The organism is Bacteroides sp. 214 (assembly GCF_010501015.1).
GTDB lineage: Bacteria > Bacteroidota > Bacteroidia > Bacteroidales > Bacteroidaceae > Bacteroides.
In genome coordinates, this window is the sequence record NZ_QVML01000007.1 from 69,772 (window position 1) to 185,114 (window position 115,343).

Here is a 115,343-nt window from a genome sequence, read left to right on the forward strand (position 1 = left end):
AGAACTTTTTGCTTGTTGTAGTCACTGTCCTGGGGTTTTACCCCAGGCAAAATATGTCAGGCTTTCAGCCTTCTGCTTGCAGATATAATTATAAAAAAAGAAAGAGGGTGTGTCAAAACGAAGAGATTGACACACTCTCTTTTTTATGGTTTATCACAGAAGTTTTATCAATTCTTCCACTCCAAAGGATAGTGGGATTGGAATGACCATTATAATTCCGCCATAAATGCGATCAGCTATTGGACCGTCGTGTTCTGTTGTAGGCTCTCTTTTATATATTTTCAAATAGATTTTTCTCAAAGGGAATTGAAGTAGCAACATTAACAGAGGGTAGAAAAAAAGAAAATGAAGAGATTTAAACTCATTGCTGCTGTCTAAACAAAAGCCAATCATAAGATAGCCAACACTAATGAGTAGCGATAAGGAATACAATAAATTTATCCTTAATATCTTGTAATCAAGTGCAAGCCAGAGTCCGAGTAAATATCCTGTCCAAGCGATTGGCTCTATCAATGACTCTTTCATATATGACAGCGTTGGGTGTAAGAGAGCCAAAAGAGCTAAAGCCACAATCACAATGATGCCTACCCCAATCGTGAATCTTTTTATTGCTTTTATATTACTAATATCCTCCTTTTTATGAAAGATATCGGAAACTTTGATGATTTCAGATTTTTGAAGATTAAGTCCGGTAGGGTAGACATAATCTTTTTTGTTTTCCACCTTCACTATTTTTCCATCAAGCTCCACCCTGTATTGTGCATTGTTATTGGTTACTACTGATACGCTATATTCAAAATCATCAGGAGAAACAAAAACAAGCATTGTTTTATTCTTTAAGATATTATTTTCGTCACCAGTAGTGTAACCTGTGATGGTGGTCTTTGAAATATTGATATGCGATGTATTGTTCAAATGGCTGACAAGATGAAAAAACAATCGACTTGTTAATTTTTTGCATATAATAGCGTGTTCTTCTTGCTTTATCTTGTATAGCTCAAAAGTCACGCCAATGTTCTGTTCGTATTCAAAATATCTCTCAAGATATTCCATTACTGCTTTTTTTACAGCAGTATACGTACAGCCGTTAATTAGAATGAGGTTGTCTGTTATCATGTTTCTATAAGGGAGGGAGGCTATCCATTAACTCTTGTTGTCTTATTAGCTTTCTCGAAATATCAAAATAGACTTCTTTCACTTGATAATAATTACTTGGTTTGATTTCAAATTTGTCACAGAAATCTTCTGTCAAAGCTTGACTGTAAATCTCTGATATCTCGAAATAATCATATAGAACACTATACTCATCTGAAACATATATTACTTTAAAGCTGGTTTCACAGCTTAATCCATTTCCACTATAAACTATCGCTTTTCTTAAACCTCTAAACCTATTTTGATATTTTTTCCATTCAGATTCAGGTTTGTTTAATTTAAAGAGAGCATATCCCATACAATCATTGGCTTTCAAACTGACAGGATTTCTTTTCAATATGTTCTCGCATTCCACAATCAGCTTATTATAATCTTCATCTTTCATAATCTCCGATAGTATCCTTTCATCAGGTTGATTTTTTATATAATCGTCTTGAAAACTAAATCCATAATATATTAAAGCATATTCTTCCAAAGTCAATGATTCATCGAAGTTATTAAACCTTTGCAATAACTTAGGGTAAAAATACTCTGATTCTTTATTCTCTACTGTTTTTTTAATTTCGCCATAATCAACAGATAACTCGTTTTGAGCTGTTGCAAACTGAATACTTGATAATAAGATCAATCCGATTAAATAGTTTTTCATACGCTTTATCTCCTTTTTTTGTTTTTAATTATTCAGATCTTCAATCATTGACAAAATGGGGTAAACTGCGTTGTAGTGTTTTTGTATGAACATTGGCGACGCTTTCTTAAACAACCTTTCGCCTAATTTATCTACTATTGGTATTAAAATTCTCTCTGTCTCACAAATCACAGGTGAAACCTGATTTATTTTTCCGGTTAACTGCCAACTTAAACAACTGCATTTGTTGTTACAACGTGGGTTGTAATCGCATTTCAGGCAGCTCTCCATTTTAGTTTTTGATTCCTGATAAAGTTGATTTTGCATTTCGCGGTCAATTCCTTTGGTAACCGACCCAATGGCATATTTTTTATTTGAAACTCCATCTTTTACAAATTGCACACAAGGATAAACTAGTCCGTCGAAAGCGACAGAAATTTGTGTCTTTGCTAAATGGCACTGATAACATTCAAAGTTGTTTTTGCGAATATGGCTGGCCAACTTCATTTCAAAGGGCGAGAAATAGAACTTCTTTTCGTTTAAAATATATGTTTCGTAGATTTTAGAGATACGTTTGTATTGTCGTTTTAATTCTTTGAGTGACAAATCGTTCCAATTCTTTGAGGAAAAATCAAGCGAAACAATGATGTATTTGAAGCCTTTTTTTAGTAGATATTCAACAGAGTCTGCATAATGTATAAGTGTTTCGGGTGAAACTGTCATTAAAACTTTGGCGTAAGGTTGATAATGTAACAGTAAATCAATTTTATCGCTCAGAACTCCGAATGTAGCGTCTCCATTAGGGAATTTACGAAAGGTGTTGTGTGCCTGTTCATTGCCGTCAATACTAATGGAGACTTGCAAATTTACTTTGTTTGCATATTCTAGAAAATCGCTGTCAAGCAAAATTCCATTTGTGGTTACTTTATAATGGAAATAGCCAGATTTCGTGCGGCTATATTCAATAGTTTCACGTATTAAATCCTTTTTCAGAAGCGGTTCACCTCCGAAAAATATAATACCCGTATTAATCGGATAGTTTTCGGAGATAAAATCAATACACTCAAAAGCCGTTTGTTGCGACATGTCATTTCGACCTGTTGGTGGCGAGTAGCAGTATTGACAATTCAAGTTGCAACCTGTTGTGATGTGTAGAGTAACGTGCATTATTTTATTGCTATATTATTTGTTTTGAGCCACTTGATAAAATCATCAACTTGTGCTAGCAATAAGTTCTTTGCTTCTTTTTTGGCCTCTTCCCAATTGTTTTCTTTTTCATAGTTAATTGTTACAACTGGGTCGTAAAAAACTACAGCATTTGTTCTTTTCTGCTTTTTTAGCTCTTGATTGATGATTTCAGCAGCTTGTTTGAGGTTGTAGGCCGAAACGCTGGACCAACAATCATCATTCTTAAATTTATCGTGATCGCTGGTTGAAATGAATTGGATTGCCCACTTTGACTTTAAACTGTAAGCGTCCATTTTCAATTCAATGTTTGTTTTTCCTTTTTGCTTATCGCACTCATTGGCAATAGGTAAAACATTAAATGAAAATGAGGGAGTGTTTTCTCTACTGAAGTTATATCCTTCGGCTTTTAGCTTGTCCAAAATGATTTTAATAGCTTCATCTTCCGATATAAAAACTGGCGAGACATAACAATACAGCCTGTTGCTCCACGACCCTCCCCATGTGCAAATACTGGGGCAACATTAGTAACAATGTTGTTATCTCTTTCTTTTTCTTGTGGTTTGTTTGTTGTCTCTTGTGCAACTACGGTGGTTTTTATGGTGTTTTCACTTTCCTTTGCTGTAGCTACATCATTACCCGAAAGTAAAAATGCCGCAAGTGATGTCGTTACGAATCGGTTCTTAAGCCAACTGTTAGGAATGTTTCGCGACAACAATTCTGGGTGCTTTACGAACAGCTCAATAGTGGGGTAGTTGGGCTGCCGACTGTTGTTTACTGATTTAATTTCCATAATTGTTCAATTTTTGTTTTTTCAATATAAAGCTGTCATTGAATGGCTTTTTGTGATAAAGAATAATATCAAATTGTCATTCCTTTTGGCGTTTTATACAAAGATAGCACTTCCCATGAAAAATAGAAGGAATAGTACCTGTATTTCTAAAAACATACAAACTAATTATCAGGGGAAACCGAATTCATCAATAAGCAATGAAAAAGGTCAACCCTATTTATAACTAAGTATAAACCGAGTCAACCAACTCTATTAATAAGACTGAAAGTAGTCAACTAAAAACGTTAACATACACTTCACCGATATTTTTCACGTATTGTTATAAATTTCTCACCATGTTGAGAACAAATACTCGACTTGGCGAGAAACTATTCTCAACATGGTGAGTATTTATTCTCATCACGTAGATTTGCTTTGAGAAATTTGTTTGTCCTTTTCAATGATTTTTAGTGTTTTTCTCTGCTATATTTATATCTTTGTTTTGCAATACATAACCATTTAAATTAAAATCCATGAAAACAGCACCCATCATTTTCTTAATCGCATTGATGCTCGGGGCATTGATATCTTGCAGCCCGACTAATGTAACTCCTAAAGTCTATAACGAAGGAATAAACGTAACTCCTATGCCTATGGAGTTGACACTTCTCGAAGGTCGTTTTGCTTTGTCGGCAAAGACGGTTTTTGTTACTGCTGATGCCGATGCAGGAAAGGTAGCAGCTTACTTTGCCGATAAAATGAAGAAATCTACAGGCTTGAAAATCGGTATTGTTACCGAAAAGCCTGCATCCAATTACATTGACCTGCAATTAACCGACGATGTTGATGTAAACAATGAAGGCTACTTGCTTGATGTAACTTCACAAACGATTGACTTAAAAGCCCGAACTCCACAAGGACTTTTTTATGCTATGCAAACAGTGATGCAGTTGTTACCGGCAGAGATAGAAAGTACGGTAATAGTAAAGAATATGGCGTGGACAATTCCGGCGGTAAGTATCAAAGATGAACCGCGTTTTGGATATCGTGGCATGCACCTCGATGTATGTCGCCACTTTGCCGATATAGACTTCCTCAAGAAAAAGCTCGATTTGTTGGCAATGTTTAAAGTAAATAAATTCCATTGGCATCTCACCGAAGATCAAGCATGGCGTATTGAAATAAAGAAATATCCCAAGTTGACCGAGGTAGGAGCCAAGCGTGTAGAGGGCGAAGGAAATACTTACGGACCATTTTTCTATACACAAGAACAGGTTAAAGAAGTAGTTGCATATGCCAAAGAACGTTTTATTGAAGTTATACCCGAAATAGAATTGCCCGGACATGCTGTGGCTGCGATTGCCGGCTATCCCGAACTCTCTTGTACAGGCAAAGATATTGAAGTGCGCAACTATTGGGGTATATCCAACGACGTGTACTGTGCCGGGAATGAAGCGACATTCTCTTTCCTCGAAGATGTGTTGACTGAGGTTATTCCACTTTTTGAGAGTGATTATTTCCATATTGGAGGCGATGAATCTCCTAAAAGACGCTGGAAGGAGTGTCCTAAATGCCAGGCACGCATACGTTCACTCGGACTGAAAAAAGACAAAGAACACTCGGCGGAAGAGAAATTGCAAAGCTACTTTGTACAACGCATTGAGAAGTTTCTGCTAACGAAGAATAAGAAAATGATAGGCTGGGACGAGATTTTGGAAGGAGGCTTGGCACCAACGGCTACTGTTATGAGTTGGCGAGGTGAAAGAGGTGGTATTGCTGCCGCCAATATGGGGCACGATGTTATTATGACACCCGGAGGAACGATGTACTTGGATAAATATCAGGGAGATCTTAAATTATCCTTAGTGACTATCGGTGGCTACTTACCACTCGAGAAAGTGTACAGCTATGAACCAATTCCCGATGCTATAGAAAAGGATAAGAGGCATCACATACTGGGTGCACAGTGCAATATGTGGAATGAATATAACTACACTACAGATGATATGGAGTACGACCTTTATCCGCGTCTCATTGCTGTGGGAGAGCTAAATTGGACACCGAAAGAAAAAAAGGACTATAACGATTTCGAGCGGCGCATAGAGAATCAACGGGTACGGCTGGATATGCACAATGTGAACTACTACATTCCTCTGCCCGAACAAGAGGGAGCGCCTTCTTGTAACTTTATTGCTTTTACCGAAAAAACTACGTTGTCATTCAAAACCACTGAACCGGTAACGATGGTGTACACTACCGATGGTAGCGAACCTACTGCTTCTTCTTCTGTTTATGCCGAACCGCTTACTTTTGCTGAAAACACTACGCTGAAGATTCGCTCTGTGTTACTATCGGGTAAAATGAGTCGTGTACGTACCATTACTCTTGAGAAGCAAACCTATGCTCCGTCTGTAGAAAAACCAGCTACTGCTGCTGCCGGACTGAAAGCGGAATATTTTCGTGGAAATGTGTTGAGTGTAGCTGCCCTTGAAGGTAAACAGCCCGACGAAATGGAATATGTAGCTTCTCCGCAACAATCAAAATACCGGGTATTCAGCTATGGCGAGGTGTATGATAAAGATTTTGTGTCGACTGTGCTTACAGGATACGTCAATATTCCCGAAGATGGTGTTTATTACTTCAATACCGACTATGAATTTTGGCTTAATGGACAGCTCTTTATTTCCAATGAGCAAAAAGACCTTGGCACTGCTCGCCGATTTTCGCGCAATGACAAATCTATAGCTCTGGCAAAAGGGTATCACTCAATTAAACTACTTCGTCTAGGAGCAACTTTTGGCGGGTGGCCTACGCAATGGAATGCTATAATGCTGTCTGTTCGCAAAGAAGGTGAAACAGCATTTAGGATATTGGAAGCGGAAGATTTCAACTAATTTGAGGCTTTACTTTCATACGAAATGAGGTTCATTTTTCCGAAAAATGAACCTCATTTTTTGGATAAGTGAACCTTGCTTTTGCTGAATGGTCTGCATACAGAAAATGAACTAATTCACTTTGCTGTTGTTCTATAGTAAAAGCAAATAAAACATGAACCTATCCAAACGATATTATTACTATATCTTACTGTTGTTGACCTTGTTTTCCCTTGTGGATTGCTCGTCTGATGACAAGAGTGCAAGTGAAGAACTTACTATGCCTATCGATACACTCACGTTAGATATTATTCCTACTACTCCTGAAACTCGCAAGCAACTCACAGCCGATGATATAATTATCGATAAGCAATTGTTGTATGACCAATACACTTTGTCGGATGAGTATCCTTACAAAGATACCGTTCGTCTGTTTCAGTGGGACAAAATTCGCGAAACTCTTGCGAAATTAGAGAATCACCAACCGCAACCGCAGTTTTGGGGTATTGTTCAAAACCGTAAAAACAAAAACGGTGAAGCCCCGTTGATACGTGATATCAAGCGAAATAAATATAAAAACATAATCGATGCTTATGGTGTGGAACGCTATCAGGGTATTCCACTTTTTGCAAGCAAAGATTCTTTAGCTCCCGAACGATACGCGCGAGACGGTGAGTTAGTTCGCATCATTAATACTCACGAAACCGATAGTAACCGGCTTATTCAATTGGAATCTGTTTATCGTGGTGGAGAGTGGTTCGTTCCTCACAAGTATGTGAAACTGATTGATATCCTGCAATATGCTAAAGTGGTGTTTGTAGATAGGGCTAACCAGAATATAGCTGCCCTCGAAAAGGTAGGAGAGGTATGGTTAGTGCGTAGCATGAACCCTGCCACAACAGGACAACAGCGTCCGCCGTATCAACAAGAAACTCCACTCGGCATCTTTGTGATGGCAGAAAAGAAGGAGAAAATGTATTACTATAAAGACGGAACGACGGAAATTGGTGGGTTCTCTCCTTATGCCAGCCGTTTTTGCAACGGAGCATATATACATGGTGTGCCGGTAAATAAACCGGGTACGAATATTATTGAGTATAGCGCATCACTAGGTACTACACCCCGTTCGCATATGTGCGTAAGGAATGCTTCTTCGCACGCAAAGTTTATTTATGATTGGGGGTTGATAAATGAAACGCTGGTAGTAGTAATAGAGTAACTACTTAGGCGTTTTAACATAGAGGAATACCGCAATCAGCGCATAAAGCAGGTTAGGAATCCACACAGCAATAATAGGTGGTACATTACCATTGACAGCAAAGGTGGCGGAAACGGTTTGGAACATAATGAACGAGAAACTCAAAGCTAGTCCGATACCTAGATTAAGTCCCATGCCTCCTTTTGCCTTCCTCGAAGATACACATAACCCAATGGTAGTAAGAATAAACGAGGCAAATGACGAAGCAATACGTCGGTGGTATTCAATTTCGAACTCTTTGATGTTGCCAAACCCTCTTCGCTTTTGCTTGTCTATGTACTCGCTTAGCTGCGGGCTGGTAAGCATTTCCTGTTGATTGCGTGAAATAAGAAAGTCGGACGGCTCCATGCGAATAATAGAGTCGATTTGTTCGCCCTTTATAATGTTTTCTTTTAGGCCGCTAAGCTCGCGAATCATGTAATCCTTAATAGTCCATTTGTAGGTAGAGGTGGTGTCGTACGTGATACTGCGGGCAGTAAGATGTGAAACCAATTTCTTGTCTTCAAACTTATCTAATGAGAAGTTTCTTCCCGTTTTATTTCCGTCATAGTAACTACCCATATAGGCTATCACCCCGGTGTCTACTTCCAATTGCACATTTCTTACCGAAATGACGGTCTTTTTCTTAATATATTTATCCTCAAATTCTAACCGTGTAACACTTCCCGGCGGAATAACATATGAACCTAATATGAAAGTTGCCAACGATATAACTGCCGCCGATATCATATATGGACGTATTAACCGATGAAAACTCATTCCAGTAGAGAACATGGCTATAATTTCCGAGTTCTCTGCTAGTTTGGAAGTAAAGAATATAACGGCAATGAATACAAACAACGGACTGAAAAGGTTGGCAAAGTAGGGGATGAAATTTAGATAGTAATCAAAAACAACTTCGTCCCACGGAGCGTTCTTGGTAAGGAACTTGTCCATTTTCTCATTAAAGTCAAATACTACCGCAATAGATATAATAAGAATAATGGCAAAGATGTACGTTCCCAGGAACTTAGCAATGATATAGGTGTCGAGTCTTTTCAGTACTTTCTTCATATTCCGTTAGAGTCTGGTGGTTACTTTCTTTATCATCATAGGTTTCCATGTAGAGAAATCACCTGCGATGATATGTTTACGTGCTTCGCCTGCCAGCCAAAGGTAGAAAGCCAAGTTATGAATGGAAGCTATCTGCATAGCCAGTAATTCTTTGGAGTGAAACAAGTGCCGCAGGTAGGCTTTGGTGTAGAGTGTATCTACATACGATGCTCCATCTGGTTCAATGGGCGAGAAGTCCATTTCCCACTTTTTGTTGCGCATATTCATAATGCCTTCTTTGGTGAAGAGCATTCCGTTTCTTCCGTTTCGAGTAGGCATTACGCAATCAAACATGTCCACACCACGTTCGATACCTTCCAGTATATTGGCAGGTGTTCCTACCCCCATCAGATAGCGAGGTTTGTCTTTAGGTAGAATTCCATTTACCACTTCAATCATTTCGTACATTTTTTCTACCGGTTCGCCTACGGCAAGTCCGCCAATAGCGTTGCCGTCTGCTTCTTTAGAAGCAACAAACTCAGCAGATTGTATACGAAGATCCGGATAAACACATCCTTGTACAATAGGAAATAGAGATTGATGATATCCGTATTTCGGTTCTGTTTCGTTGAAACGTTTGATGCAACGGTCGAGCCAACGATGCGTGAGCCCCAATGATTTCTTTGCGTAAGCGTAATCAGAGTCTCCCGGAGGGCATTCGTCAAATGCCATCATGATGTCCGCTCCAATGGAACGTTCTATATCCATTACGCTTTCGGGAGTAAATATGTGTTTGCTACCGTCTATATGCGAACGAAATTCGGCACCTTCTTCACGTAATTTTCGGATACCAGCGAGCGAAAATACTTGAAAACCACCACTATCGGTTAGCATTGGCCGGTCAAAACCGTTGAATTTATGCAATCCACCTGCCTTTTCCAGAACTTCGATACCCGGTCGCAGATACAAGTGGTAGGTGTTTCCCAATATTATTTGTGCTTTAATATCCTCTTTCAGTTCTGTTTGATGCACAGCTTTAACAGACCCTAGTGTTCCTACGGGCATAAAAATAGGAGTCTCAATCTGTCCGTGGTCAGTAGTGATTAACCCCGCCCGTGCATTGCTCCGACTGTCTGTATGTTGTAGTTCAAACTTCACTTTTCTTCTTTCTTTTCTGTTTTTACGGATAGGTCAATAGGATTCTTTACCAACTCATTGGTTAGTGCAATGGCGAATACATCCTGTATATCCTTTACGAAGTGAAAAGTAAGCCCTTTCAAGTACATGCTTTCTATCTCATCGATATTTTTACGGTTTTCCTCGCATAGAATAATTTCTTTGATACCGGCACGCTTAGCTGCCAGTATTTTCTCTTTGATACCGCCCACAGGAAGTACTTTTCCACGCAAGGTTATTTCACCTGTCATTGCTAAATCCGCTTTTACTTTACGTTGGGTAAGCGCCGAAGCCAGCGAAGTAGCCATGGTTATCCCTGCCGACGGACCATCTTTGGGAATAGCCCCTTCGGGTACGTGAATGTGGATGTTCCAGTTGTCGAATACCTCTTTATCTATATTAAGGAGCGAAGCGTGTGCTTTGATATACTCCAATGCCAGCATTGCCGACTCTTTCATCACATCGCCCAAATTACCGGTAAGGGTTAGTTTGCCTCCTTTTCCGGAACTTAAACTAGTTTCTACAAAGAGTATTTCTCCACCTACCGCTGTCCAAGCCAATCCTGTTACTACACCGGCATATTCATTACCTTGATATCTGTCGCGTGTGTACTCAGGTGCACCAAGGAAGTCATATAAGTCTGCCGGTTTAAGGTTGGCACATAGCAAGTAACCATCTTTGGCATATTGCAGTGCCATTTTGCGGAGTATCTTATTGATTTTCTTCTCTAATTCGCGCACACCGCTCTCACGTGTATAGTTCTCGATGATGGTTTCTAATACTTGTTTAGAGAACTTGATCTGGTGACGGATAATTCCGAAGGTAAGCCCGTTTGCCTCCAAAGCCTTAGGTACTAAGTGCTTACGAGCTATCTCTATTTTTTCTTCGGTGATGTATCCGCTTATTTCAATCAGCTCCATTCTGTCCAACAACGGACCGGGAATAGCGTTGATGTTGTTTGCTGTGGCAATGAACATTACGTTAGAAAGGTCGTAGTCCACATCTAAGTAATTATCATGGAATGTGTTGTTCTGTTCGGGGTCGAGCACCTCGAGTAAAGCAGACGAAGGGTCTCCTTGTCGGTCGGAACTGATTTTATCCACTTCATCCAGTATAAATACAGGATTAGAAGCTCCTACCTTTATTAAACTCTTTATGATTCTTCCGGGCATAGCACCAATATAGGTCTTACGGTGTCCACGTATTTCGGCCTCATCGTGTACTCCACCGAGCGACATGCGCACATACTTACGTTTCAGAGCGGAGGCAATAGACTTTCCTAGTGATGTTTTTCCTACCCCCGGAGGTCCATATAAGCAGATGATGGGCGACTTCATATCGTTCTTTAGCTTTAATACAGCTAAATGTTCCAATATGCGCTCTTTTACTTTTTCTAATCCGTAGTGATCTTTATTTAACGTCTTCTCGGCTTGTACCAAGTTCAGATTATCGTTAGTATAGATACCCCATGGAAGACCTAATAGTGTTTGCAGATAATTGAGTTGTACACTGAAATCGGGCGATTGTGGGTGTGTTCTTTCTAACTTTGCCAGTTCTTTTTCGAAGACAGTTGCTACTTCGTTACCCCACTTCATGTGTTGACCTTTTTTGCGAATCTCTTCGATTTCCTGTTCCTGACCGCTTCCGCCCAATTCGTCTTGAATGGTTTTGATTTGTTGTTGTAGGAAGTATTCGCGTTGTTGCTGGTCAATGTCTTCGCGGGCACGCATTTGTATAGATGCTTTTAGCTCGGAGAGCTGCACCTCACGGGTAAGTATCTCCAACAACCGATAAGCTCGTTCACGAAGTGAGTTTATGCGAAGTAACTCTATTTTTTCATCCTTCTTTATGGGTAGGTTGGTGCAAATAAAGTCTATCAGAAACAAGTGATTGTCTATGTTCTTGATAGCGAACGCAGAGTCTTGATGTGCGTCGGTCGACTTCACATAACGTATTGTCAGATCCTTGCAAGTATCTACCAATGCGATAAACTCTTTATCTTTTTTGCTCGGAACTTCTTCGGGCAACATGCGCACTTTTCCTTTCAGGTAAGGCGTTGTCGAAGTAATGCTTTGTAAGCCCACACGCTTCAATCCTTGGAGTATCACGGTGGTAGTTTGGTCGGGCATCTCAAGTATGCGAATTACTTTGCCTACAATACCAATGCTGTGTAAGTCAGCAAGTTTGGGCTCGTCGGTTTTAGCCGATTTCTGGCAAACAATAGCAATGTAGCTATGGCGCTTTTCCGCATCCCGTATTAATTTTAATGATGATTTGCGTCCAACCGAAACAGGCATGAATACGTTGGGAAACAGTACCATATTACGTAGCGGAAGAACGGAGATCTCTTCGTCTTCGTTGATGACTACATCTTCCTGTGTGTTTCCTTCTTCAATGTTGGCTATTAATGAGAAACTGTTATCGTCTTGTTCCTCTATATCAGATTCGAAATAAGAAATTCCTTTCATTGTGCTTATTGGTTTAGTTTGTGTCCTAACAGGAGGACATAAAACGCCGCAAAGTTAATCCTTTCTTACTTAATAATAAAGTAAGGTTCAATAAAAAAATGAAATTATACTTTTGCTTATCTTCAGATAAGATAGGGTGCGCCTAGCATAGCTCAAACAAGCTTGGCTCTGTGTTCAGCTTTTTATATCTTTGCGCTTAAAATAGGAAGACAATCTATGGCAAATTCTTACTTTCGCTTTCAGCAGTTTACTATATGGCAAGACAAATGTGCTATGAAAGTAGGCACTGATGGGGTGTTGCTGGGTGCGTGGGCTCCGGTAACATCTGCTTGTCGTGTGCTTGATATTGGCACCGGCACCGGATTAGTTGCTTTGATGCTTGCGCAACGCTCTGAAGCTCGTATTACTGCCATTGAAATAGATGGGGAAGCTGCCGAACAAGCCAGAGAAAATGTAGCTCAGTCACCGTGGCAAGCGCGTATTGAGGTACTTCATGGTGATTTCCTTTGTTACGAGCCAGCCGAAAAGTTTGATTTGATAGTATCTAATCCACCTTACTTTGTGGACTCTTTGCACTCTCCTGATGCACAGCGCACCAATGCGCGGCACAACAATACATTAACTTACGACACACTGTTACAACATGCAGCCGCCCTGTTACATCCTTTGGGTAGTATTGCCTTAATATTACCTACCGATGTGTTGTCAGTTGTAAAGGATGTTGCAGAGAAGTACCATCTTTTTGTCAATAGACAATTGAATATAATTACTGCTCCGGGTAAGCTATCCAAGCGTGTGTTGGTAAGTTTTACAGCCGAATCACAACCGTTAAAGGAAGATGAATTACTGATAGAAAAGTCGCGACATGTATATAGCGAGGAATTTGCAAAACTGGTAGAGGAGTTTTATCTTCCTACCTTGTTAAATCGAACAAATACGTGATTCGTCCCATAATAGTGCTATGCGCCGATCTTGAGAAATAATCCTTTTTGGTGCTATTAAAAATATCTGCCAGTGCAAAATAGTAGCGTCCTTCCAATAGGAAATTCCCTGCGCCGGTACGTAACTCAATTCCAGCTCCTCCTACAATACCGTAGTCAAACTTCTTCTCTGCTTTTTTGCCGTATTGTTCGTTGGGGTATAGTCCTTCTTTGTTGAAGGGGTTGCTTTTTTTCTCCTTTTCGCTTAAGAGGAAAGATATCTGAGGACCAAGATTCAGGAAGAACTGTGCACCACGTTCTTTGCCAAAGGCAAGATGCGCCAAGAATGGAATTTCGAGATAGTTCATCGTGCGGCTATAGGTGTTTCCCGAATCTTCCAATGTTTCTTTCCAACCGCGTTGCACAAGATTTAATTCGAGTTGTGCACCACATATCATGGCAAAATATTTCTCTGAGATGTATCTGAAGGTGATTCCACCTGCGTAACCCAGTAATCCGTCTTGTTTGATAGAAGGAACTCCATAGGGGGTGTCAAACCCTACTGTGTTAGAATTTATTCCGGCGTTAATTCCTATGGCAATGTTGTTGCGCAGTTCACCAACTTGCGCAAAGAGTGGTGTGGCAAGTAGTGCGAGAACCAACAGAAGTATGTGTTTTTTTATCTGATTCATTGTTCCTGTTTTGATAAACTCTAATCGAACTCCAATTTTATGAGGTCGTATTGATTAGTGAAGTGTACAAAGAAAACTTTCTTGTTAATAAATCCTCCCCAGTTATTCACACGTTCAAACCCAAAACCGGTTTGTATTGGTTTTACACGCACGGATTTGAGATTGTTTTCCAAGTCTGTTCCATATTTGGACAGTCCGTAGAGGAAATAATAACCCGTGTCAAAGCCCAGCATGCCATATTTGATAGGACTATTTATCATCTCTTTGCCATACATTTTGTTGTATGTGTTGATGAAGTTTGTAGATGCCGGGAGCAAATTGTTAGCATAGAACGACGAGTAGAAATAGGTATTCTGCTCAAAGAATGTTTCTAGGTAATCTGTCGTGTATTTTTGCCATTCGGGATAACCAAACAAAGTGGTGTTTAGTTCCGGTTCTTCCAGTTTCAATAGCTTTAGCAATGGTAGTATCTTGATAAGCGCCAAGTCACTGCCCGATGTAGGAATAAATATATTTTCTTTTTCCTTATCAAGCAATTCTTTCAATGCGGGAAGCTCCATGTTGCTTGCATCTATGGTCTGCGTAGAGATGGATTTCAATGCTAACTCTTGCTTTAACCCTTTGATGAACTCTTCCTTGTCTTTGTCGGATTCCTTCATATCAAGAATGATTACATTGGCATCTCTGAATTGACGGAAGAAGTGATCGTACACCCTCGAATAGAGGTAGGATTGTGGCGTGTTAATAAGATAAATATTTGGATTATCGAACACTTCGCTATCCTTGGAAATTGTAGGGATAACTAAACGAATATCGTGTTCCTTGGCAAAAGTAGCCAGTGGTTTGATGTGTTCCTGATACAAAGGCCCGAAGATGATGTGCATCTGTTTTAGTTCCTCTTTTGCAAGAATCGGATTGATGGACGTTGTGCGGTCGCCCGAGTTGTAAACATGAATATCCATGGATACGCCCATACGCTTCAAACTGTCTACGGCAAGCAGGAAACCTTCGTAGTATTCGAGCATACGCGCTTCTTTGGTGATGGGAAGAATGATAGCGGCTTTGATTACACTTAACTTCTCGCCATACTCCTTATTCTTACGAAATAGTTCGAAGTTGGATGGTGCTGTAGCAAACAAATCTTCGGTTTTTTTGGGTGTGGAAGTTTTAGATACAGGGTAGGGGATGCAGAGTAGCTGTCCTTTTTTGAGCCCTTCCTTGAGTTCCGGATTGGCAGCTTTGAGTGCTTCTTCCGTAATCCGGTACTTGCGACTGATACTATATATCGTTTCTTTCCTTTTTACCTTGTGCATTTCTTTGCAACGTGGTTTTACCTCGGCTTGTATCTCTGTAACCTGCTCTACTACTTCTTGTTTGGGGGCGGGTATACGGATAACCTGACCTATCTTAAAGTTTTCGGCACTGAGTCCGGGGTTAGCTTCGCAAAGTTCCTTTACACTGATGCCATACGTTTGCGTTAGTCTCCATAAAGTTTCGCCTTGCTTGATGGTATGGAAAATTTCTTCCTTATTAGTAGTGATTACTTGCGGTATTTTGAGAGTTTGTCCTGCATATACTGCGTTTTCGGCACCCGGATTAAGTTTAACGATGTCGGCTTGGCTTACTCCATACATGTTTGAAATAGAATAGAGATTTTGCCCTCGTTCAATGGTGTGAAGAAAATAAGTATTGCTTTCTTGCGCGCCTAATGGTGTAAGCACCCAAAAACAGCTTGCTAATATTATAAAAAGGATTTTTTTACGAACTATCATCGTCTTTTTGCTTGTAATGTTTGGCTTCTAATGGCACAAAGATATGAATTATGCTCAACTAAACCTTATAATTATGCGTTAAGAAATCTATATCGGTGTTGACGTTCAAGACCCATAAGCATCCGAAGCGAATACTATAAGCATTTGAAGTGAATACTATAAGCATCCGAAGTGAATGCTATAAGCATCCGAAGCAAATACTATAAGCATTTGAAATGAGAACTATAAGCATTATTTTTCTGACTGAGTTTTGAACCGCTTCTGACTGAGTTTTAGACCATTTCTGACTGAGTTTTTGTATGAAACTCAGTCAGTTTTTTGTGTGAAGACCTTGTGAAGGATAAAAGAGGGGGTCTTCACACGTAACTTGTTTGTTATCATTTGGTTACAGCGATATGTGAATGTGAAGGCTTATTTTGCAAAACTTCATTTGGAGTGTGTGTGGCAACTAAAAAACTTTGATATGTAAAAATGAGTTGTTGGAGAACGACTGTTTGGCAGAAAGATTGTAAATTTGCAGGCATGAAATATTTTCGATACTTGAGCACTGTTTTATTCTTATTATTACTGACTACTACAGTTGAGGTAAATGCGCAAACTCCCAACTGTGTCCCTACCGCTACACTCATCATGGAGAATGGTATGTTGCCCGAAGAGGAAACAATACTACCCGATGGTGATAGCTATACTGGTGCCGCACCACTGGAATTTCGTTTTGCGGCTAACCCCATAGAGGGTACGTCGACTTGGCGGTACGAATGGACTTTTGCCGAAGATGAAGATTTTTCTGCGGTTCTTTTCACACGCTTCGATGAAGAAACAAGCTATACCTTCACTACTTCGGGTACCTACTACGTATTGTTGCAGGTAACGGATACGGAAAGTGAACAGACTTTTATGTCTAATCCTTTTATGTTTCAAATAACGGAGTCGGAACTGACTGTTCCCAATGCTTTTTCGCCCAATGGAGATGGCACTAATGATATTTTCAAAGTGAAACACAAATCACTCGTAAAGTTTAATGCTTACATCTTCGACCGCTACGGAAAAGAAATTTACCGGTGGAACCTTAGCAATATTGACGATGGCTGGGATGGTACTACCGGTGGCAAACAAGTAAAAGCAGGTGTTTACTTTATCCTGATCGAAGCGCAAGGTGCTGATGGTGTAGTATATACCCACAAAGGGGATATAAATATATTGAAATAATGCAAGAAACAGAATATATCAACGTGTATGGTGCACGCGTACACAACCTAAAAAATATTGATGCCGAGCTGCCGCGAAATTCACTTACCGTTATTACCGGTTTGAGTGGAAGTGGTAAGTCCTCGCTCGCTTTTGATACCATCTATGCCGAAGGGCAACGGCGTTATATTGAAACCTTCTCGGCTTATGCGCGCAATTTTCTGGGAAATCTGGAGCGTCCGGATGTAGATAAGATAACCGGATTAAGTCCTGTTATCTCTATCGAACAAAAAACAACAAATAAGAATCCACGCTCTACCGTAGGTACTACTACCGAGATATACGACTACCTGCGCTTGCTTTATGCTCGTGCCGGCGAAGCCTATTCGTATCTTACCGGCGAGAAAATGGTGCGTTACACCGAAGAGCAAATTCTCGATTTGATACTGGAAGAGTACGATAATAAAAAAACATTCATCTTATCTCCGGTTATACGTACCCGAAAGGGACACTACAAAGAGCTTTTTGTGCAAATTCGTAAGAAAGGTTATCTTCATGTGCGGGTAGATGGCGAAGTACGTGAGATTACGCACGGCATGAAGCTCGACCGTTACAAAAACCACGATATAGAGATTGTTGTGGATAAACTAAAGGTAAGTGCTAAAGACAGCGCCCGTCTGAAGAAAAGTGTAGAGACGGCCATGAAGCTTGGCGAGGGATTGATTATGATTCTCGATGCCGATACAGGCGAAGTACGTCATTACAGCAAACGATTGATGTCGCCTATTAGCGGATTGTCGTACAGAGAACCTGCACCGCATAATTTTTCGTTCAACTCACCGCAAGGTGCCTGCCCTAAATGCAAAGGACTGGGTGTGGTTAATCAGGTAGATGTAGATAAAGTGATTCCCAATCGTGATTTGTCGGTCCACGATGGAGGTATAGCACCGTTGGGAAAATATAAAAACTCCATGATATTCTGGCAGATAGCCTCGTTACTAGAGAAAAACGAAGACACACTGAAAACCCCTATAAAGGATTTAGATGAAGAAACCATTGATGCTATTCTTTATGGTTCGGACGAACGTTTGAAGATAAAAAGCTCACTGGTAGGTACTTCGTCAGATTATTTTGTGACTTTCGAGGGTATTGTGAAATACATTCGCATGCAACAAGAACGAGATGCTTCGGCTACTGCACAGAAATGGGCGGAGCAGTTTGCGCATACCACAGTCTGTCCCGAATGCAAAGGAGCTCGTCTGAACAAAGAAGCACTCTCATATCGTATATACGATAAAAATATCTCGGAATTAGTAACCATGGATATTAGCGAGCTCTATGAGTGGATAGATAAAATAGAGAATTTCCTCGAAGAGAAACAACGGATGATTGCAGCTGAGATACTCAAGGAAATACGTAGCCGCTTGAAGTTCTTGCTTGATGTAGGGTTGGATTATTTATCGCTCGATCGTGCTTCGGCTTCGCTCTCGGGAGGTGAGAGTCAACGCATCAGGTTGGCTACACAGATAGGTTCGCAATTGGTTAATGTGCTTTACATCCTCGATGAACCCAGTATTGGTTTGCATCAGCGCGACAATCTGCGACTGATTAATTCGCTTAAAGAGTTGCGCGATATTGGCAACTCGGTTGTTGTAGTGGAGCATGACAAAGATATGATGCTTGCCGCCGATTATGTTATTGATATGGGGCCTAAAGCCGGAAGGCTGGGAGGGGAGGTGGTATTTGCTGGTACACCGCAAGAGATGCTACATACCCATACGCTGACTTCGCAATACCTCAACGGTGAGAAGAAAATAGAAATACCTGCTACCAGACGCAAAGGTAATGGCAAAATGCTAAGTTTGCGTGGTGCTCGTGGCAACAACCTGAAGAACGTTGATGTGGATTTTCCTTTGGGGAAACTAATCTGTGTTACAGGTGTATCGGGTAGTGGTAAGTCTACCTTGATAAATGAAACGTTGCAACCTATCCTTTCGCAGAAGTTCTATCGTTCTTTGCAAGATCCATTACCTTATACTTCGTTTGAAGGAATAGAGCATATAGATAAGGTGGTAAATGTAGACCAGTCGCCCATCGGGCGTACGCCACGTTCCAATCCAGCTACATACACGGGTGTCTTCTCGGACATTCGGAGTCTGTTTGTAGAACTTCCCGAAGCCAAAATACGTGGTTACAAACCGGGACGATTTTCATTTAATGTATCGGGTGGTCGCTGTGAAGCATGTTCGGGAAATGGTTATAAAACAATTGAGATGAACTTCCTCCCCGATGTGTATGTACCTTGCGAGGTGTGTCATGGTAAACGCTATAATCGCGAAACACTGGAAGTACGCTTCAAAGGAAAGTCAATAGCCGATGTGCTGGATATGACAATAAACCGTGCAGTTGAATTCTTTGAAAACGTACCGCAGATACTCCATAAAATAAAAGTATTGCAGGATGTGGGTTTAGGTTACATTCGTTTAGGACAATCTTCTACAACACTTTCGGGTGGAGAAAGTCAGCGTGTGAAACTGGCTACCGAATTATCCAAGCGTGATACAGGTAAAACTCTCTATATTCTCGATGAACCTACTACTGGTTTGCATTTTGAGGATATCCGTGTGTTAATGGGTGTGTTAAACAAACTAGTGGATAAAGGTAATACGGTGTTGGTTATTGAACACAACCTCGATGTGATAAAACTCGCCGATTATATCATAGATATGGGGCCTGAAGGTGGCAAAGGAGGAGGTGAGCTACTAAGCTGTGGTACTCCCGAAGAAGTTGCGAAGAGCAAGAAAGGATATACATCACGATTCCTGCGTGAAGAATTGTAGTAAACTGAATTCCCATGAAAATAAATAAAACAAACGCTGCTCGTCTACTGGATCAAGCTAAGATTCCTTATGAACTCATCCCTTATGTAGTAGATGAGAATGACTTGAGCGCTACCCACGTAGCCGAAGGATTGGGAGAGAATGTGGAGCAGGTGTTCAAAACGTTGGTGTTGCATGGCGATAAAACGGGTTACTTTGTTTGTGTTATTCCCGGAAACGAAGAGCTAAATCTTAAACTTGCCGCTAAGGTGTCGGGTAATAAAAGTTGTGCGATGATTCCCATGAAAGATCTGCTCTCTATAACCGGATATATTCGTGGAGCCTGCTCGCCCATCGGTATGAAGAAGCATTTCCCTACCTATATACATACTACTTGTACTCACTTTGATTATATTTACATCAGCGCCGGACAGCGTGGGTTACAACTAAAACTCAATCCGCTAGATTTAATAAAGATAGCTCGTGCGGAATGCATTGAGTTATTTCTATAACTCAACCACTTCTGTATGCTAATGCATTGAGTTATCTTCATAACTCAATAAGTTCTACACATTAACATATTGCATTCTGACTATTATTCCCTTAACCAATACTTTCAGTAGTCTGATTGCGGATAATTATGTACTTTTTTTGCGATAAAAACGGTGTTTGTTATGGTAAATACCATCTAATAAGTATATTTGTAACCATAAATAATAGTATTCACTTTAAATTTCAATTCTATGTTTAAGAATCAACCAAAAGGGTTAATACCGGCGGCACTTGCCAATATGGGCGAACGTTTCGGATTTTACACTATGATGGCTATCTTAGTGTTGTTTTTAATGTCTAAGTTCGGTTTGTCGGGCGAGGAAGCCGGTAAGTTTTATTCAGGTTTTTATGGAGCAATTTATATTTTAGCATTAGTTGGTGGTCTTATTGCCGATAAAACTAAAAACTACAAAGGAACAATTATGGCAGGTCTTCTTGTGATGAGTGCCGGTTATTTGTTCTTAGCAATGCCAAGCCTTATTACCACCAAATGGATTGCGTTAGCCGCTCTTTTGGTAATCGCGTTCGGTAACGGATTGTTCAAAGGAAATCTTCAGGCGTTGGTAGGACAGTTGTACGATAATGAAAAGTACGGCAAGCTACGTGACTCGGGCTTCCAGATTTTCTACATGTTTATTAATATCGGTGGTATGTTTGCTCCGGTTATGGCTATTTGGGTACGTAACTGGTTTGTGAAATCACAAGGCTTTGCTTATAATTCCGACCTTCCCGGACTTTGCTGGCAGTTGAAAGATGGAACAATGAATGCTGAGGTTATGAATGGACGTTACGCAGAATTAGCAGCCGAGGTTTCGGGTGGAACAGTTCCTACTGATTTGGTTGCATTTGCTGATAGCTATCTGGAAGCTTTTAATACAGGATTCCACTATGCTTTTTCGGTAGCTATCCTTGCGATGATTATTTCTTTAGTTGTATTTATAGCTTATAAAAAAGTATTGCCAGACAAGAATGCACCTGCTAAAGCTGCCGGTTCGGAAAAAATCACAAAAGAAGAAATCAAACAATCTGCTGCCGAAATTAAACAACGCATTATGGCTTTGTTCGCTGTGTTTGGCGTAGTAATCTTCTTCTGGTTTTCTTTCCACCAAAACGGTTTAACATTAACCATGTTTGCAAAAGACTATACGCTGCTTAAAGTATTTGGTTTTGATATTTCAGCGGAGATATTCCAATCTACTAATCCGTTTATCGTAGTGTTCTTAACACCGGTAGTGATGTGGTACTTTGGTCGTTTGGCGAAAAAAGGAAAAGAACCTTCAACTCCAAAGAAGATTGGTATTGGTATGGGTATTGCCGCTTTAGCATTCGTAATAATGGCTGTTGGTTCTATCGGCTTGCCACTATTCAATGACGTTCAGGCTATGGGCGGACTTGATGTTTCTCAACGTGTAACACCATGGTTGTTGTTCGGTACTTACTTTGTGCTTACTGTTGCCGAATTGTTTATTTCTCCACTGGGATTGTCGTTTGTGTCTAAAGTAGCTCCTGCGCACCTTCAAGGGTTAATGCAAGGATGTTGGCTGGGTGCAACAGCTGTTGGTAACTTCTCATTATTCTTGGGAGCAATGATGTACGAAAATATTTCAATCAGCCTTACATGGTGGGTATTTGTACTTGTTTGTGCTATATCAATGATTGCCATGTTCTCTATGGTAAAATGGTTGGAGCGTGTAGCTAAATAAAAAATATACATCTATATATAGTATAAGGTCTCCCTTTGGGGAGGCCTTTTTTATTCGCTTTTTTCACTGAAGAACCTTTCTTTTTTTCCTTTTATTAAAAAAACACACATATTTTCTTTTATTTCTTAAAACAATTGCCTCTCTATTCTGTTATATATATGTTTTCACTGTATTAATTAATAAATTGGATAGGTTTGCGTTAGCTTGTGATAAGCTGACCTTACAAAACAGAAGCGTCTGTTAATAAATTACAAAGCACCGGTCGTGTTGATCGGTGCTTTTTCATTTATTCATTGGCAGGTTACAAATAATTTTTGTACGTTTGTATGACCAAAAGAATGGAGTCAATATGAATGTACCTGTTATCTTTCAGTTTTTGAAAGAGCTTGCTGCCAATAATAACCGCGAATGGTTCAAGGCTAATTACGAAAAGTATGAGATAGCCTCTCGTGAGTATGAAAAACTATTGGGCACTATTATCAATCGCATTACTCTTTTTGACGAAGAAATCAAAGGAATAGAGGTGAAGGACTGTACTTATCGCATCTATCGTGATGTGCGATTCAGTCATGATAAGTCTCCTTACAAAACACATCTTGGCGGGTATATAAATGCAAAAGGAAAGAAATCGGAATATTGTGGCTACTATATACACCTTGAACCAGGTAACTGCTTGTTGGCAGGTGGAAGCTATTGTCCGTCCCCCAAGCTGTTGAAGTCCTTACGAGAGGCAATCTATGACAATATTGAGGAGTATCTTTCCATTATCGAAGATCCGGCATTCAAGAAATATTTTCCTGTTGTTGGCGAAACTTTCTTGAAGACTGCACCGAAAGGATTTCCGAAGGATTTTAAGTATATTGATTACTTGAAACCAAAAGATTTCTCGTGCTATTGCAGAATATCTGATGATTTCTTTACCTCCCCCACCTATTTGGATGAGGTAGAAGCCACTTTTCGACAGTTGAAACGCTTTAGCGATTTTATGAATTACTCAATCAACGAATTTGAAGAAGAATATAAATAATCACTTTAAAACAAACACGTATGGTAGTAGATACATTAGAAAATCTGAAGAAGTACAGCGCACTTAACCCGCTATTTCCTTGTGCTATAGAGTATTTAACCTCTACGGACTTATCAGCTCTTGAAGTTGGGAAAGTTGTATTGAGAGAGAATGATGTAATTGTTAATATCCAACAAACAGCTTCTAAAACCAAAGAAGCTGCAAAGTTGGAAACGCACAATGACTTTATTGATATTCAAATTCCACTGGTAGGAGTTGAAGTAATGGGATATACTCCTGGTGAAGAATGTAAACCTGCCGATGCTTTATATAACGCAGAGAAAGACATAACTTTCTTTGAGGGGTTGGCTAAAGACTACATCACCGTAAGACCGGGTATGTTTGCCATTTTCTTCCCACAAGATGGACACGCTCCGGGTATTACTCCCGAAGGAGTTAAGAAAATAGTTGTAAAAATCCGCGTATAATTGAATAACCCTTTTATGGCAAATACATTACGTTTAGTAAAAAACGACCCTTGGCTGGAGCCTTTTAATTCCGCAATTGAAGGACGACACCAACATGCGCTTGATAAAATTGCTGAGCTGACCAATGGCGGTAAAGAAACTTTGGCACAGTTCGCATCAGGGCATTTGTACTTTGGACTACACTGCACGAAAGAAGGTTGGGTATTCAGGGAATGGGCGCCAAACGCAACGAAAATATATCTTATCGGTACTTTCAATGATTGGAAAGAAGAGGATAATTATGCACTGAAAGCCATAGGCAATGGCAATTGGGAAATTACTTTACCCGAAGAGGCTTTGAAGCATGGTGACCTCTATAAACTGAAAATACATTGGGATGGTGGCTATGGCGAACGTATTCCGGCATGGGCTACTCGTGTATTGCAAGATGAGCAAACCAAAATTTTCAGTGCGCAGGTATGGGCGCCGGCAAAGACGTTCGTGTTCAGCCAAAAAACTTTCAAACCAAAAACTGATCCGTTGCTGATTTATGAATGTCATATCGGCATGGCACAGAAAGAAGAGAAAGTGGGTTCATACAAGGAGTTTCGCGAAAATATTCTGCCACGCATTGCTAAGGCAGGTTACAACTGCATACAAATAATGGCCATTCAGGAGCATCCGTATTACGGAAGCTTTGGCTACCATGTGTCTAGTTTCTTTGCGGCAAGTTCACGCTTTGGTACACCCGAAGAATTGAAAGAACTAATTGATACTGCTCACGGATTGGGGATAGCAGTTATCATGGATATTGTTCACTCACATGCAGTAAAGAACGAAGTAGAAGGGCTCGGCAACTTTGCAGGAAATCCTAATCAATACTTTTACCCGGGCGATCGTCACGAACATCCGGCGTGGGATTCGTTGCTGTTTGACTATGGAAAGAACGAAGTCTTGCACTTCTTGCTTTCTAATTGTAAGTACTGGCTCGAAGAGTATCATTTCGATGGTTTCCGTTTTGACGGAGTAACCTCCATGCTTTATTACAGTCATGGATTGGGTGAAGCATTTATGAATTATGGTGATTATTATAATGGTCATCAAGATGATAACGCCATTTGTTATCTCACACTTGCCAATCAAGTGATTCATGAGGTGAACCCGTATGCCATAAGTGTTGCCGAAGAAGTATCGGGCATGCCAGGATTAGCAGCCAAGTTTGAAGATGGTGGCTATGGATTTGATTATCGTATGGCAATGAACATACCCGACTACTGGATTAAGACTATCAAAGAGAAAATTGATGAAGACTGGAAGCCTTCAAGCATTTTCTGGGAAGTAACCAATCGTCGTCCGGATGAGAAAACTATCTCATATACAGAAAGCCATGATCAAGCATTAGTGGGTGATAAAACTATTATTTTCCGCCTTATTGATGCCGATATGTACTGGCATATGCAGAAAGGTGACGAAAACTATGTAGTAAACCGCGGTATTGCTCTGCATAAAATGATTCGTTTAGTAACCGCTTCGACTATTAATGGTGGTTATCTAAATTTTATGGGTAATGAGTTTGGTCATCCAGAGTGGATTGATTTTCCGAGAGATGGTAATGGTTGGTCGTACAAATATGCGCGTCGTCAATGGGATTTGATGGATAACAACAAGCTAACCTATCATTACTTATCGGATTTTGATGCGCAGATGCTCAAAACAATCAAGAGCGTTTCGGCTATTGAAAGTACACCTGTACAGGAATTATGGCATAACGATGGTGACCAGGTACTTGCTTATATGCGCGGTGATCTTGTCTTTGTCTTCAACTTCAACCCGGTGAAGTCCTTTGCCGACTATGGTTTCCTTGCTCCGGCAGGCTCTTATGAAGTAGTGCTGAATACGGATGATGTGAACTTCGGTGGACAAGGATTGGCTGATGATAGTGTAAAACATCTCACCAATCACGATCCAATCTACGAAAGTGAGAACAAAGGTTGGCTTAAGCTCTATATTCCTGCTCGTACGGCAGTGGTGTTGCGGAAAACAAAGTAGTTCTCTTATAATAAAAGATAAGCGCGGAGGCAATCAGTTTCCGCGCTTATCTTATCTACAATATTACTTTCAGTACTTTCCCTCCAAATTCTTTGACCTGTACCCGTGTTGGCTTATACGGTAACAGTCTGATTTCTTCCTTTTTGCCGGTAAGCAAATCTACAGCGCTGCAATTTTCCATCGGTTGCATTCGCAAATAGTCAAAGGCATGTGGTGGAATATTTATACTAATATCTACTGGTTGTTCGTCAAAATTAACTACAAAGAGTAGTACCTCATTTTCGTGTTTTCGCAAGAAGGTATACTGTTTATGTATATTGAAGTTCCAGTTATCTTCATTTACATACATCAGATCGAAGAAAAGGCCTTGCGAAATAGCTTTTTCTTCGTTACACATTGTTAGTATGCGCATGTAAGTGGATTGTAGTTCTTTCCCTTTTACGGAAAGCATTTTTCCATCGAAACTGCCACCATTACGCCAACGGCGTATAGTGTCTATACTCCAGTAATCGAAGATAGTTGTTCTACCGTCTTTTCCGCTGAACCCTTCCTGATCCATACCACGTTCGCCAAACTCTTGCCCAAAATAAATCATCATTGGGTTGGTGTTCATACACGCAGAAACCAACAGACCGGGAACTCCTTTGCGAGCATCGCAGGCGAAATAGTCAGAGGCGATGCGTTGCTCGTCATGGTTCTCAAGGAAATTGAGCATTCGTTTTTCAATGCCACCCAAACTTTGCCAACTGCGACTAATAGATTTTGCAGAGTCATAGCCACAGATAACGTTACGTAACGTATCATACAAACCTACCTTGTCGTATAGATAATCAAATTTCCCACGGAATAGGTAGTTATTGTATTCATTGGGATTATATACTTCGGCAATGAATAGGATAGTAGGGTAAGCGTGTTTTACTTGTGGAATGGCCCACTCCCAAAATTCTACCGGAACCATTTCTGCCATGTCGCAACGAAAACCGTCTATGTTCTTTGCTGCCCAAAAGAGTAGGATATCCAACATCTTCTCCCAGGTATTTGGAATAGGCATGAAGTGGTTTTCACCACCACCGGCATAATCTACACCATAGTTCAACTTGATGGTTTCGTACCAATCATTGATGTTGGGGTAAGCATCAAAACGGTTGTTTCCTGTAGCCTTTGCCGGAAATTCTTTGTAAGATTCATCAGCGTTTCCTTTCATGTCGAATTGTCCACGCAATTCGCTACCCGGTATATAATAGAAATTGTTCTTGGCACTGAAGGCTAATGAAGTATCGTCCTCTTCGCCCAATTGTTTAGTCCCTTTGGGTTGTGCATCCGAATTATATTGTCTGGCAACGTGGTTTGGCACAAAATCAATAATAACTTTCAGTCCACTGCGGTGGGTGCGGGTAACCAAGTTCTCAAACTCCCTCATTCGCAATTCCACATCTTTTGCCAGGTCGGGTGCTACATCGTAGTAATCTTTAATGGCGTAGGGTGAACCAGCTTTTCCTTTTACGATGGCTGGGTGGTCGGGGCAGATGTTGAAGTTTCGATAATCTGTTTGTGTAGCATGTTCAATAATGCCGGTGTACCATATATGCGTGGCACCTATTTTCTTTATCTCTTTTAGTGCTTTTTGGTTGAAGTCGGCAAGCTTTCCGCACCCATTCTCTTTGATGTCTCCATTGTGAATACAAAAACTGTTGTCGTTACCAAACAAGCGCGGAAGCACCTGATAGATGATTATTTTACTGTCATTCATGCTATATTTGTTTTTACCTCCAGACGGTTCCTTTGTCTGTCAGCAATTGATCTAATGTTTTATTGGCTGTTTCATAGCCTTGTTCAAAAATCTCTTCTGCTTTCTCTAACTCAGTGTTGCTATAACCAAAGAGGTTATAAGGCTCTATCAACAGGTCGCTTCGCTCCCGTTGAGGAAATGAGTTGGCGGAGAATACAAAATGGTACGAACGCATGGCAATGCTAACTATATTCTTTTTGTATTCTTTTGCCATGAGAGGGCTTACGTTTACAGCAACTACTTTTTCGCAAATGTTGCGAATAGTAGATACGGGTAGATTCATGAAGAGTCCACCGTCTACGTAATGAACATCGTCAATGATTACCGGTGCAAACATAATCGGCATACAACACGATGCTGCTACACGTTCGGCTATGTTCCCCTCGCGAAAGTGAATGCTTCGCCCGTGATCAAGATCAGTAGCAGTAATAATAAAAGGTATTTGTAAATCCTCAATTCGCTGTGCCTTCAGGTTCTTTTTTAAGAAATCGGTAAAACCACTCAGGTCGAAGAGCCCCTGCTTGGGAATAACCAACTTAGTTAGATCCATAAACTTTTGTCCGGCAAAGAACTTGAGAACCTCGCGTGGCTCGTTTCCATCAGCAACAAATACACCTGCCAATGCACCTGCACTTACCCCCGAAATGATTTCAGGGTGAATGTCGTGCTCCATTAATGCTTGCATAGCACCCAAATGTGCAAACCCTTTAATGAATCCGCCACTTAGTGCGAAGCCAATGTTGTAGGGTTTCTTCTTTTGTATCATCTCATCGCTCATAGAATGAACTGTTTATTTGTATTTGCGTACGAATTTACTAAAATAAGTTCTTAATAAGACAATGTGTTGGATATATTAATAAAAAAAGGGAAGCCTAAGCCTCCCCTTTAAGTGTGTTTGTAAATAGGATATGTTCTATTTTTCAATACCGTGAGCTGTAATTCCCGACTCAATCTTCTTCACTAATCCTTGTAAAACTGCCCCCGGACCACATTCGGTAAAGTCAGTTGCACCGTCTGCTACCATGTTGTGAACAATCTGTGTCCAACGAACAGACGCAGTAAGTTGTGCTACAAGGTTTGTTTTTATTTCTTCGGGATTAGTATGTGGAAGTGCATCCACATTTTGATATACAGGGCATTTAGGCGTTTGGATATTTGTAGCTTTTATAGCTGCTTCCAATTCTACTTTTGCAGGATTCATCAATGGTGAGTGGAATGCTCCACCTACTTTTAGCGGAAGCGCGCGTTTTGCTCCAGCGGCTTTCATTAATTCACATGCTTTCTCTACACCGCTTATAGTTCCGGAGATTACAATCTGTCCCGGACTGTTATAATTGGCAGGCACACAAATATCGTCAGTTATTGATGCGCAAATTTCTTCTACCTTTTCATCGGGTAAGCCAAGTATGGCTGCCATAGTAGAAGGTTGTACTTCGCATGCTTTCTGCATAGCTAATGCGCGAGCATAGACAAGCTTCAAACCATCTTCAAAAGATAATGCTCCAGCGGCAACCAAGGCTGAGAACTCTCCAAGAGAGTGTCCAGCAGTCATTTCTGGCTTAAAGTCATCACCCATGCAAAGGGCTGAAATCACAGAGTGTAAGAATACAGCAGGCTGAGTAACTTTAGTCTGGCGCAAATCTTCATCTGTTCCTTCAAACATAATATCGGTAATTCGGTATCCAAGGATATCGTTTGCTTTTTCAAATAATTCTTTAGCAAGGGCAGATGATTCATACAAATCCTTACCCATTCCTGAAAACTGGGCGCCTTGTCCCGGAAATACAAATGCTTTCATATTACTTTATGTTAAAAATAAGCGGCAAATATAGACATTTATTGAAAGTTATTCAAGATAACTCCCGGTAAATTGTTCTTTGACACAGAACTATATACTTGGGTAACTCCGGAAATAACACGTGTGTCTTCCTCTTCCTCTGCAGGAGGATATGTGCCCGCCAAGTATTGTAATGCATGATTTAACAAGTACTCGTTTGTGTCGCCAAAAGGTAAGAAGTAATCATAATCCTGTGTTTCGTCTAATGTATAGTCGGGCGAAAACCCGGCTGAGTAATCAGACTCGTTATTGGCATTATATATTTTGCATACGATGGGGCTGATAGCCCATGGGTACTTGTTTTCTGAATCGGTAAAGCGAACCGACCCAACGTTTTTTCCTTCTGTTTTGCTGCCTATAAGTGTCACTGGCATATAAGGCTTAAGTGCGTTAATGACTAGCTCGGAAGCAGATGCTGTGTACGAACTTGTTAGAACAATAACATTGTTGAGATTCAGGTTACTTCCACCTTGTAGGCTTTCGCGTGTGAGGTATTCGGTGTAACTCAATTCGGTGTTTTGGTCATTGTATTCTACATAGCACATTTCTTTGGCAATAATCTCTTCAGGAATAAGCATGGTGCAAATTAACTGTGCCGGCGGAATGTTTCCACCCGGGTTATAGCGTAAGTCAAGAATAAACTCCGATACATTGTTTGCCTTAAATTCATTGGAAAGAGCAGCGAGTTGCTTGTCATAAATAGTGGCATCGCTATCTGTTCCGGAAGTAAAGTGTGTATAGACGAGATAAGCAACGTTCTTACCGTTTACAGTATAAATATTACTATATAATACCGGATTGTCAACAACAGCTCTTGCTTCTTGAATGGTTATTATACCTGCTTCGACAAAAACATTGGAAGTAGAACCTTCTTCATCGGTTATTTTTTGTATTTCGCCGATAGCAAATTGAGCAGATGCTCCACCATTAAGTGCTGTGTAGTTTTGACTATTGATGGGAATGTTATTTACACGCAAAATCCAATCACCGCGTTTAAGTCCTGCTTCTTGTGCAGGTGTGTTGGGTAACACATACAAGATGCGCGCATAATATACCGAACTATTGGTTGGCGAGGTATAGAGCGCATACTCAAAACCATAGCTGTACTGCTCGTTAATAGATCGGGTAGTAGCTGCATTGTCTATCTTCTCAATTGTGGAATATTTGTAATTGCTTTTTCCATCTTTGCTCGAAAGCAGGGTAGGGAAGAAGTTGTCTGGCGTAGCATAGTAGTTCAACGAAGAGCTTTCACGAATTTCATCGTACCAATAATAATATTTACGCATCACACTTTCTATCCACAAGTTGGGTTCTGTACGCTCTTTGTAACCTTCGCGCCTATCCTCACAAGCAACGAAGAGTAAGCAACAAAGCAGTAGAATATAGTTTCTTTTATTCATTTTTGTAATGTTATCGAAAAGCAAAGATACATGATTACCTTATTCCTTATCTATTAAATTCTCCCTTTTTACAATTTTATAACCGATAGCCGCTATAAATATACTCATCAACGGGCTAATAAGGTTGAAAAAACAATATGGCAAGTATGTAAGGGTAGATACATTGAGTACTGTTGCTTGTGTCATACCACAGGTGTTCCATGGAATAAGTACAGAAGTAACTGTTACCGAATCTTCGGCTGTGCGACTTAATAAACGGCTTTCATATCCTTTCTCCTTATAGATATCGCGAAAGATATCTCCGGTAAGAATAATGGAAATGTATTGATCGGCAGTGGTGAGGTTCAATAGAAGTCCCGAACAAACAGTAGATGCTACTGTGCTAACCGCGTTTTTCATAAATCGTGCAAAGATTGCCGTGAGGCTGAAGAGCATGCCACTTGCCATCATGGATCCTCCAAAACACATGGCGCAAATAATCAGCCAAATGGTATTCAACATACCCGACATGCCACGTGTAGAAACAAGTTCATTAAGCTCTATATTGCCGGTTTCTACTGCTGTTGATCCATAAAAGCTCGTTATTAAACCTTGAGCGGTAGACATAAAGCTCTCACCGTCGCCACCCGAAATTTCGTGTAGTAAGTGTGGCTGAAAGAAAATGGCGAATATACCTGCCAGCAAGGCTGATAGAAATAGCGTAATAACTGAAGGTATACGACGAGCTATGAGAATTCCTGTAACTATCGGTACAATCAATAGCCATAAGCTGATATTGAACTTTAGATCAAGCACACTTCTAAAAGTCATAATCTGTTCTGTTTCAACAACTTCTTTGGAAAGTCCGGCAATAGTAAAGATAATAAGTGCAATAATTAATGAAGGCACAGTTGTTATCATTAAATAGCGGATATGGTCAAAGAGCGGAACCTTAATGATGGACGATGCAAGTATTGTGGTGTCCGATAAAGGCGAAATTTTATCGCCGAAGTAAGCACCGGATATAATGGCGCCTGCAATCCAACCCGCTTCAAATCCTTGTGCTTTACCAATTCCCATAAGAGCAATGCCGATTGTAGCAACTGTTGTCCACGAACTGCCTGTTATAACCGAAACTAATGCACAAATGATGCATGTTGACACTAAGAAGAATTTGGGATGAATAATATCTATCCCATAATATATTAAGGTGGGAACCACACCGCTTATTACCCAACTGCCGCTTAGTGCCCCGATAACAAGTAAGATAAGAATAGCGGTAGAAATGCCTGCTATATTGTTTGTTATGGCTTGTTCGAAAGCATCCCATTTCACTTTGTAGAAAATCATGCCAATAAAGATGCAGACCGCCGCCGCAGTAAGTAATGATATCTGACTAGCACCACCCAATGCATCACTTCCAAAGATGCGGATAGATATAAAAAGCATAATAACCAATAAAACTGCAGGAATGAGGGATACGAGTGGGGGTGGCTTCTTTTCCATTGTTGTGGATTTTATTGTTGAAGCACGAAAATAACAATTAAATCTAAGAAACTGTTTAATTTTTCCACAGAATGATTCATATAGGATGCTTTCGTTTTTTATTTAGCACTCTTTTTGTCTGTTTTTTCTCTTTATTATCTACCTAGTGGGTTAATATACACTTCAAATACAGTTTTACGAAACAGATCCTTAAAAAACTGACTGAGTTTCATACAAAAACTCAGTCAGAAATGGTTTAAAACTCAGTGAGAAATGAAGCGAAACTCAGTCAGAAAAACAACTGCTTAAAGCTCTTATTTCAAATGTTATAAGTATTTTATAGATTCAAGTTAAATAGTATAGCCGTGTACTCCAAATACTTGACGCGTCAAGTATAAAGAGTACACGCTTCAAGTATAAAGAGTTGACGCGTCAAGTATTTGAGGGTGAAATACCCCTCTCAGAAGCGTCCTAGCGCAGCGTTATTTTTTTGGGGGAAATAAGCAGAAGTGTAAAGGGAAGACAAAGACCAACAAAGAATTCTACTTGATCCGTTTAAAGTGAGGTAATAATACAAGAAAAGCCTCTCAGCAATTCCTGAGAGGCTTTATCTTAGAATAAACCATTTCTGATTATTCAGCTGCAGTTTCTTCTGCAGCTGGTGCTGCTGCTTCTACTTCAGGAGCTGTTTCTACTTCTTCTGCAGTTTCTTCAGCGGCAGGTGCTTCAGCTTCAGCTTTTGCTGCTTCTTCGGCTGCCTTCTTTTCAGCTAATTCTTTAGCTTTAGCTTCATTCTTTTTCTTTTCAGCATCAAGGCGAGCTTTAGCGTCAGCTTTAGCAGCTTCAACTTGTTTTGCTTTGAGTGCTTCAAGACCTTTTTGCTTGTTGTTTTTCCAAGCTTCGAATTTAGCTTCAGCTTCTGCTTCTCCAAATGCGCCTTTAGCTACGCCACCAAGAAGATGTTTCTTCATGTAAACGCCTTCGCGAGAAAGAATGTTACGCACAGTGTCAGTAGGTTGAGCTCCTGTCAAAACCCATTTCAATGCACGTTCAAAATTCAAATCTACTGTTGCAGGATTGGTGTTAGGATTGTAAGTTCCAATCTTTTCAGTAAATTTACCATCACGTGGTGCTCTACTGTCAGCGATGACGATAGAGTAGAACGCATAATTTTTGCGTCCATGTCTTTGCAATCTGATTTTAGTTGCCATTTAATTATTCTTTTAATTGATTTGAATTATGTGCTATTATCTCGTAATAGCGGCGCAAAGGTAAAACTATTTTCGAGAAAGGCAAGCGAATTCGCCTGCCTTTCTTATTTATAGTGTTGTTTTTTACAGTGTTACCCCTGTTTTGAAAATAGCAATCTCGCGATATCCTTTCTTTTCGTTGTTTACAAATTCGCCACTTGCTACCTTGATAATATAGTCGATAAAGCGACGGCAAGTAGATTCCATGCTTTCACCTTCTACAATCACTCCTGCGTTGAAGTCAATCCAAGTAGGCTTGTTGTTGGCAAGTGCTGTGTTGGTCGAGATTTTCATCGTAGGAACATAAGTGCCAAACGGAGTTCCACGGCCAGTAGTAAACAATACGATATGCGAACCTGACGAAGCCAATGCTGTTGCAGCAACCAAGTCATTGCCCGGAGCTGAAAGTAGGTTCAGTCCTTTTACCTGCAAACGTTCGCCATAGCTAAGTACTCCATTCACAATACTCTTTCCACATTTTTGTGTGCAGCCAAGTGCTTTTTCTTCAAGAGTAGAGATACCTCCGGCTTTATTACCCGGTGATGGGTTTTCGCCTACCGGCTCTCCATGTGAGAGGAAATATTCTTTAAAATCATTGATGAGGTGCACCGTTTGGTCAAATAATTGTGTATTGGCACAACGGTTCATTAAAATCGTTTCCGCACCAAACATTTCGGGTACTTCAGTAAGGATACTGGTTCCACCCTGTGCAATAAGAAAATCAGAGAATACACCGAGTAGTGGGTTGGCTGTAATACCCGAGAAACCATCTGAACCACCACACTTCAAACCTACCTTCAGCTCACTAAGGGGCACGTCAGTGCGTTTGTCCTGACTGGCTATAGCATACAAATCGCGTAAAATAGTCATTCCTTCTTCGAACTCATCGTGCACTTTTTGGGTAACGATGAACTTTACACGTTCTTTATCATATTCGCCAAGGAATTGCTCAAATACTTCGGGCTGATTGTTTTCGCATCCTAGCCCTACTACCAGTACAGCACCTGCATTTGGATGGAGTACCATGTCGCGAAGTATTTTCTTTGTATTCTCGTGGTCGTCGCCAAGCTGCGAACAGCCGTAGTTGTGAGGATAGGCTACAATAGCATCTACTCCTTTGCCACCTGTTTCTTTACGTAGGGCTTCGGCAAGCTCATTTACGGTGCCGTTTACACAGCCCACGGTTGGGATAATCCATACTTCATTACGAATACCCACTTCACCATTCTTGCGGCGATAGCCTTTGAATGTCAGGTTCTCTTGTGGGATGTCCAATGTTACATCAATCGGATTGTATGTATACTCAAGCAAGCCGGCAAGATTTGTCTTGATGCAGTTTTCATTCATCCAATCGCCAACTTTCTTAGCTTTTGTTGTGTGTCCGATAGGATAGCCATATTTAATAACATCTTCGCCTTCGGTAAAATCTTTCAATGCAAATTTATGTCCTGCCGGTACATCTTCTGTAAGTGTAATGGTTGTGCCGTTTATGGTAAACTGCTCGCCTTTGGAAAGGTTGATAATCGCAACAGCCACATTGTCGGCCGGATTGATTTGTAAAATCTTTGTAGTCGTCATACGCGTTCTTCTAAATGGAGTAATTTAATTTTGAATAATAGTCAATATTCTCGGCGCTTAGCAAGTCGATAGGCATGTAATTAATAGGTGCCACTTCTTTTTTGAAGATAAGATGATCGCACAATAATTTAATGCCTGTAAAACCTTGTACTTCGGGCTGTTGCGCAATAAGCAGTGCAACACTTCCTTGTTTTAAACACGCCACGTTGCGTTCTAATAGGTCGTAACCAATTAAGTTAAATTTCTTGGGATATTCTTTTTGGAGATATTCTCCTATGTTATATACCTTAGAATTGAAGGTAATTCCATTTGCTACATGGGGGTAGTCGCGAAAGAATTTTTCCAATATAGGATTGTCTTCCTCTTCATGCTTGGCTTGTAGGTTTAGTTCCAGAATATCACAATCGGGGTGATGTTCTTTCATGTATAGTCTAAAACCTTTTTCACGATTCTCTTGTTGATTCGATCCTACAATTCCTGCATTTATTCTTCGAAAGATAACAACTTGTTTTTCTCCTGCGGCAAGCATCATTAGCATTTTGGCTGCAAAAACTCCGCTTTGTCCTGAGTTTTGTCCAAGGAATGAAAGTGATGGAATGTCACGAATGATGGAGTCTATATATATATAAGGTATATGCTGCTCGTTTAACCCATCTGTGAAAGATTTGGTGTACTGCGGTGCCGTAGGGGCAAACAATACTCCATCAGGATGTTGTGCCAGTATCTCTTGGCCTTTATCTACAAACGAGTGATAATCATACGGGTCGTAGTAAAATATATTTGCCGAGATGTTGAAGTCGGAGTAATTATCTACTGCTTTATGGATACCTTCTTCTACTGCCGTCCAATATTCGCCAGGCAAGTGTTGTGGGAGTAGGCAAGCATACATATATTTTTTATTGGAAGCAAGTGCGCTGGCATACATGTTGGGGTGATAATCCAATTCTTTAAGAATCTTTTCCACTCGTTTTTTGCTTACTTCCGAGACACCGCTTCTGCCATGTATAACCCTGTCTACCGTACCGACAGAAACGTTGGCAAGGCGAGCAATATCTTTTATTCTAATCCTTTCGGGTAACTTATTCATCTCTCTTTTGTACTGATGCATTGCTGCAAAGAGTTTCTTCTCTGCATTTTACCTCGTAAAAGTAGATATTATTGCGTTGGTGTACAATAATAACTGTTTTTTCTTGCACAAATATATGACAATTTTTGTAATTATGGAAATTGTTGTATCTTTGTGTCCGCACACGAACCCGATTTTGATGGCAATTTGAAACAATAGATATTAATAATTTCATAGAATTAAAAAACTCATTATGGGAAAGAAAGTCGTTACTTTTGGAGAAATCATGCTTCGTTTGGCTGCTCCAGGTTATTTGAGATTCTCTCAATCAAAGGAATTTACTGCAACTTTTGGTGGTGGTGAAGCCAACGTTGCTGTGTCATTGGCTAATTATGGACTGGAAACAGAATTTGTTACCCGTCTTCCTCAAAATGACATTGCTCAATCGTGTATTATGGATCTTCGCGCACACAATGTAGGCACTAAAGAAATTATCTTCGGTGGCGAACGTGTAGGTATTTACTTCCTTGAAACGGGTGCGGTAGCACGTGCTTCAAAAGTAGTTTACGACCGTGCTCATTCTTCTATCTCTACTATTGCTCCGGGTATGGTTAACTGGAGAGAAGTGCTGAAAGATGCACAATGGTTCCATTGGACAGGTATCACTCCTGCTTTGTCGCAAGGTGCTGCTGATGCTTGTTTGGAAGCTATCAAGATTGCTAACGAAATGGGTGTAACCGTTTCTTGCGACTTGAACTACAGAAAGAACTTGTGGAAATATGGTAAAAGCGTAACCGAAGTAATGCCTGCCTTAGTAGAAGGTTGTGATGTGATTTTGGGTAACGAAGAAGATTGCGAAAAAGTTTTCGGCATCAAACCCGAAGGTTTTGACGTAACAGCTACCGGTGGAGAAGTAGATGCTGCTGAGTTTGAATCAGTATGTACACAAATGATGAAGAGATTCCCACGTTGCAAGAAAATGATTGTAACACTTCGTGGTGCTATTAACGCTAATCACAATACTTGGGGTGGTGTTCTTTACTCAGAAGGCACATTGAAAATGTCTAAGAGATATGATATTACACACATCGTAGACCGCGTAGGGGGTGGCGACTCATTCATGGGTGGTCTTATCTATGGTTTAATCTCTTATCCAACCGACGATCAAAAAGCACTTGAGTTTGCTGTAGCTGCTTCTTGTTTGAAACACACAGTTTACGGCGACTTCAATTTAGTAACAGTAGCTGAGGTAGAGAACTTGATGAAGGGCGATGGCTCTGGTCGTGTATCTCGCTAAAAACAGAATAGAATGGCAAGATTTAGTAAAATACAAGTGCTCAATGCAATGGAGAGCACTGGGATGGTTCCCGTTTTCTACAACAAAGATGTAGAAGTAGCAAAAGGTGTAGTAAAAGCTTGTTATGATGGTGGTGTTCGTGCATTCGAATTTACCAATCGTGGCGACTTTGCACACGAAGTGTTTGCTGATTTAGTAAAGTGGGCTGCAAAAGAATGTCCTGAACTAATTTTAGGTATTGGCTCTATCGTAGATCCTGCTACAGCAGCATTATATATTCAATTAGGTGCTAACTTCATTGTTGGTCCATTGTTCAATCCAGAGATTGCTAAGATTTGCAATCGTCGCTTGATACCTTATACACCGGGTTGTGGCTCGGTTTCTGAAATAGGTTTTGCTCAAGAAGTAGGTTGCGATCTTTGCAAAGTGTTCCCGGCAGGAAATGTAGGTGGACCTTCGTTCGTTAAGAATGTAAAAGCTCCAATGCCTTGGTCAATGCTTATGGTAACAGGTGGGGTAGAACCAACTAAAGAAAATCTAACAGCTTGGATTAAAGCGGGCGTAACTTGTGTAGGTATGGGTTCAAACTTATTCCCAGCTGAAGTTGTTGCTGCCAAAGATTGGAATTGGATTATTGCAAAATGTAAAGAAGCATTCGGTTACATTGCCGATGCACGAAAATAAACAAGAGAAGCCTCTCTTTTAAGGGGTTAGTTAGTTTATAGAAGGTTTTTCTTGTTTTTGTCTAATGTGTTTTAATGATTACCACCGGAATTTCTTAAAAATTCCGGTGGTTTTTCTTTTAGGCTTTACTGCTTTACGCGTATGAAACCCCAATATTCGCCATTTACGGTTTCCACTTTATCTAGTGTAACAGGAATATCAGCAGGGATGATTCCTATTGATTTTCCTTCGCCTTCTTTCGAAGGTTTGGACTCACGCATGGTTATGTTTTTGTTGGTTTTGAAACTCTCTCCGGTTACCGTCATCTTTCCATTAGAAATAGTAACTCTACCTGCTGGAATATCCAATGTGGCATCTTTCCATCCATTAGCTTCAGTGTAATATCCTAGCCAAATAGACCCTTCTTTATTTTTCAAGAATGTCTCTTTCTTGCTGTTTATATAGCTCAATTGAGCTTCGCTCTCTGAGCCGATTTCAGTAGCTGCTCTATCTGGATTTTGCTGGACAATGATAGGGGGCTCAGGTGTCGTTTTATTGCCTAACGCATTTGTTTGTTGTTGATCAATCACGACAGTTCCGAATCCATTAGATTGAATTGGAGTCTTTTTGCCGGTTGTGCCACTTTGACTTGCGGTAGCGCTAGACGTCAGATTAGCTAGCTCTTGTTTTATACTCTTTATTTCGGCAGATAATTGTTGGGTAAGCTGCGCTGTAGCCGCCGATTGCTTATCACGAAATACAATGCCTTCTTTGGTTATCTGAGAAATCTGAGAGATGTCAAAACCTATAAGCACTTTTAATAAAAAGAGCCCTAAAATGATACAGACGGTAATAACGGGATAACGCATTAAGTAAGGCCAATCAATTTTTTGTTTCTCAGTAGTGGTTTTACTTTGTTCTGTTTCCACTGTTGTTTTGGGTTGTTGCTGTTCCATAAAATTAATACACAATAAAATGAATAAATAAAAAAGTTACACTCGTTGGGTACAAAGTTAATATTACAAAATAAATATGTACTATAATAAGGTTAAAAAATGAAGTTCGCTTCTTTTCCTCACAATATATTCCGTCAAAACTTTATATCCTATTCTTTTGTTATTAAATTTGTAAGAATAACAGTTAAGTAATGATGGAATCAAATATACTTTTAGCCTTTCTACTTACTCTTTTTGCCGGACTTGCTACCGGAATTGGCAGTTGCATCGCCTTTTTTGCTAAGAGAACTAATAAGAAATTTCTCTCTTTTTCGCTTGGGCTTTCGGCAGGTGTGATGATATATGTTTCTTTCGTGGAGATTTTTCCGCAAGCGCAAGACTTACTAACGATAGAGTTTGGTACAAAATTCGGTATGCTTATCACAGTGCTTTCTTTCTTTGCAGGAATGCTCTTGATTGGTGCTATCGACCGCTTGGTGCCTTCAATGGAAAATCCACACGAGGCTCGTTCAGTAGAAAGTATGAAAAGACCTCCCAAAGAAAACGCAAAGCTAATGAAGATGGGAGTGATGACTGCTCTTGCCATTGGTATTCATAATTTCCCCGAAGGCATTGCCACTTTTACTTCGGCAATAGAGAACCCTACATTGGGGGTTGCTATTGCTACAGCTATTGCCATACACAATATTCCGGAAGGCATTGCGGTTTCTGTTCCCATTTATCATGCCACAGGCAGTAAAAAGCGGGCATTTACATTATCTTTCCTGTCGGGTATAGCCGAGCCGGTAGGGGCGTTGCTAGCATATGCTATCTTGATGCCGTTCATGTCGCCTCTGCTGATGGGATGTATTTTTGCAGGGGTGGCAGGTATTATGGTATTTATTTCAATGGACGAATTACTGCCTGCTGCCCGTGAGTATGGCGAACATCATGTATCCATTTACGGACTGATAGTAGGCATGGCAATTATGGCGTTTAGTCTGATTCTCTTGGCGTAGAAGACGAATGTGTAAGATTTTGCGTTAATACATTGGAATAATAAACAAGAATTTGTATTTTTGAACATTAACAACTAAAAACACATCCGATGCTAACAGCTCAAGACAAAATTTTGCTCTCCGAAAAGGGTATATCGGAAGCACAAATAGCAGAACAGTTGAAATCTTTTGAAACAGGTTTCCCTTATTTGAAGCTCTCCGCTGCTGCTTCAGTGGCAAAAGGTATCATGGTTCCCACCAAACAAGAACAAGAAGAATACTTGGCAGCTTGGGATGCTTATACTAAGTCATACAAGACAATAGTGAAATTTGTGCCGGCGTCAGGAGCGGCAAGTCGTATGTTCAAAGACCTGTTTGAATTCTTGGATACCGACTACATCATTCCTACCAAGAGCTTTGAAAAAGCTTTCTTCAGAGATATCAAGAAATTTGCTTTCTATGATGATTTAGACAAGGCTTGCCATAAATTGTACGGAAAATCTATTGACGAGCTTATTGATCTTCATGAATATAAAGCAGTAGTAAGGGCATTGCTCGATGAATCGGGGCTTGACTATGGCTCATTGCCTAAAGGTTTACTTAAATTCCATAAATATGGTGACAGCTCTCGTACGCCTGTAGAAGAACATCTAGCTGAAGGTGCTTTATATGCTTCGGGTAAAAGTGGTAAGGCGAATGTACACTTCACTGTTTCTAAAGAACATCGTGTGCTCTTTCAATTATTACTTTCGCAAAAGCTCGAAACTTTGTCAAAACAATATGGAGTAGATTACAATGTTTCTTTTTCAGAGCAAAAGCCAAATACCGATACCCTTGCGGCAGATGTAAACAACCAACCTTTCCGTGAAAATGGAAAACTACTGTTTCGTCCCGGTGGTCATGGAGCTTTGATAGAGAATCTTAATGACCTCGATGCCGATGTTGTGTTTGTGAAGAACATAGATAATGTAGTTCCTGATAAGCTAAAGGCCGATACGGTTCATTACAAGAAACTCTTGGCGGGCATCTTGGTAAAGCTTCAGCAACAAGCATTTAAGTATTTGGCTATGTTGGATAGTGGTAAATATACCCAAGAAGAAGTTCTTGAAATCCTGCAGTTCGTACAAAAGAAACTCTTCTGCAAAAATCCTGAAACCAAAAACCTCGAAGACGCAGAACTTGTACTTTATCTTAAGAAAAAGCTTAATCGTCCTATTCGTGTATGCGGTATGGTAAAAAATGTAGGCGAACCCGGCGGTGGTCCGTTCCTTGCGTACAATGCTGATGGTACTATCTCTTTGCAAATACTCGAAAGTTCGCAAATAGACATGAACGACCCAGCAAAGAAAGAGATGTTCGAAAAGGGCACACACTTCAATCCGGTAGATTTGGTGTGTGCGGTGAAAGGTTATAAAGGGCAAAAATATGACCTTACAAAGTACGTAGATAAAGCGACCGGCTTCATCTCCCTGAAATCTAAGGGTGGGAGAGAACTGAAGGCGCTCGAACTACCAGGTTTGTGGAATGGAGCTATGAGCGATTGGAATACAGTTTTTGTGGAAGTTCCGTTGACTACATTTAACCCGGTGAAGACGGTGAATGACTTGTTGAGAGAGGAACATCAATAAAGAAAAGTAAATAAAGAAAGAAGAAAAACGAAGGCTTGTGTAGAAACAAGTCTTCGCTTTTTGTTGTATAACGAAATAAGAAGAACAATAGAAAATGAAAAAAATAGCGATTGTTGGCTGTGGGCGTCTGGCTGAAATTGTAGTAGATGCTCTCATTGCAGGATTGTTACCAGAGTATGAACTAGTTGGTGTTTACTCGCGTACAGCATCAAAGACCAATTATCTGGTTGCGAAAATGAAACAACAGGGCAAAACATGTGTTGCTTGTGCCTCTTTAGAAGAGTTATTGTCGTTAACGCCTCATTATCTGGTGGAGACAGCATCTCCCGCTGCTATGAAAGAAATTGCGTTGAAGACTTTGAAGAACGGAACTTCCATTGTTACCTTGTCCATAGGGGCATTTGCCGACACCGCGTTTTATCAAGAGGTAAAGGAGGTAGCTAAAGCAAACAATACTCGTGTATATATTGCTTCGGGAGCTACCGGTGGTTTTGATGTATTGAGAACAGCAACGCTGATGGGCAATGCATCTGCACGATTCTTTAATGAAAAAGGAGTGAATGCTCTGAGAAGGTCGGCAGTCTATAGCCCTATTATGGAGACAGAGAAACGTGTCGTTTTTTCTGGAACCGCACGAGAAGCCATAGCCGTTTTTCCAACCGGGTTAAATGTTTCGGTTGCTGCTTCTTTGGCTTCTGTTGGTCCCGAAGAGATGCACGTTACCATGCAATCAACACCCGGATTTAGAGGAGATACTCAACGAGTGGAGATAAAGAATGATCAGGTACATGCTGTAGTAGATGTCTACAGTGCCACCCCCGAAATCGCAGGGTGGTCGGTAGTCAGTACACTGATTAATATTGCGTCACCCATTGTATTCTGATAGATTCTTCAGTACCTTTTCGCTTAAACGATCAAAAGCTTGGCGTGTACGTCCTGTAGATACTTGCATACAACGCACGTGTGGGTGGTCGAGTAGATGAGAGCCACCCAACGCGCCTATTGTATCGCAAAAACAGAGATTGTTATTTTCCAACCATTTGGTAAAGGCTGGTTCGTCCCAAGCGGGCGACAGCCCTGTGTTGAATAAAATTTTCTTGTTCCCCAATTGTTCAAATTCTGCTTCATGGAGTAGTACTGTGTTTTTGTTGAGGCAACAGCAAACAACTTCACTTTGAGCCAATAATTCGTTAAGCGAAAGAAAACGATACCCTTTGTCTTCAGCCTCTTTCTTTTCACTACGAGCAAAGTACGCAATATCTGCTCCGAAGAATTTCAGCGCATCAGCTATCATACCACCCGATTTCCCAAGTCCTATAATGCCTGCTTTCAGTCCGGTAATTTCTCGTGCCATCTCTCCATTCCAAGGCTCTTGGTCAAACCCATGCAAGCAACGCACCAGTTCACTAACCACATACTCCACAACGCCTTCGTCGCCATAATCTCTAATGCCTGTAACCGTGATACCCCGTTCGTTGGCATAATGAATATCTACATTAGCACTTTCGGGTGAGTATAACGAACAGCACATACCAATGTAGCGCACGTTTGGACACTTTTCCAGTGCCATCCGATTAATTCGAGATGTATAGCTTAACAGTACGGCATCGGCATCTCCTATTCGGAAAGCCACTTCATTATCATCTACCGGTATGTCTTGAAACATAACTACTTCCTTAGCAAAAGTATACAATGCCTTTTCTGCTGATGGAATCAGACTTACGGGTTCTATGGCGACTAGTTTTTGAAACATATTGGATTGGATTTTATAAATAGCAAAGGTAGTGATATTTCGATATAATAAGCTTTGATAATTAATTATTCTTATACCTTTGCAACGAAAACCCTTTATATTAAAAAATAACATTTGAACAACTATGAATAAAATCATTATGATGAACTTTAAGTTCTTGTTTTTTCTTTTATCTACTTTATTCGTTTTTGCTGCTTGTGAAAAAAAAGAAGATACTCCAGATATTCCTGAAGAGCCTGTTGAGCAAGTAGAAGGTGCACTCAAAATCTTTAAATTTGAGAAAAAGTATAATCCTCAATTATCAACTGATGTTGAACTAACGATTTATAACAATAAAAATATAGCTGGGCATCTTAATGTTACTGTTGATATGAAAGCCCTTATTCCAACTTTTGATGTTGAAGATGGTCAACTATATTGTAACGACGTATTACTGAAAAGTGGACAAAGTACATGTGATTTTTCTTCTATTGTATCTATAGTCTTATTAGAAGATGATGGTGATAAAGTAGATTATAAAGTAATGTTGTTACCCTACACAGGATTACCTGTAGTAACTATTTGTACAGAAAATGAACGTTTCCCACAAGATAAAGTGTCGTGGGTACCAACTCGTATAAAAATAGATGGAATGGGTGTATTCCCTGATTACACCGATTCGGTTGGCATACGTGGTAGAGGTAATGTAACTTGGGGATTACCCAAGCAAGCCTTCAATATGAAATTAACAAACAAGGATGCTTTATTAAATATGCCAAATCAAAAAAGATGGTGTTTTTTGGCAAACTGGAGAGATCGAACGCTACTTAGAAATGATGTAGCGTTCCACATTGGACAGCAAACGGCCCTTGCATGGACACCTAGAAGCCAGTTTGTCGAGGTGATTTTTAATGGGGTACACATGGGAAACTATCAACTTACCGAACAAGTACGTATTGATAAAAATCGGGTCAACATAAAAGAAATGAAAAGTGAACATACAGATGCTATTAAAATAACTGGAGGGTATTTATTGGAAATTGATAGCTATTGGGATGAAGAAAATAAATTTAAGTCTGCAACCTACAATTTACCCTTCAATATCAAAAATCCTGATGCAGATGTGTTGGTTCCTGTACAAAAAGAGTATATTGAAAATTACATTAATAACATAGAGGATAAATTATCGAAAAATGAATTTGCAGCAGCCTACAATTATTTGGATATGAATTCTTGTGTCGATTATTGGATTGTTCAGGCATTGACTGGAAATACGGAAATAGTTAATCCATTAAGTGTTTACTGTTACAAAGAAAGAAGTGGAAAGTTATTTATGGGACCTCTTTGGGATTTTGATAAATCTTTTTCTTCGGTTGAAGCTGCTTATAATGGAAAGACAACTCTGCACTATACTTCATGGTGGTATAATGACCTGTTTAAGGATACAACATTTAAAACAAAAGTGAAGAATCGTTTCAATGAACTTTTGCCAAAATTAAAAGATGTGCCACAATACATTCAAGTAAAAGCTAATTATCTTTCGAATTCGGAAAGATTGAATTGGCAAAAGTGGCAGATTGATACGACTATTCTTGATAGCACCAATGGGGATGAAACTATTGACAACTATCAAGAAGCAATAAATAGAATGATTTCTATTTACAATGGTAGACTTGAATTACTGAAGGGCGAGATAGAGAAATTCTAATTTACAATCCTTACACTATTGAAAGAATATTAGAGGCTGTCTTACAATGATAAGATGGCCTCATTTTTGCGTACAGATAACCACGTATAAGCTCTTCAGAAACACATGGATGCCCAGCAGATAGACACGCGTAGGTTGTGCCAACGCGGTGGCACTGTCGTGCCACCGTTGATGCACAGTAGTGCCAATGCACTGGCAAAAAACAGGCGAAAGACATGAAAAAAAGAGGCCATCTCACCAATTTTGAGACGGCCTCTTTGTTCTTATAAATGGAAATTACTATTTTATAAATTTATATATATCCCGCTTAGCATTTCCTTCCAGTAACAACACATAGAGCCCAGTAGCATATTTTGATATATTTATACTGTTATGTCCTGTCGATAATTTTACCTGTTCAATAATGTGTCCATTGAGCGAATATACTGTAGCAACTCTCTCTTCTGTAGAGTTTATATTGAGTAGTGTGCGGTTATCACTTGTATATACAGTCGGTTTGTTCCCTTTTGTAGAAATTTCGCTAATGTCAGTTACTAACGAATAGTCTTCCACATAATCAACGATGTTATACGAAGAATGTTGGTTTGCTTTCTTGAAAGTAGGATAATCAAAGTACACCAATGTCTCTGAACCATCAGGATAACGACCATGAGAGGTGTATTCTGTATGTACAGGGTAGGTTACTTCATCTATAATCTCAATTCCGCCATCTTCTTTATCCTTAGATAGATACAATGTACCTCCTGTTTTTGGCAATTTGAAGTTAGTGTGCATAACTCCACGCTCTGGTGCTTTACTACACCACAGTATAGCATATCCATGAGCTGGAACAATGGTAGATCCATTATCATCACTTGGTATTTGCCATAGTTTAAGGTTCGACTCAACATTAGAGAAGTAGTAACCTGCCAAATCAATGGATTCGTCAGAACCATTATAGATCTCAACCCAATCTTCGTATTTGAATGCGTTATCAACAAATATAGCATTAGATGCGCTGATTTCATTGATGAACAGGCCGCTTCTTCTCACTAAGTCTGCCGGTTCATAAACAGCAACTATTCTTGTTGCTTCGGTTAATGATATTTTTAGCTCCGTGGCTGCTTCTGTTTTAGAGAGTTGGTCTCCATTGTAGATTTCCCAACGTGCGAATTTTTTCCAACTATCATAAAGTGGGGCAGTAAGGGTTAATTCTCTGCCTTCGAAGTATTTACCTTCATAAGGAAGGATAGGAATACGTTCGTTGTTGAATGAAATAGATAGATATTCGTGATTGGAAGTAATAGTTAGTTCTGTTGGTGCTCCTAGATTGAAATGAGTTTGGAGATTATCAAATGCAACTTCGTTTAATCCAGTTGCGTTGTTAATCATACTAGCAATTTCACCTTCTGGATTTGATTTGAGACCAGACCATCTGTCATAAGAGTATGGATACTCAGCTTTAATAACAGACCAAGCGTTATACATTTTTGTTGAGATTCTATTAGGGGTATATATAGAAGCTGCGGAAATACATAGAACATCTATATAGCGATTTTTGAAGGTTTCATTTTTTAGCAAATTTACAATAAGCTTAGTGGATAACCGTGAAGAGGAGCTGTTTAGTAGCTCTTTCAGTTTATCTCCTGTCATTGATTTTATTGAATTATCTAAATCATTTAATATCCACCTCCACTTCTCGTCGCTTCTTTTACACAAGAACATTTTTTGATTATTATTTCCCCAATCTTCATTATTTAATAGTATTTCAGTAGCCATGTAGTATAAAAAATTATCAACATCAATCATTTGACTAATAGTATTATATGCTTCCTGATTAGATAAATCATTAGTCTCATAAAAAGATTGAAGCTTGTTATATTCAACGGTATTGCCGCTTTTAGTATATGGAACCCAATTGTGGTCAATTAAGTCTATTTCATTTTTATTACAACCGTAATTTGAATAAATATTGTCATCATTACTACGCTCCCTAATGTTGTATAACCCCCAGTATTTCCCATTTATATATACAACTGTCGGCAAATAGGCTTGATATGCCAATGGAGTTACATTTGCTAAACTCTGGAGAACTGCATCTTTTAAATAACATAGTCCTATATATTGCTGGCCACCTTGTCTTAGCAATATACTCTTAAATCTTCTTCCCGTTTTGTCTTTAAAGAAATCAAAGTCCATCCTTTTTGAACCGTATTTACTTGTTGCTTTAACCTTAAAAGCTTTTTGTTCATGATTTTTAGAGGCATTTCCACTTATTTCATATCCAACAGGACGACTAATATTTATAGTCCCATCTTCATTAATTAATTCAAAATATCCGTATCGCGTCCAATCTCTATTATAATTGGCTATAATCCCCCCAACACCTGATATCCCTTTTTTCCCGATACAATATATCCCAATAGTGTCATTATAAAGATATGCTGTGTCAATCGCCATAAATACAACAGGAAGATCTGGTTTTCTTTCGTTAATCATATACGTAGCTGAAATAGTTAATCCCTCTAGATAATCTTCATGAAAAGCTTTGGCTCTTAATGTTGTTGTTTTCTCAATTACTATTGGTTGAGTATATAAATGTCTACTTTCGTCAGGATTTGTACTATCAAGTGTATAGTATATTTTAGCACCTAAAGTAGCACAAGAGAGTGTTATTTCTACTTTGTCTGAATAGAATCCACTCTTGGTAGAAATGATAGGTGTTTCAACAGGAAAGCTTGCACTTCCAGCTAAATTATTGCTTGAGTTAAGCGTTGTTTTCTTGAGGTATGCCCATTCTCCACTACCATCAATAATTCTACCATAACTTACATCGGTATACTGCTTAGGATAAAAAACTTCATCTAAACGCACTCCAAGGTTATTAGCTATTGAAATGTATCCTCCATCAGAGTCTAAATCCATAGGTTCTGCTTTTGAATCTTCCATTTCTATGTCAAACCAATAACTTACATAACTTTTTGGTGGAATGGGTCTACTGTTATATATACGATATTTTAAGGGCGTGTTTGCATCGTCTGAAAAATATATTTGCTCTCCTTTAAATTCAGAATCAGTGGGATTGTAAAGTTCAATCCATCCTGCGTAATCAAAATATTGTAATTGGGCGGTGTCGGGATAGAAAACACCATCTTTTGCTTTTCTTGGAAAAATGGTTAGATCCTTACTTACATTGCATAAAGAGATCTCGTTAATAAAAAGGTCTCCTGGCTTTTGTGCAAAAATATCTTGCGATTGCAACAAGAAAGTTAAGCAACAACTTCCGATTAATAGTATTTTTTTTCTCATACTGATATGTGTTAAAAGTCAAACGTATATCCTACTCCCAAAATATGTCTGTTTTGTTCACTATCATCTTTGTTGTTTGCCTGATAGCGATAATATACTTCAAAAGCATTCTTTTTGTTAATTTTATATTCAGTTCCTACTGTATATCTTGTTTTATCCAATCCATTGCTTTGCGGGTCATTAAGTGTGTGAAATAATTCGACAGAAGCAAAAGGTTTGAATTTTGTATCTGCTATTTTGTAGCTTACTTGTAAGCGAGAACGCAGAATTTTCTTTGGATTGGCTCTTTTCGCAGTTCTGGAAACTCCTTCTCTATAGGTTTGCTGAAACCTTTCGCGAAGTGATATCGTGAAGTTATCCCATTTATATGAACCTGTGGCATAGAGATTAAAACGGTGTCCGGTTTCCCAGTCACGTTTTTCATGATTAAAACGAATGAGGTTGTAATCTCCACTTATTTTTAAGAAAGAGAAAATCTTATACGATAGCCCTATACCACCTGACCAACGGTCTATCGTTTGTGCATCATCTCTTAGGCGGAAGTCACCTTCGGCATATGCATTCAATCCAGGGAGTATTTTCTTCTCGACTCCGATGCTGGTCCAAATGCCAAAATCATCTTGTGCGTTAGCACATATCGTGCACAACAGCATTACTAATAAAATAATTTTCTTATTCATTTTCGCGAGGGAATTTAATGAGTGTATCTACGGTATTTGTCTCTTCTGATTGTGGTTCGTAATAAATCTTCAGCATGGCACTATCGCGCAGAAAATCTATATATCCCACTTCTATTTTAATTATGGGTAGTCCGGTGCGAGCTGTTAAGTCTGCGTGCAACTCTTTACTTTTCTCTGGTTTTATTAATTCTATTTTATCATATAGAATTAGTTTGCACGCGCGGTGCTTCATCCAACGATTGCTTTCGCATACCCATATACAGATAATGATTATAAGATTGGTGCAAAGTAACTCTATATAGCTTATCTGTACAGCTAGTGCATTGATTACTGAGATAGCAATGATAACAAACAGATAGGTCATTTCGCGAATAGGCACGGACTCGGTTCTATACCTGATAATGCCAAAAATAGCAAACAGACCAAGCGCGAATCCGATTTTCAATTTTACACTACCCAACAAGAATATTAAAAAGAAAACACTGATGCTGATGAGTGTAAATGTAAAATAATAATCTCTCCGTTTGCTTTTGGTATAGTAGAAGAAGTGGATAATTGCTCCTACAACAATCAGGTTAAAAACAAAACGAATAACTAAATGGAGCAATCCCAAGTTATCTATGAGTGGTGCTTCCAGGAAAAAGATGTCTTCAATATCTTCCATTATATAATTTATTTGTAATTTCTTTGAATTCTTTCTATTTCTCTTATTTTGATTTTGAATCGATTTTGCTTTAAACTGGTATCGGTAAGTGCGGAACCAATACAGTATTTACTGATACTAACCGGTGCTATACGCAAGTCTCTCAATATACAAAACATAGGAGAGGGTACATTCCCATCTCGTTTCAGTTCGATGATTGCAATTTCTTCCAATTGATGCCTGTTTCCTGTCAGATGGTTCAAAAAACGAACATGGGTATCTATTGTTAATCTTTCCGTTCTATTTTTATTGACGAGCGTTATTCTATGAAACCGATTCTCAAGGTGATTTACTAGGTGGTGCAATTGGTAAGAAGAGTGGTTGTAAACAAATTGTGCTCCTCCTTCGCTGATAATGTTTTTCGGGTGACTTATTTGTATTCGTTTTTTATTAGTACGCCCCCGGTTATTTTTATGTTTTACCTCAAAATAGCTTGTGTTCGAAGTGAGATAAGTGCGAAATCTAACTTTTTTACGATCCTTCTTCCCATTTTGATGAGAAATATACATTTCTCTGTCAGGAGTATCTAAGTATATAGTATGGTATTCGGGATTTCTATTTGTCTCAATGTCTTGTACAAAATAATCGTTTTCGGCCAATTGCAGAATCAACGGAAGCATTTTGGAAGAAGTAATAAATTTTGTGTCAATTCGGTTCATTAGTCTAATACTATGCATCTCCTCTAAGTGGATAGGGGGAAGTAAAGACAATTCATGACTTAAAAGATTCATTGACGACATGTTGTTTAAATGTTAAAGGTTTTCAGTTGTGTTATATTTTGCAAAAATAGCTATATTATTTGAATTCAGTGTGTTTTGTAAAGAAAATCATGCTTTTAACTTATTTCTCTTCTGAGAATAGCTTTAAGTATTTGGTGCAAGAGCTATAAGTAATTATAACGATATATAGGTGAATATAATCGGATTGTATTAAGAATGTCTATTTGTATATTTTTATTAGTTTCCTTTTTTTTACAGCTTCTACTACCTTACTAAACAAAGGGCTCTTTACCGATTGAAGAATCAAAATATATGTATATGTTTTTATTGCATCTGGATACTCGTGTTTCTTTATGGAGTCTGATAGAATATATCTGACTAATGCAGTGTATCTTTTTATTATATAAGCTTCGGGGTAAAGCCGGATACATTGTATACCGGCATTATAATTAATACCTTATAATTCACAAATTGTTATATTTAATGGCATTTACAGCAGAATACTGCTATAAATGCTGATACTATCCAGATATGTACTTGCCGTATGGAACTTTATTAATGCCCCAAACAATAAAAGCGGAAATAACAAAGCATAATATACTGGTAATTGGTATTCCCACAATTGGGGCAACAAATGCATACGATATACCAATTTTAAAAAGATACCATCGAACTAAAATATGAACCAAGTATATTCCATAGCTATACTTACTAAAGAAAAAAATAGCAGATGTAATTTTTTTGTTTAGAGGTGGAGTGTAGTGTTTGAATAGCATGAAAACGCCAACAGCTGTAAGTATAACGTTGGGGGTTAGGTATTCATAAAATGAATGGATAAATTTATTATTTTGCTTTGTTACAAAAAATGTTCCAATCAGAGTCATTAATGTACCAATTGTTATTAGTGTTAAAGATGTATAGATTGCTTTCTTTCTATTGAAAGTAGTTGTTATTAAATAATAACCAATGATTGGGACACCAATGTATCCTGAAAAATACCTCAATTCAATGTTGGGAATCATTTGGTTTAAGGTGGATAAATTAGAAATGGTAATTATACTCCAGAGAACTATAAAATATAAAATTTCGTTCCTATTACTGTTTTTTATCCATTTATTTATAATAGGGAAAAAGAGATATAATCCTAGAATTAAGTAAATATACCACAGATGGAACGAAGCTCCCTCTTTTATTTGCATGATAAAGAAATGTATAACCCCATTAGTATCTGTGATTTCACTATTTCTTAGCAAAGCAAGCAAAGATTGCATAATATAGATAAAGCTCCAAAAGGCAAAAGGGAGTACAACTCTAGAAAAACGCTTCTTAAAAAACATGGTCATGCTACTATATGTTTGTGGTAATATTAAAGCACCAGTTATTAATAAGAAGAGAGGAACAGAAAAACGTGTGGACCCATCGTATATGTTTCCAACCCACCAATCAAAGTTAGAGATATCACCATATTGGTCTAATAGAGGTGCAGAAACATGTAAAACAATGACACAAAATGTTGCCAATACTCTTAAACAATCAATCCACTTTTTTTTTTCTTTCATCATATTGTTTGTTATGTTACTGCATCCTATGATTAACTAGTATTCCACCCGCATTAACACCGGATTATGGTCACTTCCCAAGTCGATTTTTGTTGAATAGTAATCAATTCCGTTAAACGATGGTGAGTGGAAGATATAGTCAATGCGCATTAGTCCCTTGAAATAGCGATATGTACCTGCATAACCACGTCCGCTCGTCTGGAATCCATCCTTTAAATCTCCTCTCATTTTTCGGTAAATGTATGTAGAGGGGATGGAGTTAAAGTCACCACACACCAAAACCGGATACGGACTTTCTTTAATTAATCTATCTATAGTTTCGGCTTGATAAGCCCGCATTATTTCATTTGTTTGTACAAGATTGCCTGCATTAGTAGCAAACTCCATATCTGTGTCAATGCTGTTCGAGCCCTTGTAGTATTTTTCATATTGACGCCTGCTTTGATTGAGATTGGTGGTTTGCAGGTGATTGTTAAACACACGTATTGTTTTGCCTTCCACAGAAATATCGCACCACATACTGGCGTTGGGAGTATTGGGGTATGTAATTAACTTGTGGTCAAGAATTGGATATCTACTGTATATAGCCAATGGAAGTATGTTTTGCTTTTCTGATTTGGGGATTACACGATAAGGCCAAGAAGCAAGAATTGTTTTGTTGACACTATCAAAAGGAAAATCATTAAAAGTGGCAAACTCCTGGAAGCAGATAATGTCTACTTGATTCTCTGCCATAAAAAAGGATGTCATTCTTAAATTGGATGTACTCTTTCCAAATCGGCCGGTATTGAAAGTCGCAATATTTAAGGTGCGTTCGCTACTTGGTAACTCTCTTTCTCTGTAGGGATTTTGAACCATTGAACCAATAAATCCCCAGTTAAAAACAACAGCAACAAGAGGTACCCATACCCAACAGCGAAAACGGATAGCCCAGTAAACAACAAGTAATAGACACACTGCCACTAAAGCAGGAAGCCCTAAACTCAATAAAGACATAAAACTGGAGTCTGCGGGAGATACTTTTGAGGCAAACGCGCCAATAATAGCAAATAGGGCAATAAGAATTGTTGCTATTATAGAGAGCCTATAAAGAAGTTTCATTGAAAAAAACGTTAATGTTAAAATATAATGTGTTATTTAGCTGCTCGCTTGGCTTTCTCCCAAGCTCCACTGCTTTTATTATTTCTTCGCTTGTACAGATATCTAAATCCTTTAATAACGTTTATGTTCATAAACAGGAAGTAGTACGGAATAAAGAGCAATTTATTCTTAATTTGTTTGGTAGAAAGATAATATCCCCATAGTCCCATAATATAGAACAAAACCTGCAAAACCAGCAATGTCCCATAGACAAAAGGAGCAGCACCCATGCACAACAAAACAATATTCAGCGGAAGTAACAGGAAGAGTAGGATAGGGGTAATAGACCATCGAAGCACGCGATGTGATACATATTGAAAACTCAACGTACCATAACGGAAGATATTTAATAACGGGCGTAAACGCCAGATAGACTGTAAACCTCCGGCGGCAATACGTACTTTGCGCTTTTCTTCCTCCACCATATCAGCCGAACCACTTTCCACAGCATAAGCATTCTTACAATAAGCTATGATATAACCATTCATGGTCATTCGCATGGAAAGGATAAAGTCGTCGAGTAGTGTATCGGTTTCCATTTCTTCGAACAGCTCTTTACGAACAGCAAACAATTCTCCGGCTGCTCCTACTGCCGAATAGAGACGTGAATCTAAACTCTTCAGCGTTGATTCGTATTTCCAATAAATACCCTCACCACCGGCGGCGGCTCCATCTTTACTCTGTACGGCTATTCGTTTCTCTCCGGCTACACAACCTACTTTTGGATTCATAAATGCAAGTACTATTTCTCGGATTGCTTCTTTGTTGAGCATGGTGTTGGCATCTGTAAAGGCAACGAGTGGTGTCTCAACAAAACTCATCCCACGGGTCATGGCAGCAGTCTTTCCTCTGCGCTCAGGACTGAAGTAGACGGTTGCTTGCGGCCAGTTATTTTTTAATCGATCATTTGTGCCGTCATTACTTCCGTCGGTAGTCCAAACTATATGTAGCTTATCGGCAGGATAATCAAGCTCAATACAGTTCTGCATCTTCTCATCAACAACATCTTCTTCGTTGAATGCGGTGATAAAGAGCGTAACGTCAGGAAGATTATCGTCATCCGGCAATTTGTATACAGTAGCTTTACGAAAAGCTTCTTTGATTTTCACTAACAGGTAAAGAACTATTCCATATCCGATATATGTATAGAATACAATGAATATGCTTACCCAAAAGAGAATGATAAGTGCTGTCATTATTTATTCTTAATTAGGTTAGAATCCTCGTCTTCGTAGTTGCTTTTCTTAGAGAATAACCCGGTGAAACCTTTGATTCCTTTTATAAAACGAACTTTGAAGCTGTTAAAAAGGGAACCGTCGGCATTTAGTGTTCCATTGCTGGTAAGAGCTCTTGCTTTACGTGTGGTGAGTAACTTTAGTTTGCCATGCGGTTTTAACCCTAAAGCCAATGACCCATCTTCTCCGCGTATAATATCCGTGCGAAACCCAATTTTTCGTCCCAATTCAGTGTTGAAACTGAATACCATTCCGCGGACACATAGTTCTGGCCGTTTTATGGCTTGAATTTGTAAATGAATATCTCGCAAAGCTTCGAATACCCACAGCCCAAATTTAGAATAATTCTCGGTTGGAATAAAACTCCATAAGCCAAATACGCATACAACACCAGGTTTCATCAAAGCTTTTATATGTGTTTCAATATAATATGGAGGGTACATCGTATCTGAGTCGATACAGATATGGTATTTTCCTCTTGCTTCATTTAATCCTCGTTGGCGGGCATGTCCCGGGCCTTTTTTTGATTCGTTAAAGTACGTAACTCCCAGAAGGTTTAATATTTCTTCTGTTTTGTCTGTAGAGTTGTTGTTTACAACTAATATCTCGATAGGGTATTGACAAATATTCTCTGCAAGAGACCAGAGGCAACTTGTGATTCTGCTTTCTTCATTGTGTGCTATTAAAATGACAGATGCAATAGGATCTTCTGATTTTTTTTCATCGAGTTTTTTGTGTACATGATTGATTGTACTTTCAGGTATATTTGAAAATGGTTTTTCAAATATAGATAGATAATTTGTGTACCAATTCATAGTTAATTTCTTTTTGAAAGTAATGAATTAAATAATTCTTCCCATTTTTTTGCTATATTCTCTATTTTGTATTTCTCAGCATCCAATCTAGCTTGTGCTCCCATGTTTCTACGAATGTCATCATGCTCAATCAGATAACAAATTTTTTTCGCAAGTTCTTCTATATTTCCGTCCTCAACAAGTATTCCATTGTTATTATTATTGATAATGTAGCGTGGGCCTGTAGGGCAGGAAAAAGAAACAGGAGGAACACCACATGCCATTGCTTCAATTAGCACCAACCCAAATCCTTCAAATCTTGATGAAAGTGCAAAAATAGAACTTTCAATGTATTTGTCAGAAATGTTACTTACGGCATCTTCGAGTAGGCAACTATCTGCAATACCCAAGCGGTCTACTTGTTTTTGATAGGCTGATTTATCCCCTCCACCGTAAATCTTTAATATCCAAGAAGGATGTTTATCATTAACCAATCTCCAAGCTTCAATAAGCCTGTCGAATCCTTTCTCCCACAAAAAACGTCCTACGGCAATGACCTGTTTGTTTTCAGTTGTCGATTTTTTAGAGGGGAAAAAAGACAAGGGATTGTTTATGGCGCATATATTAGAAATTCCTGTCCACTTAGGGATGTCATCTTCAGTAAGTACAACGAACATTGAAAGTTGCTGTAGCTTACTTGTTAGCTGCTTAATCCAGTATTTAGAAATGAGCTTCTTAATACTGTTACTGCCACTTTCTTGCGATACAGCCCTAAAATTTTCTCTATTGATATGAGCCTCTCCTACTTTTATGCTTCCATCTTTAATAGAATTAATAAAATTGATTTCTCTTCTCAGCATTGAGACAGTAATATCAGGCTTTATACTGAATAGTGTTTTTTTAAGTTCCCGTTTGAAAGTTCGTTGTTTCTTGAAATACAATAGATTTTTTTTGTGGAAAGGCTGATCCCATAGTTCATTATAATTGATTCCAAGATTAACTATGTTTATCTTTGGCGATAATGGGTAATATGGCGCTTTCTCTTTCTCGTCAGTAAGGATTAGTGTTATTTCATAATGCAACACATCGGCAAAATAGTTTGCCTTGACTGTTAAAACACGCTCCATACCACCAGGTATGTAAAGTGAGGGTAAGCAATAGGCTATTTTAATTTTCTTTTTCATGCTTAAATAGTTTATCTAGCACTTTTTGCATTTGATTTTTCCATGACAAATCTATTATGGAATCGCGTATTTCTGCAGGATTCCAATTACTACTCTCATAAAAAGTGATGAGCTCTTCAATGTTTATCGCCTCTTCATTAGCCGGTTCTTTTAAAACATATGAACGGTTATCAAAATCACTATCCATTTCGGAGTAGATAAATGGAATGCCACGCGCAGCATACTCTCTGTTTTTAAGTGTTTTAATGTCGGTGATTCCACTTCGGTGCCTTCCGAGGCTTCCAATTCCTAAATCAGCTTTTTCAAATTGTTCATTAAGGGCTTCGCCATGAAGAGCACCGTGGAAAATTATATATTCTTCAATACTATAAGCTTGAATAATTTCTCTAAACTCCATACCATGTTTCTCACCTGTATTTCCAATTAAGTGGAAATATACTTTGTATGGCCTTTCTGTTTTGTAATATTCTCCAAGCCCTTTGAGCACACGATCAAAACCATGCCAATAATGTATTTCAGCAACTCCAATTAAATTAAGAACCGATGTTGTATCATTGATTTGGCGTTTAATCGGAATTTGAGAAAAATCTATTCCATTAGATATACGTATCGTTTCTTTACCCCAAATATGTGTGTTGGATGAAAAAGTTATTATATAATCGGTATGACTAACGAGTTGTTTCCTAAATGTCTTGTCAATAAATAAATTGGCTCTTTCTGAAAAAGGAAAACCATTATATTCTTGGTCGTAAGGATAGGTTGGAATCTCCAAAACTAATTTGCAACCAGTTTCTTGGATATCCTTATATAAGGCAATAGTAAAAGGATTAGCGTTGTGGTCATGTCGAGCATATACCAATGAAATGTTATTTTTAACGATATAAGAAACAATACTAGCAAAGTCTGTTCGTTTCAGAATTTTTGATTTGAATCCTACACCATAATCGCTAATTGGCTCTTTATCTATCCAGCGTACTTTATGGCCTTCTGTATCGGTAAAATAGCACAAGTGCATTTCAACGCCACATTCTTTGAATGCTTGTATTTGGTAATGTATTTTTTTACTGATACCATTGTGTTCTTCAAATCCATGATATATAAGGAAAAGTGCTTTCATCTTGTTACTTGCTGGTTAGTTCTTCAAACAAATTTGTCCAATTTTTCATAATTACATCCGGAGAATACCTCTTGATGTTTTCTTTGGCTCTTATTCCCATTCCTTTTCTTTCTTCGTTATGTGTTATCATATAGAGAATGTTGTCTGCTAATTGTTCTATGTTGCCATTTTTAACAATCAGTCCATCAACTTTATCTTTGATAATATCCGAAGGCCCATGTGGACAATCAAATGAAACACATGGCACACCACAAGCCATAGCTTCTGCAAGCACCATACCAAATCCTTCGAACCTTGAACTCATAACATAGATAGAACTTTCCAAGTACTTGTCTACAATGTTCTTTACAGGGTTTGCCAATATGAAAGAAGATTCGAGACCTTTAGCTTTTACTGAGCGAGAAAACTGGTCATGCAGCACTCCACTTCCATATATAGTTAGTACCCACTCAGGTTCTTTTTTATGTACTATTTCCCAAGCGTCAATCAACATGTCATATCCTTTTTGTTCATCAAGCCTACCTACGCTTATTATTTTTTTATTTTCGCATGCGCTACTTTCTTCCGGATAAAAAGGGAGTGAATTGGCTATTACATGTGGCGTTTTAACTCCAATCCAACTTTTAGCATCTCTATTGGTCAGCACTACTAACGCATCAAAGCTTTTTATTGCTTTTTCGAGCTTGTATGTCCAAATTCTACCTATGATATAATATAGTCCCTTTGTTTGAAGCATTAGATGAATATTTCTAATATAAGGTTTTGCAATATGCGCTTCCGCAACTTTTTTACTTCCATCTTTTAGTTTGTATAGAAAATCAATGTCGCGACTTATTGTTGTAATAACAATGTCTAATTTTAACTCAAAAAGCAGCTTTGTGAGCTTTTTTTTGTATTCGCGCAACAATTTCATATAAATGAAAGAACGTTTCAATAAAGAGTGCCCATATTGCTTGTTGAAATCTACGCCTAAATCTACATGAATAACTTTAGAAGACAAGGGGAAGTATAAAGGTTTATTGTTTTGATGAGCAGTAATTAGATATACATCATAGCCACATTTCTCAGCAAGATAATTCGCTTTTTCAGTAATGACACGATCAGCTCCACCAACAGTATCAAGAGCAGGGTATAGGTATGCTATTTTCATATAATACGCATTTAATAATACAAATATACATTGTTTTTTGATATAAAGTTGTTTACCTACTTCTAAAAGTTAACAGTTAGTAGGTTTTCGTTATGTGTTGACGGAAATTTTCAACAAAAGAATCGCAGAAAAGAGTAACTTGGTTATCTTTGCAAAAAAATAGAGCACAATGAGTAAATCCAGATTGCAAAAGAGTTTGCTAAATGCAAAAGTGAATTTGTTTTTTTATATGCTGACTTTGTTTGTCTCTTTCTTTTCCAGGAAAATATTTCTGGACTGTTTAGGAGATGATTTTATAGGACTTACAGGAACACTAAATAACATCCTTAGTTTGTTAAATTTAGCGGAACTTGGTATTGCTTATTGTATTTGTTTCTTTCTTTATAAACCTTTACAAGAGAACAATCATGAAGAAATAAATGAAATTATTTCTCTTTTTGGTTATATATATAGGAAAATAGGATTTGCTCTTATAATTTGTGGAGGCGTTTTGAGTTTTTTCTTTCCGTTGATGTTTGGCAATTCTAATGTAGGTATTGGCATCGTCTATTTTGCTTTCTTTTCTTTTTTAGGCTCCTCATTAATAACTTATTTTATTAACTATCGTCAGGTTTTACTTACAGCTGATCAAAAAAACTACATTGTTTCTGCTTACTTTCAAACAGGCGCACTTGTTAAAACTATTATACAGATATTATTGGCCTATTATTACAAAAATTTATATTTGTGGGTTGCGATAGAATTTGTATTTTCAATAGTCACTTGTATTATTCTGAATAAAAAGATAAATCAAGAGTACCCATGGTTAACAACAAATTTAAATAACGGGAAGTCATTATTGAAAAAATACCCCGAAGTCTTCAAAAAAACAAAACAGTTTTTTATGCACAAGATGAAAGATTTTGTGCTGAACCGTAGCGATGAAATTTGGGTGTTTGCATTTGTTTCTCTGAAAATGGTTGCGTATTATGGTAATTATACAATGATTGTAAATAAAGTAATAACCTTGATAAATATTGCTTTTGATGGTGTTGGAGCTGGTGTTGGGAATTTGATAGCTGAAGATAACAAACAAAACACGATGAAGGTTTTCTGGGAGCTGATAGCATTACGCTATTTTATAACCGGTACAGTAGCTGCGCTGCTTTATTTTTTTATGGAACCATTTATCTCAATTTGGTTAGGAGATAAATATATCATGAGTAACTTAATTCTATGTATTCTTATTTTTAATTTATTTATCTCTTTGACATCAAGAATGGTTGAGATATTTGTACATGCACATGGGTTGTATGCTGACACTTGGGCTGCGTGGGCTGAAACAATCTTGAATATTGCAATAACGGTAATTGTTGCAAGTCAATATGGAATAATTGGAATACTATTAGGTAAAGCCTGCAGTATGACATTGATAGCTGTTTTCTGGAAACCATATTATTTGTTTAAGTCAGGTTTTAGATTACCCGTTTGGTCTTATTGGAAAGGTGTTGCTCCTCATTATATTGCATTTGTTGTGTGCTTGGTGATTTTTATACCAATAAAAAACATGTTAATTGATATTCATGCAGAATCATTGTGGAGTATGGCGGTAAAAGCAATAATTATTCTTATGCCATTTACCGGGCTCTATTTTTTTATACTTCTAAAAACAACTATTGGAATGAAATATGCAATCAACCGTATCCCGTTAGTTGCTAAGTTAAGAAGTAAAAAATAGTTTTATAGTTCTAGCTCCTTAAATATGTTTTTAGCGTAATTGTCTTTGTTGAATAACAGAGCTCTTTGCTTTGCATGAATAGACATTTTTTCTTGTTTATCTTTATCTGAGTAAAGTAACAGAATACTTTGTGCTAGCTTTTCTATCATTGTCTCGTCTTTTTCTATAATGATAGCGCATTCTTCATCAACAGCTTCTGGAATCCCACCTGAGCGTGTAACTATTAAGGGAAGTCCAACAGCCATATCCTCAATAGAGGAGAGTGTTAAAGCGTCTTCGCATATTGAAGGTATAACACCAATGTCACACAAACTTAAAATAGCAGGAATACTTTCGTAGGGTAGATGTCCTGTAAAGACAACTCTGTTGCCTAAATTACTCACTAAAGATTTTATTTCTTGCGTGTATTCATTCTCTGATGAATTTCCATAATTGGATCCGCCTACAATAAGTAATTTTATTTTCTCTTGGTTTAGTAATAGGAAAGATTGCAAAAGTTCCTTTACTCCTTTTATGGGGTCTAATCTGCCTGTATATACCAGAACAAAATCATCATTGTCAAAACCAAAATCTTTCCTGCTATAAACAGGATTTATGTTTTTAAAACGATCAATGTCAATACCATTATAAACCACATGTACTTTATCGTTTGTGGTATCAATTGTATCAACACGCTTTTTTATATATCCTGAAACAGTGAGGATTTTAGTTGATTTGGACAGAATATCATTTGCATTTATAGTCTGCGCATCTAGAGTATCGTTGTGTAAGTGCAATACAATAGGAATATTTGTTATAGTTGATGCCATCAAAACAAAGTTGGCCCTATTCTCAATCAAGAGGATGTCATTTTTTTTGCAACTAATTTTTTTAAGTGCCTGATAAGCATAATAGTCGAGATAGTGATTGTAATAGTTTTTAGAAGTTGTTTTAGAATAAATAAACCGTTTTATCTTTGAACGTAGTGAATTTTGGTTGAATAACTCAAAGTGACAATATTTGTATTTATTTAGGAGTGACTTCGTTATTTTAGCATCATAAATGCCATAAATAGTTATGTCATGTTGGAGGTGCTGTTCGTTGTAATCGAGCAAGCACTCTGTGAGCATTTCAACTGCTCCACCTCTAACAGTCGGTACTGGTAGAACTCCCGGGGTTAATATTGCAATATTCATATTGAAAACTGGGTGCTATTTTATTCTTTTGTCTATCTTTTTAGAGATCCAATGGTATGGAAGAATAAGTCTAAATAAATTAATTACACTAATATCTTTTATGTAATTCTTTTTAATACAAAGTTTAAGCAAGGCACGCTTTTCGGGAAATGTAGTTAGGCAAATATTATAAATAAAAGCATTTAACGTTATTTTTATGTGCTTATAGATAATATTACTAATAGATTTTTCTTTGTTTACTGCAAACAACCTTAACTCATCAAATACAGTAAAGTAGCCAGTTACGTTTTTCCACGAAACATTTAATGTCATAGTTGACCCTAACCGTATTCTTCGTTTAAAAAAATCTTTGTCTATGTAACCCACTCGTGTGGCATTTGTATATAACAAAACTGTAAATAATTGGTCCTCATGAATAATACCGGGATAAAATAAAAGATTTATTTGCCGGAGATAAGAAGTACGTATTAAATTGAGGTAGGGTGGAATCTTGAATTGCCAGGTGTCAATTAGAAAATTCATAACTTCTAATCCACCATATACGCGATCTTTTAAACTATGGTGGTGATAGTCCATTTGAAAAGAAGACCCTTGATGTTCATTGATAACCTCTGCGTTAAAGAATACAAAGTCAAGATTATCTTTTTCACATTTGTTATAGCATTCTTCTAGCGTGTTTAAGTCCAAAAAGTCATCGCTGTCCATAAAATAGAGATACTTCCCGGTTGCTTGCGCTATACCTGTGTTTCGCGCTACCGATTGCCCTTGATTTAGTTGGTTGTAGATTTGTATCCTATTATCATCTTTCGCTAGCATCTGAATAATAGCCAAGCTGTCATCTGTAGAGCCATCGTTTATAATTATAATTTCAAGTTCTAGGAGAGATTGCTTCATTACACATTCAACAGCTTGCCTAACATATTCTTGCGTGTTATATACAGGAATAATGACACTTACTTTTGGTTGTATTGACTGCTGCATTTAACTATTTATATAATATGGTTAAACTTTTAGGTTAGAGTAGATGTTTAATAGAGATTCTGCACTTTTTCTCCAAGAAAACTCCTTAGCACGAGATAATCCATAGGCAACATACTGCTCATATTTTTCATTGTTAGTTTCAAGCATTAATAGCTTTTCTGCAATTTCTTCCGGTTTATATGGATCAACAAGAAGAGCCCCTTCTCCTGCAACTTCAGGCATGGCTGATGTGTTGCCCGCTATGATTGGTGTACCACATGCCATCGCTTCAATCATTGGTATCCCAAAACTTTCTCGTAAAGAGGGGTACAAAAAAGCAAATGAGCCATTGTAAATGGCAACCAAATCGGTATTAGCAATATAACCTGGATAATGGAGGAAAGATTTAATCTCTTCAATATTCTCTTCCTTTAAGATTGTATCTATAAAATCTTCTTTAAGGTCGGCTATCAATAACGGACGCTTCTTTTCAGATGATTTTAAGTATATGCTATAGGCTTTTAAAACACGAGGAGAGTTCTTTTTGGGGTCGGTATTGCCCAGAAAGAATAAAAAGTCATCATCAGGAATATATTTTTTAGTAATCTCAGGTTGTTTCTCTTGCTGTTTAAAATGTGTATTGTAACCATTGTAAACACTAACAACTTGCTCTTTTGAGAGATTCAATGATGAACAAATTCTATTTCTTTCAAAATTAGAAACAGTTATAATTGTTTTGCATTTTGGGAGAATTTTAGGTACAACCAACTTACGGTAATACCAGCCCATTTCCTGATAAAAAGATTTACTGCTTGATTGCCTTTTCTCTAGAAAAATAATATCGTGTAGTGTCAAAATTAGAGGGACAGGTGTATGAATAGGTGCTGTATTGCTAGTGCAATGCAACAAATCCAAATTAAGTTTTTTAATGGCATTTGGTAAACTTATTTGCTCCCATACCGGATAACTATAACTTTTCAATTCTACAATATGGAAATTTTTCGTCTCATTCAAACAACGGTCTTCGCCTGGTGCAACAAAAATATAGTATTCGTTTGTTTTATCTATATTTTGTAATTCACGTATTGTCTCTAAAGCAACGAAATCCATTCCATGCTTATTTCTTCGAAATATTCTTTGAGCCTCAATTCCTATTTTCATAAAGCAATTCTATTGGTTCTTATTTGGTAGTACAATAAACGCATAGATGCCTTTGATTGTTGCACTAATTAGTTTAAACTTACCTTTAATTAAATTTATCAGGATACTCTTTATTGGTGGGATTGTAACTTGGTACAAAACTGCTAGCCATTTCTGAACACCTTCAAGATTTCTCCACGCATATAATAATCGATTCCGAGTTAAATAAAATGTGCGCAAAGGACTTTCTTGTCCTGTACTTTGGCTCTCTTTGTGAAAGACAGTCCAATCAGGTATATACCGCAATTGATAACCTGCTTTTGTAAATTGTCTACTCCAATCTAATTCTTCGTAGTAAAGAAAAAATATTTCAGGCATCATTCCAACTCTATCAATAGCTTCACGTTTTATCATCATAGCTGCGCCATGTAGATAAGGAGTTGTGCATGGATGATTGAAGTCGGCTATATCCGGTTGTCCAAATCCTATTAAACTATTTCTTAAGGTAATATTGGATAAGGGAGTGTAGCCTGCAAATTGAATGTTTTGTGGAGGAAATGCAAATCTTATTTTAGGTGAAACTCCCGCGATAAGAGAGCTTTTTTCTAAGCAATCTATTAGAAAGATTATTTTATCATCTTCAATATAGGTGTCATTGTTTATGAAAAAAATATACTTTCCTTTAGCTTCATGTATTCCTATATTATTACCTCCGGAGAACCCAAGGTTCTTTTCGCTTCGTATTGTTATGATATTTGGGAAAAGTTCCTTTATTTTAATTGATTCATCTACAATCGAAGCGTTATCAACAACAATAATTTCAAAGACAATGGATTTAATACAACTTTGTAAAGATTGAATTAATTCACATGTATCTTTGAAACCATTGTAGTTTACTGTAATAAATGATATTACTGGTCTATCCATTATACAGTTAAGCTATACTTCTTTTCCTCTGCATCTTCATTGCCTTCAATCAATGCTTTATCATTCTTCTCTATATGAGGCGCTGCAAAGCAAAGTGCAAATCCGGTATAAAGAATAATCATATTAGGATATTGCATTACGTCATTTGCATATGCAGCAACAAAGAATCCAAAGTTTACAGATAGCCAAGTTGCTATGACTCTTCTTAATCGTTTATTTGTAACTTTGAACATTAATAGCCAAGAACACCAAACAAAGAGTAATCCGTGAATAATAATGTATAAGCTTAATCCAAAAGTGCCTGTGTCTGTCCAAACATTTACGAGCCATGAGTCTGGTGGAAGAGGCATAGACTTGTCTGGATTATACCTTCCGGATTGCCCTCCGAGCCCTAATCCATACCCCATTGGCATATCAGCCATGTATTCTTTCATTGCCTCGCGGTTATCCAAACGAACTTGAAATGAAGGGTCTCCTTGCGGAGTGAAAGCAGAACGCATTTTACGAATATATTGGTTGCTTTCTCCAACAGTAGTATATTTAAAGAAAGAAAATATCGCAACTAATACGAACAAACTCATAAAGAAGAGTTTCCAATTCTTAGACTGCAATACAAAATAGAGAAGCCCTGCTAGTGGAACAGCCATTGCTGTGCGTGTTCCAGATATAAACATTCCATATATAGCAGCCATGGCTACAATAGAAAAATAAATTCTTAACCATCTCTTTTCAACAAAAAAGAGGGACACACCAAATGTAAAGGCTGCCATTGCCATATGAACGCCAAAATTGGCGGCATCTGTAAAGAATGAAAAATATCGAATCCCAGACCATATAATATGAGTTCTTGCAGCTCCATACTCATAAAGGAAAGCTAATTCTCTAGCATTAAATCCATGACTTTTTTGCCAATACCCCTTAAAAGATGCTATAAGAACAAATATAGACCATAATATTAATAACCACTCAATACTTTTATATTTGCGAATAGTGATTGGAACCAATATGGCACATAATGCAGGGTAAACATAATAATAGGTTATCGCTACATTCCAAGCTTGCTGTACAGTATTAGGGTTTCCTAACTCTGCAACACAATATAGCCCCCAAATACTAAAAAGTCCCAGCATTCCATTCCAACTGTTTTTCCATGAGGTATTTCGATATACGCCAATCAAAATAAGCAACATCATCGCCACAATATTAAATACGAGAGTAACAGCACCAATCATTACTGCAGTGTAAGTACTTAGTAATAAGATTATAAAATGCGAGATAAATAACGCATAAAATATTCTTCTGTAATAAAGTATTGTGAAAATGAATACAACAAATGAAATGGGTAAAACTGCAAGTGCTACGGTATTTGTTATATTACCAGATGAAACAAACTTATATATTAGGAATAATCCGAAGATTACTCCTAATATAGTAATAATTTGTCCCTCTTTGGATGTATTTAGAGGAATGAGATTTTTAGAAAAAGCTTCTTTTTTACTCATGTTCTTCTCTTGAAATCACAGAATCCCTGTCTAAATGTTCGGTTAACCCTAATTGCGACAAACGATATCCTAACTTTCTGAAATAAGTTTCAGGAGGAAGCATACCTGTAAAGCTTTCAGTTGCCTCCATCGAAGCTTTATTCAGATAGAAATAGATTGGGGTATTAGTTTGCTGTTCCAATTTTTCTAAAACCAATTTGTCTGCACCCTTCCATGCACGGTCAGCACGTGCTACCATTAAGTTTAAGTTGGCTTCATCTAACAACTTACCAGAGATATTGTATTCCTTAAGATTAGGATATTCAACAATAAGAATATCTTCTTCTTTGGCAGGGTAGATGTCATGAATTGATTTTGCTAATAAATACTTAGGATCATTTACGTCAAAATCAGCATCCCAAGACACTCTACGCACTTTCATGCCAAGGCTATTCCAATATTCTTCCAAATTTGTACTTAAGTACGATTTTCCATCGCCTGACTCTGTGCTTAGAAAGTTTACAATATAAGGAGTATTCTCTTTCTTATTAGTAAAAAATCCTAAAACAATATTACTAAGGAATTTAGTTCCGATAGAAATATATTCACTATTATAATTTTTATATTTAACTTTTGTTCTTCCTGGGAATGCTCCAAGTACTTTTAAACCAGTAATACGTTCTGCACGAATTCGATCACGTAAAGTATGGTCTAATATCTCAACAAGCAAGAAGAAGCCCAGGATAAATAAGAATGCAGCAACAAAAGCAATGATTACAATTCTTGATCTACCAGTTGGCTCAGCAGAAATAGGAAACGCTGGAGGATTAAGTACTTTTAATGTAGCAGATGTCATCTCGAGGTTCTTCTTTCTCATTAAAGCAGCTTGATAACTTTCTAGCGTTGTCAAATAATTACGCTCAGTAAAACTGATTTGTCTTTCTTTTCGTTTGATTGTAGAACCAACTGGGGCATAAAAGACATACTTGTCATTTAGATCTTGACGACTTTTTTGAATAATCAAGAGGTCAGACTTTGCTTTTTCAAAAACTAGTAATTGTTCAAGCCATTGTTCTACAATATTTGTTCTTGAAATACCTTCTTTTGTATATTGATTCTCTACATATCTATCAGAAACTTGCGCTAGTTCTTCTTTTGCTATTTCTAATTTCTTTCTGTAGTCTGCAAGTTGTTCTGTTTCTCCATCACCAGCAAATGATTCTATTTCAGAAATCTTACTTGTAAGTACAGATACATTGTTCAAACTATTAACAAATTGAGAATTTGTTTTCAAACTTTCAATATTAATATTCATTTGACGTTCTAGCTCATCCAATAATGCTCTAGATCCATTATATGCCATTAAAGCACTTTGCTCACTTAGTTCAAATGTAGCATTGATTGAAGCTATCTCTTTGGTCTCATCATAGTAATTAATAACACGCTTCTCAATATTATAACGAGTCAATGAATCTTCTGCTAAGCGCAACTCATGTCCAACTCTATCTAACTCAGCCCTGAAGAATTCAATAACTTTGTCTGTTTCTCCATAGCGTATTGCATTATATTCATTGACAAATTCTTCCATTAAAATAGCTATAGTGTTATAGGCTATACCTGGGTCATTAGCAGTGTAAGAAACCTCCAATAAATCGCTATTCCCTTTTCTGCTTATTTTGATGGACTTTAACGATTGATAACTATAGTGTCTATGATTCCAGTAAAACAAACCATATATATAGTTATCCCATACAGGCTCTTCGTAGCTTAACATATTCTCAACAGTTCTTTCCTCACTATTTTTGTCTATTAATGCTAGAAGGGCTTTCCCATCTTTACTGTTCTTTGTGTGATTGTAAATATCCCTAAAGCTATTGGCTGTAAGGTATCTGTTATCTTTTTCTAAATTACCATTAATCATATTACGTGCATATAGTCTATATGATACATGCTTAAGCGTATTTTCTGACTTCATGATATTAACCAAATTGTCAATGGCATTGTTGGTTGCCGCCCAATCTAATCCAGAGTTTCCTTCAATAGTATAACCAGAAATTATTCCGGTATATACTGTTGCTTCAACCCTATATGCCCGTCCTAGATTTTTAGTGGCATAAATAACCGCTAATGTTATAATGCATGTTCCTAGTAGTAACCACCAGCGAATTCTATATAAAAATCGACAGAAATAAAGTATATAATCCATAATTGTATTGTTTAATCGTAATTACTATTTGTTTATAATGGGGGTATTTGTTAGTATTTCCAACATCATAATGCTTTTTGTGAGTAAAGACTTACTCCCTTCGTACCTTTCAATAGTTAAAGATTGTTTTTCTTTTTCTAAAGCTAGGGCGTCAGAGCCCGTGAGTCCATTAGCGAAATTGCGTTCGGTATGACGATATTGAATGTTTGCAAGAACTACTGCCTCTGCCCTGATTTTTACTATTGTTAGTTGAGACTGTGCTGATAGGTATAAATCTAGAATTTCTTGCTTTAATGCTTGATATTGAATTTCACGCTGAAGCTCTGTCATTTTCAATGTTAACTTTTGGCGTTTTATGCGAGGCCCATAATCAAAAAAATCGCTCAAAGGTATAGAAAGTCCAGCGCCAATAGTATAACCTGTTTGTTCGTTTTCAGTATACGAATACACAATCGGTTGATAAACATCGCTAAATGTAGCATCATTTTGGAAATTACCCCATTGCCAACTAGCTCTTATGCTAAACCAACTTAGAAAATGTCTTTTTTCTTTCGCTAATAGACTTTTCTCAACTAAGACTTGAACCTCTGCCAATTCATAAGCAGGTGCTGTCTTTGCATTCTCAAATAAAACATCCAATGGGGGTAGTGATAAACTAGAATAATACGTAGCTTCCGCATCGACCGGAATTTGCGTACCACCTATTTCCTGTGCCCTCAAAGAGGAATGGCCCCCGCATACTAGCAGAAGCACCAAAATTAACCACAATTTGTTGTACATTCGATTCATATATATTGTAATTATTATGTTACATAATGCAAATATAAATATAAAAATCATACAACAAAGGATAGAATGCGTTTTTTTTCTGTTTTAATTGAAAATTTGAAACATTTTCTACCCTTTGAGCAGAATTTTGGGCAAAAGTAGCTCTTTTTGTTGTCTTATGAAAATTTTATATTTATTTATTATGCACAAATTAATGTCAACATCGCTACTAAACCGCAAAAGAGAAAAAGCAGATGAAGAGAGTACTAAAGAAAAAATGAGCCAATGCTTGGCAAAACTAAAAGCAGTCTATCGTGATTCTTCTGTTAAAATCACCAAAAACTATATATATAATTTCTTTTTTTAGCCTCTTTTCGAGAGAGGTTAACCTCTTCCAAAAAAGCTCAAAAAACGAAACTTTAAAGGAAACAAAGCGGGCGCCCGGGCGCGTTCTTATTATATTAGGAGGAAAAAAATGCCGAAAAAGAACCTCTTTTAACCTCTCGAAACCTCTACCTTCGTGTCTGTATTTTTTGATTTTTGAGGTTCAAAAAGGGGATTTTAGCCTCTTTTTGTTTAAAAATACGGACAAGAGGTGGGAGGTTAAAGAGAGGTTAATGAGAGGTTAGCTGCTAACAGTAGCGAAGAGCAAAAATGGTAATGAGTTGCGGAGATAAAGCATTGAGTTATGGGGATAATGCATTAAGTTATGAAAATAAAGCATTGAGTTATGAATATATCTCCTGAAGTTTGTGTTGGAGGTGGTTTGGAGCGTTTATTTCTTATTAAAGAAAAATTTCTTCAATAAAACACTTTTTACTCTATTATTCCAATTATTATTTCTTACTTTTGCGAGCAAATTAAAGAAACCATTATTTTTTATAACATGGCAAGTGTAATAAAGTTACGTAAAGGTCTTGATATTCACCTGAAAGGGAAAGCAGCTAATACGTTTATTTCTGTGAGCGATCCGGGAGTATATGCTCTTGTGCCCGACGATTTTACAGGAATTACTCCAAAAGTAGTTGTGAAAGAGCAGGAGAGTGTAAAGGCGGGATCACCTTTGTTTGTCGACAAGTATAATCCCGAAGTTAAGTTTGTTTCGCCCGTTAGTGGAGTTGTGACTAAAGTGGAGCGTGGAGAGCGACGCAAAGTCATGAATATTACCGTAGAAGCGGCGGATGAACAAGAGTATGTGGACTTTGGCAAAAAAGATGTTGCGAGCTTATCGGCTGATGAGGTGAAAGCAGCATTGCTGGAAGCTGGGTTATTTGCTTTTATTAAGCAGCGTCCGTATGATATTGTTGCGACACCAACAGTTACTCCAAAAGCGATTTTTGTATCAGCGTTTGATTCCAAACCACTAGCACCTGATTTTGAATTTGTAATCAAAGGTGAAGAAAAGAATTTCCAAACAGGATTGGATGCGTTGGCTAAAATGGCTAAGACTTATTTGAGTGTTAGCAGTAAGCAGCAAAACAAAGCAATTATACAAGCAAAGAATGTTGAAATCAACGTGTTTGATGGTCCGCACCCGGCAGGAAATGTAGGTGTGCAAATTAACCACATTGATCCTATTAATAAAGGTGAAACAGTCTGGACGGTTAATCCGCAAGATGTAATACTTATTGGGCGTTTGTTCAACAATGGTTTCGTTGATTTTACACGCCTCATCGCACTTACCGGTTCGGAAATTTTTGAGCCAGGCTACTCTAAAGTTAAAGTAGGTGCAAATATGGCTGGCATACTAACCGGTAATGTAGACAAATATGGTGATAATCGTTTTATTAGCGGTAATGTGCTGACTGGTAAACGTGTTGGATATAATGATTACTTAGGTGCTTTTGACACGCAAGTAACTGTTATTCCTAATGGCGAAGATACACACGAATTCTTTGGTTTTATTATGCCTCGTTTTGAGCAGTTTAGTGTAAATCATTCTTATCTAAACTGGGTGCTAGACAAAGTACTCCCTCGTGATTATGTGTTGGATGCCCGTATCAAGGGTGGCAAACGTAATATGATTATGTCGAACGAATATGAGCGTATGTTGCCCATGGATATCATGCCCGAGCAACTAATCAAAGCGATTATAACCGGCGATATCGACCGCATGGAACAACTTGGTATTTACGAAGTGGCTCCCGAAGACTTTGCGCTGTGTGAATTTGTGTGCTCTTCTAAACAAGAGTTGCAGAAGATTGTGCGATTAGGATTGGATAACCTTCGTGCAGAGATGAGCTAGTGTAATTGGTATATCAAATAATATAAATAAATGAAAGCGTTAAGAAAATATATCGATAAGATAAAGCCGAACTTCCAAAAGGGAGGCAAGCTCCACGCGTTTCACTCTGTGTTTGATGGGTTTGAAACATTTTTGTTCGTACCCAACACAACGTCGAAATCGGGAGTACATATCCATGACTCGATTGACAGCAAACGAATCATGTCGATGGTTGTAATAGCTTTGGTACCTGCGTTATTGTTCGGAATGTTCAATGTGGGCTATCAGCATTTTACTTACTCGGGCGTTAATGGAATTTTTTTTGAAATGTTCCTCTTCGGCTTTCTTGCCGTTTTGCCTAAAATAATTGTTTCTTATATTGTCGGTCTTGGTATTGAGTTCGTAGTGGCTCAGTGGAAGAACGAAGAAATTCAGGAAGGTTTCCTTGTATCGGGAATGCTTATTCCGTTGATTGTTCCGGTGGATTGTCCGCTGTGGATTATTGCGGTAGCAACTGCTTTTTCTGTAATATTTGCAAAAGAAGTTTTTGGTGGTACAGGTATGAATGTATTCAACGTAGCTTTAGTTACGCGTGCATTCCTCTTTTTTGCCTATCCTACCAAAATGTCGGGTGATGCCGTTTGGGTTGCCAAAGACAGTATCTTCGGTTTAGGACAATCTGTTGATGTCGTTACTTGTGCTACCCCGCTGGGTATAGCCTCTACTGCACCCGATGCTTTAGCCTATCCTCCTTTCTCGTGGGATATGGTCATTGGCTTGGTGCCGGGTTCTATTGGTGAAACTAGTGTGATAGCTATTTTGCTGGGTGCTGCTTTGTTGTTGCTGACAGGTGTGGCAAGCTGGAAAATTATGTTCTCCGTATTTTTTGGCGGAGCATTTATGGGATTGATTTTTAATATGTTTGGTCCTGATACAGCCATGGCTCACATGCCTTGGTACGAACACTTGGTACTTGGAGGTTTCTGCTTCGGTGCTGTGTTTATGGCAACCGACCCGGTTACTGCTGCCCGTACCGAAACAGGTAAATATATGTACGGTTTCTTTATCGGAGTAATGGCTATTGTCATTCGCGTGTTGAATCCGGGTTATCCCGAAGGTATGATGCTTGCTATTTTGTTGATGAACATCTTCGCGCCACTGATTGACTACTACGTGGTACAAAGCAACATTACCAAGAGAGAAAAACGTATTGTTAGTTCTAAATAACATAAACCGAAAAGAAAATGAATACAAATAGCAATAGTTATACGATCATTTATGCTTCGGTAATGGTTATTATCGTAGCGTTTATCCTGGCTTTTACTTCTTACTCACTGAAACCTATACAGACCAAGAATGTGGAGCTGGACAAAATGAAACAGATTCTAAGTTCCTTGAATGTTGATTTGAAGAATCAAGATGCCGAAGAGCTGTATAACACATACATCAAGAAGGATGTTATTCTTAATAGTAATGGCGATATTGTTGCTGAAACAGGTGGTTTCTACAACACGCAAGATGCCGATAAATTATCTTTGTACGTTGCCGAAGTAAACGGTTCGACCAAATACATCATACCATTGAATGGTAGTGGGCTTTGGGGGCCTATCTGGGGATATGTAGCGTTGAACGAAGATAAAAATTCGGTTTATGGTACGTACTTCTCTCATGCAGGAGAAACTCCGGGACTAGGTGCGGAGATTACTACCGAAGGTTTCCAAGCACCATTCGTAGGCAAGCACATCATGAAAAATAATGACCTGGTTTCTATCGCAGTAGTAAAACCGGGACAGAAAGATTCCGACCGCGATTATGTTGACGGAATTTCGGGTGGAACAATTACATCGAAAGCCGTAGAGAATATGCTTAAAGATAATCTGCAACAATACGTACAGTTTTTAACTAAAGTAGAGGAGGAGAACTAAAATATGGGACAGTTATTTTCAAAGAAAAATAAGGAAGTTTTTTCAGCTCCTATTAATATAAACAATCCGGTTACCGTTCAGGTATTGGGTATCTGTTCGGCACTGGCTGTAACAGCTAAGTTGGAGCCGGCTATTGTGATGGGGCTGTCGGTAACAGTAATTGTAGCATTTGCCAATGTGGTTATATCTTTATTGCGCAATACGATTCCCAGTCGTATTCGTATCGTGGTACAATTGGTTGTAGTGGCTGCTTTGGTGACTATTGTAAGTGAAGTTCTGAAAGCATTTGCTTACGATGTTAGTGTACAGTTATCCGTATACGTAGGTCTGATTATCACCAACTGTATCCTGATGGGTCGCTTGGAAGCTTTTGCTATGGCAAATGGTCCTTGGGAATCTTTCCTTGACGGGTTGGGTAACGGTATCGGTTATGCTATTATCCTGATTGTTGTAGGGTTCTTCCGCGAATTGTTAGGGTCGGGCGCATTGCTTGGCTTTCAAATTATTCCCGAATCATTCTATGCTATGGGGTATCTGAATAACGGATTGATGTTAATGCCGCCGATGGCACTTATTATATGTGCATGTATCATCTGGGCACAACGTGCGAAAGAGAAAAATTTGCAAGAAAAGTAATATTAAGGTAGAGAATTAATATGGAAAATATATTAAGTTTATTTGTACGCTCAATATTTGTAGATAATATGATCTTCGCCTATTTTCTGGGTATGTGTTCATACCTGGCTGTGTCGAAGAATGTAAAAACTGCACTTGGATTAGGGCTTGCTGTGATATTTGTACTTGTAATCACACTTCCTGTGAATTATTTGTTGCAAACCAAAGTTTTATCGCCCGACGGAATTCTTGGTATTGATCTTAGCTTTCTAAGCTTTATCCTGTTTATTGCTGTAATTGCAGGTATTGTACAGTTGGTAGAAATGGCGGTAGAACGTTTTTCTCCTTCACTATACGCCTCTTTGGGTATTTTTTTACCTCTTATCGCGGTAAACTGTGCCATTATGGGGGCTTCGCTGTTTATGCAACAACGTATTACACTCGACCCATCTAATGTACAAGCTATTACCGGTGTAGGTAGTGCGGTGGTTTATGCACTTGGTTCGGGTATTGGTTGGTTGTTGGCAATTGTAGGACTGGCAGCTATTCGTGAAAAAATGGCATACTCCGATGTTCCTGCGCCGTTGCGTGGACTGGGAATTACCTTTATTACCGTAGGCTTGATGGCTATGGCATTTATGTGTTTCTCTGGATTGGATATTTAATACTATAAATTAGGAAAGAACAATGACAGAATTAATATTATCGAGTATAGGAGTATTCCTTGTAGTAATCTTGCTGCTCGTCATTATACTACTAGTTGCCAAACAATATCTTACCCCGTCGGGTAATGTGAAGATAACCATCAATGGCGAAAGAGAGGTTGAAGTGGAGAGTGGTTCAAACTTGCTATCTACGCTTGCTGTAAACAAAATATTTCTACCATCGGCTTGTGGTGGTGGTGGTTCATGTGCTCAATGCCGTTGTCAGGTGGAAAATGGGGGAGGAGAGATCCTTCCTACCGAAAAGGTGCATTTTTCGCGCAAGGAGCAACAAGCCAATTGGCGCTTGGGTTGCCAGGTAAAGGTAAAGCAGGACATGGAGATTAAGATAGACGAATCAATTCTTGGTGTGAAGAAGTGGGAGTGCGAAGTGGTTTCCAACCGCAACGTTTCTACTTACATTAAAGAATTCGTAGTAAGACTTCCCAAAGGTGAGCACTTGAAATTTATTTCGGGTGGATATATTCAAATTGATATTCCAAAATATGATATCAAGTACTCCGATTATCAAATAGAAGATCGTTTCCGTGAAGAGTGGGAAAAGTTCAAACTGTTTGATTTGACCTGTAAGAATACCGAAGAGACTATGCGCGCATACTCTATGGCCAACTATCCTGCCGAAGGAGATATTGTGATGCTTAATGTACGTATTGCTACCCCTCCATTCGATAGAGTGAACGGTGGCTTCCAGAAAGTGTCTCCGGGTATCTCTTCTTCGTATATTTTCTCGTTGAAGCCGGGTGATAAAGTAATGGTTTCAGGACCATTTGGAGAGTTCCATCCATTGCTTGATACAGGTCGTGAAATGCTTTATGTGGGTGGTGGCGCAGGTATGGCACCATTGCGTTCTCATATTCTTCATTTGTTGCGTACACTGAAAATTACCGATCGTAAAATAAGCTATTGGTATGGCGCGCGTGCTTTGAACGAAGTGTTCTATATGGAAGACTTCCTTGAATTGGAAAAACAATTCCCCAATTTCTCATTCCATCTTGCACTCGACCGTCAAGACCCAGTAGCAGATGAAGCTGGTGTGAAATACACCGCAGGATTTGTTCACGAGGTAATTTTGAATAACTATTTGAAAGATCACGAAGCACCGGAAGACATAGAATACTACATGTGTGGTCCTGGACCGATGGCGAAAGCAGTAGAAAAAATGCTTTACGACCTTGGCGTTCCACGTAATATGCTCATGTTTGATGACTTCGGATAATATAATAACACATTAGACAGTAAGCCGGCTGAGAGATTTCTTTCAGCCGGCTTTTTTAGAAATTAACGATAGAAAAACAGTATCTTTGCCGAATGAGAGAGATAAACGAAACAATTCGCCTTGTATTACAAAAACTAGGTATCAGTGCACTCAATGAGATGCAACTTGCTGCTTTGAATTCGCAACTAGTAAAAAAAGACATCATTCTGCTCTCTCCTACAGGTTCGGGTAAGACGCTTGCTTTTCTCTTACCTCTTTTATTGCGTTTGCAAACGAATGTACTTTCCGCACAAGCCTTGGTACTTGCTCCTTCGCGCGAACTGGCTTTGCAAATAGATGCTGTATTCAAATCTATGGGTACGCCATGGAAAAGTTGTTGCTGCTATGGTGGACATCCCATTGCCGAAGAGAAAAAAAACTTGCTCAATAATCACCCTACACTTATTATAGGTACCCCTGGTAGGGTAGCTGATCATCTCAGGAAAGGTAATATAGCTCCAGAAACCATCCATACTTTGATAATAGATGAGTTTGATAAATCTTTGGAACTAGGGTTCGAAGAGGAAATGGAGGAAATAATCTCGCAACTGAGCCAACTAAAGAAACGGGTGTTACTTTCGGCTACGGCTATGGAAACTGTACCCACGTTTACCGGTTTGGTTTTGCCGGAGGAATTAAACTTCTTATCAACAAGAGATGATGAAAAAAGGCTGGAACTCGTCAAACTCTTATCGCCTGATAAAGATAAAATAGAGACACTTTATCGGTTACTGTGTACGTTGGGTAATCGTTCCAGTATCGTGTTTTGCAATCATCGCGAATCGGTAGAACGGGTCTATAAGTTGCTGCGGGAAAAAAATATTTGCTGTGAGATGTTCCATGGAGGTATGGAGCAACGAGATAGAGAAAAAGCTTTGTATAAATATAGAAATGGGAGTTGCTACGCCTTAATCTCTACTGATTTGGCTGCTCGAGGACTGGATATTCCTGAAGTAGAACATATTGTTCATTATCATATCCCTGTTAATGAAGAGGCTTTTACGCATCGTAATGGTAGAACAGCGCGTTGGAAAGCTACAGGAACTTCCTATATAATCTTAAATCCCGAAGAACAATTACCCCCATATATTCCAACTGATATTTCTACCTATTTACTTCCGGCATCTATTCCGAATCCTTCAACACCACTTTGGGTGACACTTTACATAAGTAGAGGTAAAAGAGATAAATTGAATAAGGTAGATATTGTTGGCTTTTTCTATAAAATAGGAAAATTATCACGCGAGGATTTAGGTCTTGTTGAAATAAGAGAGAATTATGCTTTTGTGAGTATTCCTCGTACGAAGCTGAAGCAAACGCTAAGTTTAGTGCGTGGTGAGAAAGTAAAAGGCATAAAAGTATTGATTGAAGAAGCCAGATGAAATAATTTTATAACATAATGTTATTAAAACGAATAAAAACCTGATAATAATCCAAAATTGAAACTTTTTTCAACTATCATTTTGTTTGTAAAACATTATCGAAACACGCGCTGCTGCCTATTTTTGTGCGTTGTTAAATGTTAAATCTGTGTGTTTTGCTTTACTTTTGCTTTTTTTTTGCTAACTATTTGTCTGTATTGAAAATATTCGTAATTTCGCATCAAATGATTCAATATCCCTAATTTTTAAAAACAAACTTCAAATGAAAAAGCATAACTTTAGTGCAGGGCCCTCAATCCTTCCTAGTGAGGTGATAGAAGAAACAGCAAAAGCCGTTTTGGACTTTAATGGCATCGGTCTTTCCATCTTGGAAATTAGCCACCGTTCAAAAGAATTTCAGGCTGTAATGGATGAGGCGGAAGCCTTATTTAAAGAATTGTTGAACATCCCCGAAGGTTATTCTGTCTTGTTCCTTGGTGGCGGTGCAAGTCTTGAATTTTGCATGATTCCTTATAATTTTATGGAAAAGAAAGCTGCTTACCTTAACACGGGTGTGTGGGCAAAGAAAGCAATGAAAGAAGCCAAAGCATTTGGAGAAACTGTTGAAGTAGCTTCTTCGGCTGATGCTAATTACACGTTCATTCCTAAGAATTATGAAATACCTGCTGATGCAGATTATTTCCACTTTACCTCTAATAATACTATCTACGGAACAGAGATTTTGGAAGATCCTACATGCGCAGTTCCAATGATTGCCGACATGTCTTCGGATATTTTTTCTCGTCCGATTGATGTTTCCAAGTATGCATGTATTTATGGTGGTGCTCAAAAAAATCTGGCTCCTTCGGGTGTTACTTTTGTTGTTGTGAAGAATGATGCATTGGGCAAAGTTTCTCGTTACATTCCTACTATGTTGAATTATCAAACACACATCAATGACGGTTCTATGTTTAATACGCCTCCTGTACTTCCTATCTATTCGGCTATGCTGACGATGCGCTGGATTAAGTCGCTTGGTGGTGTGCCTGCAATGGAGAAACGTGCAAAAGAAAAAGCAGATATGCTTTATGCCGAGATAGACCGCAATAAAATGTTTATGGGTACAGCAGCTGTAGAAGATCGTTCGCGTATGAACATCTGCTTTGTAATGACACCCGAATACAAAGAATTTGAAGCAGATTTCTTGAAGTTTGCTACAGAAAAAGGTATGGTAGGTTTAAAAGGACATCGTTCGGTAGGTGGTTTCCGTGCTTCGTGCTACAATGCCCTTGCAAAAGAAAGCGTACAAGCTTTGATAGATTGTATGCAAGAATTTGAAAAAACACATTAATAATTACATAAACGCAGAGAAACACAAAGGTATTAGAGTCCTAAAAGATTCTGTATTGCTTTGTGTTATTCTGCGTTTGATTATAAAAACATATAACAATGAAAGTATTAGTTGCAACAGACAAACCATTTGCTAAAGTTGCCATAGATGGAATTCGTAAAGAAATAGAAAGCGCTGGCTTTGAATTGGCCCTTTTAGAAAAATACACAGAGAAAGCTCAATTGCTTGACGCTGTAAAAGATGCAGACGCTATCATTATTCGTAGCGATATCGTAGATGCTGCCGTACTTGATGCTGCTAAGCAACTGAAAATTGTGGTTCGCGCTGGTGCGGGTTACGACAATGTGGATTTGGCAGCCGCTACGGCTCACAATGTATGTGTAATGAATACACCCGGCCAGAACTCAAACGCTGTTGCTGAGTTAGCTTTGGGTATGATGATATATGCTGTTCGTAATTTCTTCAATGGTACATCGGGAACTGAGTTGATGGGTAAGAAACTTGGTATTCACGCCTATGGAAATGTAGGTCGTAACGTAGCTCGCATTGCCAAAGGATTTGGAATGGAAGTATATGCATACGATGCTTTCTGCCCCAAAGATGTGATTGAAAAAGATGGTGTAAAAGCGCTCGACTCTGCCGAAGAACTATACAAGATATCTAACATCATCTCTTTGCATATTCCAGCTACTGCGGAAACAAAACAATCTATTAATTATGATATGCTGAAAGATACTCCTAAAGGAGCGGTACTTGTGAACACAGCGCGTAAAGAAGTTATCAACGAAGATGAACTAATACGTTTAATGAGTGAACGTACCGACTTTAAGTATATGACTGACGTGATGCCTGCAGCGCATGCTAAATTCACTGAACTGTTTGAAGATCGTTACTTTGCTTCACCCAAGAAAATGGGTGCGCAAACTGCTGAAGCAAATATTAATGCAGGTATTGCCGCTGCCCGACAGATTGTAGGATTCCTGAAAGAAGGGAACACCCAATTCAAAGTAAACTAATCAATAAAAAACCTAGTTCTATGGCTGTAATAAAACCATTTAGAGGAATACGTCCTCCAAAAAATCTGGTGGAGCAAGTAGCTTCACGCCCATATGATGTTTTAAACTCGGAAGAAGCGCGCCAAGAAGCGGGCGATAACGAAAAGTCACTTTATCATATTATTAAACCAGAAATAGATTTTCCGGTAGGTACCGATGAACACGATGAGAAAATGTATGAAAAAGCCGCCGAAAATTTCCAGAAGTTTCAAGATAATGGATGGTTGGTGCAGGATGATAAAGAATTATATTACATCTATGCCCAAACCATGAATGGTAAGACGCAGTATGGGCTTGTAGTGGGTGCCTATGTACCCGATTATATGAATGGCATTATTAAAAAACACGAGCTGACACGTCGGGATAAAGAAGAAGACCGCATGAAGCATGTACGTGTAAATAATGCCAACATCGAACCCGTATTCTTTGCTTATCCGGATAATGCCGCATTGGATAACCTTGTGAAAAAATATGCAGCAGGTATCCCAGAGTATGACTTCATAGCTCCCGGAGATGGATTTGGTCATACTTTCTGGATCATTGATGACGCGAACGATATTGCTACCATAACCAAAGAGTTTGCAGCTATGCCTGCTTTGTATATTGCCGATGGTCATCATCGTTCGGCTGCTGCTGCGCTTGTTGGGGCAGAGAAGGCAAAACAAAATCCTAACCATAAAGGAGATGAAGAATATAATTATTTCATGGCGGTTTGTTTCCCTGCCGAACAACTCACAATTATTGACTACAATCGCGTAGTAAAAGACCTCAATGGTTTAACTGCCGATGAGTTCTTGGCAGCATTGCAGAAAAACTTTATTGTGGAAGAAAAAGGTGCTGATATTTATAAACCGGCGGCATTGCACAACTTTGCTCTTTACTTGGAAGGCAAGTGGTATAGTTTGACCGCTAAAGAAGGAACATATAACGACAATGATCCTATTGGTGTATTGGATGTTACTATTTCTTCCAACCTGATACTTGATGAAATACTGGGAATAAAAGACCTTCGGTCGGATAAACGCATTGATTTCGTAGGAGGTATTCGTGGTTTAGGTGAGTTAAGCAAACGTGTGGATAGTGGCGAAATGAAAGTTTCCTTAGCGCTTTATCCGGTTTCTATGAAACAATTAATGGACATAGCCGACACAGGAAATATTATGCCACCAAAAACAACTTGGTTTGAACCAAAGCTTCGCTCAGGATTGGTTATTCATAAGTTGAGTTGATACTAACACATATATTTTAGAAAGAGACATGTTCTGTAAGATCATGTCTCTTTTTTTGCACCAATACGGTAAACAATAATAGCCTCAAAAGTGTTATATGTGGAATAAGAATAATATAACATTAATAGTATGTCGCAGATAGTAGGACGTATATCACAGGTTATTGGTCCGGTTGTAGATGTTTACTTTGAGAACAAAGAGGCGGAGTTAATACTGCCAAGTATACACGAAGCACTGGAAGTTAGAGGACACAAAGGGAAACGACTGATTGTGGAAGTGGAACAACACATTGGCGAAAACACAGTAAGAACCGTTGCCATGGATAGTACAGATGGTCTGCAACGTGGACTAAGTGTCTATCCGCTTGGTACTCCCATTACTATGCCTATTGGTACGCAAGTAAAAGGGCGGCTTATGAATGTAGTAGGTGACTCTATTGACGGCATGCCCGAATTGAGTAGAGAACATTTTTATCCTATTCATCGCGACCCACCCAAATTTGATGAACTAACAACTGTCGAAGAAATTCTATATACCGGCATTAAAGTAATAGACCTGCTCGAACCCTACTTAAAAGGAGGAAAGATTGGGTTGTTTGGTGGAGCCGGAGTAGGAAAGACGGTGTTGATCAAAGAACTCATTAATAACATAGCCAAAAAACATAACGGATTCTCTGTATTTGCCGGTGTAGGCGAGCGTACCCGCGAGGGAAACGACCTATTACGCGAAATGATTGAGTCGGACGTTATTCGTTATGGCGAGGAGTTCAAGAAAAGTATGGCTGCCGGGCATTGGGATTTATCAAAAGTTGATAAAGATGAATTAAGTAAGTCGCAAGCTACTTTGATATTCGGACAGATGAATGAGCCTCCCGGTGCACGCTCCTCGGTAGCATTGTCGGGACTCACTATTGCGGAATCTTTCCGCGATATGGGACGAGAAACCGGTTCGCGCGATATTCTGTTTTTTATAGATAATATTTTCCGTTTTACACAAGCTGGTTCGGAAGTGTCTGCGCTACTTGGACGTATGCCTTCGGCGGTGGGATATCAACCTACGCTTGCCAGTGAAATGGGAGCAATGCAAGAACGCATTACTTCTACTAAATCGGGTTCTATTACTTCCGTTCAAGCGGTGTATGTACCTGCCGATGACTTGACCGACCCAGCTCCGGCTACCACTTTTACTCACTTGGATGCTACAACGGTGCTGAGTCGTAAGATAACCGAGCTGGGTATCTATCCGGCAGTAGACCCACTGGAATCTACTTCGCGTATCCTCGACCCCAATGTAGTAGGGCAGGAACATTACGATGTAGCTCAACGTGTAAAACAGATACTTCAGCGCAATAAAGAATTGCAGGACATTATCTCTATTTTAGGGATGGAAGAATTGTCCGAAGAAGACAGACTGGTAGTAAGTCGTGCTCGTAGTGTACAGCGTTTCTTGTCGCAGCCTTTTGCCGTAGCCGAGCAGTTTACAGGTGTTCCCGGTGTGATGGTTTCGATTGAAGATACCATAAAAGGTTTCAAGATGATCTTGGATGGAGAGGTAGATGATGTTCCCGAGGCTGCTTTCCTTAATGTAGGTACCATTGAAGAAGCGATTGAAAAGGGAAAAGAGTTATTGAAACAAGCAACCAATACCGAACCCGAAAATGAGTAAGCCATTCCACCTCAATATATCTTCACCGGCAAAAGAAATCTATGACGGAGAAGTTACCAGCATAACCCTGCCGGGTAGTGCGGGCTCGTTTAATATCTTGGCTGGTCATGCGCCGATAGTATCTTCTTTGAAACAAGGAACTTTGCGCTACACCACTTCTGAGGGTAAAGAACAGAGTATTGATATACAAGATGGTTTTGTGGAAATGAGTAATGGAATTGCTTCCATTTGTATTTCTTAAATACGAACAACGAAAAAGAGCATATGAAACGCATATATAGTATAGTAATAATTGCGCTACTGGCTATTGGACTGACACACCTGTCAGCACAAGAAACCGCGGAGAAAGAGCAAGTCGATGTTAAGGGCATTGTCTTTGGTCATATTGGCGATTCCTACGAGTGGCATATTACTAATATAGGCGATACACCGATTCGGATTCCACTTCCTATTATGGTATATAGCAATACTACAGGCTGGCACGCTTTTCTCTCTTCCACACTCGAGAGAAATGGCGGTATTTACGAAGGTTTTTATATAGCCCCTGCCGGAAGCAAATACGAAGGAAAACTTGTAGAACAAGACGCAGAAGGTAATGAAGTACGCCCTTTTGATATCTCTATCACCAAGGTGGTGTTTTCGTTGTTGCTGAACAGCCTACTTCTTATCATACTTATAACAAGTCTAGCCAGATGGTATAGTAGGAGAGAGCAAGGCACTAAATCTCCGGGTGGCTTTATCGGACTATTGGAGATGATTATCATGATGATACACGATGATGTTATTAAAAGTGGTGTGGGAGAAAACTATCGTAAGTTTGCTTCTTACCTGCTCACAGTCTTCTTCTTTATTCTTGTTAATAACCTCATGGGGCTTATTCCATTCTTCCCTGGTGGAGCAAATGTAACAGGGAATATTGCCATTACGCTGGTGCTTTCATTTTGTTCGTTCATTGCTATTAATGCGTATGCCACGAAGGATTACTGGAAAGATATATTTTGGCCGGATGTGCCTTTATGGTTGAAGGTACCTATTCCACTGATGCCTTTTGTGGAGTTTTTTAGTTTGTTCATCAAACCACTTGCGCTGATGGTTCGTTTGTTCGCCAATATACTTTCCGGACACATGGCTATCTTGGTACTAACCAGTTTAATATTTATCGGTGCCTCGTTAGGACCTGCTATTTTTGGTTCTATGACTGTTGCGTCAATACTGTTTAGTGTTTTTATGAATGCATTGGAACTATTGGTTGCATTTATCCAAGCGTATGTGTTTACGATGCTTTCGGCCGTATTCATAGGGTTGGCACAAGAGAAGAAAAAAGTAAAAGAGTTGAAATAGAATAAGTTTGAAATATATTAATCTTAAAAAGAAAAAATTATGTTACTATCCGTATTATTACAAACAGCTGTTGCTTCTGTAGGAATTAGTAAAGTAGGTGCTGCCATTGGTGCCGGATTGGCTGCTATTGGTGGTGGTGTTGGTATTGGTAAAATTGGTTCAGCGGCTATGGAAGCTATTGGTCGTCAACCCGAGGCTGCCAACTCTATTCGTACCGGTATGATTTTGGCCATAGCCTTTATAGAAGGAGTAGCTATTATCGCATTAGTGGTTTGCTTATTGGTGTTGTTCTTATAATTACGCATTATGTCGTTGTTAATACCCGAAACTGGTTTGTTGCTTTGGATGATTCTTTCCTTTGGGATTGTTTTCTTTATACTAGCTAAGTATGGCTTTCCAGTCATTATTAAAATGGTGGAGGGACGTAAACTGTATATTGACCAATCACTCGAAGTAGCTCGCGAGGCCAACGAACAACTATCTAAGCTGAAAGCAGAAGGGGAAGCGCTTATTGTTGCTGCAAACAAACAGCAAGGACGTATCCTTAAAGAAGCAATGGAGCAGCGGGATAAGATTATCTATGATGCTCAGAAGCAGGCGGAAGTTATCACGCAAAAAGAATTGTCTGAAGCCAAAAGGTTGATTCAACTGGAGAAAGATGAAGCTGTGCGCGAAATTCGTCGACAGATAGCTGTGTTGGCAGTAGATATTTCGGAGAAGGTTATTCGCAAGGAGTTGAATGACAAGAACAGTCAAATGCAGATGATTGACAGAATGTTGGCAGAAATAACAGATAAATCGTAAGTTATGGATATAGGTATTTTGTCGGTGCGATACAGTAAAGCTTTGCTTGCTTATGCGCAGGAGGAGAAACAAGAGGATGTTGTTTATGAAGAAATGAAATCCCTTGCGCGTAGTTTCCATAATCATCCGCGTCTGAATGAGGTGGTTACCAATCCCATACTTCCTGCTCAAGAGAAAGAGGAACTGATTATTGCAGCTGCCGTAGGCGAAGCCACTCCCAGTGCTACATTGATTAATTTTATTCGATTAATACTAAAGAATAAACGCGAATCATTATTCTACCTGGCAACACTTACCTATATCGAGCTGTATCACAAATTGAAACACATTGCTGTAGGAACACTAATAACAGCGGTACCAGTAGATGCTGCTACGAAAGAGCGCATCCGACAAACAGCTTCGGCTGCAGTACATGCACCAATGAAGTTAAAAACAGTGGTAGATCCAGCTATCGAAGGTGGTTTTATCTTTGATATCAACGACTATCGTTTGGATGCAAGTGTAACTACGCAATTAAAAAAAGTAAAACAACAATTTATAGACAAGAACAGACGAATTGTCTAATAAAAAGTACATATTTTTATGGCAAACAATATAAAAGTAAGCGAAGTTTCTGAAGTGCTTTTAAGGCAACTCAAAGGAATTGAAGCCAAAGTTCAATTGGATGAGATTGGCACAGTGTTACAAGTTAGTGATGGCGTAGCGCGTATTTACGGATTGCGCAATGCCGAGTCGAACGAATTGTTGGAGTTTGAAAATGGTGTAATGGCAATCGTCATGAATCTTGAAGAAGATAATGTAGGTGCTGTTTTGCTTGGCCCTACCGACAAGGTAAAAGAAGGAGATGTAGTAAAACGAACGAAGCGTATAGCCTCTATTATGGCAGGTGAAAATATGCTGGGGCGTGTTATTGACCCACTTGGCGAACCACTTGATGGCAAAGGACTTATTGGTGGCGAGTTGTATGATATGCCGCTGGAGCGAAAAGCACCAGGTGTTATCTTTCGCCAACCGGTAAACGAACCGCTACAGACTGGTTTGAAGGCTATTGACGCTATGATTCCGATTGGTCGAGGACAGCGTGAACTTATTATTGGCGACCGTCAGACGGGCAAAACCGCCATTGCTATTGATACTATTATTAATCAAAAAACAAATTACGATGCGGGTAATCCTGTCTATTGCATTTATGTAGCTATCGGGCAAAAAGCATCTACTGTGGCAACTATCGTAAACCGTTTACGCGAATTTGGTGCTATGGAATATACCGTTGTGGTGGCAGCAACAGCCGGTGACCCGGCTGCATTGCAGTACTATGCACCTTTTGCGGGAGCAGCCATTGGTGAGTATTTTCGCGATACTGGTCGTCATGCATTGGTGGTGTACGATGATTTGTCCAAACAAGCTGTGGCATATCGCGAGGTTTCGTTGATTTTGCGTCGCCCTTCCGGACGTGAAGCTTATCCGGGTGATATTTTCTATCTGCACTCTCGCTTGTTGGAACGTGCCGCAAAAATTATTAATCAACAAGAGGTTGCTGCCGAAATGAACGACCTGCCCGAAAGTTTGAAAGGAAAAGTAAAAGGAGGTGGCTCACTGACAGCACTTCCCATTATTGAAACACAAGCGGGAGACGTTTCGGCGTATATCCCAACCAATGTAATTTCCATTACCGACGGACAGATATTTCTTGATACCGGATTGTTCAATGCAGGTAGCCGTCCGGCTATTAATGTGGGTATTTCTGTATCACGTGTAGGAGGAAATGCACAAGTAAAAGCGATGAAAAAGGTAGCCGGTACACTAAAAATAGATCAGGCACAATATAGAGAATTGGAAGCATTTAGTCGTTTTAGTAACGATATGGATGCGGTTACTGCGTTAACGATTGATAAAGGTAGAAAAAACGAACGCTTGCTTGTTCAAGCGCAATATGCGCCTATGCCGGTTGAAAAACAAATAGCTATGCTTTACTGTGGTACGCACGGATTATTAAAGGATGTCCCACTTGATAAAGTACCTGATTTTGAACAAAGCTTCCTGAAGTCATTGGAGATTAATCATCAGGAAAATGTACTGGATGTGCTGAAGAAAGGTGAAATAAACGACACCGTAACAAAAGAAATTGAAAAGACAGCCAAAATGGTTGCCAAGCAATTTATCTAAAGAAAGGAATTATGGGCTCACTTAAAGAAGTAAAAGAACGTATCGCTTCAATAAAAGGAACGCGTAAAATAACCTCAGCTATGAAAATGGTTGCGTCGGCAAAGCTTCATCGCATGCAAGGGGTGGTAGAAAAGGCGCTTCCCTATCAATATAAAATGAACCGGATATTGGTAAATTTTCTTAGTGGAGAAAATCAAGAAATCCATTCACCCTTTACCGAAGTACGTGAGGTTAGGCGAGTGGCAATAGTCGTGTTTTCTTCTAATACTTCACTTTGTGGAGCATATAATGCCAATGTTATCAGGTCTTTTCAGCTAAAGATAGAAGAGTATGCTCATTTGGGGAAAGGAAATATTGATGTGTACCCAGTAGGCAAAAAGATACAAGAAGTTGTCGTAAAAAACGGAATAGAGCCCAAGGGGAATTATATTGAATTGGCAGAGAAACCAACTTATGAAGACGTTGCCAAATTGGCAACGCTTCTGATGGAGGAATTTCAAAACGAAAAGATAGACCGCGTGGAAATTATCTATCACCACTTCAAGAATATGATGGTGCAAGATTTGATGTGCGAACAGCTGCTTCCTATTGATTTGAATGAAATTAAAGAAACAGCCATAAATGACGTGAATAACAATGAGAAGGAAACATCTCGCTATCAATTTGATTATATAATAGAACCCTCGCCCGAAGAGTTTATAGCTAATTTGCTTCCAGCTGTTATTAAGCAAAAACTATACACAACTGCAGTAGATTCCAGTACATCCGAACATGGAGCGAGAAGTATGGCAATGCAAGTAGCTACCGATAATGCTAACGATCTTATTCAAGAACTTACGGTACAATATAATAAATCAAGACAGCAAGCTATTACCAACGAATTGCTGGATATAGTTGCGGGAAGTATGAAATAACCGCAAGAATTTGTTTACATTTGCCAAAAAAGAAATGGCAGATGATGACTAATCCCGAAATAGAACTGGCTCGACAATGTATTGAAAGCACAGGATCCCACCTTTTTCTAACAGGAAAAGCCGGTACAGGAAAGACTACTTTCCTAAAGCGATTGAAGGAAGAAACTCCCAAACGAATGATTGTTGTAGCACCCACTGGTATTGCTGCTATTAATGCGGGTGGGGTTACAATTCATTCGTTTTTTCAATTGCCTTTGGCACCTTATATTCCTGAAACTACTTTTACTTCTAATGTAGCTGCTCCCTTTAAGTTTGGTAAAGAAAAAATCAGCATTATTCGAAGCATGGACCTGCTTGTTATCGATGAGGTTAGTATGGTGCGTGCCGACTTGCTCGATGCTATTGATGCTGTGTTACGACGCTATCGCGACAGATACAAACCTTTTGGTGGGGTACAACTCCTGATGATTGGTGACTTGCAGCAGTTGGCACCTGTAGTGAAGGAGAATGATTGGGCGATGCTTAGGAATTACTACGATACGCCCTATTTCTTTGGCAGTCATGCATTACGCAAAACTGATTATATCTCTATCCAGCTGGAACATGTATACCGTCAGAGTGATCGCTACTTCCTTTCACTCTTGAACCGAATACGTACCAATGATATCGACGAAGCACTGCTTTACGAATTGAATAGACGCTGTATTCCCGGTTTCGAGCCGCGTGATGAGGAGGGATACATCCGTCTGACAACCCACAACCATTTGGCGCAACACATTAACGACCGCCAATTGGCAGCGCTTCCCGGTAAATCAATGACTTTTAAGGCTGCCATTAAAGATAACTTTCCGGAGACAGCATACCCTGCCGACTTTGCCTTAACATTGAAAGTTGGTGCGCAAATTATGTTTCTTAAAAACGATTTATCGCCCGAAAAGCGTTATTACAACGGGAAGATAGGGGTGGTAATGAACATTAGCAATGAAGGAATATGGGTGCGCGGCAAAGATGATACACAACAGTTCTTGTTGGAAAAAGAAGAATGGGCGAATAGTAAATACACCTTGAACCCCGAAACAAAAGAGATAACGGAAATTGTGGAAGGGGTCTTTCAACAATATCCAATTCGTTTGGCATGGGCTATAACTATTCATAAAAGTCAAGGACTTACCTTTGAACGAGCCATTATCGATGCTAATGCTTCTTTTGCGCACGGGCAAGTATATGTAGCGCTTAGTCGTTGTAAATCGTTGGATGGAATGGTGCTTGGCACACCTTTAACACAAAAAGCTATTATATGCGACGAAGCAGTAAATGAATTTACCAACGAAGCCGAACGTCACGTGCCTGACACAGCTAAACTCAACTCTCTCAAACGGAGCTATTATTATGAGTTACTTAACGAACAATATACGTTCACGTCTATTCAACAAACTTTTTCGCAAATTATTCGTCTGTTCGATGAACACTTGTACAAACTTTATCCCAAGCAGTTGGAACGCTTCAAAGAACGGTTCGAACGGCTTCGGAAGGAGATAGTAACAGTGTCCGAACGTTTTCAACAAGAATATGCCGGTTTGTTGAGTACTACTACCGATTACAACATGGATGCCAAACTGAATGCTCGTTTGGTGGCTGGTGCGAAGTATTTTCAAGAAAAGACAGAAGATATCTTGCTTCCCGTTCTGCAAGAGTCCATGGTCGAAATAGATAATAAAGAGGTAAAAAAGAAGCAACTCGAATTGCTCTTTGTGTTTAACGAACAACTTAAAGTAAAACACGAAACATTGAAACACACAGCCGAAAATGGATTCAATGTAGGTACATACCTCAAAAAGAAAGCCTTTGTATTGGTTTCGCTTTCTATGAAAAAGGAGCGAGCTATTAAAGGAGAAAAGAAAACTAAACAAAAACAACCGGAAAAAGTCGCGGTATCACTTGATGTTATTCATCCTAAACTTTTTTCTGCGCTTATCAAATGGCGTAATGCAGAGGCTGCTAAACTTGGGTTACCTGTTTATACGGTGTTGCAACAGAAAGCGATTATTGGTATCAGTAACTTACTGCCTTCAACTAAAATAGATTTGCTACGTATTCCGTATATGGGTAAAGTCGGTGTGGAAAAGTACGGCGAAGAAATTCTTGCGATAGTATACCATTACAAAAAAGAAAATGGCATAAAAGAGCAGATACTCCTTTAGAGTATATTATATATATATTGAGGGTGTGTCAATTAAACTTTTGACACACCCTCTTTTCTTTATTCTACTCTCCGTATATTCTTTGTCTTATCTCCTTGATGTGATCCGAAGTAATATATTCATCGTATTCCATCATCTTGTCAATAATTCCATTGGGAGTTAGTTCAATAATGCGGTTGGCAACGGTTTGAATAAATTCGTGGTCGTGCGAGGAGAAGAGAATATTTCCTTTATAAGTCTTCAAGTTGTTATTGAATGCTTGGATAGACTCTAGGTCAAGGTGGTTGGTAGGCGTATCAAGAACAAGGCAGTTGGCATTCTTGAGTTGCATACGTGCAATCATACAACGCATTTTTTCGCCTCCCGAAAGTACATGTACCTTTTTCAAAACCTCTTCACCCGAGAAGAGCATACGTCCAAGAAAACTCTTCATATACACCTCGTTTCCTTCGCCAAATTGTCCTAACCAATCTACCAAGTTCAAGTCAGATTCGAAGAAGGCGGTATTGTCCAGTGGAAGGTAAGCGGTAGTTATGGTAACACCCCATTTGAAAGTTCCTGTATCTGGTTTGATGTTTTCGTTGATAATCTCAAAGAGGGCAGTCATTGCACGCGGATCTTTGGAAAGGAAAACAACTTTATCGCCTTTTTCTATATTAAAGTTTACATCGTTGAATAATATCGTTCCGTCTTCACTTCTTTTACTAAGACCCGATACTTCGAGGATTTGGTTGCCCGGTTCGCGTTCTGGTGTAAAGATGATGCCCGGATACTTGCGCGAAGAAGGTTTAATTTCATCCACATTCAGCTTCTCAAGCATTTTTTTACGGCTGGTAGTTTGCTTACTTTTAGCCACATTGGCACTAAATCGGCGAATAAACTCTTCCAGTTCCTTTTTCTTTTCGTCGGCTTTAGCTTTTTGATTTTGTTGTTGGCGCAGTGCAAGCTGGCTTGACTCATACCAGAAACTATAATTACCAGCAAACATATTGATTTTGCCATAATCGATATCTACCGTGTGTGTACATACAGCATCGAGGAAGTGGCGGTCGTGGCTTACAACAAGTACAGTGTGTTCAAAGTTAGAAAGATATTCTTCCAACCACATCACGGTTTCCATGTCCAAGTCATTGGTTGGCTCATCCAGCAATAGATTATCTGGATTACCATACAAAGCTTGTGCAAGCATCACGCGTACTTTTTCTTTTCCACTGAGCTCACCTACTAATTGGTAGTGTTTAGCTTCTTTTATTCCCAAACCACTCAATAGCATGGCAGCGTCGCTTTCGGCGTTGTAACCACCCAGCTCTGCAAATTTCTCTTCCAATTCAGCTACTTTGATACCATCTTCATCGTTGAAATCTTCTTTGGCGTACAGTGCATCGCGTTGTTTCATAATGTCCCAAAGCACGGTGTGCCCCATCATTACGGTATCCATAATGGTAAATGCATCCCATTTGAAGTGATCCTGACTCAGTACGGAAAGGCGTTCACCAGGTCCAAGAGCTATGGATCCGGTGGTAGGATCAAGGTCACCATAAATAGTTCGTAAAAAAGTAGATTTGCCGGCTCCGTTTGCGCCGATGATGCCGTAGCAGTTACCGTTAGTAAACTTTAGATTAACGTCGTTGAACAACACCCGCTTACCAAACTGAACCGAAACATTAGATACTGTAATCATTTTACCTCGTTATTTTAATTCGGCTGCAAAGGTAGCCATTTTTAATTAAACATACGCCAATCTGACAGAATTGAACTATCTTTGCACCATTTTGTGACAACTGGCAAAGTTTTTGTAGAAGTTGTAATCAGTAAAACGCAATAAAAAATATTATATATGAAATCTGAAGAGAAAGAAATGCCTGAAGAAGAACTACAGGATACGGTTGCAGACGAAGTGACTGAGAATGAAGAAAAAGACCCGATAGAGGAATTGACCGAACAACTGGAGGATTGCAAAGATAAATATCTTCGTCTATCGGCCGAGTTTGACAATTACCGTAAACGTACCATGAAGGAAAAAGCTGAACTGATCCTCAATGGTAGCGAGAAAAGTGTATTAAGCATTCTTTGTGTAGTAGATGATATGGAACGTGCCATCAAAACGTCTGAGAACGCAACCGACATTGTTGCTATTCGCGAAGGGCTCGAACTTATTTATAGCAAGTTCCTTTCATCCCTTGGACAACTTGGGGTAAAGATTATCGAAACTAAAGAACAACCGCTTGACACTGATTTCCACGAAGCAGTTGCTGTTATTCCTGCTCCCGTAGAAGAGTTAAAAGGGAAAATACTTGATACAGTACAAACAGGTTATACAATGAATGATAAAGTTATTCGTCACGCCAAAGTAGTTGTAGGCGAATAATATACCTTTAAATATATGACAAAAAGAGATTACTACGAGGTTCTTGAGGTTGAGAAAACCGCGACTGCCGATGAGATAAAGAAAGCTTATCGCAAAAAAGCTATTCAGTATCACCCTGATAAGAATCCGGATGATAAAGAGGCGGAAGAAAAATTTAAGGAAGCTGCCGAGGCGTATGAAGTACTTAGCAACCCCGATAAACGTGCGCGATACGACCAGTTTGGTCATGCCGGTGTGGGTGGAGCAGCCGGAAATGGCGGACCTTTCGGAGGTTTTAGTGGCGGTGGTATGTCTATGGATGACATATTTTCTATGTTTGGCGATATATTTGGTGGACATAGCGGAGGCTTTAGTGGTTTTGGTGGTGGCAGTCAGCGTAGACGTTTTCGCGGGTCAGACCTTCGTGTAAAGGTGAAGCTAAATCTGAAAGAAGTATCTACCGGGGTTGAGAAGAAGTTCAAACTCAAGAAATATGTGGAATGTAACCACTGTCATGGTTCTGGTGCTGAAGGAAGCAGCGGCGTAGAGACTTGTGCTACTTGTAAAGGTAGTGGCTCTGTTATCCGCAACCAGCAAACAATATTGGGCACAATGCAAACTCGCACTACTTGTCCTACCTGTAATGGTGAAGGAACCACCGTTAAAGAAAAATGTAAGGTTTGTAGTGGCGATGGTATTGTACATGGCGAAGAAGTAGTAACTGTGAAGATTCCGGCAGGTGTTGCCGAAGGTATGCAACTCTCCATGAGTGGTAAAGGAAATGCTGGAAAACACAACGGAGTAGCAGGCGATCTGCTTATTCAGGTAGAAGAAGAACAACATCCCGACTTAATTCGTGATGATAATGACCTTATTTACAACTTGCTGCTTAGTTTCCCAACTGCTGCTCTTGGTGGTACAGTAGAGATTCCTACTATTGATAACAAGGTAAAAGTAAAAATTGATTCGGGCACACAACCAGGCAAAGTTCTTCGTTTGCGTGGTAAAGGATTGCCTAGCGTAAATAGCTATGGGGTAGGAGACTTGCTAGTAAATGTAAGTATCTATGTGCCCGAAGCATTGAATAAAGAAGAGAAAAGCGAGCTCGAAAAGATGGAAAATTCGGACAACTTTAAGCCGAACACATCGGTAAAAGAAAAAATCTTTAAGAAGTTTAAGAATTTCTTTGATTAATAATCAGCAAAGACAGGAGCTAAAAAGAAAAGGGTGTGCCAGAAGGTGCATCCTTTTTTTGTTCAATACCTTTCTTTATATCAGAAATTCCTCTACTTTTGTATTTAAATAAACTCTGAATCAGTAACTTCTATTTTTGAATCTTTATGTTTGACTTTTTAGATACTTATCCATGGCTATTGCCGATTATCATTTTCTTTGGACGTATCTGTGACGTAACGTTAGGTACCCTTCGTATTATTTTTGTTTCTAAAGGAGAAAAACGAAAAGCACCTTTAGTGGGCTTTTTTGAAGTGTTTATCTGGGTAGTGGTTATCTCACAAGTCTTTTCGCATGCCGATAGCATCATTTCCTATCTTTCGTATGCTGCCGGTTATGCTGCTGGTAACTATATTGGGATTTTGGTAGAACATAAAATTGCGTTTGGCTATCAACTTTATCGTGTCTATACCAAGAAAAACGGAAAAGAACTTGCACAACTACTTAATGCCCACGGCTATGGTTCAACACTTATTCATGGCGAAGGCGTTATCTCTGAAGTAGAAATTATCGAAACTGTGATAAGCCGTAAGGCACAGAAAGAAGTTACTGCAATCATTGAGCAGTTTGACACAAAAGCGTTTTACCTTGTAGAAGATATACGTTCTAAACAGAAAGGTATATTCGCAATGAGTACGGCAGCAGGGATGCCACGACTGGGAAAATAGGGACTATGTCTGCTTAATACCTTGAAATGCAATGAAGAATAATAGCTCTAACAAAGAATGCCTCACTGTTCTTCCGACCGATTATCATGGTCAGGGATATACAAAAGGACACTTCAAACAGGTGTACGAAGCATTAATAAAACCGGCTATTCTGAAAGCCGGAATGAAGCCCACAAGTAGCTATGACTTTGTTACTGATGGCATTGAAGGCGTAGATCGCACTTTCATTATTGATAAACTGATGAGTGCGGCAGTTGTAATCTTTGATTTAAGTACGGAGCATTATGACATTGTTACCGGATTGAAAATCAGGCAGGCTTTTGATAATAAACCAACTATTTTCCTGAAAGACGACCAAACACTTATAAAAGAGACAGACCTTAAAGGACTGGATTATATAACATATCCTGCTGCCTGCGATTCCACCCAAATGGAAAAACTATCGCTTAAGCTCTTATTTTTGTTGTTGAATATGAACAAGTAATAGAGTTAAACGACATCAAGGAACTGTAACAAACATCTCCTTAATCCGCTCAAAGTCTCCATCTGTTGGTTCGGGAACAATCTTAAGCAGATGTGCCAACATGGCATATATATCTACATTTACAAACTCGCCAGCAGTATGGTTTTTCTTAAAGTCGGGACCATACGCGCGAAACACTACTTGCATATCAGGGTGTTGCGGGAAGTAACCATGCGCGCCTGCTATTGTCAATGGGCTGTTGCCAAATTCCCAACCGGTCTTGGGAGCAACAATGATATCACCTATGCGGTTGCTTGTGCCATAACAAAGTTCGGCTGGTATATCTTCTTTCTTCCAAACGTAAATGTTCTCCACATTCTTCAACGCATTGTAAACCGAATCGCGGAATCCTTCCTTTGTAAAGATGGATGTAGGACGGTTGCCAATTACCATCTCGCACCACTCGGATTGTAGGTAGTCGGCGCTGTTTATGTAGCGTTCGGCAGAAACATCAGTCATGCCGTGGTCTGAGGTCACAATCAAATTAACACGATTGGCAAAGGGAAGCTCGGTTATTCGTTGCATAGCTATTCCTACTAAGCTATCCAATGCGTATATAACCCTATTCATGGAGTCTTTATTGCAAGGTCCGTAATGATGTCCGGCACCATCTGGCTCGTCTATATAGGTCATTACGAGGTGTGGACGCTCTTCTTCGGGTAACGTCAGGATATTAATAGTGGCTTCTATACGCTCTCCGAAAGTAAGGCGTGGTGTGTCTGTCCATGTTTTGTAATAGGTTGGATACATATCTTTAATGCGCACATCGGAACCTACCCAGTAGAAATTTGCCGTTTTCACACCTTGTTTCTGTGCTGTAATCCAAATAGGCTCACCAAGGAAGTACTTCGGGTTGTATCGGGCAGTAGTGTCGCTCATATGGAACACAGTGTTTTCTTCGGTATCCCAGAAGGTGTTGTTCACTATTCCGTTATGATTGGGCACCAAACCGGTAGCCAACGTGTAATGGTTGGGAAACGTCGAAGCAGGATAGGAGGGGAGCATACGTGCGCTTACACCCATATTGGCCATCTTGTCCAGATTGGGTGTGTTGTACATATCAGTATAATCCCACCGGAAGCCATCTAAAGAAATGATAACAGTGTAGTTGGGCTCTTTTTGTTGGGAAGTGCATGCTTGCAGTGCACAGCAGAGCGTCAGCAGGAGTATCAGTTTTTTCATGTTTTAGATATTAATTCCCATGATGTAATCATTCATATAGAAACCATTGCCTATGTGGAAGTCTCCTTGGCGTAGTTTGCGCATACCCAACCTTTCGTAAAACTGCACAGCTTTATTATTGCGGTTTACATTGAGTTCCATCATGCAAGGGGTGGGGTGTACTTCTTTAATGTAAGCAATGGCTTGCCTGAACAAGAAACCACCAACGCCATGTCCTTGGAAGCCGGGTAGAACATATATCTTTTGCAGATGAAACAAATCCTTATCTTCTTGCTCTATAGAGAGATAACCACAAGGTTCGTCTCCTTTGTAGGCTATAAAGTACACATGCCCGTCTACTTCTATTTGCTTGCGGATTTGTTCGGGTGCATACATCCATTGCATCATGTACTCTAGTTGTTCGGGCGAAAGTAACTCCCGGTAGGTATGTGGAAATACGCTGTGTGCCAATTCGTTTATCAGTTGGCAATCGGCTACGGTAGCTTTTCTTATTGTTAGCATATTGATGTTTTTATTGTGAAGCGAAATTAGGAAATTTCTTTAAGACCATTGAATCTTTTTCTCATTTTTTTGTTCTTGTAAACTAAAAGCACCATTACGACCTTAGGTGAAGTAGGGCGATTGTGTTGAAATGATAGTGAAATAGGTTCTTTGAGGTGTTGATAGATGGTTTCTGCTATCTTTTTGTTTTTGGCTCATTCTATTTCTCTAACTTTTATTTCTCACGAATGTGCCCTACAAGCCTTGTGGAAGGGATTGTTTGGGGCGAAAAGTGCTTATGGACGAACTGTTCTCTGCCATAAGCAAACGAACCGTCTGCCATAAGCTCGCAGAGCGTTTGCTTATGGCAGACAGCTGTTCATCCATAAGCAGAGAAAGAAAAGTTGACTGTGTTTAAATATGGAACTGACTGTGTTCTTTCTATGTTCTGACTGAGTTCTTATTCAAAACTCAGTCAGAAAAATACGTCCCACAAGCCTTGTATGGCTTGTTTTGAATAAGACGAGTGTTTTTTACACTATTTGAGGCGTTTTTCCTTAAGCTGATTTCCTGCGATTTTTTCTGTCCATGCGTTGGTTTCTCTCATTTATCGCATTCTCGGAGGCTTTAGCAAAATGATAGTTTGGAGTAGTTACTGTTTACTTCGGACGTTAATATTCTTCGATGACTCCAATTCAAAAGCCATCAACTATAACTGCTATTCTCTTTATTTGGTAGTTAATAAAAGATAAATTACAGTACTATGTTTTGCATAGTACCAAAGTAATACATAGATTTGTGCAGAAATTAATACTAACCATATGAATGCAGACAATGTAAAATCGCAAATGAGAAAGGGGATGCTCGAATATTGCATCTTACTTTTGCTACGCAAAGAGCAGGCTTATGCTTCGGATATCATCCAGAAACTAAAAGAAGCACAGCTTATTGTTGTAGAAGGAACGCTCTATCCGTTGCTGACAAGGTTGAAGAATTCGGACTTGCTTAGTTATGAATGGGTAGAATCAACGCAAGGACCGCCTCGTAAATATTACAGGCTAACAGAGAGTGGGGAGGTTTTTCTGTGTGAGTTGGAACTGGCATGGAAGGAACTGAACGATACGGTAAATCATTTAGCAACAAACTAATAACTATATAAAATGAAAAAGACACTTACAGTAAATCTTGGCGGAACTGTTTATAATATAGATGAGGACGCTTATGGCTTGTTAGATGAATACTTGTCTAACCTGCGCTTACACTTTGCGAAAGAAGAAGGTGGCGAAGAGATTGTAAACGATATAGAGACACGTATCTCCGAATTGTTTCAAGAAAAAATAACCAATACCAGCTATCAGGTAGTAACCATTGCAGTAGTTGAAGAAATAATAAAACGCATGGGTAAGCCCGAAGAGCTAACCGATGATGAGGAGGAAAAGCAAAGCGAATCAACCAAGCAGTATCAATACGATTCTTCGACCAAAAGGCAGTCGGAAACCCGTAAAGGACTTTATAGAAACCCCGACGATAAGATTCTTGGTGGTGTGTTTGGTGGCTTGGCTGCTTATTTGGGTTGGGATGCTACATTGCTTCGACTGGTTATGTTGTTTGCACTGTTGTTCGCAGTAGGATCTTTAATTCCTATCTACATTGTCTGTTGGATATTTATCCCTTTGGCGCGCACAGCTACCGAAAAGCTAAATATGCGTGGCGAGGCTGTTACCATGGAAAATATAGGGAAGACAGTAACCGATAGTTTTGAAAAAGCATCTAACGGGGTAAATGAATTTATCAAATCGGATAAGCCGCGTACGTTTTTTCAGAAGCTAGCCGATGTATTGGTTTCCATTGCCGGATTCTTGATAAAGATTCTTTTGGTTATCATAGCCATTGTTTGCAGTCCGTTGTTAATTGTTCTGGGCGTTGTGTTTGTAGCATTGATAATTGCCGGTATTGCTGTGATAATAGGAGGCGGTGCGGTACTCTATGAAGCTTTCCCAACAGTAGAATGGGGTTTCCTTTCGGCAGGACCGATGGCTACTATTGTAGCCAGCATTGCCGGTGTAATACTTGTGGGTATTCCGTTGGTTAGCCTTGTCTTTACAATTCTTCGTGGCACATTCAATTGGCAACCTATGGGAAGCGGATTGAAATGGACGCTTTTTATCATGTGGGTGGTAAGTAGTATAATCTTTATATGTACGTTGGCAGAACAAAATTGGCAGGTTCCTTTTTGGTGAAACCTGCCAAGCATATATTGATTTAGAAGGGTAAATTCTCATCAGAAATAGGAGGGGGCACATCATTCTGCGGTGGTGTGTTCCCTCTTTCGTTTACCAGTGAGGCTCTACTCATAACCCCCTCTGATGGTAATGGTATGATTAAGTCATCATCCGGATTCTGGAAGCGGGCATATTCTCCTTTAAATCGCAACAAGACATCGCCTACCGCACCGTTACGATGCTTGGCAATGATAATCTCTGCCATTCCCCTTAGGTCTTTTCCTTCGTGTTCGTATATTTTGTAATACTCCGGTCGGTGTATAAAACAAACCATATCGGCATCCTGTTCGATAGCTCCCGATTCGCGAAGATCGCTCAGTTGCGGACGCTTTCCTTCGGCTCCTTCGCGACTTTCAACACCACGATTTAACTGTGACAGCGCAATGATAGGAACATTTAATTCTTTGGCAAGTCCTTTCAGCGAACGCGAAATGGTACTTACCTCTTCTTGGCGGCTACCAAAAGACATACCGCTGGCGTTCATCAACTGCAAGTAGTCAATGATGATAACTTCCACACCGTGCTCGCGTACCAATCTTCGGGCTTTCGTGCGGAGTTCAAAAACCGATAGAGAAGGAGTGTCATCCACATACAGAGGCGCGTCTACCAACTCTTTCAATTTATAATCCAGTTGATGCCATTCGTGTGCAGCGAGCTGTCCACTCTTTATCTTTTCGCCGGTTATTTCGCAAACATTCACAATCAAGCGGTTAACCAACTGTACGTTACTCATTTCGAGCGAGAACAAAGCCACCGGATGCCTGTAATTGACAGCAATATTCTTTGCCATAGAGAGAACGAAAGCAGTTTTACCCATGGCAGGACGAGCTGCAATAATGATAAGGTCGGACTTTTGCCAGCCGGATGTCATGCGGTCTAAAGCTGTGAATCCACTTTCCAAGCCACTCAACCCGTCGGTTCTTGCTGCTGCTTTTTGCAATAGCTTGTATGCTTCTTCGATAACAGGATTAATTTGCGTATAATCCTTCTTCATGTTCTGCTGCGAAATTTCAAAGAGATTGCCTTCGGCTTCTTGCATCAGGTCATCTACATCGAGAGTTTCGTCAAATGCTTTTGTTTGGATATTACTTGTAAACGTAATCAGTTCGCGCGCTAAGAATTTCTGTGCGATAATACGCGCGTGGTATTCTATGTGTGCCGAAGAAGCAACCTTACTGCTTAGTTGGGTGATGTAGAACGGACCTCCCACATTCTCCAAGTCGCCACGTTTGCGCAACTGCTCGGTTACAGTTAGTATGTCGATAGGCTCTTGCTTTATTGCCAGGTCGGTAATTGCAGAATAGATTAGCTGGTGAGCATGATCGTAGAATGTTTCCGGGCGAAGAATCTCGCTAACAAGCGAATAGGCATCCTTCTCAATCATTAATGCACCCAGAACTGCTTCCTCTAATTCTCGTGCTTGCGGTTGAATACGGCCATAGTCTCCAACAATAGGAATTTTGGTTTTGGTACTTCTGTTATTTGTGTATTTTCTGTTCTCTGCCATTATTATTTTTATTTGGGAAGGCAAATATACCATTATCTAATTAGAAAAAAAGATGGAGTTATAAACAACCTGTTAATAACCCAAGCGAAAAGTGTATATTTGCAAAAACTCATTACACTACTATGATACTTTTCCCAAATGCTAAAATAAATCTGGGGCTCAATATTGTTGAGAAACGCCCCGATGGATATCATAATCTCGAAACGGTTTTTTACCCCATTCCACTAAAAGACGCACTGGAAGTTGTAAAAGCAGAACCTGCTACCGGGCAAACAACTTTATCTGTTTCGGGTATTCAGATAGATGCTAATCCTGCCGATAATCTTGTCATGAAGGCATACGACTTGCTCAAAAAAGCATATTCGCTTCCACCGGTTGATATCTTTCTTTATAAACACATTCCCTTTGGGGCAGGCATTGGCGGTGGTTCTGCCGATGCTTCGTTTATGCTCAAATTGCTCAACGATAAGTTCGGGTTGAACCTCTCTACGTTTGAGCTGGAGAGATATGCTGTTCAATTGGGTGCCGATTGCCCTTTCTTTATTCAAAACAAACCAATGTATGCCGAAGGAATAGGCGATTTGTTCTCTCCGGTTGATTTATCGTTAAAGGGTTATCGCTTTGTACTAATAAAACCGGATATACATGTTTCTACACGTGATGCCTTTAGTACAATCAAACCGATTCGACCTCACCACCAGTTGAAAGAAGTTATCAAGAAGCCTATTGAACAATGGAAGGAGTATATAACGAATGATTTTGAGAAGAGTGTTTTCCCATTATTTCCTGCCATTGCCGAAGTTAAACAAGAATTGTACAATAAGGGTGCGTTGTATGCTTCCATGAGTGGGTCGGGTTCTTCTGTATTTGGAATATTCCCGATTGGCTCTCCCGAAGTTTTGTTGGATAATAACGGAATGTTTTCTTTTCAGTGCATGTTGGAGGTGTAAGTAAAAAGAGCGGTACCTCGATTCTCATCGCAGTACCGCTCACAACACAAACACAAAATAAAACACGACAAAACTACTATGCACCATCCTGTTTCTATACCGGGGAGGTATAAAGGACAATCAGAAATATTCGCATATTCACTGCTTGTTATCAGGATGATTCTATAGTAAAAACAAACAATATCTTTCTTTGTTTCTCTTTATTCGGTTAAATTAGTATAATCAACGTGTTATTGAATACCTAATTCACGAAGCTTCAATTGCCATGCCCATGCAGAGCGCAGCGTGTCTTCAATACTTGTTTCTGCCTTCCATCCCAATTCGTTGTTCGCATGTTCCGGGTTCGCCCATACTTGTTCGATGTCTCCGGCACGGCGACCTACGATTTGATAGTTCAGCTTAACACCGGTCGATTCTTCGAATGCATGAATAAGCTCAAGCACTGAAAGACCACGGCCGGTACCAATATTGAATATTTCTACTTTTTCTTTTTGCTTCTTCTCCACAATACGATCGATAGCGATAACATGTGCTTTCGCTAAATCCACAACATTGATGTAGTCGCGGATACACGATCCGTCGGGAGTATTATAATCATCTCCATATACACTTAGCTTTTCGCGAATTCCAATAGCGGTTTGCGTAAGGTAAGGTATAAGATTCAATGGAACACCATTGGGCAATTCTCCTAATAAAGCAGTGGGATGTGCGCCAATCGGATTAAAGTAACGAAGTAGGATAGAAGTGATAGGTGCACCCGAAGTCACCGTATCTTGAATAATCTCTTCGTTAATTTGTTTTGTGTTTCCATACGGAGACTCTGCTTTCTTCATGGGTGCTTCTTCTGTAACCGGAAGCACATCGGGCTGTCCATAAACAGTACACGAAGAAGAAAAAACAATACCATCCACATGATGCTTTGGCATTAACTCCAGCAAATTAATCAGTGAAAGCAGATTGTTCTTGTAATATAACAACGGCTTTTCAACAGATTCTCCTACTGCCTTGCTCGCAGCGAAGTGAATAATAGCTTTAATTCCGGAGTATTTAGTAAACAGATTCTCCAATCCTTGAAAATCCAAACAATCTAATTGCTCAAAAGCCGGACGAATACCCGATATCTTTTCTATATTATCGACTACCTTAGCCGTAGAGTTTGACAAATTGTCAATGATAACAACCTCATACCCCGAGTTTTGTAGCTCAACAACTGTATGAGATCCTATATATCCGGTTCCACCTGTTACTAATATTCTACCTTTCATTATTGTAGGATGATTTTTTTTGTTGATTGCAAAAATACAGAATAATTATTAATCCGTATTAGCAAACGTCTATAAATAACACTTGTTAAATAGAAACTACGCCTGAAAAACCCATAAATGCCATAGCCAACAAGCCGGCTGTTATAAGAGCAATCGGTGTTCCTTCCATTCCTTTAGGAACCTTTATCAGACTCATTTGTTCGCGAAGTCCGGCAAAAATAACCAATGCTAAAGCAAATCCAAGTGCAGTAGAGAATGCGTAAACAATTCCGGTTAAAAGATCAAAGTCTTTTTGAATAACAAGAATTGCTACTCCAAGAATACAGCAGTTGGTCGTTATCAGAGGGAGAAACACCCCTAAGGCCTGATAGAGAGCAGGAGAAACCTTTTTAAGTATAATTTCTACCATCTGCACCAATCCGGCAATTACCAAGATAAAGGTAATGGTTTGTAAGTATCCCAAATCAAAAGCATCCAGCACATACTTCTGAATAAGGAAAGTAACCAATGTAGCAATGGTCAATACGAAAGCAACAGCGGCTCCCATACCCGTAGCTGTTTCTACTTTCTTGGAGACTCCCAAGAAAGGGCAAATACCAAGGAATTGTGACAATACAATATTGTTCACAAAAACAGCAGATATAAATATAATGATATATTCCATAATATTTCTTTTGAGTTAAATTAAGAAGCCTTCTTTAGCTTGTTTATCAAAGCAATTAAATATCCCAAGGCAATAAAAGCGCCGGGAGCCAAAACAAACAGTAACATTCCATATTGTTCCGGGAAAATAGCCATATCAAAGACTTTACCTGTTCCAAGTAATTCGCGTGTAGCTCCTAAAAGCGTTAAAGCAAGCGTAAACCCTAATCCCATTCCTAAACCATCGAGCATAGAAGAGAAAGGAGAATTTTTCGCGGCAAATGCTTCTGCGCGTCCTAATACAATACAGTTTACCACAATCAACGGAATAAACAACCCGAGTGTAGCATATAAACCAGGTACGTATGCTTGCATAATCATTTGCAGCAATGTTACGAAAGAGGCTATTACTACAATATAAGAAGGTATACGAACCATATCAGGAATAAGATTCTTAATCAATGATATAACCAAGTTAGAACATACCAACACAAACATGGTGGCAAGTCCCATTCCCATACCATTAATAGCCGAAGAAGTTGTTCCCAATGTAGGACACATTCCTAACAGAAGTACAAATACGGGGTTCTCTTTGATAATCCCGTTCGTTAAAACTTTCAAGTTATTCATAGCTTATACTCCTTTCTTTTAGTTTATTTTAGTAGAATCTGCTTTGGCTGTAGCCGCAGTGTTTGCATCTGCTTGTGGTGTCGCCGAGGTTAATCCATCATTTTCTCCTTTGTAAGCAGCGTATGCGTTGTTTACCGCATTCAAGAATGCGCGCGAAGTAATTGTTGATGCGGTTATGGCATCAATCTGTCCACCGTCTTTGGATACGATAAGTGCGCCTTCGCCCGGGTTCATACCAATAATACTTCCTTTGCCATCTTTCTTAAACCAAGTATTAGCTTTAGAACCCAACCCCGGAGTTTCGGAGTGGGCTAGCAATGAGTAATCATGGATTTTTCCGTTTTCATCGAAACCAATCAATATTTTGATAGCTCCCGAAAACCCATTTGAAGATGCTTCTACGGCTGTACCAACAACTTTATCGCCATCTTTGGCTGGATAAACGATGAACTCAGCCTCTTTGCCATCTACATTTAATGTGATTGTTTGAGCTTCTTCCACCGGATTGTTGGTAAATGCCGGTACGACTTCCTTCAACGCATTGTTGAGGGTGTTTAAGTTAGCCTGAGCAATGGGCTCTTTGGTTAATTCGTTTACATATGCCAGTAACCCTACTGCTACAACTGTAACACTTGTAAGTACCAGCAACATATTTAATAAGGATGATTCAAGCTTTTTCATTTCTTCTTTTTCGCTACCTCCCCAAAGCGTTTTGGTTTGAAATAGATATTAATCAACGGTGTGAATGCATTCATTATTAATATAGCGAATGACATACCTTCCGGATAAGCACCAAACAGACGGATAACTACCGTGAGGATACCAATACAAACTCCATAAAGAAGCATACCCGATTTACTCATCGGTGATGTAACATAGTCGGTTGCCATAAAAACAGCACCGAGCATAAGTCCACCAGTCAACAAGTGTGTTAATGGAGAAGCATACACTTCTGGGTTGATACCATGCATGATACCGGTAAAAACAGATACTGTTACTAAGATAGAAACAGGAATGTGCCAAGTAATAATTCTACGAATCAACATGTAGATTAATCCGATTAAGAGTGCAACAGCACTGACTTCGCCCAAGCTACCGGGGTTTTGTCCGATGAATAGCTGTAATGAACTGGGTAAATCGCTTAACGACATACCGGGTGCACCGTTTATTACCCCTTTCATAATAGCAAGTGGGGTGGCAGTGGTTGCAACATCTACATAACTGGCAAGTTGTCCAACTTCTGGCCATGTGGTCATTTGTACGGGGAAGGAGAGCAACAAGAAAACACGTCCAGCCAACGCGGGGTTGAACGGGTTGTTTCCTAAACCACCAAAAGACATCTTACCTACGCCAATGGCGAACAATGCTCCAATTAAAATTATCCATATAGGAAGATTAGAAGGAAGATTAAATGCCAATAGTACGCCTGTGATAGCAGCCGACCCGTCGCAAATAGTGCATTCATCTTTCTTCATGATAAACTTATTGATTGCCCACTCGAACACCAAGCAAGCCAAAACCGAAGTAACCGTAACTACCAACGCTCCTAATCCGTAGAAATAAAGCGAAACTAATAGCGCAGGTATCAAAGCAATCAATACACCATACATGTTCTTTTGTATGCTGTCGCCACTATGAACGTGCGGTGAAAATGATACTGTTAATTTGTTTCTCATATTGTGATTTATTTTTTTACTTGACGTGAACGAATCATGGCACCTACCTTGGCTTTACCTAAACGGCAATAATCAAGCAGGGGTAATTGTGCCGGACAAGTGAATTGGCATGAGCCACACTCTATACAGTCCATGATATTTTCTCTCTCCATCCGCTCAAAATCGCCTTTATTGGCAAGTGTTGAAAGCAAATAAGGTTCTAATCCCATTGGGCAAGCACCTACACACTTGGCACAACGAATACAGCTTTTTGCAGCACCACGTTTTGCCTCTTTGTCATTCATTATCAGGATGCCCGAACTTCCTTTTGCCATTGGCACTTCGGCATTAACGAGTGCTTTACCCATCATAGGCCCACCGCCGATAATCTTGCCGGTGTCTTCGGGTAGTCCGCCACAAGCATCAATAAGTTGCTGCATGGGTGTGCCGATGCGAGCAAGGAAGTTGGATGGTTTTTTTACAGACTTACCAGTTACGGTAATGATACGTTCGAAGAGTGGTTTGTTCTTTTGTACAGCTTCGTAGATGGCATATGCTGTTCCAACATTCTGCACAATAGCTCCGGTAGCAATAGGTAATGCACCGCTAGGCACCTGGCGCGAAATAACTGCGTCAATCAATTGCTTTTCGCCTCCTTGTGGGTATTGCACTTTGAGTGGAACAATGCTGATACCAGTATAATCTGCAGCTACTTTGGTCATCAATTTAATGGCATCGGGCTTGTTGTTCTCGATTCCAATGTATGCTTTATTCACCTTAACTGCTTTCATGATAAGGTTAACACCTACCATTATTTCTTCTGCATGCTCTAACATCAGTTGGTGGTCAGCAGTCAGATAAGGTTCACACTCTACTGCATTGATGATAACACATTCTGCTTTAGAACCTGGAGGAGGCATTAGTTTTACTTGTGTAGGAAAACAAGCGCCTCCTAATCCTACGATTCCGGCAGCGGTTATTTTCTTTATAATTTCTTCTGGGGTAAGTATACACTCTTTAACAAGGTCCTTACTGCGGTCGATAGACTCTTCCCATTCATCACCTTCTACATCAATAAAAATAGCTGGTTTGGGATAGCCACTTGCATCAATGATGCTATCTACTTTGGCTACTTTGCCACTGACGGATGAATGAATAGCGGCCGAAACAAAACCATTTGCTTCGGCTATGACTGTGCCCACTTTTACAACATCACCTTTACTTACTATAGCCTTTGCGGGAGCACCAATGTGCTGCCCCAAAAGGATAACTGCCTTGCTGGGAACATCAGCAGTTATAATCGGTTGATGCGCTGAAAGTTTATTTTCGTGTGGATGAACACCGCCAATTGAAAATGTTTTCAACATAAGTTTTATGTATTTTCTGTTTATGCGTAACTAATCTTTAGACTCGGATATGGGAGTAGGAGTAGGCTCTGCTTCTTCTACTTTGGGTTTGCGAGGAGGAAAGTTCTCTTCGAGAATAGTTCCCTGAGGACAAACCTCTACACATTTGCGGCACAACTTACATTTATTAAAGTCAATGTATGCTAAGTTATTTTCTAATGTTATAGCATCGAATGCACAGGCTTTTACACACTTGCCACAACCAATACAACCCACTTCGCACGCTTTGCGTGTCAGAGCACCTTTGTCTTTGTTCACACAAGAGACATATACACGACGTGATTTTTTTCCTTGTGCACGAAGTTCGATAATAGCTTTAGGACACGCTTTTACACAAGCACCACAAGCTGTACACTTTTCTTCTACTACTTCAGGAAGTCCCGTCTCTGGGTTCATGTGAATAGCATCGAACTGACAAGCTGCAACACAGTCGCCACAACCCAGGCAGCCGTAACTACAAGCTGTTTCGCCACCATATGTCGCAGCGGCAATAGCGCAGCTTTTAGCTCCGTCATACAAATTAAGGTGTGCGCGTTTTGCACACGAACCACTACATTTTACTACGGCAAGCATCGGTTCGGAAACAGTTGCTTCGCGACCTAAAAGAGTAGCGATGTTAGCCATTAACTCACTTCCGCCAACAGGGCAGTTCTTACCTTCCAGTGTGTCTGAGTTTACGCATGCTGCTGCAAAACCACCACAACCGGGGAAACCACAGCCACCACAGTTGGCTTGAGGAAGAATTTCGGCTACTTGCGCAATTCTCGGATCTTCATACACAGTAAATTTCTTAGAAGCTACATATAGTATAGCAGCGATAATAAACGCTATAGCTCCCAAAGAAAGCACTGCAATCAGAATAAAATTCATAAATTAGCGATTTATAAAGGTTTAATTTTAAACAAAAAACTCTTCTTAAACTTATTCTTATTCAAACTCAGTATAACATAATATATAATGAGTAAGAGTAAGGATATACCAGCCGAAAACAATTCGTTTTGAGCAGTAAGTGACATAACAGTAAAAAGTGAGATTACAAGCACTAAGAAAGGAATTACAAAGGCGTATAATACAGCCTTCATCCCCATGGAGGTTTCGCCGATGACTTCTACTACATCTCCAATCTGATAAACATGTGTCGTGGTGTATATATCTACAATTTTCTCTTTTGTGTCTGCCGATGTGCAATGCCCCTTAATGCTACAGGAAGCACAAGCCGCTGTCTGAACAATCTTTACGCGAATATGATTGCCTTCGGTGCTTTCCACAATACCCTGATGTGATATGACGTTGTTCATTTTGCAAAGTGTACATTACAAATTGCGGCAAATTTACTCATTATTTGTTAATATAGAAGAGTTACCTTGCTTTTTTATACTTATTAATGGTTATTTTAATGAATATCGGCAATGATACTATCAATAAGCAAAAATATGGCTGTTAATCTTATCTTATAATTGCGAGCAATTACCATTTGTAATTAAGTCCAAAACTAAGTAATTCCTGCCATTGAAAATGACTCTTTCCGTTTTTATTTACACTATCGTCAAAGCGCCCGTGGAAAAATAGTTTCGTTGATAAATATTTGTTCAATACGAAGTTGAACGTGTTTTCCCATTCGGCTTCTATTTTATCGTAGCTGGTAAAATAATAGAGGCGTGATGTTAGCGTAACAGAAGGAATTATTGTCCACGAAAGTCTTGATTCCATTTTAGAACCGAAGTCGTGCAGGAATTTCTCTCCTTTTTTTAGTCCGAATTTAGTCTCGTCAACCTTTTTATTAGCTACAATCTTCAAATTATAAGTAGCAGGAGCTATAAATACGGAAAGTTCCATGTTTTTCTTCTTCTTCAGTTTGTAGTCCATACCGATACTGGATACCCAAGTAGCAGGAGAAAGGAAAGAAGATATTCTTTTGTGGCTGTTGGTTTTATAATTATTGAAGAACTGTGTGTTAAATTCCGAAGCGATGGTATAGTACCATTTCTTCGAAGCCTGTACACCAATCTTAGAATACAGTCGCAGCAGGTCGGTGTTTATGTTGTATTCGCGAATAGTATCCGAAGGCACAGTGTTAAAACCGGCTTTTATCTCCAGAAAATTCTCCCATTGTACCTTTTCTTTGTCATTGTAATTGGCTGCCAGTTTAATGGTAGTTCGTAGTGTATTGCTGCTTTCGCCTCCTTTATACCAATTTTTCGAGATATAATTTTGTGAAATCTGCAAAGAGGCATCACCGCTTTTTGTCCAAAAGTTAGGCTTTTGAATAATCATTCCAGCCGTACCTACATCTTCAATAGCTTTGTCGCTTTGAAACAATTCGAGTACCCTTGCTTTGGGGGCAATTTTTACTTCTACATCCCGGCGAAAAGGCTTACGGCTATTAATATAATCTTCTGTATAAACAACAAGCTCCATGTTGGTGGCATAGATGTTTCGTAATATTTTGTCTGCCTGTTTATTTCCCTCTTTTAGTGTTGAGAATTTACTTTTATCATAGGTAAGCCACTCAAGATCGCTAACATAAAAAGAATCGGGTACCAATGATCTTTGGGGAACTTCTGTTATTTCTTTTATAGCCGAAGAGTAGAAAGTAACCGGCATAAATAATTTGTAGTATTTAATATTGTAAGGAACATGAGTATAGTCTGTGTTAAGCAACACAGAGTCGATATTACCAAATATCTCTTTATATAATAAGGTGGTACTATCTTTTACCGCAATGCGTTCAATGCTTATAGCTGCATCTTTGTGTGTAGCATCAGACTGTGCGTTTGCTGATATACCAATAAAAGCAATCACAAATATGAATAAGGCGTGTTTACGTTTCATTCTTTTCTATAATTTAAACACAAAAGTATAGCAATATATAGAAATTAGCTAATCAATTTTGCTTTTTTAGAGTTTTAGCTGCTTGCTTTGATGGTTATTCTCCTATATGCAGAATAATTGTTGTAGCTCCAATGGTTATGATTGCTCCTTCGTCTATTCGCAGGCGATCTCTATCGCCTAGAATTTCGTTGTTATGAAAGGTTCCCGTCAAGCTGGGAGCGTCACGAAGGGTATAGATGAGTTTGCCTTGTTTGTTTCGCTTTACGTTAATGATGCAATGTCGGCGATCCATGCTCATATCGCCAGATTCAATGGGGGTATTGATAATCGTACCTACACAACGGCGACCAATCACGTTATCGCCTTCTTGCAATGGTAATACTTGCTTAAAACCGAATACGTTTTCTACTACGGTAATAGAGCCAAACTCCCCGGTAGAGCTTTCTTCAAGATGCTTCTCTTCGCGGCGGATATCTTTCATCTTGGCTTTTCCCATGCGAATGCTGAATTGTTTTCCGCAGTTTTCACACACAAACACCAATGATTGTCCTTCGACGTATTTCGTTTCATCGAAGTAGAGGTAGTTATCGCATTTGGGGCAGAGAATTCGTTTCATTATGAAGGTTGTTTTACGCTGAGAAGCCAACAGTTTTTGTATGACTCTTGTTCACGCAGCAAATTGAGTTGTGTCTCAGCCTCTTTGCGGTTGGTATAAGAAAGTATACTGATACGCACTTTGCCATCACCCACTACTATTTGAGCATTATCATACCCTTTTTCTTTTAGTTTATCAACCATCTCATTGCCATCTTTTTCACGTAACACACTACCTACTATGAGATGATAAGTGCGTTGTGGCTTAGTTATGGCAGGGGTAGGCTCTGTTATATTAGGTATTGTTTCGGGCGGGGTGACTATCGTTTCTGCCTTTTCTTCTGTTTCTTTAGTTATAGAAGGCTCTTCGTTAACTACTTCGGGGGTTGTTACACTAGCTATCGGATGGATAAATAATGATTGCCTTTCCATATGCGTAAATAGCTCTGAAGCAGCAAAGGCAGCATAGTTCCCACTTTCTACATAGGTGTTTTCTACTGGAGTAGACATCACGAAGAAAAGGGCAATAGCAGCCGCTATGGCAGCTACATTCTTTATGGCGTTTACAGGTAACTCGTAGCGTCTCTTCTCTGGAATGGTAGTTGTTTTCTTTTCAATAACAACTCGTTTAAGAGGCACTTTCGCTTCTATTGTTACCTCTTGTATTTCGAATGTATCTAACCCGTAGAGGGTAGGCGAAGTGATGCGGTTGTCGTAGGGTACAAATGTGTAAATGCTATTAATAGAAAGCCTAAGCTCGCCAACATTTGTAAGTTCTACTTTTCCTGTTTTGTGTAAAGTGTCTACAAGGTGCTTTACTTCTCTTTCTATGATACGCGAAGCATCGGCAAAGGTCGTGTCGTATGCTTTCATGTAAGATTGAACCAACGTTCCATCGTTTATCGTCAGTTGCGGATTAAAACCCAATGTACGGCAAGGAGGCGAGAACCTTTGCTCCTTTTTATTCCAAGAGGCGGGTGTGTAGTGTGCTACAAAACCACCAAAATCAGGAACTATTACACAGTCGTTCTCAAGTAGTAGTATTTCTATATGTCTTGCCAATTCTGTCATTGCTTACAAAAGTATAGCTTTCTGTCGAGGTATCAACATAAAACAGATACTTAATTTATAAACAATTTATGAACACCATAAAATAAAATGCAACAGAAGCCGTTAGTTAGATTAGGTGAATTTGTATAACTTTGCCAACCGTTAGTTTAATTCAATAAAAAACGACATGAAGAAACAATTACTATTGCTTCCCTTTTTAGCTTTACTGCTCTCATGCAAAACAGCAAAAGACGTTAGTTATTTGCAAGATATCGATACCAACACCGAAGCATTGGCTAAGGTTGCTGCTGCCTATAGCATACGCATAACCAGCGATGATATGCTTTCTATTATGGTATCGGCTACCAACCCCGAATCTGTAGCCATGTTCAATATGCCGGTGGCAAGTGTAGAATCTCCCGGAAACACAAGTATGCAGTCTACTCCCATCATGCAAACCTACCTGGTAGATGCAGAAGGGTATATTATTTTCCCCGTGTTGGGCAAGATAAAAGCTGCCGGATTAACCAAAGACGAACTTTCAGCTTCTATCGCAAAGCAGATAACTACTTATGTGAAGAATCCTATCGTTACTATCCGACTGATGAATTTTAAGATTGGCGTACTGGGCGAGGTAAACAGTCCGGGTTATAAAAGCATATCTCACGAGCGTGTTTCTGTTCTTGACGCCATCGTGATGGCGGGTGACCTCAATATCTATGGTCAGCGAAAAAATGTGTTGCTCATACGTGAAGGCGCCAATGGGATAGAAACGCACCGCTTTGATCTTACTTCGGCAAACATCTTTGCTTCTCCTTACTTCTATTTGCAACAAAACGATGTGCTTTACGTAGAGCCCAATAATGCTAGGAAGAGTAATTCAAAGTATAGCCAAAACGCACAAGTAAATATTTCATTTATCGCTACCATCGTAAGCGCTATATCGGTTATTGTGGCATTAATTATTAAATAAGAAATAGCATGAAAGACGAAAATATACACATCGGCAAACTATTTGGTGAAATAATTAAGTATTGGAAGGTTTACATACCGGTTGGCATTATCTGCCTTATCGTTGCTATAGTATTTATCTTGGTTACACCCAAAGAATGGGGCATCACGGCACGAATGCAGTTGCGTAGCGAAACCGAAGGTATGATGTCCGAACTGAAGATGCTTAAAGGCAGCGGGCTGGCATCTATGCTTGGTGGCGGTGGTGGTGGCGGTGTTACCACCGAAGATGAAATAGGCATCATGCTTGCTCGTCGCAACCTCTCGCAGGTTATAGCCGAAACCGATATGCAACTACAAACCAAACGTCGGGTAGGTTGGAAGAAGCAATCGCTCTATAAAAAAGAGGTACCTGTAGATTACATCTTCCCTACATCATTTCTAGACACACTGGTTTACCCCATCAACATAAAACTTAGTGTCGATGCAAATAAAAAAGCCACTGCTACCCTGAAATCGAAATACTTCAAAACTATAAAGATAAAGAACCAACCCCTGCCGGTAGTGCTAAATACTTCGGTGGGAACCATCACTATACAAGAAAAAGAGGGAGTAAGTGGTGCTTACAAATTGCAAACCAAGCTGGTACCCCTGCAGAAAGTGTACGAAGAGTTGGAGAAAACGCTTATTATCAAACCCCTGGAAACCATTTCAGACTTGATGGTAGTCTATATTCAGTGGGAAAACCGTGAGCAGGGTAAAGACCTGATTAACGCTGTTATGAGAGTCTATAATGACTACTCGCGTGCAGTGAAGACGCAAGAGGCGGAGATAAATGCTGACTTTGTACGCGAAAAGCTCAATGGTATAAGCACAGAACTTACCATTCTCGAAGAGCAAATAGAACAATACAAAAAGGTTAATGAGATACCCGACCTTGCCATCTACGGCGAAGCTATTATGATGGGCTACGAAGAAGTTGACAAGAGCCTCTTAGAAACTCAAACCAACCTGCGCATGATGGATTATGTATTGGAATATGTCAAGCACCCCGATAACCAATACTCTGCTGTGCCTCTTATAGAGGGCACGGGCGAGAAAGCGATAGAGATATACAACACGCTTGTGTTGGAGCGTATGCGTTTGTTGCAAACAGCCGAACCTTCAAACCCGGCAGTGTTGTTAGTAAACGAGCAACTTGCCGAACAGCGCAAAATGCTTACCGAAGCCATTACCACTGCTCGCCAGGGAGTAGTTATCGCACTAAGCGAACTTAATAAAAAGAACACGCAATACAATAACATTATCTATAAGCTACCCACGCAAGAACGCGAATACATTGAATTAAAGCGCCAACAAAAGCTAAAAGAAACCATGTTCATGTATCTATTGCAGAAGTTGCAAGAGAAAGAACTTGCCAACGCCCCCGACGAACTGGCTGCGCGCATTATAGACCCCGCTTACAGCTCGGCAAAGCACGAGTTCCCTAAAGGGCTGTTTGTATTAATCATTGCTTTTGTTATCGCTTGTGCTATTTCATTGAGTATCATTGCAGTAAAAATGGCAGGCACTGTTACTAAGTGTGAGTAACCGCTATGTGGACGTTCTCTAAAAATAACCTCTTTTTTGTATTTTTGCTGTTCGGATATGTGTTCGGCGTGATGCTTTATGAGTATCTGGATTTTAATTATACAGATGAATTGATGGTTCTTTTTCTAGGGATATTTGTAGCGCTGGTTGTATATGAACGAAGGGATTTGAAAGAATTAAAACCTATATTTATGGTTTGTGGCATATTCCTGTTTTATGTAATCTATTCATTCGCAATAGGGTCTAATGTAGTTGCGGCTATCTTTTTGGATGCTGTTATACAAATAAAACCCTTTCTAGGGTTCTTTGCTATATTATTGTTGAAACCAGCATTAACCAAAGAACATAAATATGTGCTTACCATTGTGTCGTTGATAGGTGCCTGCTTCTTATTAGTTATAGGCATTACCGATCCTTGGCATAGTTTTTTTATGCATCCCTCTCGTTTTGCTACGGCAGCTACAGTTACAGCATTTCTTTATTTTTATTGTAGTTCGTACTCGTGGGGTGATGTGATTGTATTTATCCTTATATTAGCAGTCGGTTTTTTCTCTACACGCTCTAAATTCTATGGCTTCTGGGCTATAGCAGCTTCGATTACTATTTATTACAAATATGCCGGGCAGTTAAAAATAAATTTAAGAACCATTATCATTGGGGCAATAACTATAGTAGTAGCACTATTCTTTTCGTGGGAAAAGATAGTACTTTATTATATTGATGGTGCTATGAATTCCAAAGAGATGTGGTCGCGACCTGCTATGATGTTAACAGGTTGTAATATTCTCTGTGATTATATACCTTTTGGTAGTGGGCTTGGTAGTTTCGGCACCTTTGCTTCAGCAGAGTATTATTCGCCTACTTATGAAGAATATGGTATCAATACACTTTGGGGATTGTCTAAAGAAAAGCCTGATTTTATAGTCGATGCTTTTTATCCTGAGCTAGCACAATTTGGATTGGTGGGGGTGGTCTTGTATTTCTACTTTTGGCACTATGCATTTAGACGTGCAAGTAAACTAAAAACCTCTTTCACAAACAAACAGCATCTGATTGTACTACTTGTTTTTTCGTTTTTTTTAATTGAAGGAATTGCCGATGCTACATTTACACACAATCGAGGACTGTTTGTTTTAATCCTTATGGGAATATCCATAGTTGAATTAGAACAAAAAAATACAGCAAATTCTACAAATGAGTCTGAAAAGTGAGTCATACACTAAAGGGGCTGTTTATTCCTCTACGTTGGGAGCTGTTGCTAAGCTGGTAGCCTTTGCTCAAAACCTTTCTATCGCTTATTTTATAGGTGCTAATGTACATACCGATATCTATTTTTACCTATTTCAATTTTCCTTATTGCTCTCAAATATGGGGCAAACAATAACGACTTCTGTTCTGATTCCTCGTTTTACACAAATGAGAATTCAACAGAATGAAAAAAAAAGTATGGCTTATATAAACTCCTTCATTGTGTGCGTTGCTGCTATTGGTGTTGTTATTATTATTATAGCGTGGCTTTTTGGACCTTTTTTACTTAAGGCTATATCTGGCTTCAGTGCTGAAAGTATTAAGGAGAATGTACTTCAGGTTTATTTGTTTGCACCGGTTATAGTTCTTTATTTATTAAATATGTTATATGCCGAAGTTCTTGTGTCTTACAAATATTTCACTCTTCCTACGGTTCTGAATTTGATTAACAATTGTTTTATTATTCTTTTCATAATT

General features: G+C 39.1%; 99 protein-coding genes and 1 pseudogene (1 of these 100 running past the window's edge). 47 read left to right on the top strand and 53 right to left on the bottom strand.

Features of this window, described 5'->3' with window-relative positions; genetic code table 11:
• Positions 1 to 153 precede the first annotated feature (153 nt).
• From D0T50_RS07290 to D0T50_RS07310, 5 genes are read right to left on the bottom strand one after another with little or no spacing between them, the layout of a single operon-like run.
• On the bottom strand, positions 154 to 1,116 hold the full coding sequence (locus D0T50_RS07290; RefSeq protein WP_163222860.1) for a hypothetical protein: 963 nt from the start codon (positions 1,114 to 1,116) through the stop codon (positions 154 to 156).
• Between the two features lie 4 nt (positions 1,117 to 1,120).
• A complete protein-coding gene (locus tag D0T50_RS07295) occupies positions 1,121 to 1,804 on the bottom strand; it encodes a DUF4919 domain-containing protein (protein ID WP_163222861.1) in 684 nt (227 codons plus the stop codon).
• A gap of 24 nt (positions 1,805 to 1,828) precedes the next feature.
• Positions 1,829 to 2,950 carry a radical SAM/SPASM domain-containing protein gene (locus D0T50_RS07300; protein WP_163222862.1) on the bottom strand — a complete coding sequence of 374 codons (1,122 nt, stop codon included), beginning with the start codon at positions 2,948 to 2,950 and terminating at the stop codon, positions 1,829 to 1,831.
• A complete protein-coding gene (locus D0T50_RS07305) occupies positions 2,950 to 3,390 on the bottom strand; it encodes a hypothetical protein (protein ID WP_163222863.1) in 441 nt (146 codons plus the stop codon). The genes D0T50_RS07300 and D0T50_RS07305 overlap by 1 nt, the downstream gene beginning before the upstream one ends.
• The gene (locus tag D0T50_RS07310) at positions 3,378 to 3,761 is read right to left on the bottom strand and encodes a hypothetical protein (protein ID WP_163222864.1); all 384 of its coding nucleotides are present in this window, start codon (positions 3,759 to 3,761) and stop codon (positions 3,378 to 3,380) included. Before D0T50_RS07310 ends, D0T50_RS07305 begins: the two co-directional genes overlap by 13 nt.
• A 512-nt stretch (positions 3,762 to 4,273) precedes the next feature.
• On the opposite strand from D0T50_RS07310, the gene D0T50_RS07315 reads away from it, so the two are divergent.
• Both D0T50_RS07315 and D0T50_RS07320 read left to right on the top strand, forming a co-directional pair.
• Positions 4,274 to 6,634 carry a family 20 glycosylhydrolase gene (locus D0T50_RS07315; RefSeq protein WP_203558204.1) on the top strand — a complete coding sequence of 787 codons (2,361 nt, stop codon included), beginning with the start codon at positions 4,274 to 4,276 and terminating at the stop codon, positions 6,632 to 6,634.
• Positions 6,635 to 6,788: 154 nt separating this feature from the next.
• The gene (locus D0T50_RS07320) at positions 6,789 to 7,832 is read left to right on the top strand and encodes a L,D-transpeptidase (protein ID WP_203558205.1); all 1,044 of its coding nucleotides are present in this window, start codon (positions 6,789 to 6,791) and stop codon (positions 7,830 to 7,832) included.
• On the opposite strand, the gene D0T50_RS07325 is transcribed toward D0T50_RS07320, so the two are convergent.
• Genes D0T50_RS07325 through lon form a run of 3 tightly spaced genes read right to left on the bottom strand, consistent with a single transcriptional unit; the run spans position 7,833 to position 12,547 of the window.
• Positions 7,833 to 8,924: an LptF/LptG family permease gene (locus tag D0T50_RS07325; protein WP_163222865.1), complete on the bottom strand. Its 1,092-nt coding sequence runs from the start codon at positions 8,922 to 8,924 to the stop codon at positions 7,833 to 7,835.
• 6 nt (positions 8,925 to 8,930) lie between these two features.
• Positions 8,931 to 10,061, bottom strand: a complete 1,131-nt coding sequence (gene tgt, locus D0T50_RS07330) for a tRNA guanosine(34) transglycosylase Tgt (protein ID WP_163222866.1) — start codon at positions 10,059 to 10,061, stop codon at positions 8,931 to 8,933.
• Complete coding sequence (gene lon, locus D0T50_RS07335; protein WP_163222867.1) at positions 10,058 to 12,547, bottom strand: endopeptidase La; 2,490 nt, start codon at positions 12,545 to 12,547, stop codon at positions 10,058 to 10,060. The genes tgt and lon overlap by 4 nt, the downstream gene beginning before the upstream one ends.
• 216 nt (positions 12,548 to 12,763) lie before the next feature.
• On the opposite strand from lon, the gene D0T50_RS07340 reads away from it, so the two are divergent.
• Positions 12,764 to 13,489, top strand: a complete 726-nt coding sequence (locus D0T50_RS07340) for a tRNA1(Val) (adenine(37)-N6)-methyltransferase (RefSeq protein ID WP_163222868.1) — start codon at positions 12,764 to 12,766, stop codon at positions 13,487 to 13,489.
• On the opposite strand, the gene D0T50_RS07345 is transcribed toward D0T50_RS07340, so the two are convergent.
• Both D0T50_RS07345 and D0T50_RS07350 read right to left on the bottom strand, forming a co-directional pair.
• Positions 13,461 to 14,159, bottom strand: a complete 699-nt coding sequence (locus tag D0T50_RS07345) for a porin family protein (RefSeq protein WP_163222869.1) — start codon at positions 14,157 to 14,159, stop codon at positions 13,461 to 13,463. The two genes, D0T50_RS07340 and D0T50_RS07345, sit on opposite strands and share 29 nt — an antisense overlap.
• Before the next feature lie 20 nt (positions 14,160 to 14,179).
• Entirely contained in the window at positions 14,180 to 15,931 is a 1,752-nt protein-coding gene (locus D0T50_RS07350) for a LysM peptidoglycan-binding domain-containing protein (RefSeq protein ID WP_163222870.1), read from the bottom strand.
• Positions 15,932 to 16,453: 522 nt separating this feature from the next.
• On the opposite strand from D0T50_RS07350, the gene D0T50_RS07355 reads away from it, so the two are divergent.
• From D0T50_RS07355 to D0T50_RS07385, 7 genes are all read left to right on the top strand, one after another.
• Positions 16,454 to 17,140, top strand: a complete 687-nt coding sequence (locus D0T50_RS07355; protein WP_163222871.1) for a gliding motility-associated C-terminal domain-containing protein — start codon at positions 16,454 to 16,456, stop codon at positions 17,138 to 17,140.
• Entirely contained in the window at positions 17,140 to 19,959 is a 2,820-nt protein-coding gene (gene uvrA, locus D0T50_RS07360; protein WP_163222872.1) for an excinuclease ABC subunit UvrA, read from the top strand. Before D0T50_RS07355 ends, uvrA begins: the two co-directional genes overlap by 1 nt.
• 14 nt (positions 19,960 to 19,973) lie before the next feature.
• Positions 19,974 to 20,450, top strand: a complete 477-nt coding sequence (gene ybaK, locus D0T50_RS07365; RefSeq protein ID WP_163222873.1) for a Cys-tRNA(Pro) deacylase — start codon at positions 19,974 to 19,976, stop codon at positions 20,448 to 20,450.
• Positions 20,451 to 20,681: 231 nt separating this feature from the next.
• Positions 20,682 to 22,193: a peptide MFS transporter gene (locus D0T50_RS07370; RefSeq protein ID WP_163222874.1), complete on the top strand. Its 1,512-nt coding sequence runs from the start codon at positions 20,682 to 20,684 to the stop codon at positions 22,191 to 22,193.
• Between the two features lie 349 nt (positions 22,194 to 22,542).
• Positions 22,543 to 23,220: a DUF2461 domain-containing protein gene (locus D0T50_RS07375; RefSeq protein WP_163222875.1), complete on the top strand. Its 678-nt coding sequence runs from the start codon at positions 22,543 to 22,545 to the stop codon at positions 23,218 to 23,220.
• A gap of 20 nt (positions 23,221 to 23,240) precedes the next feature.
• Positions 23,241 to 23,687: a YhcH/YjgK/YiaL family protein gene (locus D0T50_RS07380; RefSeq protein ID WP_163222876.1), complete on the top strand. Its 447-nt coding sequence runs from the start codon at positions 23,241 to 23,243 to the stop codon at positions 23,685 to 23,687.
• Positions 23,688 to 23,702: 15 nt separating this feature from the next.
• Complete coding sequence (locus tag D0T50_RS07385; RefSeq protein ID WP_163222877.1) at positions 23,703 to 25,715, top strand: alpha amylase C-terminal domain-containing protein; 2,013 nt, start codon at positions 23,703 to 23,705, stop codon at positions 25,713 to 25,715.
• Positions 25,716 to 25,770: 55 nt separating this feature from the next.
• Here the strand turns inward: D0T50_RS07385 and D0T50_RS07390 are convergent, their stop codons facing one another.
• The 8 genes from D0T50_RS07390 to D0T50_RS07425 form a co-directional block, all read right to left on the bottom strand.
• Positions 25,771 to 27,465 (bottom strand): alpha-amylase family glycosyl hydrolase, encoded by a 1,695-nt coding sequence (locus tag D0T50_RS07390; RefSeq protein WP_163222878.1) that lies wholly within the window; start codon positions 27,463 to 27,465, stop codon positions 25,771 to 25,773.
• 13 nt (positions 27,466 to 27,478) lie between these two features.
• Entirely contained in the window at positions 27,479 to 28,282 is an 804-nt protein-coding gene (locus D0T50_RS07395) for a patatin-like phospholipase family protein (protein WP_163222879.1), read from the bottom strand.
• Between the two features lie 135 nt (positions 28,283 to 28,417).
• Positions 28,418 to 29,302, bottom strand: coding sequence for an ACP S-malonyltransferase (fabD, locus tag D0T50_RS07400; RefSeq protein ID WP_163222880.1), 885 nt, complete (start codon positions 29,300 to 29,302; stop codon positions 28,418 to 28,420).
• Between the two features lie 38 nt (positions 29,303 to 29,340).
• Complete coding sequence (locus D0T50_RS07405; protein ID WP_163222881.1) at positions 29,341 to 30,741, bottom strand: S41 family peptidase; 1,401 nt, start codon at positions 30,739 to 30,741, stop codon at positions 29,341 to 29,343.
• 39 nt (positions 30,742 to 30,780) lie between these two features.
• Positions 30,781 to 32,226 (bottom strand): Na+/H+ antiporter NhaC, encoded by a 1,446-nt coding sequence (gene nhaC, locus D0T50_RS07410; RefSeq protein WP_163222882.1) that lies wholly within the window; start codon positions 32,224 to 32,226, stop codon positions 30,781 to 30,783.
• Between the two features lie 611 nt (positions 32,227 to 32,837).
• Entirely contained in the window at positions 32,838 to 33,416 is a 579-nt protein-coding gene (locus D0T50_RS07415; RefSeq protein WP_163222883.1) for a 30S ribosomal protein S16, read from the bottom strand.
• A 123-nt stretch (positions 33,417 to 33,539) separates the two neighbouring features.
• Complete coding sequence (locus D0T50_RS07420; protein ID WP_163222884.1) at positions 33,540 to 35,033, bottom strand: UxaA family hydrolase; 1,494 nt, start codon at positions 35,031 to 35,033, stop codon at positions 33,540 to 33,542.
• Positions 35,034 to 35,043: 10 nt separating this feature from the next.
• Entirely contained in the window at positions 35,044 to 36,120 is a 1,077-nt protein-coding gene (locus D0T50_RS07425) for a LacI family DNA-binding transcriptional regulator (RefSeq protein ID WP_163222885.1), read from the bottom strand.
• A 232-nt stretch (positions 36,121 to 36,352) separates the two neighbouring features.
• Between D0T50_RS07425 and D0T50_RS07430 the strand changes: the two genes are divergently transcribed.
• Both D0T50_RS07430 and D0T50_RS07435 read left to right on the top strand, forming a co-directional pair.
• Positions 36,353 to 37,396, top strand: a complete 1,044-nt coding sequence (locus D0T50_RS07430) for a sugar kinase (RefSeq protein ID WP_163222886.1) — start codon at positions 36,353 to 36,355, stop codon at positions 37,394 to 37,396.
• Positions 37,397 to 37,408: 12 nt separating this feature from the next.
• On the top strand, positions 37,409 to 38,080 hold the full coding sequence (locus tag D0T50_RS07435) for a bifunctional 4-hydroxy-2-oxoglutarate aldolase/2-dehydro-3-deoxy-phosphogluconate aldolase (protein ID WP_163222887.1): 672 nt from the start codon (positions 37,409 to 37,411) through the stop codon (positions 38,078 to 38,080).
• 125 nt (positions 38,081 to 38,205) lie between these two features.
• On the opposite strand, the gene D0T50_RS07440 is transcribed toward D0T50_RS07435, so the two are convergent.
• Positions 38,206 to 39,015, bottom strand: a complete 810-nt coding sequence (locus D0T50_RS07440; protein ID WP_163222888.1) for a hypothetical protein — start codon at positions 39,013 to 39,015, stop codon at positions 38,206 to 38,208.
• A gap of 191 nt (positions 39,016 to 39,206) precedes the next feature.
• Between D0T50_RS07440 and zupT the strand changes: the two genes are divergently transcribed.
• The 3 genes from zupT to D0T50_RS07455 all read left to right on the top strand — a co-directional run bounded on the left by zupT (position 39,207) and on the right by D0T50_RS07455 (position 42,503).
• Positions 39,207 to 40,013, top strand: a complete 807-nt coding sequence (gene zupT / locus D0T50_RS07445) for a zinc transporter ZupT (RefSeq protein WP_163222889.1) — start codon at positions 39,207 to 39,209, stop codon at positions 40,011 to 40,013.
• A gap of 89 nt (positions 40,014 to 40,102) precedes the next feature.
• Positions 40,103 to 41,620 (top strand): DUF4301 family protein, encoded by a 1,518-nt coding sequence (locus D0T50_RS07450; RefSeq protein WP_163222890.1) that lies wholly within the window; start codon positions 40,103 to 40,105, stop codon positions 41,618 to 41,620.
• A 94-nt stretch (positions 41,621 to 41,714) separates the two neighbouring features.
• Positions 41,715 to 42,503 carry an aspartate dehydrogenase domain-containing protein gene (locus tag D0T50_RS07455; RefSeq protein ID WP_163222891.1) on the top strand — a complete coding sequence of 263 codons (789 nt, stop codon included), beginning with the start codon at positions 41,715 to 41,717 and terminating at the stop codon, positions 42,501 to 42,503.
• Here the strand turns inward: D0T50_RS07455 and D0T50_RS07460 are convergent.
• Positions 42,486 to 43,373, bottom strand: coding sequence for an NAD(P)-dependent oxidoreductase (locus D0T50_RS07460; RefSeq protein WP_163222892.1), 888 nt, complete (start codon positions 43,371 to 43,373; stop codon positions 42,486 to 42,488). The genes D0T50_RS07455 and D0T50_RS07460 overlap by 18 nt on opposite strands.
• 124 nt (positions 43,374 to 43,497) lie before the next feature.
• Here D0T50_RS07460 and D0T50_RS07465 point away from each other — a divergent pair, with 124 nt between their 5' ends.
• Positions 43,498 to 45,060, top strand: a complete 1,563-nt coding sequence (locus D0T50_RS07465) for a CotH kinase family protein (RefSeq protein WP_163222893.1) — start codon at positions 43,498 to 43,500, stop codon at positions 45,058 to 45,060.
• A 279-nt stretch (positions 45,061 to 45,339) separates the two neighbouring features.
• On the opposite strand, the gene D0T50_RS07470 is transcribed toward D0T50_RS07465, so the two are convergent.
• The 11 genes from D0T50_RS07470 to D0T50_RS07520 form a co-directional block, all read right to left on the bottom strand.
• On the bottom strand, positions 45,340 to 48,348 hold the full coding sequence (locus tag D0T50_RS07470; protein ID WP_163222894.1) for a CotH kinase family protein: 3,009 nt from the start codon (positions 48,346 to 48,348) through the stop codon (positions 45,340 to 45,342).
• 11 nt (positions 48,349 to 48,359) lie between these two features.
• The gene (locus tag D0T50_RS07475) at positions 48,360 to 49,028 is read right to left on the bottom strand and encodes a DUF2490 domain-containing protein (RefSeq protein WP_163222895.1); all 669 of its coding nucleotides are present in this window, start codon (positions 49,026 to 49,028) and stop codon (positions 48,360 to 48,362) included.
• Positions 49,021 to 49,692, bottom strand: coding sequence for a DUF4956 domain-containing protein (locus D0T50_RS07480; protein ID WP_163222896.1), 672 nt, complete (start codon positions 49,690 to 49,692; stop codon positions 49,021 to 49,023). The genes D0T50_RS07475 and D0T50_RS07480 overlap by 8 nt, the downstream gene beginning before the upstream one ends.
• Before the next feature lie 8 nt (positions 49,693 to 49,700).
• Positions 49,701 to 50,462: a polyphosphate polymerase domain-containing protein gene (locus D0T50_RS07485; protein ID WP_163222897.1), complete on the bottom strand. Its 762-nt coding sequence runs from the start codon at positions 50,460 to 50,462 to the stop codon at positions 49,701 to 49,703.
• Positions 50,463 to 50,971: 509 nt separating this feature from the next.
• Complete coding sequence (locus D0T50_RS07490) at positions 50,972 to 52,012, bottom strand: acyltransferase (RefSeq protein ID WP_163222898.1); 1,041 nt, start codon at positions 52,010 to 52,012, stop codon at positions 50,972 to 50,974.
• Positions 52,013 to 52,045: 33 nt separating this feature from the next.
• A complete protein-coding gene (locus D0T50_RS07495) occupies positions 52,046 to 53,110 on the bottom strand; it encodes an endonuclease/exonuclease/phosphatase family protein (protein ID WP_163222899.1) in 1,065 nt (354 codons plus the stop codon).
• 32 nt (positions 53,111 to 53,142) lie between these two features.
• On the bottom strand, positions 53,143 to 54,345 hold the full coding sequence (locus tag D0T50_RS07500) for a glycosyltransferase family 2 protein (RefSeq protein WP_163222900.1): 1,203 nt from the start codon (positions 54,343 to 54,345) through the stop codon (positions 53,143 to 53,145).
• Entirely contained in the window at positions 54,345 to 55,199 is an 855-nt protein-coding gene (locus D0T50_RS07505; protein ID WP_163222901.1) for a glycosyltransferase family A protein, read from the bottom strand. The genes D0T50_RS07500 and D0T50_RS07505 overlap by 1 nt, the downstream gene beginning before the upstream one ends.
• A 2-nt stretch (positions 55,200 to 55,201) precedes the next feature.
• Positions 55,202 to 56,362: a glycosyltransferase family 4 protein gene (locus tag D0T50_RS07510; protein WP_163222902.1), complete on the bottom strand. Its 1,161-nt coding sequence runs from the start codon at positions 56,360 to 56,362 to the stop codon at positions 55,202 to 55,204.
• Positions 56,346 to 57,479, bottom strand: a complete 1,134-nt coding sequence (locus tag D0T50_RS07515) for a glycosyltransferase family 4 protein (protein WP_163222903.1) — start codon at positions 57,477 to 57,479, stop codon at positions 56,346 to 56,348. Before D0T50_RS07515 ends, D0T50_RS07510 begins: the two co-directional genes overlap by 17 nt.
• A 4-nt stretch (positions 57,480 to 57,483) precedes the next feature.
• Positions 57,484 to 58,629, bottom strand: a complete 1,146-nt coding sequence (locus tag D0T50_RS07520) for a glycosyltransferase family 4 protein (protein WP_163222904.1) — start codon at positions 58,627 to 58,629, stop codon at positions 57,484 to 57,486.
• A gap of 169 nt (positions 58,630 to 58,798) precedes the next feature.
• Here D0T50_RS07520 and D0T50_RS07525 point away from each other — a divergent pair, with 169 nt between their 5' ends.
• Positions 58,799 to 60,346 (top strand): lipopolysaccharide biosynthesis protein, encoded by a 1,548-nt coding sequence (locus D0T50_RS07525; RefSeq protein WP_163222905.1) that lies wholly within the window; start codon positions 58,799 to 58,801, stop codon positions 60,344 to 60,346.
• A 2-nt stretch (positions 60,347 to 60,348) separates the two neighbouring features.
• Here D0T50_RS07525 and D0T50_RS07530 read toward each other — a convergent pair whose 3' ends face one another.
• From D0T50_RS07530 to D0T50_RS07560, 7 genes are read right to left on the bottom strand one after another with little or no spacing between them, the layout of a single operon-like run.
• Positions 60,349 to 61,521, bottom strand: a complete 1,173-nt coding sequence (locus tag D0T50_RS07530; RefSeq protein ID WP_163222906.1) for a glycosyltransferase family 4 protein — start codon at positions 61,519 to 61,521, stop codon at positions 60,349 to 60,351.
• Positions 61,522 to 61,536: 15 nt separating this feature from the next.
• Positions 61,537 to 62,502 (bottom strand): glycosyltransferase, encoded by a 966-nt coding sequence (locus D0T50_RS07535; protein WP_163222907.1) that lies wholly within the window; start codon positions 62,500 to 62,502, stop codon positions 61,537 to 61,539.
• A 21-nt stretch (positions 62,503 to 62,523) separates the two neighbouring features.
• Complete coding sequence (locus D0T50_RS07540; protein WP_163222908.1) at positions 62,524 to 63,642, bottom strand: glycosyltransferase family 1 protein; 1,119 nt, start codon at positions 63,640 to 63,642, stop codon at positions 62,524 to 62,526.
• A 9-nt stretch (positions 63,643 to 63,651) separates the two neighbouring features.
• Complete coding sequence (locus D0T50_RS07545; RefSeq protein WP_163222909.1) at positions 63,652 to 64,548, bottom strand: glycosyltransferase family 2 protein; 897 nt, start codon at positions 64,546 to 64,548, stop codon at positions 63,652 to 63,654.
• Entirely contained in the window at positions 64,548 to 66,050 is a 1,503-nt protein-coding gene (locus tag D0T50_RS07550; RefSeq protein ID WP_163222910.1) for an O-antigen ligase, read from the bottom strand. The genes D0T50_RS07545 and D0T50_RS07550 overlap by 1 nt, the downstream gene beginning before the upstream one ends.
• Entirely contained in the window at positions 66,043 to 68,235 is a 2,193-nt protein-coding gene (locus D0T50_RS07555; protein ID WP_163222911.1) for a hypothetical protein, read from the bottom strand. Before D0T50_RS07555 ends, D0T50_RS07550 begins: the two co-directional genes overlap by 8 nt.
• A 24-nt stretch (positions 68,236 to 68,259) precedes the next feature.
• Positions 68,260 to 69,024, bottom strand: coding sequence for a TolC family protein (locus D0T50_RS07560; RefSeq protein WP_239058230.1), 765 nt, complete (start codon positions 69,022 to 69,024; stop codon positions 68,260 to 68,262).
• Between the two features lie 783 nt (positions 69,025 to 69,807).
• Here D0T50_RS07560 and D0T50_RS07565 point away from each other — a divergent pair.
• The 19 genes and pseudogenes from D0T50_RS07565 (at position 69,808) to D0T50_RS07655 (ending at position 89,831) form a co-directional block, all read left to right on the top strand.
• A pseudogene (locus D0T50_RS07565) lies at positions 69,808 to 71,248 on the top strand (Na(+)-translocating NADH-quinone reductase subunit A).
• Positions 71,249 to 71,278: 30 nt separating this feature from the next.
• Positions 71,279 to 72,454, top strand: coding sequence for an NADH:ubiquinone reductase (Na(+)-transporting) subunit B (locus D0T50_RS07570; protein ID WP_163222913.1), 1,176 nt, complete (start codon positions 71,279 to 71,281; stop codon positions 72,452 to 72,454).
• A 17-nt stretch (positions 72,455 to 72,471) separates the two neighbouring features.
• On the top strand, positions 72,472 to 73,152 hold the full coding sequence (gene nqrC, locus D0T50_RS07575; RefSeq protein WP_163222914.1) for an NADH:ubiquinone reductase (Na(+)-transporting) subunit C: 681 nt from the start codon (positions 72,472 to 72,474) through the stop codon (positions 73,150 to 73,152).
• Between the two features lie 3 nt (positions 73,153 to 73,155).
• Positions 73,156 to 73,788, top strand: coding sequence for an NADH:ubiquinone reductase (Na(+)-transporting) subunit D (locus D0T50_RS07580; protein ID WP_163222915.1), 633 nt, complete (start codon positions 73,156 to 73,158; stop codon positions 73,786 to 73,788).
• A 20-nt stretch (positions 73,789 to 73,808) separates the two neighbouring features.
• A complete protein-coding gene (nqrE, locus tag D0T50_RS07585) occupies positions 73,809 to 74,432 on the top strand; it encodes an NADH:ubiquinone reductase (Na(+)-transporting) subunit E (protein WP_163222916.1) in 624 nt (207 codons plus the stop codon).
• A gap of 22 nt (positions 74,433 to 74,454) precedes the next feature.
• Complete coding sequence (gene nqrF, locus D0T50_RS07590) at positions 74,455 to 75,705, top strand: NADH:ubiquinone reductase (Na(+)-transporting) subunit F (RefSeq protein WP_163222917.1); 1,251 nt, start codon at positions 74,455 to 74,457, stop codon at positions 75,703 to 75,705.
• A 92-nt stretch (positions 75,706 to 75,797) separates the two neighbouring features.
• Entirely contained in the window at positions 75,798 to 77,126 is a 1,329-nt protein-coding gene (locus D0T50_RS07595; RefSeq protein ID WP_163222918.1) for a DEAD/DEAH box helicase, read from the top strand.
• Positions 77,127 to 77,388: 262 nt separating this feature from the next.
• Positions 77,389 to 78,456 carry a 3-phosphoserine/phosphohydroxythreonine transaminase gene (serC, locus tag D0T50_RS07600; protein WP_163222919.1) on the top strand — a complete coding sequence of 356 codons (1,068 nt, stop codon included), beginning with the start codon at positions 77,389 to 77,391 and terminating at the stop codon, positions 78,454 to 78,456.
• 98 nt (positions 78,457 to 78,554) lie between these two features.
• Complete coding sequence (locus D0T50_RS07605; protein WP_163222920.1) at positions 78,555 to 79,472, top strand: NAD(P)-dependent oxidoreductase; 918 nt, start codon at positions 78,555 to 78,557, stop codon at positions 79,470 to 79,472.
• Between the two features lie 20 nt (positions 79,473 to 79,492).
• Positions 79,493 to 80,740, top strand: coding sequence for a DUF1015 domain-containing protein (locus D0T50_RS07610; protein WP_163222921.1), 1,248 nt, complete (start codon positions 79,493 to 79,495; stop codon positions 80,738 to 80,740).
• 129 nt (positions 80,741 to 80,869) lie between these two features.
• Positions 80,870 to 82,405 (top strand): F0F1 ATP synthase subunit beta, encoded by a 1,536-nt coding sequence (atpD, locus tag D0T50_RS07615; RefSeq protein WP_163222922.1) that lies wholly within the window; start codon positions 80,870 to 80,872, stop codon positions 82,403 to 82,405.
• Complete coding sequence (locus D0T50_RS07620; RefSeq protein WP_163222923.1) at positions 82,398 to 82,646, top strand: F0F1 ATP synthase subunit epsilon; 249 nt, start codon at positions 82,398 to 82,400, stop codon at positions 82,644 to 82,646. Before atpD ends, D0T50_RS07620 begins: the two co-directional genes overlap by 8 nt.
• 23 nt (positions 82,647 to 82,669) lie before the next feature.
• Complete coding sequence (gene atpB, locus D0T50_RS07625) at positions 82,670 to 83,746, top strand: F0F1 ATP synthase subunit A (RefSeq protein WP_163222924.1); 1,077 nt, start codon at positions 82,670 to 82,672, stop codon at positions 83,744 to 83,746.
• A 39-nt stretch (positions 83,747 to 83,785) separates the two neighbouring features.
• Complete coding sequence (atpE, locus tag D0T50_RS07630; protein WP_163222925.1) at positions 83,786 to 84,043, top strand: ATP synthase F0 subunit C; 258 nt, start codon at positions 83,786 to 83,788, stop codon at positions 84,041 to 84,043.
• A 9-nt stretch (positions 84,044 to 84,052) separates the two neighbouring features.
• On the top strand, positions 84,053 to 84,550 hold the full coding sequence (gene atpF, locus D0T50_RS07635) for a F0F1 ATP synthase subunit B (protein ID WP_163222926.1): 498 nt from the start codon (positions 84,053 to 84,055) through the stop codon (positions 84,548 to 84,550).
• Between the two features lie 3 nt (positions 84,551 to 84,553).
• Complete coding sequence (locus D0T50_RS07640; RefSeq protein ID WP_163222927.1) at positions 84,554 to 85,114, top strand: F0F1 ATP synthase subunit delta; 561 nt, start codon at positions 84,554 to 84,556, stop codon at positions 85,112 to 85,114.
• 18 nt (positions 85,115 to 85,132) lie between these two features.
• Positions 85,133 to 86,716: a F0F1 ATP synthase subunit alpha gene (gene atpA / locus D0T50_RS07645; RefSeq protein ID WP_163222928.1), complete on the top strand. Its 1,584-nt coding sequence runs from the start codon at positions 85,133 to 85,135 to the stop codon at positions 86,714 to 86,716.
• A gap of 11 nt (positions 86,717 to 86,727) precedes the next feature.
• Complete coding sequence (locus tag D0T50_RS07650; RefSeq protein WP_163222929.1) at positions 86,728 to 87,630, top strand: F0F1 ATP synthase subunit gamma; 903 nt, start codon at positions 86,728 to 86,730, stop codon at positions 87,628 to 87,630.
• Between the two features lie 41 nt (positions 87,631 to 87,671).
• Positions 87,672 to 89,831, top strand: a complete 2,160-nt coding sequence (locus D0T50_RS07655) for an HRDC domain-containing protein (RefSeq protein WP_163222930.1) — start codon at positions 87,672 to 87,674, stop codon at positions 89,829 to 89,831.
• 64 nt (positions 89,832 to 89,895) lie between these two features.
• Here the strand turns inward: D0T50_RS07655 and D0T50_RS07660 are convergent, their stop codons facing one another.
• On the bottom strand, positions 89,896 to 91,512 hold the full coding sequence (locus tag D0T50_RS07660) for an ABC-F family ATP-binding cassette domain-containing protein (protein WP_163222931.1): 1,617 nt from the start codon (positions 91,510 to 91,512) through the stop codon (positions 89,896 to 89,898).
• A 156-nt stretch (positions 91,513 to 91,668) separates the two neighbouring features.
• Here D0T50_RS07660 and D0T50_RS07665 point away from each other — a divergent pair, with 156 nt between their 5' ends.
• The 4 genes from D0T50_RS07665 (at position 91,669) to D0T50_RS07680 (ending at position 94,563) form a co-directional block, all read left to right on the top strand.
• A complete protein-coding gene (locus D0T50_RS07665; protein WP_163222932.1) occupies positions 91,669 to 92,199 on the top strand; it encodes a nucleotide exchange factor GrpE in 531 nt (176 codons plus the stop codon).
• Positions 92,200 to 92,214: 15 nt separating this feature from the next.
• Positions 92,215 to 93,372, top strand: a complete 1,158-nt coding sequence (gene dnaJ / locus D0T50_RS07670) for a molecular chaperone DnaJ (protein WP_163222933.1) — start codon at positions 92,215 to 92,217, stop codon at positions 93,370 to 93,372.
• A 146-nt stretch (positions 93,373 to 93,518) separates the two neighbouring features.
• Positions 93,519 to 94,079, top strand: a complete 561-nt coding sequence (locus D0T50_RS07675) for a DUF2179 domain-containing protein (protein WP_163222934.1) — start codon at positions 93,519 to 93,521, stop codon at positions 94,077 to 94,079.
• Positions 94,080 to 94,110: 31 nt separating this feature from the next.
• Positions 94,111 to 94,563 carry a hypothetical protein gene (locus D0T50_RS07680; protein WP_163222935.1) on the top strand — a complete coding sequence of 151 codons (453 nt, stop codon included), beginning with the start codon at positions 94,111 to 94,113 and terminating at the stop codon, positions 94,561 to 94,563.
• Between the two features lie 15 nt (positions 94,564 to 94,578).
• On the opposite strand, the gene D0T50_RS07685 is transcribed toward D0T50_RS07680, so the two are convergent.
• Entirely contained in the window at positions 94,579 to 95,784 is a 1,206-nt protein-coding gene (locus D0T50_RS07685) for an ectonucleotide pyrophosphatase/phosphodiesterase (protein ID WP_163222936.1), read from the bottom strand.
• Positions 95,785 to 95,787: 3 nt separating this feature from the next.
• The gene (locus D0T50_RS07690) at positions 95,788 to 96,285 is read right to left on the bottom strand and encodes a GNAT family N-acetyltransferase (protein WP_163222937.1); all 498 of its coding nucleotides are present in this window, start codon (positions 96,283 to 96,285) and stop codon (positions 95,788 to 95,790) included.
• A gap of 800 nt (positions 96,286 to 97,085) precedes the next feature.
• Between D0T50_RS07690 and D0T50_RS07695 the strand changes: the two genes are divergently transcribed.
• Complete coding sequence (locus D0T50_RS07695; protein WP_163222938.1) at positions 97,086 to 97,412, top strand: PadR family transcriptional regulator; 327 nt, start codon at positions 97,086 to 97,088, stop codon at positions 97,410 to 97,412.
• A 12-nt stretch (positions 97,413 to 97,424) separates the two neighbouring features.
• Positions 97,425 to 98,504: a PspC domain-containing protein gene (locus D0T50_RS07700; protein ID WP_163222939.1), complete on the top strand. Its 1,080-nt coding sequence runs from the start codon at positions 97,425 to 97,427 to the stop codon at positions 98,502 to 98,504.
• 22 nt (positions 98,505 to 98,526) lie between these two features.
• Here D0T50_RS07700 and dnaB read toward each other — a convergent pair whose 3' ends face one another.
• Positions 98,527 to 100,053: a replicative DNA helicase gene (gene dnaB, locus D0T50_RS07705; RefSeq protein WP_163222940.1), complete on the bottom strand. Its 1,527-nt coding sequence runs from the start codon at positions 100,051 to 100,053 to the stop codon at positions 98,527 to 98,529.
• A 122-nt stretch (positions 100,054 to 100,175) separates the two neighbouring features.
• Between dnaB and ispE the strand changes: the two genes are divergently transcribed.
• Positions 100,176 to 101,003, top strand: coding sequence for a 4-(cytidine 5'-diphospho)-2-C-methyl-D-erythritol kinase (ispE, locus tag D0T50_RS07710; RefSeq protein ID WP_163222941.1), 828 nt, complete (start codon positions 100,176 to 100,178; stop codon positions 101,001 to 101,003).
• Positions 101,004 to 101,233: 230 nt separating this feature from the next.
• On the opposite strand, the gene galE is transcribed toward ispE, so the two are convergent.
• From galE to D0T50_RS07765, 11 genes are all read right to left on the bottom strand, one after another.
• Complete coding sequence (gene galE, locus D0T50_RS07715; RefSeq protein WP_163222942.1) at positions 101,234 to 102,268, bottom strand: UDP-glucose 4-epimerase GalE; 1,035 nt, start codon at positions 102,266 to 102,268, stop codon at positions 101,234 to 101,236.
• Positions 102,269 to 102,353: 85 nt separating this feature from the next.
• Positions 102,354 to 102,932, bottom strand: coding sequence for an electron transport complex subunit RsxA (gene rsxA, locus D0T50_RS07720; protein ID WP_163222943.1), 579 nt, complete (start codon positions 102,930 to 102,932; stop codon positions 102,354 to 102,356).
• A gap of 20 nt (positions 102,933 to 102,952) precedes the next feature.
• Complete coding sequence (gene rsxE / locus D0T50_RS07725; protein ID WP_163222944.1) at positions 102,953 to 103,540, bottom strand: electron transport complex subunit RsxE; 588 nt, start codon at positions 103,538 to 103,540, stop codon at positions 102,953 to 102,955.
• 18 nt (positions 103,541 to 103,558) lie between these two features.
• On the bottom strand, positions 103,559 to 104,221 hold the full coding sequence (locus D0T50_RS07730) for an RnfABCDGE type electron transport complex subunit G (protein WP_163222945.1): 663 nt from the start codon (positions 104,219 to 104,221) through the stop codon (positions 103,559 to 103,561).
• On the bottom strand, positions 104,218 to 105,216 hold the full coding sequence (locus D0T50_RS07735; protein WP_163222946.1) for an RnfABCDGE type electron transport complex subunit D: 999 nt from the start codon (positions 105,214 to 105,216) through the stop codon (positions 104,218 to 104,220). Before D0T50_RS07735 ends, D0T50_RS07730 begins: the two co-directional genes overlap by 4 nt.
• An 8-nt stretch (positions 105,217 to 105,224) precedes the next feature.
• Positions 105,225 to 106,562 (bottom strand): electron transport complex subunit RsxC, encoded by a 1,338-nt coding sequence (gene rsxC, locus D0T50_RS07740; RefSeq protein WP_163222947.1) that lies wholly within the window; start codon positions 106,560 to 106,562, stop codon positions 105,225 to 105,227.
• A 30-nt stretch (positions 106,563 to 106,592) separates the two neighbouring features.
• Positions 106,593 to 107,471 carry a Fe-S cluster domain-containing protein gene (locus tag D0T50_RS07745; RefSeq protein WP_163222948.1) on the bottom strand — a complete coding sequence of 293 codons (879 nt, stop codon included), beginning with the start codon at positions 107,469 to 107,471 and terminating at the stop codon, positions 106,593 to 106,595.
• Positions 107,472 to 107,482: 11 nt separating this feature from the next.
• The gene (locus tag D0T50_RS07750) at positions 107,483 to 107,899 is read right to left on the bottom strand and encodes a SoxR reducing system RseC family protein (protein WP_163222949.1); all 417 of its coding nucleotides are present in this window, start codon (positions 107,897 to 107,899) and stop codon (positions 107,483 to 107,485) included.
• Between the two features lie 169 nt (positions 107,900 to 108,068).
• Positions 108,069 to 109,433, bottom strand: coding sequence for a DUF3078 domain-containing protein (locus D0T50_RS07755; RefSeq protein ID WP_163222950.1), 1,365 nt, complete (start codon positions 109,431 to 109,433; stop codon positions 108,069 to 108,071).
• 94 nt (positions 109,434 to 109,527) lie between these two features.
• Complete coding sequence (locus D0T50_RS07760) at positions 109,528 to 110,049, bottom strand: FHA domain-containing protein (protein WP_163222951.1); 522 nt, start codon at positions 110,047 to 110,049, stop codon at positions 109,528 to 109,530.
• Positions 110,049 to 111,098: an SPOR domain-containing protein gene (locus D0T50_RS07765; protein WP_163222952.1), complete on the bottom strand. Its 1,050-nt coding sequence runs from the start codon at positions 111,096 to 111,098 to the stop codon at positions 110,049 to 110,051. The genes D0T50_RS07760 and D0T50_RS07765 overlap by 1 nt, the downstream gene beginning before the upstream one ends.
• A 166-nt stretch (positions 111,099 to 111,264) precedes the next feature.
• On the opposite strand from D0T50_RS07765, the gene D0T50_RS07770 reads away from it, so the two are divergent.
• The 4 genes in view from D0T50_RS07770 to D0T50_RS07785 are tightly spaced (at most 8 nt apart) and all read left to right on the top strand, a layout consistent with a single transcriptional unit that may run on beyond the window.
• Positions 111,265 to 112,050, top strand: a complete 786-nt coding sequence (locus D0T50_RS07770; protein ID WP_163222953.1) for a polysaccharide biosynthesis/export family protein — start codon at positions 111,265 to 111,267, stop codon at positions 112,048 to 112,050.
• 8 nt (positions 112,051 to 112,058) lie between these two features.
• Positions 112,059 to 113,618, top strand: a complete 1,560-nt coding sequence (locus D0T50_RS07775) for a GNVR domain-containing protein (protein ID WP_163222954.1) — start codon at positions 112,059 to 112,061, stop codon at positions 113,616 to 113,618.
• 5 nt (positions 113,619 to 113,623) lie between these two features.
• Positions 113,624 to 114,829 carry a hypothetical protein gene (locus D0T50_RS07780; protein ID WP_163222955.1) on the top strand — a complete coding sequence of 402 codons (1,206 nt, stop codon included), beginning with the start codon at positions 113,624 to 113,626 and terminating at the stop codon, positions 114,827 to 114,829.
• Positions 114,813 to 115,343, top strand: the beginning of a protein-coding gene (locus tag D0T50_RS07785; RefSeq protein WP_163222956.1) for a lipid II flippase MurJ. 789 nt of this gene lie beyond the right edge of the window; the window shows 531 of its 1,320 coding nt (coding positions 1–531); it begins with the start codon at positions 114,813 to 114,815; the stop codon falls past the right edge of the window. The genes D0T50_RS07780 and D0T50_RS07785 overlap by 17 nt, the downstream gene beginning before the upstream one ends.

What these genes read in the sequence shown, in the direction of transcription:
- D0T50_RS07605 (WP_163222920.1), top strand. Translation starts at nt 78,555, where the DNA reads ATGAAAGTATTAGTTGCAACAGACAAACCATTTGCTAAAGTTGCCATA.
- D0T50_RS07620 (WP_163222923.1), top strand. Translation starts at nt 82,398, where the DNA reads ATGAGTAAGCCATTCCACCTCAATATATCTTCACCGGCAAAAGAAATC.
- D0T50_RS07685 (WP_163222936.1), bottom strand. Translation starts at nt 95,784, where the DNA reads ATGAAAAAACTGATACTCCTGCTGACGCTCTGCTGTGCACTGCAAGCA.
- atpD (WP_163222922.1), top strand. Translation starts at nt 80,870, where the DNA reads ATGTCGCAGATAGTAGGACGTATATCACAGGTTATTGGTCCGGTTGTA.
- nqrF (WP_163222917.1), top strand. Translation starts at nt 74,455, where the DNA reads ATGACAGAATTAATATTATCGAGTATAGGAGTATTCCTTGTAGTAATC.
- D0T50_RS07595 (WP_163222918.1), top strand. Translation starts at nt 75,798, where the DNA reads ATGAGAGAGATAAACGAAACAATTCGCCTTGTATTACAAAAACTAGGT.
- rsxC (WP_163222947.1), bottom strand. Translation starts at nt 106,562, where the DNA reads ATGTTGAAAACATTTTCAATTGGCGGTGTTCATCCACACGAAAATAAA.
- D0T50_RS07745 (WP_163222948.1), bottom strand. Translation starts at nt 107,471, where the DNA reads ATGAATTTTATTCTGATTGCAGTGCTTTCTTTGGGAGCTATAGCGTTT.
- D0T50_RS07500 (WP_163222900.1), bottom strand. Translation starts at nt 54,345, where the DNA reads ATGACAGCACTTATCATTCTCTTTTGGGTAAGCATATTCATTGTATTC.
- D0T50_RS07430 (WP_163222886.1), top strand. Translation starts at nt 36,353, where the DNA reads ATGGGAAAGAAAGTCGTTACTTTTGGAGAAATCATGCTTCGTTTGGCT.
- D0T50_RS07510 (WP_163222902.1), bottom strand. Translation starts at nt 56,362, where the DNA reads ATGAAAAAGAAAATTAAAATAGCCTATTGCTTACCCTCACTTTACATA.
- dnaJ (WP_163222933.1), top strand. Translation starts at nt 92,215, where the DNA reads ATGACAAAAAGAGATTACTACGAGGTTCTTGAGGTTGAGAAAACCGCG.
- D0T50_RS07750 (WP_163222949.1), bottom strand. Translation starts at nt 107,899, where the DNA reads ATGAACAACGTCATATCACATCAGGGTATTGTGGAAAGCACCGAAGGC.
- ybaK (WP_163222873.1), top strand. Translation starts at nt 19,974, where the DNA reads ATGAAAATAAATAAAACAAACGCTGCTCGTCTACTGGATCAAGCTAAG.
- D0T50_RS07695 (WP_163222938.1), top strand. Translation starts at nt 97,086, where the DNA reads ATGAATGCAGACAATGTAAAATCGCAAATGAGAAAGGGGATGCTCGAA.
- D0T50_RS07375 (WP_163222875.1), top strand. Translation starts at nt 22,543, where the DNA reads ATGAATGTACCTGTTATCTTTCAGTTTTTGAAAGAGCTTGCTGCCAAT.
- D0T50_RS07435 (WP_163222887.1), top strand. Translation starts at nt 37,409, where the DNA reads ATGGCAAGATTTAGTAAAATACAAGTGCTCAATGCAATGGAGAGCACT.
- D0T50_RS07490 (WP_163222898.1), bottom strand. Translation starts at nt 52,012, where the DNA reads ATGATGAAAGAAAAAAAAAAGTGGATTGATTGTTTAAGAGTATTGGCA.
- D0T50_RS07650 (WP_163222929.1), top strand. Translation starts at nt 86,728, where the DNA reads ATGGGCTCACTTAAAGAAGTAAAAGAACGTATCGCTTCAATAAAAGGA.
- D0T50_RS07755 (WP_163222950.1), bottom strand. Translation starts at nt 109,433, where the DNA reads ATGAAACGTAAACACGCCTTATTCATATTTGTGATTGCTTTTATTGGT.
- D0T50_RS07515 (WP_163222903.1), bottom strand. Translation starts at nt 57,479, where the DNA reads ATGAAAGCACTTTTCCTTATATATCATGGATTTGAAGAACACAATGGT.
- D0T50_RS07505 (WP_163222901.1), bottom strand. Translation starts at nt 55,199, where the DNA reads ATGAATTGGTACACAAATTATCTATCTATATTTGAAAAACCATTTTCA.
- D0T50_RS07560 (WP_239058230.1), bottom strand. Translation starts at nt 69,024, where the DNA reads ATGAATCGAATGTACAACAAATTGTGGTTAATTTTGGTGCTTCTGCTA.
- D0T50_RS07385 (WP_163222877.1), top strand. Translation starts at nt 23,703, where the DNA reads ATGGCAAATACATTACGTTTAGTAAAAAACGACCCTTGGCTGGAGCCT.
- D0T50_RS07325 (WP_163222865.1), bottom strand. Translation starts at nt 8,924, where the DNA reads ATGAAGAAAGTACTGAAAAGACTCGACACCTATATCATTGCTAAGTTC.
- zupT (WP_163222889.1), top strand. Translation starts at nt 39,207, where the DNA reads ATGATGGAATCAAATATACTTTTAGCCTTTCTACTTACTCTTTTTGCC.
- D0T50_RS07315 (WP_203558204.1), top strand. Translation starts at nt 4,274, where the DNA reads ATGAAAACAGCACCCATCATTTTCTTAATCGCATTGATGCTCGGGGCA.
- rsxA (WP_163222943.1), bottom strand. Translation starts at nt 102,932, where the DNA reads ATGGAATATATCATTATATTTATATCTGCTGTTTTTGTGAACAATATT.
- D0T50_RS07320 (WP_203558205.1), top strand. Translation starts at nt 6,789, where the DNA reads ATGAACCTATCCAAACGATATTATTACTATATCTTACTGTTGTTGACC.
- D0T50_RS07610 (WP_163222921.1), top strand. Translation starts at nt 79,493, where the DNA reads ATGGCTGTAATAAAACCATTTAGAGGAATACGTCCTCCAAAAAATCTG.
- D0T50_RS07340 (WP_163222868.1), top strand. Translation starts at nt 12,764, where the DNA reads ATGGCAAATTCTTACTTTCGCTTTCAGCAGTTTACTATATGGCAAGAC.
- D0T50_RS07580 (WP_163222915.1), top strand. Translation starts at nt 73,156, where the DNA reads ATGGGACAGTTATTTTCAAAGAAAAATAAGGAAGTTTTTTCAGCTCCT.
- D0T50_RS07735 (WP_163222946.1), bottom strand. Translation starts at nt 105,216, where the DNA reads ATGAGAAACAAATTAACAGTATCATTTTCACCGCACGTTCATAGTGGC.
- D0T50_RS07310 (WP_163222864.1), bottom strand. Translation starts at nt 3,761, where the DNA reads ATGGAAATTAAATCAGTAAACAACAGTCGGCAGCCCAACTACCCCACT.
- D0T50_RS07470 (WP_163222894.1), bottom strand. Translation starts at nt 48,348, where the DNA reads ATGAGAAAAAAAATACTATTAATCGGAAGTTGTTGCTTAACTTTCTTG.
- D0T50_RS07465 (WP_163222893.1), top strand. Translation starts at nt 43,498, where the DNA reads ATGAATAAAATCATTATGATGAACTTTAAGTTCTTGTTTTTTCTTTTA.
- rsxE (WP_163222944.1), bottom strand. Translation starts at nt 103,540, where the DNA reads ATGAATAACTTGAAAGTTTTAACGAACGGGATTATCAAAGAGAACCCC.
- D0T50_RS07420 (WP_163222884.1), bottom strand. Translation starts at nt 35,033, where the DNA reads ATGACGACTACAAAGATTTTACAAATCAATCCGGCCGACAATGTGGCT.
- ispE (WP_163222941.1), top strand. Translation starts at nt 100,176, where the DNA reads ATGATACTTTTCCCAAATGCTAAAATAAATCTGGGGCTCAATATTGTT.
- D0T50_RS07355 (WP_163222871.1), top strand. Translation starts at nt 16,454, where the DNA reads ATGAAATATTTTCGATACTTGAGCACTGTTTTATTCTTATTATTACTG.
- D0T50_RS07540 (WP_163222908.1), bottom strand. Translation starts at nt 63,642, where the DNA reads ATGAAAATAGGAATTGAGGCTCAAAGAATATTTCGAAGAAATAAGCAT.
- D0T50_RS07655 (WP_163222930.1), top strand. Translation starts at nt 87,672, where the DNA reads ATGATGACTAATCCCGAAATAGAACTGGCTCGACAATGTATTGAAAGC.
- galE (WP_163222942.1), bottom strand. Translation starts at nt 102,268, where the DNA reads ATGAAAGGTAGAATATTAGTAACAGGTGGAACCGGATATATAGGATCT.
- D0T50_RS07780 (WP_163222955.1), top strand. Translation starts at nt 113,624, where the DNA reads ATGTGGACGTTCTCTAAAAATAACCTCTTTTTTGTATTTTTGCTGTTC.
- D0T50_RS07525 (WP_163222905.1), top strand. Translation starts at nt 58,799, where the DNA reads ATGAGTAAATCCAGATTGCAAAAGAGTTTGCTAAATGCAAAAGTGAAT.
- D0T50_RS07350 (WP_163222870.1), bottom strand. Translation starts at nt 15,931, where the DNA reads ATGATAGTTCGTAAAAAAATCCTTTTTATAATATTAGCAAGCTGTTTT.
- D0T50_RS07550 (WP_163222910.1), bottom strand. Translation starts at nt 66,050, where the DNA reads ATGAGTAAAAAAGAAGCTTTTTCTAAAAATCTCATTCCTCTAAATACA.
- D0T50_RS07455 (WP_163222891.1), top strand. Translation starts at nt 41,715, where the DNA reads ATGAAAAAAATAGCGATTGTTGGCTGTGGGCGTCTGGCTGAAATTGTA.
- D0T50_RS07680 (WP_163222935.1), top strand. Translation starts at nt 94,111, where the DNA reads ATGAAGAATAATAGCTCTAACAAAGAATGCCTCACTGTTCTTCCGACC.
- D0T50_RS07425 (WP_163222885.1), bottom strand. Translation starts at nt 36,120, where the DNA reads ATGAATAAGTTACCCGAAAGGATTAGAATAAAAGATATTGCTCGCCTT.
- D0T50_RS07485 (WP_163222897.1), bottom strand. Translation starts at nt 50,462, where the DNA reads ATGAATCTTTTAAGTCATGAATTGTCTTTACTTCCCCCTATCCACTTA.
- D0T50_RS07440 (WP_163222888.1), bottom strand. Translation starts at nt 39,015, where the DNA reads ATGGAACAGCAACAACCCAAAACAACAGTGGAAACAGAACAAAGTAAA.
- D0T50_RS07415 (WP_163222883.1), bottom strand. Translation starts at nt 33,416, where the DNA reads ATGGCAACTAAAATCAGATTGCAAAGACATGGACGCAAAAATTATGCG.
- D0T50_RS07760 (WP_163222951.1), bottom strand. Translation starts at nt 110,049, where the DNA reads ATGAAACGAATTCTCTGCCCCAAATGCGATAACTACCTCTACTTCGAT.
- D0T50_RS07665 (WP_163222932.1), top strand. Translation starts at nt 91,669, where the DNA reads ATGAAATCTGAAGAGAAAGAAATGCCTGAAGAAGAACTACAGGATACG.
- uvrA (WP_163222872.1), top strand. Translation starts at nt 17,140, where the DNA reads ATGCAAGAAACAGAATATATCAACGTGTATGGTGCACGCGTACACAAC.
- D0T50_RS07690 (WP_163222937.1), bottom strand. Translation starts at nt 96,285, where the DNA reads ATGCTAACAATAAGAAAAGCTACCGTAGCCGATTGCCAACTGATAAAC.
- D0T50_RS07480 (WP_163222896.1), bottom strand. Translation starts at nt 49,692, where the DNA reads ATGGAAGATATTGAAGACATCTTTTTCCTGGAAGCACCACTCATAGAT.
- atpB (WP_163222924.1), top strand. Translation starts at nt 82,670, where the DNA reads ATGAAACGCATATATAGTATAGTAATAATTGCGCTACTGGCTATTGGA.
- nqrE (WP_163222916.1), top strand. Translation starts at nt 73,809, where the DNA reads ATGGAAAATATATTAAGTTTATTTGTACGCTCAATATTTGTAGATAAT.
- D0T50_RS07405 (WP_163222881.1), bottom strand. Translation starts at nt 30,741, where the DNA reads ATGAATAAAAGAAACTATATTCTACTGCTTTGTTGCTTACTCTTCGTT.
- D0T50_RS07570 (WP_163222913.1), top strand. Translation starts at nt 71,279, where the DNA reads ATGAAAGCGTTAAGAAAATATATCGATAAGATAAAGCCGAACTTCCAA.
- D0T50_RS07380 (WP_163222876.1), top strand. Translation starts at nt 23,241, where the DNA reads ATGGTAGTAGATACATTAGAAAATCTGAAGAAGTACAGCGCACTTAAC.
- D0T50_RS07765 (WP_163222952.1), bottom strand. Translation starts at nt 111,098, where the DNA reads ATGACAGAATTGGCAAGACATATAGAAATACTACTACTTGAGAACGAC.
- D0T50_RS07555 (WP_163222911.1), bottom strand. Translation starts at nt 68,235, where the DNA reads ATGGATTATATACTTTATTTCTGTCGATTTTTATATAGAATTCGCTGG.
- lon (WP_163222867.1), bottom strand. Translation starts at nt 12,547, where the DNA reads ATGAAAGGAATTTCTTATTTCGAATCTGATATAGAGGAACAAGACGAT.
- D0T50_RS07300 (WP_163222862.1), bottom strand. Translation starts at nt 2,950, where the DNA reads ATGCACGTTACTCTACACATCACAACAGGTTGCAACTTGAATTGTCAA.
- D0T50_RS07520 (WP_163222904.1), bottom strand. Translation starts at nt 58,629, where the DNA reads ATGAAAATAGCATACCTATACCCTGCTCTTGATACTGTTGGTGGAGCT.
- D0T50_RS07660 (WP_163222931.1), bottom strand. Translation starts at nt 91,512, where the DNA reads ATGATTACAGTATCTAATGTTTCGGTTCAGTTTGGTAAGCGGGTGTTG.
- D0T50_RS07535 (WP_163222907.1), bottom strand. Translation starts at nt 62,502, where the DNA reads ATGCAGCAGTCAATACAACCAAAAGTAAGTGTCATTATTCCTGTATAT.
- fabD (WP_163222880.1), bottom strand. Translation starts at nt 29,302, where the DNA reads ATGAAAGCATTTGTATTTCCGGGACAAGGCGCCCAGTTTTCAGGAATG.
- serC (WP_163222919.1), top strand. Translation starts at nt 77,389, where the DNA reads ATGAAAAAGCATAACTTTAGTGCAGGGCCCTCAATCCTTCCTAGTGAG.
- D0T50_RS07450 (WP_163222890.1), top strand. Translation starts at nt 40,103, where the DNA reads ATGCTAACAGCTCAAGACAAAATTTTGCTCTCCGAAAAGGGTATATCG.
- dnaB (WP_163222940.1), bottom strand. Translation starts at nt 100,053, where the DNA reads ATGGCAGAGAACAGAAAATACACAAATAACAGAAGTACCAAAACCAAA.
- D0T50_RS07495 (WP_163222899.1), bottom strand. Translation starts at nt 53,110, where the DNA reads ATGAAACTTCTTTATAGGCTCTCTATAATAGCAACAATTCTTATTGCC.
- atpA (WP_163222928.1), top strand. Translation starts at nt 85,133, where the DNA reads ATGGCAAACAATATAAAAGTAAGCGAAGTTTCTGAAGTGCTTTTAAGG.
- D0T50_RS07370 (WP_163222874.1), top strand. Translation starts at nt 20,682, where the DNA reads ATGTTTAAGAATCAACCAAAAGGGTTAATACCGGCGGCACTTGCCAAT.
- nqrC (WP_163222914.1), top strand. Translation starts at nt 72,472, where the DNA reads ATGAATACAAATAGCAATAGTTATACGATCATTTATGCTTCGGTAATG.
- D0T50_RS07775 (WP_163222954.1), top strand. Translation starts at nt 112,059, where the DNA reads ATGAAAGACGAAAATATACACATCGGCAAACTATTTGGTGAAATAATT.
- atpE (WP_163222925.1), top strand. Translation starts at nt 83,786, where the DNA reads ATGTTACTATCCGTATTATTACAAACAGCTGTTGCTTCTGTAGGAATT.
- D0T50_RS07475 (WP_163222895.1), bottom strand. Translation starts at nt 49,028, where the DNA reads ATGAATAAGAAAATTATTTTATTAGTAATGCTGTTGTGCACGATATGT.
- D0T50_RS07675 (WP_163222934.1), top strand. Translation starts at nt 93,519, where the DNA reads ATGTTTGACTTTTTAGATACTTATCCATGGCTATTGCCGATTATCATT.
- D0T50_RS07730 (WP_163222945.1), bottom strand. Translation starts at nt 104,221, where the DNA reads ATGAAAAAGCTTGAATCATCCTTATTAAATATGTTGCTGGTACTTACA.
- D0T50_RS07460 (WP_163222892.1), bottom strand. Translation starts at nt 43,373, where the DNA reads ATGTTTCAAAAACTAGTCGCCATAGAACCCGTAAGTCTGATTCCATCA.
- D0T50_RS07345 (WP_163222869.1), bottom strand. Translation starts at nt 14,159, where the DNA reads ATGAATCAGATAAAAAAACACATACTTCTGTTGGTTCTCGCACTACTT.
- D0T50_RS07640 (WP_163222927.1), top strand. Translation starts at nt 84,554, where the DNA reads ATGGATATAGGTATTTTGTCGGTGCGATACAGTAAAGCTTTGCTTGCT.
- D0T50_RS07390 (WP_163222878.1), bottom strand. Translation starts at nt 27,465, where the DNA reads ATGAATGACAGTAAAATAATCATCTATCAGGTGCTTCCGCGCTTGTTT.
- D0T50_RS07295 (WP_163222861.1), bottom strand. Translation starts at nt 1,804, where the DNA reads ATGAAAAACTATTTAATCGGATTGATCTTATTATCAAGTATTCAGTTT.
- D0T50_RS07395 (WP_163222879.1), bottom strand. Translation starts at nt 28,282, where the DNA reads ATGAGCGATGAGATGATACAAAAGAAGAAACCCTACAACATTGGCTTC.
- D0T50_RS07770 (WP_163222953.1), top strand. Translation starts at nt 111,265, where the DNA reads ATGAAGAAACAATTACTATTGCTTCCCTTTTTAGCTTTACTGCTCTCA.
- nhaC (WP_163222882.1), bottom strand. Translation starts at nt 32,226, where the DNA reads ATGGAAAAGAAGCCACCCCCACTCGTATCCCTCATTCCTGCAGTTTTA.
- atpF (WP_163222926.1), top strand. Translation starts at nt 84,053, where the DNA reads ATGTCGTTGTTAATACCCGAAACTGGTTTGTTGCTTTGGATGATTCTT.
- D0T50_RS07700 (WP_163222939.1), top strand. Translation starts at nt 97,425, where the DNA reads ATGAAAAAGACACTTACAGTAAATCTTGGCGGAACTGTTTATAATATA.
- D0T50_RS07290 (WP_163222860.1), bottom strand. Translation starts at nt 1,116, where the DNA reads ATGATAACAGACAACCTCATTCTAATTAACGGCTGTACGTATACTGCT.
- D0T50_RS07530 (WP_163222906.1), bottom strand. Translation starts at nt 61,521, where the DNA reads ATGAATATTGCAATATTAACCCCGGGAGTTCTACCAGTACCGACTGTT.
- D0T50_RS07545 (WP_163222909.1), bottom strand. Translation starts at nt 64,548, where the DNA reads ATGGATAGACCAGTAATATCATTTATTACAGTAAACTACAATGGTTTC.